Origin of the sequence: Luteibacter sp. 621, from assembly GCF_050435445.1 — a bacterium.
Lineage (GTDB): Bacteria > Pseudomonadota > Gammaproteobacteria > Xanthomonadales > Rhodanobacteraceae > Luteibacter.
Genome location: NZ_JBNDKI010000010.1, coordinates 55,177 through 170,183, shown reverse-complemented (window position 1 = coordinate 170,183; position 115,007 = coordinate 55,177). Strand labels below are relative to the sequence as shown.

Below are 115,007 nucleotides of genomic sequence, written 5' to 3'. Positions count from 1 at the left end.
CGCGCTTGCGCGCGATGGGTGCTTGCGGCAGGGCCCATCGCGCGCAAGCGCGCTCCTACAGGGGACTCAGCCGCCCGGTTAAGAGGGCGGCTGAGCCGCCCGGTTCACAGGGCAGCGGGTTAGGCCACCCGCTCGGCGCGGCGTTCCACGGCGGCTTCCAGGGCCTTGCTGACCCGGTCGCGTTCGGCCTTCAGGCGTTCGGGCATGCGGGTGCCGAAGCCATCCAGGTAGGTGCCGATGGCGTTCAGTTCCTCGACCCAGCCATCGATATCGACGTGGAGCAGTTCGTCGACGGTGGTGGGCGCGATATCCATGCCGGCGGTGTTGAGTTCGCCGGCGGCGGGCACGATACCGATCGGGGTTTCATGGCCGCTCGCCAGGCCTTCCACGCGCTGGATCATCCAGTCGAGCACGCGCAGGTTTTCGCCGTAGCCGGGCCACATGAAGCGGCCATCGGCATCCTTGCGGAACCAGTTCACGTGGAAGATGCGCGGCAGCTTCGCGCCGGGCTTGTCGAACGACAGCCAGTGCGCGAAGTAGTCGGCGAAGTTGTAGCCGCAGAACGGCTTCATCGCCATGGAATCGCGGCGGAGCACGCCCACGGCACCGGTGGCCGCCGCGGTCGTTTCCGAACCCATGGCGGCGCCCACCAATACGCCGTGCGCCCAGTCCTTCGCCTCGAACACCAGCGGCACCAACGAAGGCCGGCGGCCACCGAAGACGATGGCCGAGATGGGCACGCCGGCGGCGTCTTCCGATTCCGGCGCCCAGCTGGGGCACTGCTTCGCCGACACGGTGAAGCGCGAGTTCGGGTGAGCGGCGGGGCCATTGGCGGCGTCGAACGGGCGGCCCTGCCAGTCGGTCACCGGCTCGCCTTCGCCCAGGCCTTCCCACCACGGGCGACCATCCGCGGTGATCGCGGTGTTGGTGAAGATGGCATCGTGGCCGAGCGTCGCCAGTGCAGCCGGGTTGGTGTTCGCGCCGGTGCCCGGGGCCACGCCGAAGTAGCCGGCTTCCGGATTGATCGCCCACAGGCGGCCATCGGCACCCGGCGTCATCCAGCAGATATCGTCGCCGACGGTCCACACCTTCCAGCCCGCCTTGCGGTAACCCTCGGTGGGGATGAGCATGGCCAGGTTGGTCTTGCCGCATGCCGACGGGAACGCGGCAGCGATGTAATGCTTCTCACCCTTCGGGTTCTCGATGCCGACGATGAGCATGTGCTCGGCGAGCCAACCTTCGCGGCGCGCCTGGTGGCTGGCGATGCGCAGCGCATGGCACTTCTTGCCGAGCAGGGCGTTGCCGCCGTAACCGGAGCCGATGGACTTGATGGCCAGCTCATCGGGGAAATGCATGATGAAGCGGCGCTCGGGGTCCAGGTCGCCCGTGGAGTGCAGGCCCTTCACGAACACGCCTTCGCGTTCGATGCGCGTCAGCGCCTGCGTGCCCATGCGCGTCATGATGCGCATGTTGGCTACGACGTACGGGCTATCGGTGATCTCGACGCCGCAACGGGCGATCGGCGAATCGATGGGGCCCATGCAGTACGGGATGACGTACATGGTGCGGCCACGCATCGCGCCTTCGAACAGCGCATCGATTTTGGCGTGGGCCTCGGCCGGCGCCATCCAGTGGTTGTTCGGGCCGGCGTCTTCTTCCTCGGGCGTGCACACGAAGGTGAGGTGCTCCACGCGGGCCACATCCGACGGATGTGAGCGGTGCAGGTAGCTACGCGGGTTGGTCTTCTCGTTTAGCGGGAGAAGATCACCGCTGGCGAGCATGGTCTCGACAAGCCGCGCATATTCCGCGTCAGAGCCATCACACCACACGACGGAGGCGGGCTCCGTCAGGCGGGCGACATCATCTACCCATCGATTCAGTGCTTCCAACGAACTGCCGTGCGAACCCATCCGGTGTGGTCTCCAGGTAATTGCCTGTAGAGACAGTAGTTTGCGGATCGTGGTATTTACAAGGCACGGCGCAGCAATTTGCAGGCGCCGTTCAGGTCATTCCTCGGGCTTGGCCGGCGTGAGCGTGGTGATCACGTGCTCCACGTAGGCATCGAACTCGTCGTGCGAGAGGCGCGGCAGGCCCAGAGTGAAGTTCAGCTGGAGGAAGCCGACGTACGCGGCGTAGGTAAGGCGTGCGCGGTGCAGCGCCACGATCGGCTCCAGCCCGGCTTCTTTGTACATGCGGGTCAGGAAATCCATGCGCCGCTGGGAAACGCGTGCCATGACCGGTACCACCTGTGGGTGGTCCAGCGCTTTCAGCAGCGCGGCATACACGCGGTGCGGCTGCAGCTCATGGGCCACGCGGCGGAACAGTTCGGGCAGGCGCTTGCGCGGATCGGCGATACGCTCGATCTCGGCCAGCACTTCGCGCTCGCCGTATTCTTCCCAGCGCTCCAGCGCGGCCTGCAGCAGCGCCTCGCGGGTACGGAAATGCCAGTAAAAGCTGCCCTTGGTCACGCCAAGGCGGCGGGCGAGGGCTTCAACAGCCAGCGCGCCTACGCCCTGCTCGGCGATCAACGCGAGCGCACCGTCCTCCCAATCCTCGGCAGAAAGGCGGACTCGTTCATTCTTGGCATCGTTCATCGGCGCATGGTAGCTGGAATGCGCCCGTTTGCAATCCATCCGCTGCCGTACGTGTTGCGTAAGACCTTGACTTTCCGGCTGTTACGTGACCGTACGCTGCCGTATTGACGCAGGCTTTCCAGGCACACATACTCGCCCGTATGGTTGTCGAGCCCACTACCGCTATTTCCACGCCCTTCCGCCTTACCGCGCTGGATGGCCTGTTGCTGGCCGGTGAACGCTGGGAAGGCGAGAACCAGCCCGCGCTCTTGTTCGCCCACGGCTTCGGCCAGACTCGCAACGCCTGGACGGGCAGTGCGCGTGCGCTCGCCGCGCAGGGCCTTCCCGCAGTGACATTCGATGCGCGCGGCCACGGCGAAAGCGAACGCGTGCCGCGTGGCGAATACCACATGGAACAGTTTGTGGCCGATCTGACCGCCATGGCTGAGGCGGCGACGCCCCCGGGCGGCCCACGGCCCGTGGTGGTCGGCGCCTCGATGGGCGGCCTGCTGGCGCTGGTCGCCGCGGGTGAGGCCGAAGGTGCATGCCCGTTCTCGGCACTGATCCTGGTGGATATCACCCCGCGGTGGGAAACCCAGGGCGTGGAACGTATCCTCGGCTTCATGCGCGCCCACCCCCACGGCTTTGCGAGCTACGACGAGGCGGCCTCGGCTATCGAGGCGTACCTGCCGCAGCGCCGCGAGCGCAAGACCGAAAGCCAGCTGAAGCCCCTGCTGCGCCAGGGCGATGATGGCCGTCTTCGCTGGCACTGGGATCCGGCGCTGCTCGATGGCCTGGTCGAAGAGAGCGAGCGCTACCAGCCGCGCCTGTTCGCCGCCGCGGCGAAGGTACAGGTGCCGGTGCTGCTTCTTTCCGGTGCCCGCAGCGATGTGGTCTCCAGCCACACGGTCGATGAATTTCTCCGCCTTGTTCCCCATGCGCGCCACGTATCGCTCGCCGATGCCACGCACATGGTGGCGGGCGATGCGAACGACGCTTTCACGCGCGAAATCGCAGCGTTCATGCAAACCCTTTGAGCAACACCCCTTAAGCACTACGACGTTACGAGGTGATACCCATGTCTGCGATCCTGGTTGTACTGGCGGCACTGATTGCCTCTGGTGCATGTGCTTACCACCGCACGTCCCTGAAGACGTGGGCCATCGCCACGGCGGCCACGACGCTCGTCGTCGGCTTCCTCGCGGGTGCCCCGGTGACCACCGTCATCCTGCTGGTGCTGCTGGCGCTGGTCGCCGTGCCGTTGCTGATGGTGGATTTCCGCCGCAAGAAGATCAGCGCGCCGCTGCTCTCCATGTTTGCCAAGGTCACGCCCAAGCTCAGCGAAACCGAGCAGACCGCTTTGGAAGCCGGCACCGTCGGTTTCGAAGGCGAGCTGTTCTCGGGCATGCCGCGCTGGTCGGAGCTGTTGAAGCAGCCGAAGCCGGAACTGTCGGTCGAAGAGCAGGCGTTCCTCGACGGCCCCGTCGAAGAATTGTGCGGCATGATCGACGATTGGAAGATCACCCACGAACTGGCCGACCTGCCGCCGGACGTCTGGGACTTCATCAAGAAGAACAAGTTCTTCGGCATGATCATCCCGAAGAGCTACGGCGGCCTCGGCTTCTCCGCGCTGGCCCATTCGGCCGTGCTGCAGAAGCTTTCCAGCATGTCGCAGACGCTGGCCTCCACCGTTGCCGTGCCTAACTCGCTTGGCCCAGGCGAGCTGCTCATGCATTACGGCAGCGACGAGCAGAAGAACCACTTCCTGCCGCGCCTGGCTGATGGCCGTGAGGTGCCGTGTTTCGCGCTGACTGGCCCGTACGCCGGCTCGGATGCCACCTCGATCCCGGACTTCGGCATCGTCACGAAGGGGATGTGGAACGGCGAAGAAACCGTCGGCATTCGCCTTACCTTCGATAAGCGCTACATCACGCTGGCCCCGATCGCCACGATCGTCGGCCTGGCGTTCCGCATGTACGACCCGGACAAGCTGCTGGGTGACAAGGAAGACCTGGGCATCACGCTGGCATTGCTGCCGCGCGAAACCCCGGGGATGGAAATCGGCCGTCGCCATTTCCCGCTGAACACGCCGTTCCAGAACGGCCCGATCCACGCGAAGGACATGTTCGTTCCGCTTTCGGTGCTGATCGGTGGCCCGCATATGGCGGGGCAGGGCTGGCGCATGCTGGTCGAGTGCCTGTCGGTGGGCCGTGCCATTTCGCTGCCGTCCAACGCGACCGGTGCGTCGCGCATGGCGGTCGCCGCCACGGGCGCCTACGCCCGCATGCGCAAGCAGTTCGGCCTGGCCATCGGCCGCTTCGAGGGCGTGGAAGAAGCCCTGGCCCGCATTGGCGGCCTGACCTATGCCACGCAGGCACTGTCGCGCGCCACGGCCGCAGCGGTCGATCGCGGTGAGAAGCCGGCGGTGCCGTCGGCCATCGCCAAGTACCACGCCACCGAATGGTGCCGCCAGATCGCCTCCGATGCGATGGACGTTCACGGCGGCAAGGGCGTGATCCTGGGCCCGAAGAACTACATGGGCCGCGGCTGGCAGAGCGTGCCGATCGCGATCACCGTGGAAGGCGCGAACATCATGACGCGCAGCCTCATGATCTTCGGCCAGGGTGCGATCCGCTGCCATCCTTACGTGCTGAAGGAAATGCAGGCGCTGACCATCACGGATTACCGTGAGCGCCTGAAGACCTTTGACAAGGCGCTGTTCGGCCACATCGGCTTTGGCTTCTCCAACGCGGTGCGCAGCTTCGTGCTGGGCCTCACGGCGGCGCGCATCGGCGATGCCCCGGGCGATGCGTATACGCGCCGCTACTACCGCAAGCTCAATCGTTACTCGGCCGCGCTGGCACTGTGTGCCGACGTGTCGATGGGCGTGCTGGGCGGCAAGCTGAAGTTCAAGGAAAAGCTCTCGGCCCGCCTGGGCGATACGCTGTCGTTCCTGTATATCGCCAGCGCCATGCTGAAGCGTTATGAGGATACGGGCCGTCCGGAAGCGGATCGTCCGTTGCTGGCCTGGGCGTTCCACGAGTGCGTCTGGCGTATGCAGATGGCGCTGGATGGCGTGATCCGTAACTTCCCGGTGCGCCCGGTGGCGTGGCTGCTCCGCGCGCTGGTGTTCCCGTTCGGCCGCCGCGAAGTGCCGCCGTCGGATCGCCTGGGTCGCCGCGTGGCCGCGCTGATCACGGCCCCGAGCGAGGCGCGCGATCGCCTGACCACGTGGACCTACCTGACGCCGACGGCGAACAACACCGTGGGCCGCATGAATGCGGTGTTGCCGGATGTGATTGCCGCGGAACCGGTGGAGCGAAAGTTCCTCAAGGCGTTCAAGGGCGGCCAGCTGCACGCGCATACGTATAACGAGCAGCTGGCGGAAGCCGAGAAGCTCGGCGCCATTACTTCGGCCGAGCGCGAGCTGCTGCAGCGCGTGCGTGATGCTGTCGCGGAGTTCATCTCGGTGGATGACTTCGATAGCGATGAGCTGAAGGCTGGCGTGGCCGCGAAGGCGGAGAAGATGGAAGCGTCGCGGGCGGCTTGATGGCCTGCGATGGTTGAACGATGAAAGGGCCGGCATGATTGCCGGCCCTTTTTCTTTGCGGCTCGCCTTCGGCATCGCGCTAAATGATGGCGTGCACAACGACACCTACACACGATGTCCGTTGTTCTTACAGACATCGGCGGATCATTTTGATACGGTCGTTTCCGTTGCCCGCACGCACGTTGACGTACACCGTGCAGGCAACCACCGCTGTGTGCGGTGAGAGTCGCGAGCCGGGCGTGGTTGCACACACCCGACTCGCTATCCACAACCAACTAATCTGGAGTTGATCATGGGTACCCCCGATCATACGGTAGTCGCACGCCCGCCGAATCCCCCCGGCGGCATCTCATCGACTAACGGGCCGCCTGTATAAGCCGCAGGCGCGGTTGAAGAACCGCGGCGGCGACCATCTTTGAGGTAATTCTTGATCGAATGAGGCAGGCGTTCTCGCCTGGCATGCCTCACGGGCGGTCGTCGTCGCCATCCACTTCGTCAATCAAGCCACCCGGCGCCCGGTCACGGGCGAACGGTGAACCCGCGATCGTATGGTCCGTGGCATGGCAGGTCGTGATGACTGTCGTGCCACGTTAGCGCTGCGCGGGGCGGTATTGAATATGGAAGCGAGTAATGAATCTGGTGAACGAAACCTGGCCTGTTCGGCACGCGGGTGATAACGCAGCGTGTGAGCCCACGGCACACGAGTTGTTGAACGATGCGACGCAATGGCTGCAGTACGCGCGTGGCGTGACCAGCCTCCTGGCTGACCTGATCCACGAAGCCGATGCGGTGGACTGCAAGCAGGTCGCCCTGTCGATGGAAGCGATCGCCGCCATGACCCGGTTGGGCACCGAACGCGTCGGCCAGGCGCACGCCGAATGGCACGCGCGCTCCCTGTAGGAGCGCGCTCGCGCGCGATGCACGACCTCCGGCACATCGCATGAAGCGATTGACATCGCAAGAATCTGTGTAGGGGAACGCCTACAGCTTTTCTCGAACCGCCGGCATAGCATGCGCGCTGACTTCTACGGCGGCGGCAAATCGGGGGGGCGCATGCACAAGGCTAAGCACGGGTTACTTCGATCGGCGTTGACGATGATTATCCTCGTGCCGCTGGCGGTCGGGGCCGAAGAGCTGCATTGGTCAACGGCCAAGAGGACCAGCGCTTTCACGGTCACAGGATCGGGCGATGCATGCCTCGCCGGCGGCGCGAGCGTTACCCTCAGTAGGGTGGACAATGCCAATGACCAAGCGGGTATCGCTGGCTCCCAGATAGACGCCCACCTAGCGGCCGGAAAGATCGTTGAACTGACGGGACTCATCGAGACCACCGGTTCAGCGGCTAACGCCGCGTTATGGATGTCCGCCGACGGTCCCACCCGCGCCGAGCACGTGTTCCAGACGACCGAGCCGTATCCCATCGCCAGCGGCGGTGTTCCAGCCATGCGGCGCATTCGTATCACGGTGCCGGCAAACGCGACCTCGGTTGTAGTCGGTGTTGCGCTAATGGGCGGCGGTACCGCGCATGTTACTCACCTCAACCTTGTCTTCCGGGAACCGCCCACGCATGTGGGGGCAGACGCACTGCTTCATCAGGCCGTGGCGGCTTTGCGCGAGAACGCTCTCGCCGCCGGTAAGGTCGATTGGGATTCGTTCGAGCGTGAGGCCCAGTCACACCTCTCGGCAGGGCAGCCAGCCAGCGCCGCGTATCCCACCATCCGCGATGCCGTGCGCAGGCTTGACGATGGGCACAGCCGTTTCATCGACGCTGATTCAGCGTGGGCTCAGTCGCTCAACGACGGCACACAATCGATCCCGGATGTGCACCTGCTCCCCGATGGCATCGGCTACGTCGCGTTGCCGGGTTTCACGGGCCCCGCGGATGCGGAGACGCGCTACATACAAGCCATTGCACTGGCTATGAGCCGTTTGGCGCCCGAGGTGAAGCATGGGTGGGTCGTCGACCTACGCCAGGATTCGGGCGGCACGATGTGGCCTATGTTCGCTGCGGTGCATTCGCTGTTGGGCGACGGTGAGATCGGCGCCTTCCGGAAGCCGGGCGCGGATGACGCGCATTGGTACGCGGGTGTCGGTCTTTCGATGCCCGCAAAACCCATCTCACTGGATCTCAGCGCTTCGCCCGTCGCGGTTCTCCTTGGTCCGCACACATCCAGTGCGGGCGAAGCCGTTGCTGTGGCGTTCCATGGCCGCCCTGCGACGCGCTCGTTTGGTTCGCCCACATCGGGCCAGGCGAACAGCAACGAGACCATGCCCCTCAAGGACGGCAGCCTCCTCGTGGTAAAGGCTTTCATCGATGTCGATCGCCACGGCGTAGCCTTCGGCCAGCAGGTAGATCCCGACGACCGCGTCGATGACGCGGCCGTGCTGGACCACGCCACCGCGTGGCTAGCGCAACAACCAACGCTGTAGAAGCGCGCTTGCGCGCGATCCCCGTCCGCGCAAAGCGCTAGGCTGCCCCCGCGCAGCCATCCTGCTTCGCCACCACCGCCATCAAGCGCTCTTCCACCTGATCGCGCGTATGCGCACGGAACAGATGCGGCGCGGCGCGGCGCAGTGCGGCGCAATCCAGCTGGGTCAGCCGGTCGCGTACCTGCAGCAGCTGGCCCGGGTGCATCGAGAACTCCTCGAGGCCCATGGCGAGCAGCAGGGCGGTGAATTGCGTATCGCCGGCGATTTCGCCGCAGAGGCTTACCGGCTTCTTGGCGCGGCGGGCGGCGGCGATGACGTGGGCGATGAGGCGTAGGAAGGCAGGTTGCAGCGGGTCGTAGATGCCTTCCAGCGCATCGTTGTTGCGGTCGGCGGCCAGCGTGTACTGGGCGAGGTCGTTGGTGCCGATGGCGAGGAAGTCGGCCTTTTGCAGGATCGACGCGACGCCGATGGCGGCGGCGGGGACTTCGATCATGGCGCCGACATCCAGGCGCTCGGGCAACTCCTGGCCCTCGAGCGACAGTTGTTCGCGGGCCTTCTTCAGCAGCCGGCGTACCTCGGTGAGCTCGCCCATGTGCGTGATCATCGGCACGAGCACGCGGACCGGGCCGTAGCAGGCGGCACGCAGGATCGCGCGCAGCTGCACGAGGAAAATATCGGGGTAGCGCAGCGACAGGCGGATGCCGCGCACGCCCAGCGCAGGGTTATCTTCACCGCGGATGGCAAGGCCGGCGGAATCGGCTTTGTCGGCGCCAAGGTCCAGCGTGCGGATGGTGACCGGCAGGCCACCCATGCCGAGGACGACATCGCGGTACGCCGCGAACTGTTCGTCTTCGCTGGGCAGGCCGCGCTGGCGCAGGAACAGGAATTCGGAACGATACAGGCCCACGCCGTCTGCACCACGCGCGCGGGCCAGCGTGACATCGCCGGCCAGCTCCGCGTTGGCGAACAGGCGCACGTGGAAGCCATCGCGCGTGTGCGTGGGTGCGGAGGCCAGTGCGGCCAGGCGGCGGCCTTCCGCGGCGGCCTGGCGCTGCCACTGGCGGTAGCGGGCGAGGTCCTGTGCGGTGGGGTGGACGATGACCTCGCCGTGTTCGGCGTCGATCAACACCAGGTCATCATCGTTGATGGTGGCCAACGCATCCTTCGTACCTACCAGCATCGGCAGGTTGAAGCTGCGCGCCAGGATGGCGCTGTGCGAGTACACGCTGCCGGCGCTGGCGACCACGCCGAGCATGCCCTGGCCGGCCAGGCTGGCCATGTCCGCGGGTGCCACGGTATCGCTGACGATGATCTCGCCCACGCGTGCGGCGAGCTTGCGCTCCTCGCGGCTGGAATGCTGGAAGAGGGCGGACATGACCCGGCCGATGACCTGGTCGATATCTTCGCCGCGGCTCTTCAGGTACGGGTCGTTCATCGCATCGAACACGGCGGCCAGGCGATCGCGCTGCATCTTCAGCGCGGCACTGGCGGTGTAGTGGCCGACCGAAATCAGTTCATCGAGGCCGCGCAGCAGTTCTTCGTCATCGAGCAGCAGGCTGTGCGCATCGATGAAGTCGCCCACTTCGCGGGCCAGTGCGCCGTGCAGCTTGCCGCGTAGTTCGCGCAGCTCGGCGCGGGCATGGTCCAGGGCTTTGTGCAGGCGGTCGAGCTCGGGGCCGATCTCGGCATCCTCGAGCATGCGCATGTCAGCCGTGTACAGGCTGGGCTGGACCAGACGCGCCCGCCCGAGGGCCATGCCCCGGGATGCGGCTGTGCCGGTCAGCTGGTACCTCATGCGTGACTCGCCCCCCTGGCGCCCATGCGTTACTGCCCTTCGTCGAACTTGCGGTTGAAGAGATCGATGACGGCCGCCACGGCGGCCTGTTCATCCTCGCCCTCGGCGCGGACCACCAGGCTGGTGCCCATGCCGGCGGCCAGCATCATGACCCCCATGATGCTTTGCGCGTTCACTTCGCGTCCCTTGCTCACCAGGTGCACGGTGGCCTTGAAGGTGGACACCAGCTGGACCAGCTTGGCTGACGCGCGGGCGTGCAGCCCAAGGCGGTTCGAGACCGTGATTTCCTGTTCAAGCATGATCGATGAAGATCCCTCCGCGGCCCCCGGTGGCGGCGATTTCCGCCAGTTCGGGCAACGATTTTTCTGAATAGTTGAGGACACGCAACAGCATCGGCAGGTTCAGGCCGGATACGCAGCGGAGCTTCACGCCCAGCGCACCCAGCGATAGCCCGATGTTGCACGGCGTGGCGCCATAAAGGTCGGCGAGCACGAGTACACCCTCGCCCTGGTCCAGATCGCGCGCGTGCTTCGCGGTGAGCGAGCGCATCACGTCGGGATCGGCGCCGGGGGGTACCTCCACGGCATCCACCGTGAGCGGCAACTTGGGCATGACATGGCGCGCGGCCGAAACCAGCGCCTGGCCAACGGCCTCGTGCGTCATCAGGAGCACGCCAACACTCATGGCAGGCTCCGCAGGTGGGTGGATCGGGTCTGGGTGCTCATTCGAGCTCACGGTGGAATGTCAGTACGTTGCCGCGTTCCTTGCGAAAGTGCCGGGCAAGGCGCTCCACCAGGTACACCGAGCGGTGGCGACCGCCCGTGCAACCGATGGAGACCGTGACGTAGCTGCGGTCCTCGCCTTCGAAGCGCGGCAGCCAGGTATCCAGCCAGCGCGCGACGTCGTCATAGTATTCGCCCACGACGGGCTGCGCGTCGAGGTATTCGCGCACCGGCTGGTCCTTGCCCGAGAACGGGCGCAGGCGCGGGTCCCAGTGCGGGTTGGGCAGGCAGCGGGCATCGAACACGAAATCCGCATCCGAGGGCAGGCCGCGGCGGTAGGCGAACGACTCGAACAGCAGCGTGGTGCCATCGCTGGCGGCGGCGTAGCCGGTGGCGAAGAGGCGGCGCAGCTGGTGCACGTTGAGATCGGAGCTATCGATCACCTTTTCGGCGATGGATACCAGCGGGCGCAGCAGGCGGCGTTCTTCGGCGATCGAATCGGCCAGGGAAAGCCGCTCGGCAGCCAGCGGGTGGCGGCGCCGGGTTTCCGAATAGCGCTTGATCAGGACGTCGTCGCGGCTATCCAGGAAGATGAGGTGTACGTGGACGCCAGCGCTGGAGAGCTCGGACAAGACGTGCGGCATGCGCTCCAGGTCGGAGCGGCGGTTGCGCACATCCACGCCCACCGCGATGCGCCGGCGCGGGCCGTGCTCACCCTGGCTCACCGCGGCGACCAGCTGCGGGATGAGCTCCGCCGGCATGTTATCGACGCAGTAGAACTCCAGGTCCTCGAGCGCGCGCAGGGCCACGGTCTTGCCGCCACCGGACATGCCGGTGAGCACGACCAGGTGGATGGCATCGGGTTCGATGATGGGGCTGATAAGAAGGTCGTCGTTCACCGGGTCACCATGGGGAGAACCGGCGCATCTGGTGCGCCTGGCGGTCGATGAAAGTCTGCGCAGGGTCGATACCCTTGCTCTTCAGTACATGGTTGCGCACCGCCGCTTCCACAAGGACCGCCAGGTTGCGGCCCGGGGCGACGGGGATGGTGATCTTGGGCACATCCACGTCCAGCACGTTACGTCGGCTGACATCGCCGGTCAGGCGGGTCATGGCATCCGTTTCCTCGCCATCCTTGAGCGGCTTCAGGTGGATGACCAGGCGCAGGTACTTCGACGGTTTGACCGCCGTGTGGCCGAACATCTCGCGGATGTTGAGCACGCCCAGGCCGCGTACCTCGAGCAGATCCTGCAGGAGCTCGGGGCAGGCGCCGTCGATCACATCCGGGGCGATCAGGGTGAACTCGGTGGCGTCATCGGCCACCAGGCGGTGGCCGCGGCTGATCAGTTCCAGGGCCAGCTCGCTTTTGCCGGAGCCGGGATCGCCGGTGATCAGCACGCCGATGGAGAACACCTCGAGGAACACGCCGTGCAGGGTTACCCGCGGCGCAAGCGTACGCGCCAGGTGGTACTGCAGGTAGGTGAGCAGCTCGTGGCCGCGCTTGGTGCTCTGCCACAGCGGGGTATCGGTTTCCTCGGCCACCTCACGAAGGTCGGGCGGGATGGCCTGGTCCTTGGTGACGATGAGCGCGGCCGGCTGGTAGGCGGCGATCTTGTGGATGGCCTCCCAGCGCTGGCGCGAATCCAGGCCGTCGAGGAAATTGAGCTCCTCGGTGCCGATGATCTGGATCTTGTTGGGGTAGATGACGTTGAGGTAGCCCACCAGCGACGGGCGGCGGCTCTGCTTGGCGTTGGGCTCCAGGACACGGGCTTCGCCACGCATGCCTGCGATCCAGCGCAGGGCCATCCGTTCATGGACACCGTCGAAGAGTTGTCGGGCAGTGAGCCGATCCACGCGGGGGTTCCTGTCAAGAAAAAAGCCGGCACACGGATGTGCCGGCTTGCTTATATTGTGCCACAGGCCCGATGGGGGGCTTTAGCTGCTGGCAGTGCGGGCCTCGCGGACCTCGCTGTTGTGGTGGTCCTTGATCTTTTCCTTATGCTTACGCAGCTGGTCGGCCAGTTTGGTAATCATCTCGTCGATCGCGGCATACATGCGGTCGTTGATCGTGCCGTCCTGCAAGCGGGCAAGGCCTTCGGCATGGAGCCGGGTGCCCGAACAGTGCAGGGTGCCGCCCGCTTTGTGCTCGGCCTTGTCCACCGATAGCACGACATCCAGGGCCATTATGTTGTCGAAAAGGCGTTCGAAGCGGCCGATTTGCTGTTCCACGCGTTCGCGCAGGGCAGGGGTGACCTGGATGTGCTGGCCGCTGATCTGGATTTGCATGACGCCTCCTTCTTGCTGAGGGTGCCGCCGTTCGGTGGCGGCGAGATGGGAATGGCCGGTTGCCACTCCTGAACCGTTGTACGTGGGACCGTGATCCTCCACCGGGGTTCCGCACTGTTTCAGCTGGCGCGGACGCGCTCGCTGGAGCTGGGAATGCGCATGGCTTCCCGGTACTTGGCTACCGTACGTCGGGCTACCTGAATACCGCGTCGATGGAGTTCCTCCGCGAGGGCCTGGTCGGACAGCGGGCGACGCGGGTCTTCCGCCGTGATCAGTTTGCGCAACATGGCCTGGATGGCCGTCGCGGACGCGCTGCCGCCGTCTTCCGTGGCCACGCCGCTCGAGAAAAAGTGCTTCAGCTCGAAGGTACCGCGCGGCGTGTGCATGTACTTGCGCGTGGTAACCCTGGAAATAGTCGATTCATGCATACCCACCTCCTCGGCCACTTCGCGCAGGACCAGGGGGTGCATGGCCTCGGGGCCGTAATCGAGGAAGGCGCTCTGCCGGCGGACGATCACCTCGGCGACCTTGGTCAGGGTCTCCGCGCGGGATTGCAGGCTCTTCAGGAGCCAGCGGGCCTCCTGCAGCTGGCCCTTCATCCAGGTGGCGTCATCGCCGCGCGCGCGGGCAATGAGGTTGCAGTAGTGCTGGTTCAGGCCCAGCCGGGGCTGGGCATCCGGGTTCAGGCTCACCTTCCAGCGGCCGCTCTCACGGCGGGCGTAGACATCGGGGGCCACGTATTCCACCGGGGTGGCATCCAGGGCCGCGCCGGGGCGGGGATCCAGGCTGCGGATGAGCGATGCGGCCACGGCCACGTCGGTCTCGGCCGCCTTCAGCCGCCGGGCGATCTTGCTGGTGTCATTGCGGGCCAGCAGTTCGATTTCATCCGTAACAATGCGGATGGCCAGCCCGCGTTGCGGGGTGTCCTCCGCGAACTGGCTCAACTGGCACAGCAGGCAATCGCGCAGGTCCAGACTGGCGATGCCGGTGGGATCAAACCGCTGGATGCGCTTGCGAACCGCCTCGATCTCGTCGAGATCGGCCTGGAACTCCCGCAGGGCGGCCTGCACCGCCTCGAGGCCGTCGCGCAGGTAACCATCTTCATCGAGCACATGGATGATGGCCGTGGCGATGGCATGGTCGCGCGGCGTGAACTGGGAGAGGTTGAGCTGCCACTCAAGGTGCTGCTGCAGGCTTTCCGGTGCGGCGTTCTGCGGCTCGAAGCCGTCTTCGTCGCCGCCACCGTTGCGCGAGGGGCCACCGGCGTAGTCGCCGGCCTCACCGTGGAAGCGGTCATCGTCCCACTCGGGAGCCAGGTCCTCGGAGGGCGAGGCGGTGGATTCCTCTTCGCGCGTGGCCTTGGTGGGCTGCTCGTCGCGTGCGCGGAACTCCATGGCCTCGTCGAAGCTGGTGCTTTCCTCGGCCGTATCTGGCTCGGATTCGGCATCTTCGGCGAACTCGAGCAGCGGATTGCTTTCCGCTATCTGGCGGAGCTCGGCCTCGAGCTCCAGCTGCGACAACTGCAGCAGGCGGATGGCCTGCTGGAGCTGGGGCGTCAGCGTGAGCTGCTGATGCAGGCGAAACTGAAGTCCGGGTTTCATTACCTTCGCAAGATCGGGTTACCGGGCCATCCTAACCCCACGCGGGCCCCGTAAACCAGCGGGCCGGATGCCTAGGCCGGCTGGCCGATTTCGTATAGGACCTTAGATCCGGAATTCACGGCCCAGGTACACCTCGCGAACCTTTTCATCAGCAAGGATGTGCTGCGGGGTACCGCGCGAGAGCACTTCGCCATCGTTGAGGATGTAGGCGCGGTCGCAGATACCCAGCGTCTCGCGCACGTTGTGGTCGGTGATGAGCACGCCGATGCCACGCTCCTTCAGGTGCCGCACGATGCGCTGGATCTCGCCAACCGAGATGGGATCGACGCCGGCGAACGGCTCATCGAGCAGCATGTAGCGGGGGCGGGCGGCGAGGGCGCGTGCGATCTCGACGCGGCGGCGTTCGCCACCGGAAAGGCTGATGCCCTTCTGCTCGGCGATGTGCGAGATCTTGAGTTCATCCAGCAGGCTTTCGAGTTCGTCCTCGCGCTGCTTCTGCGTCATGTTCTCGCGCAGTTCGAGCACGGCAAGGATGTTGTCGGAGACGCTGAGGCGGCGGAACACCGAGGCTTCCTGCGGCAGGTAGCCGATGCCGAGCTTGGCGCGCGCATGCATGGGTAGGCCGGTGATGTCCTGCTGGTCGAGCTTGATCTGGCCGCCATCGGCGGGGATCAGGCCTACCACCATGTAGAAGCAGGTGGTTTTGCCGGCACCGTTCGGGCCGAGCAGGCCAACCACCTCACCTTCGCGGATGGAGAACGCGAAATCACGCACTACCTGGCGGGCGCGGAACCGCTTCTGCAGGCCTTGGGCTGAAAGCATCGTGTCAGGGCTTCTTCGGGGTGGGGGCCGGCTGGGCCGGCGTCGCCGGAGCCGCCGGCTTGCCCGCGGGAGCGGCGCCTGGCTGGTTCTTCGGCTGGAAGGTCATGTGCACGGTGGCGTCGCCATTGCTCTCGCCGGTCATCGTGCTGTCGTTGGTGTTGTAGGTGAGCTTGTCGCCATCGGCCGTGCCCTTGGTGGGCTGGTCGATGTGGGCATTGCCGGTGAGGATCGCGATGCTCGTATCGTTGTGGTAATCGATGTTCTTGGCGTGGCCGTGCATCCAGTTGCCGTCATCGTCCTGCTGCTGCATGGTCGCCGGGCCGCCATCGATGACCGCGCGGGTGACCTGCTGCTGGTCATCGAAGTAGATCGTGGCCTTGCTGCCCGTGATCTTCAGCGTGCCCTGGGTGATGACGACATTGGTGGTGTAGATCGCAATGCCCTGCGGCTGCTGCCTGCCATCGAAGCTCTTGGACGTGACATCGACGACCTGGTTGCGATCGTCCTGTTTCGCCATGGCTGGGGTGGCGGCGGCAAGGAGCGCCACGCCGCAGGCCGCGATCAGTGCCTTAGCGCTTGCGGGGCAGATACTGGGTGTGGACTGCATCGAGGAGCTCCAGGTGCTTGGTGTCGAGATTGGCACGCATGCCGATGCCGTTCATTGTAGAGGTTCCCTGAACGATCCGGGCTGCCTCGGCGGTTTCCAGGCGGTTCTCCTTGGGCCAGGCGGTGACCTCGGAGGTATCGATGCTGGCCGGCGGGTTGGTATCGAACGCGATGCGGTCCATGTGCACCATGCCCTGCAGCTTCAGCATCGTGCCGTCCTTGTTTACCCAGCCGTACTCGGAGTGCCCGGTCCACGGCGGGACATCGGTCTCCTTCGTGGAGGGCAACACGAAATTCGGGGCATTGATGTACAGCGATTCATCGCCCTCGCGCCGCTCCAGGTGCGGTGCGATGAGCTTGAACGCGGGCTTGCCCTGCTCGTTGTACGAATCGAGGTCGAACGTGGTGAGCACGTAGCCGGAGCGGGGCGGACCGATGAAGTCCTCGACCTTCTTTTCTGGGGCGACCCAGTAGTAGAGCAGGGTGCTCGCGCCCAGGGCGACTGCCAGGATGCCGATCACGCCGGCGGTACTGCGGTCCTTGAACAGGTTGAAGACGCTCACAGCCAGCGGTCCCGCTCGGCTTCGGCCTTGCCCTGCGCGGCCAGGATCAGGTCAGCCACTTCGCGGGCGGCACCGTAGCCGCCGGTAAGGCGGGTGCGCCAATGGGCGCGCTCGGCCACCCAGGGGTGGGCGTTGGCCACGGCCACGGCCAGGCCACTGATACCCATGGCGGGGAGATCGGGCAGGTCATCGCCGACGAAGGCGGCCTGTTCCGGTTCCAGGTGCAGGGCCTCGAGCAGCGCGTTGAGGGTGGCGCGCTTGTCCTTCTGGCCCTGATACACGTGCTGGATGCCGAGTTCCTCGGCGCGCAGCGAAACGGGGTGGCTGATCCGCGCCGTGATGATGGCGACCTTGATGCCGTTCTCCTGCAGGCGCTTCAGGCCAAGCCCGTCATGCACATGGAACACCTTGGTCTCGCGGCCATCTTCGCCATACCAAAGGCGCCCGTCGGTAAGCGTGCCATCCACGTCGAAGACGACCACGCGAATGCGTGCGGCGCGCTCGGCAACGTCGGCGGGGATCTCGGTGTAGTGCGTATAGGCCATGGTCTAAGGATTTGGGGGCGATTCCGGCGCGGTGGGGGCGCGCCAGCGGGGCGCGTTCAGACGACGCGCGCGCGGAGCAGGTCGTGGATGTTCAAGGCGCCGACCACGCGCCCCTCGGTGTCGGTGACCAGCAGGGCATGGATCTGGTGCTTTTCCATCAACTGGGCGGCCTCGACAGCCAGTTTGTCCGAACCAATGGTCTTGGGGCCCCGGGTCATCAGTTGGGCCACCGTGGCGCCACGCAGGTCCACGCCATCGTCATCCAGCGCGCGGCGGAGATCGCCGTCGGTGAACACGCCCACCAGGCCGCCATCCGGTTCGACCACCGCGGTCATGCCCAGGTGCTTGCGGGTCATTTCCACCAGCGCCTCACTCAGCGTGGCGGTGACCGGCACGCGGGGTACATCATCGCCGCTGTGCATGACATCGGCGATATGCAGCAGGAGGCGACGGCCCAGGCTGCCGGCCGGGTGCGAGCGGGCGAAATCATCCGGGGTGAAGCCACGGGCCTCCAGCAGCGCGATGGCCAGGGCATCGCCCATGACCAGAGCGGCCGTGGTGCTGGTGGTGGGCGCCAGCCCATGCGGGCAGGCCTCGGAGGCGACGTTGCCGTCGATATTCACATCGGCCTGGCTGGCCAGGGACGATTTGGGGTTGCCCGTAATCGAGATCAGCCGGATACCCTGGCGCTTGATGGCCGGCAGGATAAACAGCAGCTCGTCGGTCTCGCCCGAGTAGGAAATGGCCAGCACGATATCGTCGGGCTGGATCATGCCGAGGTCGCCGTGGCTTGCCTCGCCCGGGTGGACAAAGAAGGACGGGGTGCCGGTGGAGGCCAGGGTGGCCGCGATCTTGCGCGCAATGTGGCCCGATTTGCCCATGCCCGAAACCACGACCCGGCCCTTGCAGGCCAGGATCATCTGGCAGGCCTGGACAAAGGTGGCATCGACACGGCTCTCCAGCGCCCGGATGGCGGCGGCCTCGGTGGCGATGACGGTGCGCGCGCTGCGCACGACGGCATCGGCGTTCACTAAGGCAGGGCTGGTGGGCGGAGCGGTGCGGGCGTTCATTCGGCCTTGGGTCCGGGCTGGGGGCTGTCCCTGGGCAACCCGGAATGTCCATTTCTGCGACACCGGATTTCCATTACCATTACATATTCTCATTTTATCGTCGCTGGCATCGACCAGTGGTTCAGGGACCGTTTCGGAACCCCTGGCCCGCGACGACCCCTTCCCCACGGAGAACCCATGGACGCTGCCCGCATCCAGGCATTGATCGAAGCCGGCCTGCCCGGCGCCCGGGTGGACGTGCGCGGCGATGACGGCGTTCATTTTGAAGCCGAGGTCATCTCGGCACAGTTCGCCGGCAAGCTGCCGCTCGCCCGCCACCGCCTTGTTTACGCCACCCTTGGCGATCTCATGGGCGGGGCCATCCACGCGCTGGGCCTGAAAACCCTTACCCCGGAAGAAGCCGCCGGCCGCCCCTGATCGCGCCGCGCTTCCCCTTTTAGAAAGGCAAACCATTCCATGGCAAAGATCCTTATCAGCGGCGGCCAGCCGCTTAACGGTGAGGTGAGCATCAGCGGCGCGAAGAACGCCGTGCTCCCCATCCTCGCTTCCTGCCTGCTGGCCGATGAGCCGGTCAGCATCGGCAACGTGCCGCACCTGCACGATGTCACCACCTTTATTGAACTGCTGGGCCGCATGGGTGTGCGCGTTGTCCTCGATGACCGCATGAAAATGCACATCGACCCGCGCCCGGAAAATTCCTGCGTGGCGCCGTACGAGCTGGTGCGCACCATGCGCGCCTCGATCCTCGTGCTCGGCCCGCTGGTGGCGCGCTATGGCAAGGCCGAGGTTTCCCTGCCGGGTGGCTGCGCCATTGGCTCGCGTCCGGTCGACCAGCATATCCGCGGCCTGCAGGCGCTGGGCGCCGAGATCACGGTCGAGAACGGCTTCATCAAGGCGAAGGCCGGCCGCCTGAAGGGCGCCCGCATCGTCATGGATATGGTGACCGTCACTGGCACGGAGAACATCCTGATGGCGGCGACGCTCGCCTCGGGCACCACCATTATCGAAAACGCGGCCCAGGAACCGGAAGTGGTCGACCTGGCCCACTGCCTGATCGCCATGGGCGCGAAGATCGACGGCATCGGCACCTCCACGCTGATCGTGGAAGGCGTGGAGCGCCTGCACGGCGCGCACTACGAAGTGCTGCCCGACCGCATTGAAACCGGCACGTTCCTGGTCGGCGCCGCCATGACCGGCGGCAAGGTGCGTGCGCGCGGCGCGCGTGCCGATACGCTGGATGCGGTGCTGCAGAAGCTGGAAGAATCCGGCGCGCACATCAGCACCGGCAAGGACTGGATCGAGCTGGACATGCAGGGCCGCCGCCCGAAGGCCGTTAATCTGGTGACCGCCCCGTACCCGGCGTTCCCCACCGACATGCAGGCGCAGTTCACCGCGCTCAACTGCGTGGCCGAGGGCGTGGGCGTCATCACCGAGACCGTGTTCGAGAACCGCTTCATGCACGCGCTGGAACTGCAGCGCCTGGGTGCCGATATTCGCCTGGAAGGCAACACCGCGATCATCACCGGCGTGCCGAAGATGAGTGGCGCGCCGATCATGGCGACCGACCTGCGTGCTTCCGCGTGCCTGGTGCTGGCCGGCCTGGTCGCCGAAGGCGACACCACCGTGGATCGCGTGTACCACATTGATCGTGGCTACGAGAACATCGAGGAAAAGCTCGGCGTGCTCGGTGCCCGCATCCGCCGCCTGCCGAGCTAAGCCAGGTAGCGGCAACGCGCCTGCCGGCTCCTAAGGGGACGACAACAAAAACCCGCCTTCGAGGCGGGTTTTTTTTGGCTGGCTTATTTGCCTTCGAACTTCACCAGCTCGAGCGTCAGGTCACCGCCATCCTTCTGCGCCAGCTTCACCGGCACCGGATACTTGGCGGGCACATACCACGCGCTGAAGCCACGATCCTGGTCGGTGCGATCGACTCGCGTAGCCTGGAACGTACCGGCAGGAACGGTGACCTTTTCGTTCGCGGCGACCTTGAACGACTGCGTTTCCACCGCCTGCTTCACGCCGACGGGGAAGGTGGCTTCCTTCGCGCCGCCGTGCAGCGCCACGCCAAGGGCCAGCGGCAGTGTGTTGCGCTCGACCATGCCGGCCGGGGCGGTGTAGTTGAAGGTCTTGCTGCCGTTATCGACGACGGTGACGGCATTGCCGTTTACCGTGAGGTCGCGCGTTTTTTCCTTGAACGCGCTCAGCTTGTACTTGTAGGACACGGCCTGCGGCACCTTGCCGGCCCAGGTGAAACGCGACACTTCGGAGCTGTTGGCACCGAGCGCGGCAGCAAGGCCCGCGGTGCCCTGGGTCGTATTGGAGTACTCGAACTGCCCATTGCCGGCTGGCTTGAGCGTGAGCGTGGCGTTGCCTAGTGGCGAACCGCCCTGCAGCACGTTGTAGGTGGCGGTGAACGACTGCGGCACATCCGCGGCGAACGCGGCGGCGGGCAGGGCGAGGGCCAGGCCAAGGCTGGCGCGGAGGAGGGTGGTCTTCATGCCCCGAGTTTAAACCGGGCGGCTGAACGACGGATCACCTGAACTCGCCATGCGGCATTCTCCGTGTAGGAGCGCGCTTGCGCGCGATGGGTGCTGCGGCCACGTGGATCGCGCGCAAGCGCGCTCCTACAGGTGCGTGATGTCCAGCGGGCAGGTGAGCGGGGTGCCGTCGAAGAGGGGCTGGCCGTTCCAGCGCAGGCGGCCGGTGGCAATGGCGCCGACGACGGCCGGCAGCAACTTGTGTTCTTCGACCAGCAGGCGTTGCGCGAGGGTTTCTTCCGTATCCGCAGGGCCGACGGCAATGCGCGCCTGTGCCACGACAGGGCCGCCATCCAGCTCGGCAGTGACGTAATGCACGCTGGCGCCGTGCTCCGTATCGCCGGCCTCAAGGCAGCGGCGGTGCGTGTGCAGGCCCTGGTACTTCGGCAGCAGGGAAGGGTGGATGTTGATCGCACGGCCGGCCCAATCGGCCACCACGGCGGCATCGATGATGCGCATGTAGCCGGCGAGCACGAGCAGGTCAGGCTGGGCGTCGGCCACGGCGCCGAACAGCGCGCGGTCGAAGGCCGCGCGGTCCGCATAATCCTTTGGGCTAAACGCCACCGTGGGAATGCCCGCATCGCGGGCCACCTGCAACGCGCCGGCTTTCGCCTTGTCGCTGCCGACCAGCACCATGTCTATCGGCAAGCGTGCCGCGATGAGCGCGGCCAGGTTGCTGCCGCGCCCGGAGACGAGCGCGGCGACGCGCAAAGGGCGATCCACGGACTTGCTCAGGCGATATGGACGCGCTCGTCGCCGCTGGCGGCAACGACCGAGCCGATGACCCAGGATGCCAGGCCATGGGCTTCAAGCGCGGCCTTGGCGGCCTCCACCTGGCCCTTGTCGAGCAGCACGGTGAAGCCGATGCCGCAGTTGAACGTGCGCCACATTTCTTCGCGGGCCACGTTGCCTTCGCGCTGCAGCCACTGGAACACGGGCGGCAGTTCCCACGCGCTGGCATCGATGGACAGGCCAAGGCCGTCCGGTACCACGCGAATGATGTTTTCCTTCAGGCCGCCACCGGTGATGTGGGCCATGCCATGCACATCCACCTTGCCGATGAGTTCCAGGATCGGCTTGACGTAGAGCGTGGTCGGCGCCATCAGCGCATCGGCCAGTGTTACGCCACCCACGTCGGTATCCAGCGGTGAACCGGCGCGCTCAAGGATGCGGCGGATGAGCGAGTAGCCGTTCGAGTGGGGGCCCGACGAGGCCACGCCGAGGATCACGTCGCCTGCCACGATGTTCGAGCCGTCGTTCATGGCGGACTTTTCGACCGCGGCGACGGTGAAGCCAGCCAGGTCGTATTCGCCCGGCGCGTACATGTCCGGCATTTCGGCGGTCTCGCCGCCGATCAGCGCGCAGCCTGCCAGCTCGCAACCGCGGGCGATACCGCCGACGACCGCTGCGGCGGTATCCACATCGAGCTTGCCGGTGGCGAAATAATCGAGGAAGAACAGCGGCTCGGCGCCCTGGACCAGCACATCGTTGACGCACATGCCGACCAGGTCGATGCCGATGGTGTCATGGCGGCCCAGTTGATGAGCCAGCTTGAGCTTGGTGCCCACGCCATCGGTACCCGAGACCAGCACCGGTTCCTTATAGCGGCCGGAAAGGTCGAACAGGCCGCCAAAGCCGCCCAGCCCGCCCATCACTTCCGGGCGGAAGGTGCGCTTGACCATCGGCTTGATGCGCTCGACGAGGGCATTACCGGCGTCGATATCGACGCCCGCGTCGCGGTAGGTGAGGGAGCCCTGGTCGGAGGACATAAGCGGTTCCGGCACTGATGGAAACGCGCAATGATAGCAGCAAGCCGGCCACCGGATTGGGGCCTGCACGCGCTTTGGATGGACGCCATGCCAAGGTTTGGGCAGACTTCCCGCCTCCCCAGCAGCGATGCCATGACTATGCGCGCAGCCCGTTCACTCGCCTTCCTGATGCTTTTCCTGCTGGCCGCCGTGGGTCCGGCAGTGGCTCAGACCGCGATGTATACGGTATCGGTGCCCGTGCCGGATACCAGCGCGGCGGTGCGCGACCAGGCCTTCGGCAACGGCCTGACCCAGGTGTTGGCCCGGGCTACCAACGGCGCTGACCCGCGTACCAAGCCGGGCTATGCCGATGCCATGAAGCAGCCGGGCGGCCTGGTGCAGCAGTACCAGTACCAGCGCACGGGCGGCGCCAACGGTGCCCCGCTCGCCCTGGAGATCACCTTTGACCCGGGCGCGATCCGCCGGGTGCTGGCCGTGGGCGACGCCGCGGCCGCCGCGCCCAAGCCCCCGGTCCTGGTCATTGCCCACGACGCAGCAGGCAAGCCCCTGAACATGCAGGACCTGGCGCCGCTGGCCCAGATGGCCGACGCGCGCGGTTACCAGATCGTCACGCCCAAGGCCGATACGCCGGTGGATGCCAAGGCGATCGCCGCCGGCGATACCTCCGCGGTGGCCGGGGTGGCTCGCCAGTACAACACCGCGACGGTGCTGGTGGGTACGGTGCGTGACGACGGGACGGACTGGACCCTGGTGAACGCCGGCCGTGTTTCCAGCTGGGCCGATAGCGGTGAAGCGCGCGCCGCCCTGTTGACCAACGGGGCCAACGCCATGGCCGATAAGCTCGATCGCTCGTTCGCGGCCGCCGCGGGTGGCAGCACCAGCGGCAAGGTGTGGGTATCCGGCCTTCGTTCGGCTACCGATTACGCGGGCCTGCTGGCTACGTTCGAGAACGATCCTTCGGTGAAGACCGTGGTGCCGGTAGGCGCAACGGCGGATGGCGTGCTCTTCAGCGTCAACGCGAGCGCACCGCTGGCCCGCCTGGTGGCCGGTTACGCCGCCGGCGGCCATGTGCTGGCGGCCGATGCGCACGACGGCGCCGACCTTGCCGTCCGCTGGGTACCCTGACCGATGACCCACGATAATTCACGCCGCTGGCAGATGCTGGCGCTGGTTGGCCTCGTCATTTTCGTGATCTGGCTGCTCGCGCCGGTGCTCATGCCGTTTGCCCTGGCCGCCATGCTGGCCTACCTGGGCGATCCGCTGGCGGATCGCCTGCAGCGGCTTGGCATGGGCCGCACCTGGGCGGTGAGCATCGTGTTCACCGTGATCATCATTATTTTCGTTGGCGTGCTGCTGTTGCTGGTGCCATTGATCCAGCACCAGGTCTCCAACCTTATCGATAACCTGCCGCATTACGTGGAGTGGGCACGCAGTGTGGCGCTGCCGTGGGTGCAGCAGCGCCTGCACCTGGAGGCGGATACCTTCGATAGCGACAAGGTGCTGGCCGCCATCAAGGAGCACATCGGCTCCATCGGCAGCATCGCGGCCGCCACGATCACCAAGGTGACCCAGTCCGGCATGGGCGTCATCACGTGGATGACCAACGCCGTGCTGATTCCCGTGGTGGCGTTCTACCTGTTGCGCGACTGGGACACGATGATCGCGCACATCCAGCGCCTCATCCCGCGGTCGGTCGAGCCCACCGTGGTTCGTCTCTCGCGTGAATCCGACCAGGTGCTCGGCGCCTTCGTGCGCGGCCAGTTGCTGGTGATGCTCGCCCTGGGTGTGTTCTACGGCCTGGGCCTCACGCTCGTGGGCATCTCCATCGGCCCGCTCATCGGCATGGTCGCGGGCCTGCTCAGCTTCGTGCCCTACCTTGGCTTCATGATCGGTTTCGTGGCCGCGCTGGTGGCTGCGCTGGTGCAGTACGGCGACTGGACCCACGTGATCCTCGTGGGCGTGGTGTTCACCATCGGCCAGCTGTTGGAAGGCTACGTGCTGGTCCCCCGCCTGGTTGGTGGGAAGATCGGCCTGCACCCCGTGGCGGTCATCTTCGCCGTACTGGCCGGTGGTCATCTGTTCGGCTTCCTTGGCGTGCTGCTGGCGCTGCCTGCGGCCTCGGTGGTTGTCGTGTTGCTGCGCTACGTATTCGCCCGGTACCGCGAAAGCGATCTGTACATGGAGCCGGCATCCGGCCGCGATGAGCGAGCACTCGATGTCGAAGTGGATGTCGATGTGGTCGTGAACGAGCACCGCGGCAAGCCACCGTTACCTGACGACAGCCCATGAGTACGCAGTTGCCCCTCGCGCTGCGCTGGCCACGTCGCCAGCGCTTTGAACATTTCCACGCCGGCGAAAACGCCGTGGCGGTGGAGGCTGTGCGTGACGCGGCCCTGAGTGCTACGGCACCCTGGGTCTATGTTTCCGGCACGCTGGGCAGCGGGCGCACGCACCTGTTGGTGGCCGCCTGCCAGGCCGCGATCGATGCGGGCAGGAGCGCCCAGTACCTGCCGCTCGCCGGCCTGCGCGGCACGCGTGCGGCGGCCATTCGTGGGATGGCCGGCAGCGATCTGCTGGCGATCGACGACCTGGATTCCATCGCGGGTGACCCGGATGGCGAGCACGCCCTGTTCGATACGTTCAACAGTTACAAGGCGGATGGCTGCACGTTGTTGTTTGCGGCCAACGTGGCGCCTGCCGCGCTGGACATTGCGCTGCCCGATCTTCGCTCCCGGCTGGGCTCGTTGACGCAGGCAGTGCTGAAGCCGCTGAGCGATGCCGAACGACGCCAGGTGCTTCGTGATCACGCGGCTGGCCGCGCCATCGAGCTTGACGACACGGTGCTCGACTGGTTGTTCGCGCACCACCCGCGCGATCTGGGCGCTCTGCTGGATCTGCTCGATACGCTCGACCGGGCGACGCTGGCGGCCCAGCGCCGCGTGACCGTGCCGTTCCTGCGCAACCTGCTGAAATCCGACTAGACCCCGATCTCCTGCAGCAGCTGCATGTGTTGCCAGTCGTTGTTGCGCACGCCATAGACTTTGAGCAAGCGCGATTCGGGCCAGTGCTCAACGATCAGGTAAGTGCGTTGCGATGCGGACCCGCTGATGAAAACCGGCACATCGCCCCACTGATCACGGGCGTATTCCACGCCCATATCGCGGTGGAAATGCCCGGCAAATACCGCCTTAACCCGGTGCTTCCCCACCAGTGCCCGCAACGCATCGGATGGGCCGTTGGTCCAGGCGTAAGGCTTGTGCGTGTGGAGCAGTACGAAGTCGGCCGCCAATGGTTGATCCCACTCTGCAAGCTTCTGCTCGAGCCAGGGTAGCGATGAGGTCACGTGGTACTCGTACCGTGCGGAGAAAATATCCGCGGTGAACGTGGGTGAATTATTGAGCTGGATGTTCACGGTGCGTCGCCAGCCGTCGGCCAGGAAACCGTAGGCCCAGCTTCCCGACTTCCCGACGGCATGTCCCCATCCGTACGTGCGCTGGTCCATGCCCAGGATGCGGTTCTTTTGCTGGTGGCCGCGCACATGCGCGGAAAGAAGATCCAGCGATTCCATGGCGCAGGTGAGCACCTTGCACGGCACGTTGTTGCGCAGGTTGTTTTCGTAGTCGTGGTTGCCCAGGCCCAGGTACACGTTATCGCCGAGGATCCGCAGCAACTCATCCATCTTCTGGTGTTCCCACACGAAGCCGTGCGAGGTGAGGTCACCATTGACGATGACCGGAATGGTTTGCAGCGGGTATGCCGCGCGAAAGTGCACGATGCTTTCGTATTGCTCACGTACCAGCGCTTCGGCGAGCGCTTGATCGGTATCGCCACCGCGGTCGGTTTCGTCCGTCCATGGGTATTGCGGATCGGAGGTCACGACCATGCGCGCCGGGGTTTCGGCGTGAGTGTGAGTGATGGATGCAGCCAGAAGGATGGCCGCGAGGCGGCGCAGTAGTGGGGACATGGCACATTCCTTGTGTCGTCGATAGGGGCGCGGCGAAGGCCGCGGATGACACCTTATCGAGGGAATGGCCGTCCCGGAATGAGGGCGATGCCCTCATTCCGTGTCAGCGAATGACTACGCTGGGCTTAGACGCCCAGCAGGCGGGGTGTGGCGTTGGCGCCGATCACTTCCGTCATGGCGGCAGCGACCTTATGGTTTGCCGCGATGATGTTGCCGTTCTCCGGCAGGCCTTCACGACCCGCGAAATCGTTGTAGACGCCACCGGCTTCGCGCACCAGCAAGGCACCCGCAGCCATATCCCACGGCTGCAGGCCCGGCTCGAAGTAACCATCGAGACGGCCCGCGGCCACGTAGGCCAGATCGAGCGCGGCCGAGCCCATGCGGCGGATATCTTCCGCTTCCTGGAGCAGGGCCTGGGTGATCTGCAGCTGCGATTCCAGGTGGTTGCGCACGCGGTACGGGTAGCCCGTGCCGAGCAGCGCGCCGCTGATGCCATCACGGCGGCCGACGCGGATGCGGCGGTCGTTGAGGTAGGCACCATCGCCCTTGCTCGCGGTGAACAGCTCATCGCGAAGGGGATCGAACACCACGCCGTAGACCGGCTCACCCTTTTCGACCAGGGCAATGGAGACGGAGAAATGCGGGATGCCGCGCAGGTAGTTGTGCGTGCCGTCCAGGGGATCGATCACCCAGGTGAGCGGGCCCTTGCCGATCTGGCCCGATTCCTCGGCCATGATCGCGTGCGTGGGGTACGCGCGGCGGAGTTCCTTGACGATCTCGGCTTCGGCGAGGCGATCGACCTCGGAGGCGAAGTCCATCCGCTGCTTTTCGACGACCGAAAGGCCTTCGATGCGGTTCATGTAGCGCAGGATGATGTTTCCTGCAGAGCGCGCGGCGCGCGCCGCGACGTTGACGGCGGGTCTTGGCATGGGGATCGACTTGGCAAAAGAACAGGGGAAGCGGTCGAAAGCCGCATCGGTCGGGCAGTTTAACACCGGGGGCGCGTTCGCCCAAGTCACGGGCCGGTGTAGACTTTCCGGTCCCTAGAGAACCGGCTCCCCCTGTCCATGGCCCTGCCGCCGCTGCACGATCGTTTCCGCTTTGTCCTCGTCCGGACCTCCCACTCGGGCAATATCGGCTCGGCGGCCCGCGCCATACGGACCATGGGCTTCGATCGCCTGACCCTGGTGGCCCCGCATCGCTTCCCCGACCCCGAGGCCACGGCCCTGGCGGCCGGCGCCGACGACGTGCTTGGCCAGGCGGCGGTGGTGGACGACCTGGTGGCAGGCCTGGCGGGCACGACCTTTGCCCTTGGCCTGTCGGCCCGCCGCCGCGGGGTGAACCTGCCGGAACTCGATCCGCGCGAGGGCGCGGCCCAGGCCATTGCCGCCGCCCGTCGCGGCGAGAACGTCGCCCTGGTGTTCGGCAACGAGCGTACCGGCCTGGAAAACGACGAGCTTTCCCGCTGCCACGCCATGGTCCGTATTCCGAGCGTGGACGATTTCAGCTCGCTGAACCTGTCGCAGGCTGTGCAGGTGGTGGCCTACGAGATCCGTACGGCCCTGCTGGCGGACGAGGCGGCCGCCGCGCCGGCCCCGGCCGAAGCCGAGGGCGAGGTGGATCCGGATGAAGTGCCCGCCGATGCCGAGCAGGTGGAGCGCTTCTTCACCCACCTGGGCGAGACCCTGGACGATATCGAGTTCCACAAGGGCCGCTCGCCGGTCACGATCATGCTCAAGCTGCGCAAGCTGTTCCTGCGCGCCCGGCCGGAGCTGCGCGAGCTGCGCATCCTGCACGGCATCCTGGCCGATGCCCAGCGCATGGCCGAGCTGGCCAAGAAACGCCGCGACTAACCGTATCGTATTGGCTGATGCCCCGCCTGTAGGAGCGCGCTTGCGCGCGATGGGTGCTCGCGACACCCTCCAACGCGCGCAAGCGCGCTTCTACAGCATGTCGCGGAAGAACGTGAGCAGGGCGTGGCTGAAGGTGGCCGAGAGCGCCACCATCGCCCCGGTCGCGATCCACACCGCCAGCACCAGCACGCCATCCCGCTCGATCAGCGCGATGGCGAAGGCGATAAGTATGGCGCCGAACAGGTAGTTGGTGAACGGGATCGGCAGCGCGAGCAGGATGCCGATCAGGATCATCACCGCCCCCGAGACGAACGTGAAAGGGCGCCGGGTGAGGCGTTGCAGGCGAGGCTTGCATACCTTCTCGAGCCGCCGGGTGATCGGCGTGATCCGGTCAAGGAACCGTAGCAGGCCTTCGCGCGACAGGGTCCGCCGTTTGAGGAATCCCGGAATCCAGGGGTGTTCCAGGCCAAACAGCATCTCTAGGCCCAGGCCCACCACCAGTACCCCCATGACCCCGCCGATACCGAGTGGAACGGGGATGAAATTGGGGATGGCCAGCAGGAGCAGCAGGAAACCGAACGCCCGGCGCTTCAGTGGTTCCAGCAGCTGCTCGACCGTCATGCGGTCGTCCGGCGCCGACGCCGCAGCGGCCCGGAGGAGGGCGGTGGTCTTGTCTTCGCGGGCTTCGCTGGCGGTCATGGATCCAGCGTCGCCAGAGGGCCTTGAACGGCGGATGAGTGACCCCGGCGAAAAACGGCTACGGCTCGTCGTCGAGCGCGTCCGGCAGCCGGCTCACCAGCACCTTGTCGATGCGGGCGCCATCCATGTCGACGACCTCGAAGCGCAGCCCCTGCCATTCGAACGACTGGCCCGCGTGGGGAATGTGCCCGAAGCCGGTCGTGACCATGCCGGCGACCGTGCGGAAATCGTGCTCTTCCTCGTTGGGTAGCCGGTCCAGCTGGAGCAGCTCGCGCAGGTCATCGGCGGGAAGCGAGCCATCCACGAGCCAGCTACCGTCGTCGCGGCGGACGATCGGGCCATCATGCGTGGTGTCGTCCGCTGCCGGGGCAGTGGCGCCGACCACGGCGGACAGCAGGTCGTTGAGCGTGACCAGGCCTTCGATGTCGCCATATTCGTCGACGGCCAGGGCGAGCTGCGTGTCCGCATCGCGGAACGCCTCCAGCAGGTCCAGTGCGCGGGCGGTGGCCGGCACGAACAAGGGCCGGCCGACGTGGGCGAACAGATCCACCTCGCCCAGCTCGAGCGAGCGGATCAGCGATTTGACCTCGACGGTGCCGACCACATCGCTCTCATCCCGGCGGTACACCGGGTAGCGCGAGAACGGTGTCTGCCTGAGTACTTCCAGGTTGTCCTCGCGCGGTGCCGCGATATCCAGCCAGGCGATCTTCATTCGCGGCGTCATGACCGAGCCCACGGTGCGGTCGCCCAGGCGGAGCACGCGGTTCACCATGTTCCGTTCATCGCTATCGAGAATGCCCTGTTCGGCACTCTCGGCGACCAACAGGCGGATTTCCTCTTCGGTCGCGGCGTTGGCCCCCCGGCGGTGCAGGCGTAGCAGCTTGAGGATCCCCGTGGATACGTGGTTCAGCAACCACACCAGCGGCAGGGTGATACGCGAGACGACCAGCATGGGCACGGCGATCTGGCTGGCGATCTTCTCCGGCGCGGTAAGCGCAGCGCGTTTGGGCACCAGCTCGCCCACGATGATCTGGACCAGCGACATGAGCAGGAAGCCGGCCAGCCAGCCCAGCACCCGCATATAGGGTTCCAGCCAGGCCGGCCCATCGCCGTGGATCAGCTCGGCGAAGTGTTCGGCCAGTTTGTCGCCCGCCAGGGCGCCCGTGACCAGGATGATCAGGGTCATGCCGACCTGCACGGTCGACAGAAAATGTTCCGGGGATTCGGCCAGTTGCAGCGCCACCCGCGCACGGCGGCTCTCGCGCGCCATCTGCTTCAGGCGGCTTTTGCGCGAGGCCACTACGGACATCTCGGACAGGGCGAAGAACGCATTGCCGAGGGACAGGAGGAAGACCAGCAGGAGTTCGGTGAGCATGTGAAGGGCTATATACCAGACACGGCCGGTAAGGTCTTGCCGGACGGATACACCAAGGGCGCCGCGAGGTCCGGTAACATAAGCGTCATATTCCCCGATGATTCCCCAGGCAACCCCATGTTTTCACTCCAGACCATGTTCGGTAAGGGCGACAAGTTCTACGGCCTGCTCGAAGAGAGCGCCGAAGCCGCCCGCGAGAGCGCCAAGGCCATGCACGACCTGGTGACCCGCGCCGACCGTTCGCCGGTCATGGCCGCGTTCACCACCACCCGCGCCCGCGAAAAGGCACTCCACGCCCAGATCGGCGAGGAACTGGTGAACACCTTCGTGACCGCCCTGGACCGCGAAGACATCGAGGCGCTGAACTCCGCGCTGTACAAGATTCCCAAGACCATCGAGAAGTTCGCCGAACGCTACGTGATCGTCGCCGATCGCCTGCAGGGTGTGGATTTCGCCCAGCGCGCCGTGCTCCTGCAGCAGTCGGCCGATGTGGTCGTCGAGATGATTGCCCAACTCCGCCAGGGCCTGAAGATCGGCCCGGTGAAGAAGCTCCGCGACCAGCTGCATGCCCTGGAAGCCGAGGCCGACCGCCTCCTGCTCGATCCCTACCGCACCCTCTACGCCGAGGCGTCGGATCCGTTGCGCGCCATCCTGGCGAAGGACCTCTTCGAGCTGATCGAGAAGGCCGTGGACAAGTGCCGCGACGTCGGCAACGTCGTCTACGCCATCGTCCTCAAGAACTCCTGAGGACGGGCGTCCCATGAGCATGGTTATCGCGGTCGTCCTGATCGCCCTTGCGTTCACCTATATCAACGGCTTCCACGATACGGCGAACTCCATTGCCACCGTGGTTGCCACCAAGGTGCTGACGCCGGGCCAGGCCGTCCTGCTGGCGGCAGTCACCAACCTGGCCGGCGCCCTCTGGGGCACCGCCGTGGCGGCCACCATCGCCTCGGGCCTCATCGATACGGGCGTGGTCGAGGTGGGTTCGCAGTTGCTGATCAGCGCGCTGTTGGGCGCCACGATCTGGAACCTCATCACCTGGTGGCTGGGCCTGCCTTCCAGCTCCAGCCACGCGCTGGTCGGTGGCCTGTGCGGTGCGGCGCTGGCGGCATCGCAGGAAAACATCCACTCGATCATCTGGTGGCAGGGTGGGGCGCATTGGTGGATGGGCAAGGGCGTCGTGCCCAAGGTCATCGTGCCCATGATCGTGTCGCCCTTCCTCGGCTTCGTCATCGGCTTCCTGCTGATGGGCGCGCTGTATGCGCTGCTGGGCTGGTTCTCCAGCCAGAAGGGCTACCTGCACCGGTTCGGCCGCACGCCGTTCGTGAACAGTTTCTTCGGCAAGGCCCAGATCGTGTCGGCCAGCGCCATGGGCCTGTCCCACGGCATGAACGATGCGCAAAAGAGCATGGGCATCATCGCCCTGGCGCTCGCGGGTGCCACAGCCGCAGGCCAGTTCGATCACCTGCCGGCGTTCCTGTCCTTCCTGCGCATCCCGCACGACCCGGCCGCGGCTGGTGGCTTCCCCATCCCGATCTGGGTGAAGGTGGTTTGCGCCCTGACCATGGCGGGCGGTACGGCCGGTGGCGGCTGGCGCATCATCAAGACGCTGGGCCACAAGATGGTGAAGCTGCACCCGATCAATGGGTTTGCGGCGGAGGGCAGTTCGGCGGCGGTGATCCTGACCGCGTCGGTGCTCGGTATTCCGGTCTCCACCACGCACAACGTGTCGGCATCGATCATGGGCGTGGGCGCGGCCAAGCGCTTCAACGCTATCCGCTGGTCGGTGGTGGAGCGCATGGTGTGGGCATGGATCCTGACCCTGCCGATCACGGCGGCCATCGGCTACGCGCTGGTGAAGCTGGGGCACCTTTTCTAAGCTTCTTTGCGTGGGGGCCGGCTCGCCTTCGGCTTCGCGCTAGCGAATCGGTTCATTCGCTGGCGCGAATGCGTGTTTCCAGCGGCTTGCGCCGCCTTGCTCTGGGTGTCTTGAGGCCAAGAGCCGTCGGTGCCCACCCTCGCTGCTCAGACAGGTCCTCCGCGTTCGGTGCGGAGTGCGCCTCCGGCGCATGGTTTATCTACGTGGCGTAGCTTGACGCGTCACCGCTCTGTTGGCTTATCGCGCGCAAGCGCGCTCCTACAGCCTCGAGGGTAGGCACCGACGGCTCTTTTCATCACTGAGGTTGCGTGCCGGCGAGCTCGTCGCTCACACGCCCGGCCCCGTAGGAGCGCGCCTGCGCACGACCAGGCAGCGCAGCGCTGGCGCTATATCGCCTCACTCGGCAGCGACCGTACACGTCGTCGCCACCTGCGCCGGACTCGCCGTCACCAATGGCCCCATCGCCAGCCTGCAGGTCAGCGCGGCAGCGGTAAAGACGGTCTTCACCAGGAAGGCGCACGTCGATCGCAGACAACGCCGCGGCTCTCCCATCCATCAACCTCATGGATCAAAAGAGCCGTCGGGGCCCACCCTCGAGGCGAGTTTCGGAGGCGAGGGTGACGGACGGGAACAGCCGCCGCAGGCGGGAGCGGGCATGGATGCCCGCTCGTTTTTGATCGAGGCACGGAGGCCGAGTCGAAAACCCCCGTCCGGCACCCGGTTCGCCGCCGTAGGCCAAATAAGTACATGGCCGCGGAGCGGCATCCTTGTCGAACGCTGGAGACCTGTCTGAGCAGCGAGGGTGGGCACCGACGGCTCTGCGCCTCAACACCACAAGAGCGAGGCGGCGCAAGCCGCTGGCTACATGCATTCGCAAAGCGAATGACCAGGTCAGAGAGCGTCGGCCTCGCCGTTGACGACCTGCTCGAGCTGGTCGCCCGTGGCGCCCAGCTCCTCGATCAGCCGCGCCAGCTCGCCCTCGTCCAGGTAGTCGTACGGCCGGTTCTCGCACAGGTGCAGGTACGGCGAACCGTCCAGGTCGGCCTCGGCCAGGTAGCCCGTGCGCTGTTCCCAGTTGAAACGCAGGCAGCGACGGGCATCCACGCCCGATAGCGGGCCAATCGGCGTGGACAGGCGCAGGAAACGCTGGCCATCGGAATCTTCCAGCTCAGCCAGGTAAATGCCCTGGTGGCGCCCATCGGGCAGCTCCAGGTCGAAGCTGATGATGTACGGCTCGTTCTGCCGTAATTTGTGGATGCCCCCGACATGGGAGCGGATCGCTTCGAAGTGACGCATGACCTTGCCCTGGGTCGCTAGCAGACCCCCGATGGTACGCTCGTCGTGTTTCGTTTGGCATGCACGAACCGACCATGACTGAAGAACTGGACGATGACGAAGCCCGTGCCCTGCGTGCACAACGCATTATTGAGGCCGTGGCCGCCATACCCCGAGGCCGTGTGGCCAGCTATGGGGCCATTGCCGCTCGTGCTGGCTACCCGGGCCGGGCGCGCCTGATCGGGCGGGTGCTGGGCGATGCGCCCAACCGGCTGGACCTGCCCTGGCACCGGGTACTCCGGGCGGACGGGCATATTGGCATCCCCGCCGGGACCACCGGTTACCGCGAGCAGTGCAAACGGCTGAAGGCCGAGGGCGTGACGGTGAAAAACGGACGCGTGCCCATGAGCGCGTTCGGCCTGGATCACGACCTCGACCGGGCCATCTGGGGTTTCCCCGGCGGCTAGCGGTACACGATATCGGTGACCCGCCAGCGGACCGCCGGGGAGCGGGCCATGGCGTAGGCGAGCAGTGGCACGCTGGCCAGGTGGCGGGGTGCCACAGCGCGGACCTCGATGGCGGCCGGGCGCAGGCAGGCGGGGTTTGGCCCCGCCATCGGGCAGGTCGGCTCGCGGATCCCCCCGGTGAACAGGATGTTGCCGCCGCCGGCCAAAGCCGGCGTGGCAACGAACGCGGACACGAGAAGCAGTAGTGCGATTCGCATAGCGGTAACCCCCTTGGCATGGGCCGAAGCCCGGGGTCATTACGCTCCCCGCGGCGAACGCGGGACAAGCGCTGACGGCTGAATGTGGTGTAGGCCTACGCTGATTCGAGTGTCTCGCCGTTCAGGGATGAGAGCCCCGTTTGCTAGCATGTGCGGATGCAGTCCTCCGCGCTCGACATCCTTCATTCCGTTTTCGGTTATCCCGCCTTCCGCGGCCAGCAGCAGGCCATCGTCGATGAAGTCGCCGGTGGCGGCGATGCGCTGGTGCTGATGCCCACCGGTGGCGGCAAATCGCTGTGCTACCAGATCCCCGCGCTCATGCGGTACGGGACCGGTATCGTCGTGTCGCCTTTGATCGCGCTCATGCAGGATCAGGTGGACGCGCTGGTTGAAGCCGGCGTGAAAGCGCGTTATCTCAATTCCAGCCTCGATGCCGCCACCCAGCGCGAGGTGGAGGACAAATTGCTCGCCGGCGAGCTCGACATGCTCTATGTCGCCCCCGAGCGCCTGCTTACCGGCCGTTTCCTCGCACTGCTCGATCGCATCCCCATTGCGCTGTTCGCCATCGACGAAGCTCATTGCGTCTCGCAGTGGGGCCACGATTTCCGCCCGGAGTATCGCGAGCTCACGTTGCTGCACGAGCGCTTCCCGGAAGTGCCGCGCATTGCGCTCACCGCCACGGCGGATGACCGCACTCGCGAGGAAATCGTCGATCGCTTGCGGCTGGGCGAAGCAAAGCGCTTCGTCTCCAGCTTTGATCGCCCGAATATCCGCTACCGCGTGGCGCCGCGGCAGAACGCGCGCCGCCAACTGCTCGATTTCCTGGATGCGCACCGCGGTGATGCCGGCATCGTGTATTGCCTGAGCCGGCGCAAGGTGGATGAAACCGCGGCGTGGCTGGCCGAAGCGGGTATCGATGCGTTGCCGTACCACGCCGGCCTGGACCCCGAAACACGCCAGCGCCACCAGCAGCGCTTCCTGCGCGAGGACGGCATCGTGATGGTCGCCACCGTCGCGTTCGGCATGGGGATCGACAAGCCTGATGTGCGCTTTGTCGCCCACCTCGATCTGCCGCGCAGCATGGAAGGCTACTACCAGGAGACCGGCCGCGCCGGCCGCGATGGCCTGCCCGCGGAAGCCTGGATGGTCTACGGTCTGGGCGATGTGGTCACCATGAGTCAGATGATCGCGCAATCCGAATCGGGCGATGACCGCAAGCGCATTGAGCGCCTGAAGCTTGATGCGCTGCTTGGGTACGCGGAGGCCACGCGCTGCCGCCGCCAGCTTTTGCTTGAAGCGTTCGCCGAGCCCCACGGGGGCCACTGCGGCAACTGCGATAACTGTCTGGTGCCGCCCAAGACATGGGATGCAACCCTGGCGGCGCAGAAGGCCATGTCGGCCATTTACCGCAGTGGACAGCGCTACGGTGCGGGTCACCTGATCGAGATCCTCCGTGGCGAAGCGGGTGACCGCGTGCGCGATCTCAACCACGACAAGCTCAGCGTGTTCGGCGTGGGCGCCGATATGGATGCCACGCAATGGCGCTCGGTGTTCCGGCAGCTGCTCGCCGCGGGCCTGGTCGAGGCCGATCCGGAGGGTTACGGCACGCTGCGCCTTTCGGCGCAGAGCGGGCCGGTCCTGAAGGGCGAGCGCCAGGTGCAGTTGCGCGAGGATGCCCGGCCCGCCAAGGGGCGGCGCATGCGTAGTTCGGCGCCCTCCGCCGGCAGCACGCTGGGTATCGAGGCGACCGAGGAGCCGTTGTGGAACGACCTGCGCCGCGTTCGCGCGGAGCTGGCGAAGGCGCACGGCGTACCGGCCTACGTCATCTTCCACGATGCGACGCTGCTGGCCATGCTGCGTGCGCTGCCACAGGACGAGGAAGAGCTGTCGGCGATCAGTGGCGTGGGCGAAAGCAAGCTCAAGCGCTACGGTAAGGATTTCCTGGCCGTACTGACGGCCGCCTCCTGATCAGGTTTGAGAGTATTCTCAAACCCGTGCCAGCGTTGAAAAAAATCCGGTCGGCGCGCTTGCATCGTGAAGGGTTTGTCCCCAAACCTTAGGGGCTAGCCCCACATCGATACGTTCGACGACGTGACGAGACGAGGGTGCATGCCGTGGCACGCCGCCGCGGCCAACGACGACTCAGGGAGCCGCCCATGCACGACGCCACGCCACTCATTGCCACCATCGTCGGTGGCCTTGTCCTCGCTTTTATCTTTGGCGCCATCGCCAACCGCATACGGCTACCCGTCATCGCGGGTTACCTCGTGGCCGGCGTGGTTGCCGGGCCGTTTACCCCGGGCTATGTCGCCGATGCACACATTGCGCAGGAACTCGCGGATCTCGGCGTCATCCTGCTCATGTTCGGTGTGGGCCTGCATTTCTCGCTGAAGGATCTGCTCGCCGTAAAGAGCATTTCCATTCCCGGTGCCGCCGTACAGATGGGCGTCGCCACCGGCCTGGGTATGCTGCTCGGCTGGGCGCTGGGCTGGCCGGTGGCGCAGGGCTTCGTCTTCGGTCTCGCCCTCTCGGTGGCCAGCACGGTCGTGCTGCTGCGTGCCATGGAAGAGCGCCGCTTGCTCGACAGTGACCGCGGGCGCATCGCCGTGGGCTGGCTCATCGTGGAAGACCTTGCCATGGTCCTGGCGCTGGTGCTCCTGCCCGCGCTGGCCGGGTTCCTTGGTGAAGGCAAGGGCGATACGCCCGGTATGGGCGAGCTGGTGCAGACGGTGGCCATCACCATCGGCAAGGTGGTCCTGTTCGTCGCCGTCATGCTGATCATCGGCAAGCGCGCCATTCCGTGGATGCTGCAGGCCGTCTCGGGTACGGGTTCGCGCGAACTGTTCCGCCTGGCCGTGCTCGCCATTGCACTCGGCGTGGCGTTTGGTGCGGCGCACCTGTTCGATGTGTCGTTCGAACTTGGCGCGTTCTTCGCCGGCATGATGATGGGCGAATCGAAACTCTCGCAGCAGGCGGCCGAGGAAACGCTGCCCCTGCGCGATGCCTTCGCCGTGCTGTTCTTTGTTTCCATCGGCATGCTGTTCAACCCGCACGTGCTGGTCCAGCATCCGTGGCTCGTGCTCGCGGCATGCCTGATCATCATCGTCGGCAAGTCGGTGGCGGCGTTCGCCATCGTGCGCATGTTCGGCCGCCCGACCAAAACGGCGCTTACCATCGCCACCAGCCTGGCGCAGATCGGTGAGTTTTCGTTCATCCTGGCGGGCCTTGGCGTCTCGCTGGGCCTGCTCAGCGAGGAGGCGCGCGACATCCTGCTGGCCGCCGCCATCGTTTCGATCCTGGTCAACCCGCTACTGTTCGTGGCGCTGGATAAATGGGTGGCGAAGCACGATTCGGATGCCCCCGATGAGCACCCGGATATGCGTGGCCACACCGTGCTCGTGGGCTACGGCCGGGTCGGCCGCCGCGTATTTTCCGAACTGCGCGCCACCGGTGCGCCCATCCTGGTGATCGAAACCGATGAGGATGCGGTGCGTGAGCTGCGCGAAAAGGGCACGGCCGATGTGGTGATCGGTAACGCCGCCGCGGCACCCGTGCTGGCTGAAGCCAACCTCGCCGCCGCCCGCGCGCTCATCGTCGCCGTACCGGATCCGTTCGAAGCGGGGCAGGTGGTACGGGCCGCGAGGGCGCTCAGGGCCGATCTGCCCATCGTTGCCCGTGCGCACTCCGAGGAATGCGTGAACCACCTGGCCGGCCTGGGTGCCAGCGAAGTGGTCTACGGTGAGCAGGAACTTGCGCACAGCATGTTCGAGGCCTGCCGCCAGAAGCCCGCGGCCACGGGCGGCCATTAAGCGACGCCCACCGCACGCATTCGCAAGACACCGCCGGACACACTGCCCTAACGTTCCGCTGGCTAACGTAAACAGGTTAGCCAAGCGAAACGGAGGCAAGATGGCATCCCGGATCGAAGATTACGCCATGCTCGGCAATTGCCGCAGCGCGGCCCTGGTGGCGCGCAACGGCTCGATCGACTGGTTATGCCTGCCGCGGTTCGATTCAGCGGCGTGTTTCGCGGCCCTGCTGGGCGATGAAAACAACGGCCGCTGGTGGCTGGCGCCAGCCGACACCGATGCGGTCAGCACGCGCCAGTACATCGATGGCAGCCTGGTCCTGGAAACCGTGTGGACCACGGCGACGGGCAAGGCCCGCGTGGTCGATTTCATGCCCTTCGCCGGCGAGCAGGTCGGCATTACCCGCATTGTCGAGGGCATCGAGGGTCGGGTGGATTTCGAAAGCCGCCTTACCGTGCGTTTCGATTACGGCAATGCGCTGCCCTGGGTGACGACCGGCGAGGATGGCACACTGTCGGCCGTGGCCGGCCCCGACATGGTCGTGCTGCGAACCCCTGTCGATATGGAAGGCGAGGGCATGGAAAGCGTGGCCCGGTTCAGCGTGGCCAAGGGCGATTCGGCGCCGTTCGTCATGGCCTGGGGCCCGTCTCACCTGCCACCGCCCGAGCCGCTGGATCCCGCCCGTGCGTTGAAGGATTCGCTGGATTACTGGGAAGCCTGGTCGAGCCGCTGTAACGGCAGCGGCGAGTGGAGCGATATCGTCCGCCGCTCGCTCATCGTGCTCAAGGGGCTTAGCTACGAGCCCACCGGCGGCATTGTCGCTGCACCCACCACCTCGCTGCCCGAGCAATTTGGCGGTGAGCGCAATTGGGATTACCGCTTCTGCTGGGCACGCGATGCCACCTTCGTGCTTTCCGCGCTGGTGAATGCGGGCTACCACGATGAGGCCAGCGCCTGGCGCGACTGGGTACGCCGCGCGGTGGCCGGTTCCCCCGGGCAGTTGCAGGTGCTGTATGGCCTGGCCGGCGAACGCCGGCTGGAAGAGTACGAGGTCACGTGGCTGAAGGGTTACGAAGGCGCACGTCCCGTGCGCGTCGGCAACGCAGCGTCCAACCAGTTCCAGCTCGATATCTTCGGCGAACTCGTGGGCGCGTTCTCGCATGCCATGAAGCACGGCGTCGTGCTTCACCCGGAAGCGGATAATGTCCAGGCCGTGTTCCTCGACCATCTTGCCGAGATCTGGCGTCATCCCGACGAAGGCATCTGGGAGATTCGCGGTGAGCCCCGTCACTTCGTGCATTCCAAAGTCATGGCGTGGCTGGCATTCGCCCGGGCCGCGGAGCAGAAGCGCGACGGGCTGGACCCCCACTACGTCAAGCGCTGGCGCAGTATCGCCGACGAAATCAAGGCCGATATCCTGGCCAAGGGCGTGGACCCGGTGCGCGGGTGCTTCACCCAGTCGTATGGGTCCACCGAGCTCGATGCGAGCCTGCTACTGGTGACGCTTACCGATTTCCTGCCGCCGGATGACCCGCGCATCGTCGCCACGGTGAAGGCGATCGAGGACGACCTGATCGTGGGTGGTTTTGTCCGCCGCTATGACACTCGCTCGGGTGTGGATGGCCTGCCACCGGGCGAGGGCGAGTTCCTGCCGTGCAGTTTCTGGCTGGTCGAAAATTACGTGATGCTGGGCCGGATGGACGAAGCCCGGGCACTTTTTGAACGCCTGATTGCGCTCACGAACGACCTCGGCCTGCTCGCGGAGGAGTACGATCCCCGGACGAAACGGCTCTTGGGCAATTTCCCACAAGCCTTTTCCCATGTCGCGTTGGTTAATGCCGCCTTTAGTCTGGCGCATGGCTACAGCGCGACAGCCGATATCCACGCCACCCCCGAATCCACCGTTCCCCAAGGAGTCAGTGCATGAGCCAAGCCCAACCGAAGCGCGCGACGTCCCGCGCTCATCCGGCCGACCCGTGTACCGTTGTGATCTTCGGCGCCGCAGGCGACCTCACCAGCCGCCTCGTCGTCCCCGCGCTGTACAACATGCGCCGTACCGGCCTGCTGGCCGATAACTTCGCCATCGTGGGTTTTAACCACGGCAAGATGTCGGACAACGCCTGGAAGAACAACCTGCACAAGTCGCTGGAGCGCTACGTCTCCGGCGCAGGCCAGCGCCTCGATGAAGAAGCCTGGGGCTGGCTCGGCAGCCAGATGACGTACTTCTCGGGCGATTTCGATGATGCGTCGTCGTTCCAGTCGCTGGCGACGAAGCTGAAGGAGATCGACCGCAAGCGGGGTACCCAGGGCAACGTGCTGTTCTACCTGGCTACGCCCGAGCGTTTCTTCGGTGATGTGATCGAGCAGCTGCGCGATGCCGGCCTGACCCAGGATGGTGGCGTGGATGGCGACCACTGGCGCCGCGTCATTATCGAGAAGCCGTTCGGCCACGATTTGGCTTCGGCGAACGCGCTGAACGAGCGCATCCTCAAGGTACTGCGCGAGGACCAGATCTACCGCATCGACCACTTCCTGGGTAAGGAAACGGTGCAGAACATCATGGCCTTCCGTTTCGCGAACGGCCTGTTCGAACCGATCTGGAACCGCGACCGTATCGACCACGTGCAGATCACCGTGGCCGAAACCGTGGGCGTGGAGCGCCGTGGCTCGTTCTACGAGCAGACCGGCGCCATGCGCGACATGGTGCCGAACCACCTGTTCCAGCTGCTGGCCATGGTGGCCATGGAGCCGCCGACCTCGTTTGATGCCGAAGCCGTGCGCACCCGCAAGGCCGAGGTGATCGAGGCGATCCGTCCGATCTCCCCCGAGGACGCCGTGCGTGGCCAGTACGGCCCAGGCGCGGTGAACAGCGAGCTGGCCCGCGCCTATCGCGACGAGCCGGATGTGGCGCCGGATTCGGTCACGGAAACCTTCGTGGCCATGAAGCTCTCCATCGATACCTGGCGCTGGTCGGGCGTGCCGTTCTACCTGCGCACCGGCAAGCACATGGGCCGCCGTACCACCGAGATTGCCATTCGCTTCAAGAGCGCGCCCATGGCGCCGTTCCGCGGCACCGGCATGGATGCGTTCGGGCCCGACTGGCTGGTGCTGCAGATCCAGCCGGATGAGGGCATCTCGTTGCAGTTCGACGTGAAGCGCCCTGGCCCGCGCGTGGAACTCGCCCCGGTGCGCATGGATTTCAAGTACGCCGACTGGTTCCGCGCCGAGCCGAACGTGGGCTACGAGACGCTGCTGTACGACTGCATGACCGGCGACGCGACGCTGTTCCAGCGCGCCGACATGGTCGAGGCGTGCTGGCGCGCGGTGCAGCCGGTGCTCGATGACTGGGCCCAGCGTACGCCGGCGGATTTCCCGAACTACGCTTCGGGCAGCGCCGGCCCGGCCTCGTCGGATACGTTGCTGGCCATGGGTGGGCGCTCGTGGCGCCCGCTCAACACCGGCACCGAGCCGGCGCGCCGTGCCGCTCGCCAGAAGGCGGAAGCCGGTGGCGCCGCCCTGGCGGCGAAAGAACCTGCGAAGCCGACGGCACGCAAGCGTGCGGCGGCGAAGAAGGTGCTTCGCGCCGCATCGGTGAAGAAGACGGCGCCTGCGAAGAAAGCGCCTGCGAAAAAGGCCGCGGTGAAGAAGGTCGCGGCAGCGAAGAAGGCCCCGGCGAAAAAGGCGGCGACCCGAAAGGCAGCGCCGAAAAAACGCACGACCAAACGCTGATGCAGAAGGGGCCCTCCGGGGCCCCTTTCTTTTTGTAGGAGCGCGCTTGCGCGCGATGGGTGCCCGCGTGGTACCGGATCGCGCGCAAGCGCGCTCCTACAGGGGGCGAACTAGTGCGACGACACGAAGATGGCGTCGGCAAAGGCTTCCGGCAACGCAAAGCTCTCGCGCATGCGCCTGGCTTCCGCGCCGGGCGATGCACCAAACAACCGCCTGAACTCGCGGCTGAATTGCGAAGGGCTGGTGTAGCCCACCGCGTGGCTCGCGGCCTCCGCCGTCATGCCCTGGCGCACCATGAGCAGCCGCGCCTGGTGCAGGCGTGTCGATTTCACGTACTGCATCGGCGAGACGTTCGTGATGGCCTTGAAGTGGCTGTGAAAACTTGGCGCGCTCATGCCGGCTTCTTCAGCAAGCGTGGCGACATCGAGCGGGCGCGGGTATTCGGCATGGATAAGGCGCAGCGATCGGCTGATCTTGCCGAACTGGCCGCGCGTGGCCAGCGCTTCGCGCATGGAGGCACCCTGGGCGCCGGTGAGCACGCGGTAGTAGATCTCGCGCAGTAACCCCGGGCCGAGCACCGCCGCATCGAGCGGCTTGTGCATGGCGTCAAGGAAGCGCAGGACCGTGTCCTGCATGGCGTTATCCATGCGTGTGGACAACATGCTTCGCGGCGCCTGCGCGGTCGTGACATCGCCCGAGGCATCGATCTGTTCGGCGAGTTCGGCGGCCAGCGTGAAGTCGAGATGCAGGTAAAGCGCGAGCAGCGGATGTTCCGGGCCCGCGTCCGTTTCCATGGTGAAGGGCACGGGCACCGATACGGCGAGGTAGTGGTCTTCGTCGTACACGTACACCTGGTCGCCGAAGTAGCCGCGCTTGCAGCCCTGGCAGACGATGACGATGCCGGGATCGTAGAGCACCGGCGTGCGGGCAAGCGGGCGGTTGGAGCGAAGGATGCGGACGCTGGGGAGGGCGGTGAGGTTATAGCCCTCGTTCGGGCCGAGCGCGTGGAGCAGTGCCACCGTACGTTCGCGCGTGGGGCTGCGTGGGATCGCGTCCTGATGGGGTGTGGAGCGCGTACTCATAGGAATAGGCAAGAAACGTAGGGCATTGCGGCTTATGGCCGGGGTCTGTCGAGTTCATTATGCATCCCATGGCACCTCAGTGGAGACGCGACATGGCAAACGAAAAGACCCTTCTCATCACCGGTGTCAGCAGCGGCTTTGGCCGGGCGCTGGCGCAGGAGGCCCTGGCCGCTGGCCACAGGGTCGTGGGCACCGTCCGTAGCGACGATGCCCGACGCGAGTTCGAATCGCTGCACACGAATGCGGTAGCCCGCATCCTCGACGTCACCGATTTCGATGCGATCGACGGCGTGGTCGCCGAGGTCGAGTCGACGGTTGGCCCGATCGACGTCCTGGTCAACAACGCGGGCTACGGCCACGAAGGCATCATGGAGGAATCACCACTGGCGGACCTGCGCCGGCAGTTCGATGTGAACGTGTTCGGTGCCGTGGCCATGATCAAGGCCGTGCTGCCTTACATGCGCCAGCGCCGCCGCGGCCACATCCTCAACATCACCTCGATGGGTGGGCATATCACGATGCCAGGGATCACCTATTACTGCGGTAGCAAGTTTGCGCTGGAAGGTATCTCTGAAGCGCTTGGCAAGGAGGTCGCCGAGCTGGGTATCCATGTCACCGCCGTGGCGCCGGGTTCGTTCCGCACGGATTGGGCCGGGCGATCCATGGTGCGTACCGAGCGCTCCATCAGCGATTACGACGCCATCTTCGACCCGATCCGCAAGGCGCGCGAGGAGAAGAGCGGCAAGCAGCTGGGCGACCCGGTGAAGGCGGCGCGGGCGATGCTGGCGGTGATTGGTTCGGCGAACCCACCGGCACATCTGTTGCTGGGCAGTGATGCGCTGAAGCTGGTGCGCGACAAGCTGGCTGCGTTCGAAGCGTCCATCAGTGAGTGGGAACCGCTGACGCTGTCAACCGACGGCTAACCTGTAGGAGCGCGCTTGCGCGCGATGGGGGCTTGCGGTGGCGTGGATCGCGCGCAAGCGCGCTTCTACAGGGAGCGGCGTAGCAGCACGACGAATACAGTGAGGGGAACCGCCAGCAGCAACCACGCGACCGGTTGCCAGGCGGGGCCGGCCAACAGTGCGAGGAATAGGCCGGTGAGCAGGCAGGCGGCCATCGCCGCAGGAAGTGCGATCAGGCCGCGGGGCCTCTGGCTATGCCGGCTCATGTGATTATCTCCGCCATGGGCGCGACGCGACGACGGCGCCGGTTGATCCAAAGATAGATGCCACTCACCAGTACGACGATCGCGCCGATATCGAAGACCAGCCACAACAGCTTGAGCGGCAGGCCGCCGTAATCGCCGAAATGCAGCGGGCGCGAAACTTCGAGCGCGGAGAGGTACCAGGGCAGTTGCTCACCGTCGATGACGTCACCGGTGCTGGCATGGATGAGGACAGGCGTCAGCAGTTCGCGACGAAGCGGCGTATCGCCGTGCAGCCATACCAGGTAGTGATGAGGCTGGTGCCGCGCCTCGCTGGGAAAAAGGATGCTGGCGACGGTCTCGTGGGGGTGGCGACGCAAGGCCTCGTCCATGGCGAACTGGACGGCAATCCTGGCCGTCGTGCCAGGCGTGCCAGAGGGGCCTGGCGTGCCTGGCTGCGCGGCGAGCATGCGTGCGACATCCGTGGCTTGCCACAAACCGAACAAGGGTTTCTCAAGGGTGTTCATGACACCGGTAAGGCCAACCACACCGAACCATGCCAGCAGCACCATGCCGAGCACATTGTGCAGATCAAGCCAGCGCAGCCGCGGGTTGCCACGCAGACGCAATGTGCCCGCGCCAGCGCGCGGCGTGAACGGTGGATAGAGCACCACCCCGGATACGAGTGCTACGACGAACAGCAAGCCCATCACACCAAGCAGCAATGTACCGGGCAAGCCGAGCGTCAGGCTGCCGTGCACCGCGAGCATCACATCCATGAAGGAGATGCGCTGCGTGCCCGCCTGGCGCTGGTCATCGAGCAGGGCGCCGGTATGCCGGTCGTACTTCAGCCAGTGATACGCACCGGCGTGGTCGATCAGCCCGATCGTCGCCATGCCCTCGTCATCATCGGGCAGGCTGATGAAGTTCGTGGCATCACCGGGATAACGAGCCTGCGCCGAAGCCAGCAGCTGATCGAGCGTTAGCATCGGCGTACCCGGCGCCACATCAGAAGCGTGCGGGGTACCCAGTGCATCCTCGATCTCGTCCTGGAAGATCAACGGCAGGCCGGTGACGCAAAGCACGAGCAGGAACACGGTGCACACGAGGCTGGACCACGTATGCACCGCCCGCCACCGCCGTAGGGCGGTGGCGGAGAGTCCCGGACGCGTCACGCTCACAGCGATTTGCGGATGGTGAGCATCGTGTTGCGCGGATCGCCGTAGATGCCGAAGTACGAGGCCGGTACGCGGGCGAAGTACTTGCGATCGAACACGTTGTTTACTGTCAGCGTCAGTAGCCAGTCGCGATCGAACTGATAACCCACCTGGCCATCGAACACCGCGTAACCCTTCTGCGTGATCGTGCCGCGGTTCGTGCTGCTCAGCACACGTGCGCCGCCGCCGACACGGAAGCCGTGCGGGTTATCACCTTCAAAGCGGTAGACGCTCCACAGCTTGAAGGTCTTCTTCGGTTCTTCCGAATCGAACACCTGGCCAGCGCTGGTAGCGTCTTTCAGGTAACGGGTGAGCAGGTAGGTGTAGCCCGCCTGCAGGTCCCAGCCTGCGGCCAGGCGGCCGCTCACTTCGGTTTCCCAGCCCTGGCTCTGCGCCTTGCCGGCGGCGATGTAGTAGTTCGGGTGTTCCGGATCGTCATACGCGCGGTTCTGGTCGCGCAGGCGGAACGCGGCGAACGAGGCGGTGAGCCTGCCATCCAGGAACTCGCCCTTCAGGCCGGTCTCGTACTGCTTGCCCGTGCGCGGCTTCAGCGCAGTACCGGAGAAGGTCAGGTTGTTCTGCGGCACGAATACCGTGGTGTAGCTGGCGTAGGCCGAGAGCCAGCTGTTGATGTCGTAAACGACGCCGACATAGGGCGACGCCTTGTGATCGACATCCGGCGCGTCCACCCACTCGCCCAGCGGCGTGGGCGAACCGGCCTTGGTCTTGCTGCGGTAGTTGGTGAACTGGCTGCCTAGCAGCACGCTCCAGTCATCCGCCGGCTTCAGGCGCAGTGCGGCGTAAAGGCCGTACTGCGTGGTTTCGGTCAGGCTGCGGCTGGTGAAGGGAATCTCCGGGCGCGGGATCCCGGTCAGGTCCATGACATCCACGCCGCCGTCGATGTCGAAACCACCACTCCAGCTATCCGCGGTTTGCCGCGCGTAGTTGAAGCCAACGATCAGCTGCTGCGGGCGTCCCCATAGTTCGAACGGGCCGGATACATTCATGTCGGCGCCGGTCCAGCTGCCGTCGGTGTACTGGCGCTGCAGCCAGTAATCGGCGTGGTTATCCGGCTGCACCAAGCCATCGATATAACCGTACTTCGAGGCATCGGTGGTGGAGCGGCGGTCGATGTTGATCTTGCCGTGCCAGTCGTTGCCGAAGTCGTGATCGAGCTCGGCGTAGTAATCGTTGAGCGTCGGCTTGTCGTAGCTCCAGTCCGTGCCATAGAACTGCGAGCGCGGCGCATCCAGTGCCTGGCCATGCGGCGGGATCGCGTACACCGACTGGCCCCAATCGAGCGGGCTGTTGCGTTCATGCTGGTACGCGGCCGACAGGGTCAGCAGGGTGGACGGCGAAAGATCGAACTCCACCACACCGTAGAAGAACTGATGGCGCGAGTTGGCTTTGTCGTAAAAGTAATCGTGATCCTGCGTGGAGATGACCGCGCGGCCACGGATCGTGCCCTCGCTGTTGAGTGGCGAGCTGCCATCCAGCGTGGCCTGGTAAGTGTTCCACGAGCCTGCCGACACGCTGCCGCCCCAGCCGGCCTGTTCCAGCGGGCGCTTGCGCACCAGGTTCACGGTGCCGCCCGGGCTGCCCTGGCCTTGCAGGATGCCCGCGGGGCCGCGAAAGATTTCCAGGCGGTCGTACATGGCCAGGTCGAACTGCGACTGGTACTGCAAACCATTGTTGGCGGCGATGCCATCGAACTGCACATCGGGCTGGTAGCCGCGCGACTGGAAATACGAGGTGCCGACACCGTAGGGCACCGCCGTGATCCCGGTGGTGCGGTTGAGCACGTCGTACACGCTGACCATGTTCTCGTCATCCATGCGCTGCCGCGTTACCACGGAGACCGAGCTAGGCATTTCGCGCGGCGAGAGGGCGAGCTTGCCGAAGGACACTTCGTTGGCCGCATAGCCTTCGGTCACGCCATGGACGTTCACGCTCTCGAGCTCTTCGACCTTATTGCCGCCACGGCGGCGCGCGGTTTGCGACGCGGCTGCGGCGGCGGCCGCCTTGGGCGCGGCCTTGGCAGGCGTTGGCGCGCCGACCCGCTGCAAGCGCACCGAGCCGTCATCACCCAGGCGGTAATCCAGGCCCGAGTTGGCGAGCAGGCGCTTCAGCGCGTCCGCCGTGGCCAGATGGCCGTCCACGGCCGGTGCCTGTAGTCCCGTGGTTAGCGACGCGTCGTAGACCAGCACGGTGTCGCTCTGCTCGGCGAAGCGGTTCAGCGCCTGGGCCAGCGGGCCAGCGCCGATGTGGAAATCACGGGCCGCTTCGAGCGCTGCCTGAGGGGCGGCCGTGCTGGCGCTGGCCCAAGCCAGGCCCAGGGCAAGGCAGAGGTGGCGCAGGCGCGGGGTGGAAGGGGCAGGCGAACGAGGAACACGAGCGGGCATGGGACCATCCATCAAGAAGAAATGAGCATCAATCTCATTTAAGACGGATGAACGAGCCGGATGAGGATGTCGTCCGGCCAATTATTTTCACCCTCAGCCGCGCAGGACGACCCAGCCGAATCCCACGTGACTCGCGCGCAGGCCAAGGTTGGCCTCGATCACGCGGAGCGCCGCCAGCGGATCGCTGGTGCGGAAGACCCCGCTGACGCGACGGGAGGCGGCCTTGTCACCCATGAGGACGATACGGCCGGCGTAGTACCGGTTCAGTTCGGCCACCACCTCGCTGAGCGGGCGGTCGACGAACACGAGTCGGCCGCGCGTCCAGGCCATGGCTGCGTCTGCGTCCACGGAGGTGACCGTGGGGATACGCGCGTCGTCGGCCAGCGTGGCGCGTTCGCCCGCACGCACGATGGCCTTGCCGCCGGGCGCCGCGACCTCCACCAGGCCGCTGGCTACCACCACCTGCGTGGCGTCGCCTTCCCGCTTCAGCTGGAAGGTGGTGCCGATGTCCGTCACGACGACCTGGCCGGCGCGAACACGGAAAGGCCGGCGATCCGCATGGCCGACCTCGAACGAAACCGTGCCGGTGAGTACCTGCACGTCGCGCCAGGCGGCATCATCGCGCAGGCGGATGGCGCTGCCCGTATCCAGCTGGGCCGAGCCACCCCCTGTGAGTGCGATCCTCTGCGTTTCGCCGGTGGCAGTGTGTGCATCGGCGTGGAGGGCAATATCCATGCGGGGGTATTGCCACACGCCAAGTGCGAACAGCACGCCGGCAACGCATGCGGCGGCGAGAATCGTGCGGTGGCGTCGCTGCTTGCCCGGCCCACGCGCGCGCTCGTGTTGGGCGCGTGGGCGCGGGCCTGTCGCGGCGGGCACCGCGGCGACCATATCGAGTTCGCGCCACGTGGCCTGCGCCCGCTGCAACGCCTCGGCATGGGCCGGGTTTTCGTCCAGCCACGCCTGCAGCGACGCGCGCTCCTGCGCATCCAGTTCGCCGGCATCGAGCCGGACGACCCAGCCCGCCGCCTGTTGGCGGGCGCTTGCGTTGTAGTGGGGCTGCGGCATGGCGGGATCGGCGAGCCGGTGGCGACGAGCGCGCATTATGCCCCTGCCTCGTCAAGCCGTGCCTGACAATGGGCCAAGGCCTTGCGGAGGTGTTTTTCCACCATGTTGCGACTGATGCCCAACTGCTCGGCGATCTGCTGGGGCTCCAGGTGCTCCAGCTTGCGCAGGCGAAAGACCTCGCCGCAACGCGGCGGCAACTCGGTCACGGCATGGGCCAGGATGCGCAGGCGCTGATGGCCGGCGATTTGGGCTTCGCTATCCGGCGCGCCATCGGCTACATCGGGCAGTTCGCCGCTATCGACATGCCGCTCGCGCACCTCGCGCTCGCGCAGCCAGTCCAGCGACAGGTTGCCGGCGATGCGGTAGAGGAAGGCGAGGGGGTTCCTTACCACCGTGCCCTCATCGAGCATCGCGACCTTCACGTAGGTCTCCTGCACGATGTCCGCTGCGGTTTCCGGCGAGCGCATGCGCCGCTCGACAAAGCGGCGCAGCGGCTCATAGTGGTTTTGCAGGATTCGCAGCAGCGGGGCAGGCCCCTGCACCGCCGCTGCTTCATCCTGGTACCCGGCTCCACGCCCCACCTTGCCCGCCTTTGCGCCCCTGTCAGATAAGAATAATTATCATTTCAAGGCGTGCTGCGGTGCAAGGCCGGCGGTTAGTCGTGCTTCTTATGGTCGTCGTGGTGCTGCTGTTGCTGGGGCGCCGGCCGGGCCTGTTCGTGGTGCTCCTGCGGCTGGGGGCGCGGCTGCTGTTGCGGCTGCGGGCGGGAGTCAGGCCGCGGCATCTCGCGCGGCGCCTGGAAGCGCTGCTCGGGCTGCTGCGCCGGGCGGGGTGCCTGGACATGTTGCTCGGGCTGCTGCGCTGGCCGGGGCGCCTGGAAGTGCTGCTCCGGCGGCGGAGTGGGGCGGGGCGCCTCGCGTTGCTGCTCGGCACGCTGCGCTTGGAATCGCTGCGCCTCGCTGCGTTGCGGCGGTGCCTCGTTGTTGCGCGGCACCTGCGGCGCGTGTGCGACCTGCGGCTGGCCTTGCGGCTGAGTGTGCGGCGCCTGCTGCTCCGGCCGCTCCTGAAGCTGCGGATTCTCGCGCGGCATCGGCGGCATGTGTGCGGTCGGGTGCGGTGGCTGACCAGGGGTCGCGGCCTGGGTAGCCGCCGTGCGCTCCATCGGCGAGCCACGCTGGCCGTACCGCTCATGCTCACCGGGCCGTGTGCCAGCGGGCGCATTAGCGAACCCGGAACGCGCCGGATTGCCGGGATTCCCCGCCTGCGGCGCCAGGCCGCGGCCGGGTTCACCTTGCTGGCCCGGTCGCCCTGGTTGGCCAGGCGCCTGGAAGGTACGGCCGCCTTGAGCGACGTTGGGTTCGCCCGGCCGCGGCGGTGCAATGGCCGGCCGCGCATTCGGCGCCGTGGCGTGCAGGGCACCCGGTGCGAAGTTCGGCCGTTGCATGTGCGCGTAATCCGGCTGGGCCGGGCGCGGCGGCGGTGCGCCAACGCCTTGCGGACCGCGCGGCGGCTCGCCGGGGCGGTTATAGGTGTTGTTGAAGTTGTGCCGGTTGTCGATGTGCACCGAGCGATCGACGAAGCGGTTGTTCACCACGGTGCGATTCACAACATAGGGATGGTTGTCGTACACGACGGCCGGGCGGCCGCCATCGCGGTGCCCGCCCCAGGAGGTGTGCCAGCTATCCCAGCCCCACGGGCGGTCGTGGTGATCGTGGTGGGCAAACAGTTCGCCGACGACAATGCCCGCGCCGAACGCGACAACGCCAGCAATCGCGGCATCGCGATAGCCGTACGAGGGTTCGACGTAGCGTGTTTCGTACACGGTGGAATAAACAGGCTCGCCGTACACCACATCCGGATCGTATTCGGGCACGTACACCACGCCCGGGTCGGTCGGTTCAATTTCGATGGTCTGTGCCGGCGGTCCCACGATCTCGTCCTGCTCCACGACCGTCTGCGACACCGGCTCGCCGCGATCGACCACCTGCACCTTTTGCTGTGACGTGCTCTTCAGGTTGCCCTTGGCCTGCGCGCGCGAACGCATGACCTGGATCGCGTTCATGACATCCGAAGGCTGGTTTGCGTACGCCTGGCCGAGTGCGTCGGTCCATTCGCCGTTATTCGCCATCTGATCGAGCACGGCGGGGAAGGCGACCAGCGACTTCACGCTGGGATCCCACGGCTGGCCGTCGGCGGCATCGATCAAAGCGGCACCGGTCAGGTCGCGATGGCCCTGCACGAACTGGCGGGCATCATCCACCTGGTCGGGGTGCGTGGAGGCGGCGAGCGTCTGCGCCACGAGGTTGTCGGGGAAGAGGGCGATCGGCGCGACGAGCGCGTACAGCTGCTCGGCGGTGGGCTTTTGGTAGGGTGCCGCCTGGACATCGGGCGCCGGGGCGGTGGCGGCGGCAGCGGGGGCATCGGCGGCCTGCGTGGGTGGTTCGCGGTTGCACGCGGCAAGGGCCGTCACGACGGCGGCCGAGAGCAGGGTCTTCAGGGATACGTCGCGGAACGCTCGTGACATCGGTGATGCCTTTCCTTGGGTGTGTGGGCTGAGCTTCTCGCTCGGCGGGTGACTGCGCGCTGTCTGCAACGGGCTTTTATCGTTCGCGTTTACCTGCGCGTTGGACTTCGTAAAACCTTACGCCTCGTGCCGGGTGGTAAGCCGACTGGTTCGCCTTCACGAATGCTTGTGTCGATCAGATCAGGTCGTCTCCGGTGGGCGCTCTGTCGGAGTCGGCCGTGAGATGGCTAAAGCGTCGCCAGTCCCGGCTAGTCGCCGCTTTGGCTCAATGCTGTCGACGGCGTTTTGTGGGGCTTCCCCTACATACGTCATCGCGACGCGCAACGTACGATTGCGGCGGTCACGGGCAGGCGAGCCCTATCCGCGGCATCGCACGTAGAACGATTCACAAGGCAGGGGAAACGACATGAATTTCCAGGGACGGATCTTAGGACTCGAGAGCGCCATCACGCGTGGCCTGAGGCATTGCGCCGATAAACCGCATCGGGGCTGGTCGCGGGCTGTCGTCCTGGCTGGCTGACCCGTACGCTCACGATAACAAGAACATACTTGGGAAGCGTGGGGAGGAAATAGATCGGCGAATCATTGACGGAAGAGCTCAGGATCTGGAGAACAAGCTAGCAAATTTCGCAAAACAACTTCTGTTGTGTGAGGAACGAAATGCAGATCGAAGTGGATGAACTAAAAAAGCTTATCGTCGCGGCGCTAGATCATGTCGTCGCTGATCTTGGGGTGACTACGTTTCAGCTAGACGGCTCCGAGGATTTCTACTGGGAGGTTGCGGCTGCCGAGATGTGGGACATGCAGAATGCCTCGCCGAAAATCCACGTCGGAAGCTTGATGGATGATTGCGAGTTCGCAATGCGAACCGCTGCCGCGATGGCTCATGGCATCCCGCCGGACCCGTATTCGCTTATTCACGTTGCGCCCTTGCTGCGCTTCGTCGCGGAGAATGCAGGTGCCGTGCGCAGCTGAGAAGATTCCTTTCCGTATGTGCCGCGCCTGACGACACCAACTGCATGCCGAGTGCAAATGTTGATGGATACTTCCAGTGGCTCGAGGCCAGGCCGATCCCGAGAACACTCCGCGGACAAATCAAGTTCGAGGGGCTTTTTGATTTCGATCTTTACGATGAACTCAAGTTGGAATTTGCCAAGTGCACTGTGGCACCAGTTCGACACTGGCGAGTTCGTTGCGACACATGTGCTCCTTCCTTACGACGCGTGCCGGTTCAGCCTGGTAACCTCTGATCAGCTATTCGCACGGGCAGGTTGCGAGACAAATCCGTTCGGTTTGATTAGAGAGGCGCGCGCAAACAACCTGAAAGACGAGAACCGATAGAAAGGTTAGGACAGACGTCTTGTTCGACAATGGCGAGCCGTATTTCTTCACGGTGCACTACCTCCCCATGAGGTCGAGTGGCCTTCCGTCCATATGCCTCAGTACCCAGTGCGCGGGTGGGCGGCCCTAGGGGGCTGCCCACCCGCAGCTTCCTCCCCCCAAGTCCGAGGCGGCGACCGCCGCTAAAATCCCCATTGGCGCTAGCGAATGAACCGGTAAAGCGGGTAGCACGGTCGCCAGACCCCGGTAACCCGCCCAATTTTACGCTGCGGTGCAACAATGGATGGCAAAGGCGTGATGCCATGCCGGTCACCGGTGGGCGCAAGGAAAAAACTCCCGGTGCGAGCAGGGTTTAGCGAAATGGCGGGCCACGCGGGAGGGGTAGTGGATCGATCCAAATTGTTATGAGAATTTTCCGCACTGCACGAAACTGGTTTTTCAGAAAAAGACAATAAAAACAAGCAACTATGGTGTAATGGTTGTCTTTAGATCGAGTTAAAAAAACCGTTGACATCGTTGTCACCGGCCCCTAAAAATCTGCTCAGTAATACGGCTGCAACAGCGCACTACGCCACGGTTCCCCCACAAGGCGAACCCCGCCACCGCGGCGTAACGCAGGGCACTAAACAAAAACACCGAAGGCCGAATGAATCACTAACGCGGGCGCGAGCCCGTGCGGTTGCGTTCGTCCTGCGAAAACCCCCTCCCCAGGACACTCTTATGAACCACCGTTTCAGCGCACTTTCCATGGCCATCCTGGCCGGGCTGTTCGCCTCGGGTAGCGTGATGGCCCAGGATGCGGCCACGACCACCCCGGCCGCCCCGGCTGCCAAGAAGGCCGACGCCGCACAGACGGACGCCAACGCGCAGGATGCCGCCAACCTGCAGGGCGTGACCGTCACCGGTATCCGCGCCTCGCTGCAGAAGTCGCTCGACCTCAAGCGCAATTCCGATTCCATCGTCGATGCCATCTCGGCCGAAGACGTGGGCAAGTTCCCGGACACCAACGTCGCCGAATCGCTCTCGCACCTGCCGGGCCTGTCGGTGGACCGTAACTTCGGTGAAGGCGACAAGGTCAGCATCCTGGGCACCGACCCGGCGCTGAACCGCCTGATGCTCAACGGCCAGACCGTCGCCTCGACCAACTGGACCTCGGATCCGAACAACCCGGATAGCCGTTCGTTCAACTACAGCCTGCTGGCCTCGGAAATCATCGGTAACGCCCAGGTCTACAAGACCCCGCAGGCGAACATCGATGAGGGTTCGATCGGCGGCACCGTGATCGTGAACACCCGCCGCCCGCTCGACCTGCCGGCGAACACGCTCACCGGTAGCGTCAGCTACGGCTACAACGACAACGCCGACAAGGGCAAGCCGAACGCTTCCGTGCTGTACAGCTGGAAGAACAAGGACAGCACTTTCGGCGTGATCGGCTCGCTCATGCACTCCGATCGCATCATCGACCGCCAGGGCACCGAAGTGTTCGGTTACCAGCGCGTCAACGATCCGACCGATACCAACCCGGATCACCAGTTCAACCCGAACGTCGTGTCGCCGAACCAGCAGGGCGTGTACCCGACCGCGGTGAACACCGCGTGGTTCCAGCAGCGCCGTACGCGTGATGGCGTGTCCACTGGCCTGCAGTGGAAGCCGAACGAAGCGTTCGAGCTGAACTTCACCGGCCTGTACGTCACCGAGAAGTTCAACAACTTCAACCAGAGCCACTACGGTGAATGGTCCGGTTCGGCCGCCAACGCCACCGCGCTGGGCTTCAACAACGGCGTGGCCACCAGCGGTAGCTACAACGCCAACACCTCGACCTACCTCGATGGCTACGAGCGCGATTCGACCGTGAACACCGGCGTCGCCCAGTTGCGCGCCGATTGGTTCGGTGATGGCTGGACCGCGTCGTCGCAGATCGGCTACACCGGTTCCACGGGTGGTTCGGACGGCATTTACAACATGCAGTTCCAGGGCTTCGGCGGTTTCAACTACAACCTCGATGGCCAGCACCCGCAGATCAACTACAACACGCCGGATAACCCCTCGGCGATGCTCGCCCACGGCGCTGGCTACAGCTACGCGCCCAGCTACGACCGCGAGCGTTACTTCCAGGCGGATTTCTCGCACGATGTGCAGTGGGGCCCGCTGAACCAGATCGAAGTGGGTATCAAGGCCACCAACCACCTGGACGGCCAGGACGCCTATTCGGCGCAGCTGCCCAGCCAGGATGGCAACGGCCTGTCGCTGGCGGATTTCGCCAACGGCGGTACCCCGAGCGGCTTCCTGAGCGGCCTGAACTCGGCCGGCAACATGGGTGACTGGACCACGATCGATCCGGGCCTGATGAAGGCTTACATCCAGAGCATCAAGAACGGCCACGTCTCGCTCGACCCGAAGGCCACCTACAGCGTCGCCGAGCAGAACCGCGCGTTCTACATCCAGGGCGATTTCTCCGGCGACGACTACCGCGGCAACCTGGGCGTTCGCTACTACCGCACCCGCGATACGGTGAACGGCTACCAGTTCGTCGGCGATAACCAGTACGCCCCGGTGAACAAGCGCAGCACGTACCATGACTGGCTGCCGTCGTTCAACATCGCTTATGACGCGACCGATGCCCTGACGCTGCGCTTCGCCGCCGCCCAGACCATGGCACGCCCGCGCTACCAGCAGATGACCCCGTACGTGGCGCTGGATGACCGCACGCTCACCGGCTCGCGTGGCAACACCGACCTGGGCCCGTACAAGTCGACCAACTACGATGCTTCGGCCGAGTGGTACTTCTCGGAGAACAGCGTGCTGGCCGCGGAGCTCTTCTTCCGCCGTATTTCGGGTTACATCCTGAACACGAACGTGGAAGAGACCCACTACAACCTGACCAACCTGCGCGATGACGTGTACCAGATGCAGGTGCCGATCAACGCCGGCGTGGCCAAGGTGAAGGGTGCCTCGATCAGCTACCAGCAGAACTTCAAGTACGGGTTCGGCATGCTGGCGAACTACACCTACTCCGATGCGACGACCAGCAACGACTTCCCGCTGCCGTACAACTCGAAGAACGCGTTCACCATTTCGCCGTTCTATGAGCAGGGCCCGTACAGCGCCCGCGTGACCTACAGCTGGCGCTCGTCGTACTTCACCTCGATCGCCCAGTTGCAGTCGCAGCAGATCACCGGCATCTTCCGTGAACTGGACGCGTCGCTGGGTTACCAGATCAATGACCACATGCGTGTCTCGCTGGATGCCACCAACCTGCTGAACGAGACCTACTTCGTGTACAACAACACCCCGGCTGAGCCGCTCAACGCCTACAAGAACGGTCGTACCTTCACCGTGACCCTGGGCTTCAAGCTGTGACGGCCCGCGCGTCGCTGGCCCTGGCCCTCCTGCTTGCCGCGGGAGCGGCCAGCGCCGCTACGTCGGTGGAGAAAGACCTCTCCGCCGGCTGGCGGTTCCGCCTCGCCCCCGGGGTGGCGGCCAGCGATGCGCACCCCGAAGTGAAGGACTGGCAGCCGGCCACCGTGCCGGGTGCCGTCCAGACCGATCTGCTCACGCTGGGACGGGTCCAGGACCCGTTCTGGCGTGATAACGAAGCCAGCCTGCAATGGGTCGGGCTGGCCGACTGGGATTACCACCTGGACTTCGACGTGGACGCGGCCATGCTGGCGCGTGGTCACGTCGATCTTGTTTTCGACGGCCTCGATACCTTCGCGGACGTCTCCCTCAACGGGAAGAAGGTGCTGAGCGCGGACAACATGTTCCGCCAGTGGCGCCTGCCCGCGAAGGGCGCCCTGAAGCAGGGCAAGAACACCCTGGATGTCCGTTTCGCCTCGCCGGTGGCCAAGCTCCTGCCGTGGCTGATGAAGCAGCCGTACTCGCTCCCGGGCGAGTTCGATTCCTCGTTCGGCGATGAGCCGAAGGGCAAGCAGACCTCCAACTATGTGCGCAAGGCCAACTACCAGTACGGCTGGGATTGGGGCCCGCGCTACCTCACCGCCGGCATCTGGCAGCCGGTGCGCCTGGAAGCATGGGACGACCTGCGCCTCAACGATTTCCACGTGGCCCAGGACCATGTCGGTGCCGACCTGGCGAAGCTGCAGGCCGCGTTCGACCTGCGCGCCGACAAGGCCGGTGCCGCCACGCTGAAGGTCGACTGGACCGCGCCCGATGGCACCAAGGGCCACGAAGAACGCAACGTCACACTGGCGAAGGGCGAGAACCAACTCGCCGTACCGGTGGACATCGCGCACCCGCAACGCTGGTGGCCCGTGGGCTACGGCGATGCCAACCTCTATCACTTCCATGCCGATGTCGTGGCCAATGGCGCACCTGTCGCCTCCGCCGACAAGGACACCGGCCTGCGCACCGTCGAGCTGCGCCGGGAGAAGGATCAGTGGGGCAGGGGCTTCGCCTTCGTCGTGAACGGCGTCCCTATCTTCGCCAAGGGCGCCAACCTCATCCCGTTCGATAGCTTCCCCACCCGTGTCACCACGGCGAAGATGGAAGCGATCCTCACCTCCGCCCGCGATGCCAACATGAACATGTTGCGCATGTGGGGTGGCGGCACCTACCAGCCCGATGCCTTCTACGCCCTGGCCGATCGCATGGGCATCATGGTGTGGCAGGACTTCATGTACGGCGGCGCGATCACCCCGTACGACAAGGCGTTCCAGGAGAATGCACGCGTCGAGGCGATCGAGCAGGTCACCCGCCTGCGCGACCACCCCTCCATTGTGCTGTGGGCGGGCAACAACGAAGTGCAGACCGGCTGGGACGACTGGCCGGATCGCCAGGACTTCCGCAAGTTCGTCAACGCCGATGAGGTGAAGAAGATCGACGATGGCATGCGCGAGCTGTTCGGCAAGACCCTGCGCGGCGTGGTGAAGGATCTCTCGCCCAACGTGCCGTACTGGGCCAGCTCACCCAGCACCGATTACGAAGGCCCGGCCAACGTCGAGAGCGACGGTGATTTCCATTACTGGAAGGTCTGGTCGGGCTCCGAGCCGATCGACCACTACCTGGACATGACCCCGCGCTTCCAGAGCGAGTACGGCCTGCAGTCGTTCCCGGTCATGGCCACGATCAAGGCCTTTGCCGAAGCCGGCGACATGCAGCCGGAATCGAAGGTGATGCGCGCGCACCAGAAGTTCGCCAACGGCGATGGCAACCAGCGCCTGCTGCTGTACATCCGTGCTGGCTACGGCGAACCGAAGGACTTCCCGTCGTTCGTGTACCTGAGCCAGGTGATGCAGGCCGAAGGCATCGAGCTGGCCGCCGAGCACCTGCGCAGCGCGCGCCCGCGCAGCATGGGTTCGCTGTACTGGCAGCTCAACGATGTGTGGCCGGGTGCGTCCTGGGCCAGCGTGGATTATTTCAACCGCTGGAAGGCCCTGCAGTTCCACGCCAAGCGCTTCTACGCGCCGGTGGATGTGGTGCCGATCCGCCGCGATGGCCACACCGAGGTATTTGCGGTCTCCGATCGCGTGAAGGATTTCGACGCCACCCTGCGTACCCGTGTGTACGCAATGGATGGCAAGCTGCTCCGCGATAGCAACCAGCCGGTACACGCCACCGCACTGACCAGCACCTCGGTGCTCAAGGCCGATGACGCCGCGCTGTTGAAGGGCGCCGACCCGAAGCGCACGGTTGTTGCCTTTGATCTGGTCGAGCAGGGCAAGCCGGTCGCCAGCCACCTGCTGTATTTCGGTGCGGCGAAGGATCTGGCACTGCCGAAGCCCGAGCTTTCGACGAACGTGCACGAGACCGCCCAGGGCCTGGTCATCACCGTGACCGCGAAGCGCCTGGCGCGCGCGGTGTGGGTAGATACAGGCGATGTGGACGTACGCCTTGCGGATAACGCTTTCGATCTGTTGCCGGGCGAAAGCCGCGACATCCTTGTTTCCGGTAAGGCCGACGCGGCGACGCTTCGTCAGGCGCTGTCCGTTACCTCGCTGGTCGATGCACTGAAGGAGACCCACCCGTGAACCCGAGCCGCCGCAACCTTATCAAGTGGCTGTCCCTGGCACCTGGCCTGGCCGTGGCTGGTGGCCTCAGCACGGCCGCCCTGGCGGCGCCGCGTTTCGAGAGCAAGCGCCCGCCGGTAGGCAAGCGCAAGTTCACCAGCGAGGCGGTGGAAAAGCTGCTTGCCTCCACCAAGAAAAAGATCGCCGACCCCGAGCTGGCGTGGCTGTTCGAGAACTGCTTCCCGAACACGCTGGATACCACGGTCGAAGTAGGCCGCCTGGATGGCTTCGAAGATACCTTCGTGGTCACCGGCGATATCGATGCCATGTGGCTGCGCGATTCCTCCGCCCAGGTGTGGCCGTACCTGCCGCTGGTGGCGAAGGATGAAGCCCTGCGCAAGCTGTTCCGCGGCCTCATTCGCCGCCAGGCCCGCTGCATCAGCATCGATCCGTATGCCAACGCCTTCATGCCCGACCCGAAGGCCAAGAGCAACATGGACTGGTCGCAGCAGGACCAGACCGACATGAAGCCCGGCGTGGCCGAGCGTAAGTGGGAAATCGATTCGCTGTGCTACCCGGTGCGCCTGGCGCACGGTTACTGGCAGGCCACGGGCGACCGCGAACCGTTCGACGATAGCTGGCGCGCCGCGACCCAGCTGATCGTGAAGACGTTCAAGGAGCAGCAGCGCAAGGATGGCCTGGGCCCGTACCACTTCCAGCGCCCGGCGCTTAACCCCACCGATAGCCAGATGCTGCACGGCTTCGGCGCGCCGGCCAAGCCGATCGGCATGATCGTGCAGGAATTCCGCCCCTCGGATGATGCGACCACGCTGCCGTTCAACATCCCGGGCAACCTTTTCGCCGTGGTGACCCTGCGCCGCCTGGCGCAGATGCATGGCACGTTCTACGGCGACCAGGGCTTTGCGGCCGAGTGCCACGCGCTGGCCGACGAAGTCGCTGCTGCTACTGAACAGTATGGCGTGATCCGCAACGGCCAGGACGAATACTGGGCGTACGAAGTGGATGGCTACGGCAACCAGCTGTTCATGGATGACGCGAACGTCCCCAGCCTGCTTGCGCTGCCGTATCTCGAGACCACGGCATACGACAAGCGTTATGCGCGCACCCGCGAGCTGGTGTGGAGCAACAAGAACCCGTACTTCTTCAAGGGCACGGCCGGTGAAGGTATCGGCGGCCCGCATGAAGGCCTGCGCTACATCTGGCCCATGTCGATCATGATGAAGGCATTCACCACGACCGATGTGGCTGAGCAGCGCCAGTGCCTGCATATGCTGAAGACCACGCATGGCGGCACGGGCTTCATGCACGAAGCATTCGACCAGGACGACCCGAAGAACTTCACCCGTTCGTGGTTCGCCTGGGCCAACACCTTGTTTGGTGAGCTGGTGATCCACCTCGCTGAAAAGAATCCTGATTCACTGCGCCGGGTCTGAACCCGCCGCTTGCCGGAGTAATTCATGGTCACACGTCGACGTTTCCTGCAGGGCATGGCCGCCGCAACGGCTGTCGGTCAGCTCGGCTCCCTCTCCGCGATGGCCGCGGGCGTCAAGCACGGTCTTGAAGCGCCAACCACAGGCGGCGGCACCGCCCCGGATGGCGTCCTGCGCTACGTCGACGTTTTTGTCGGTACCGGCGGCCACGGTCACACCTACCCGGGTGCGACGCGGCCGTTCGGCATGGTGCAGCTCAGCCCCGATACGTACAACGCCGAGTGGGACGGTTCATCCGGCTACCACCAGGGCGATGGTTCGATCATGGGCTTCTCGCACACGCACCTTTCGGGCACCGGCGCCGCCGATATGCTCGATTTCCTGGTGATGCCCACGATGGGCCCCGTGCTGCTGCAGCCGGGCGATCGTGACTACGCCGGCGTGAACTACGTATCGCGTTTCGACGCGAAGAAGATCAGCGGTGAAAAGGCGCCCAAGGGCTACAAGACCGGCGTAAAGGGCTACCGCTCGCATTACACCGGCGAGCAGGCCCACCCGGGCTACTACCGCGTGAAGCTGACCCAGCACGATATCCTGGCCGAACTCACCGCCACGCTGCGCGCCGGTATCCATCGCTACACGTTCGGCAAGGAAGGCGACGCGCACCTGCTGCTCGACCTGGCGCATGGTTACCAGGACAACCCGAAGGAAGCGTGCCGCGTTACCGATGCCGAAGTGCGCATCGTCGGCAACGACACGATCGTCGGCGGCCGCCGTGTATGGCAGTGGGCTTCGGGCCGCGTCATCTACTTCGCCATGAAGCTGTCGCGCCCGGCGTCGTCGATCACGCTGTACGACGAAGACAAGGCGCTGCCGGCTGGCACCACGGAAGCCAAGGGCAATCACCTGAAGGCTGCGGTGCACCTGGACAAGGCCAGCAGCGAACCGTTGCTGGTGAAGGTCGGTATCTCCGGCGTCGATATCGATGGCGCCATGCGCAACCTCGATGGCGAAATCCCGGCATGGGATTTCGATGGCGTGCGCGCGTCGGCCGAGGCCGAATGGGCGGGCGAACTGTCGAAGATCCAGATCGACAGCGAATCGGACAAGATCAAGCGCACGTTCTACAGCTCGCTGTACCACACCATGCTCGCACCCACGGTGTTCAGCGATATCGATGGCCGTTACCGCGGCATGGACAAGGCCGTGCACACGCTGCCAGCCGATCGCCACAACTACAGCACCTATTCGCTGTGGGATACGTACCGTGCCGCGCACCCGCTGTACACGCTGTACCAGCCGGACCGTGTGCCTGACCTGGTCGACGGCATCGTGCGCCTGGCCGCCGAGAGCCCGAGTGGCGCACCGGTGTGGCCGCTGCAGGGTATCGAGACCGTGTGCATGATCGGCTACCACTCGGCCGTGGTCGTCGCCGAGGCGCAGGCCAAGGGCTTCACCGGCATCGATTACCAGAAGGGCTGGCCGGTGTTCCGCCGCCGCGCCATGCAGGATGATTACTTCGGCCTGCCGTACTACCGCGCCAAGGGCTACATTCCCAGCGACAAGGAAGGCGAAGCGGTCAGCAAGACCCTCGAATACGCCTACGACGACTGGGCCATGGCCAGCATGGCCGAGCACCTGGGGCACGCCGACGAGGCGAAGGCACTGCGTGCGCGTTCGCAGAACTATCGCAACGTATTCGACAAGGACACGCAGTTCATGCGCCCGAAGGGCGATGACGGCCAGTGGCTGCAGCCGTTCGATCCGATCTCCATTGGCCATTCGAAGAAGTGGCGCGACTTCACCGAATCGAACGCCTGGCAGGCCACGTTCCTGAACCAGCACGACCTGTACAACTACATGGACCTGTTCGGTGGCGTGCAGGGCTTCGAAAAGAAGCTGGATGCGCTGTTCAACGCCAACCCGACCCTGCCCGACAACGCCCCGCCGGATATCGCCGGCATGGTGGGCCAGTGCGCGTTCGGCAACGAGCCGTGCCACCACATGCCCTACCTGTACGCGTACACCGGTTCGCACCACAAGACGGCCGCCAAGGTCCGCCTGATGCTGGACACCATGTACCTGCCGGAGCCGGATGGCCTGCCGGGTAACGAGGATTGCGGCCAGATGAGCGCGTGGTACGTGATGAGCGCCATGGGCCTGTACGCCGTGGACCCGATCAGCACGAACTACGTGTTCGGCAGCCCCATCCTCGATCGCGCCCAGGTGCAGGTCGGCGGCGGCAAGGTGCTTACCATTGAGACCAAGGGCAACGGCGATGGCAAGCCGTACATCCAGTCGGTGACCTGGAACGGCCAGCCGTGGACGAAGACCTGGATCAGCCACAAGGAAATCACGGCCGGCGGCACCCTGGTGTTCACCATGGGCGCCGAGCCGAACGAGGCCTACGGCAAGGCCCCGGAAGACCGCCCGCCGAGCTACGGCGAGTTGGCCAAGGCCTGATCTGAGCGCAAGGGGCGGGCGCATGCCCGCCCCGCCACCGCTGACCTGCGGCGCCGCACAACGAGAGCCTGTAGCAAGAACTTGCGGCTTTCGGTAAGGTCTTCCGCGGACCGTCAGGGAGGGCGAGGATTCCCCCGCCACGGATGACGGTACGGGGGAACAGCCGGGATGAACAGGACGTACCAGCTTGTCTGGAACGCGGCGCTGCGCGTCGTGCAGGTGGCATCGGAAGCGACAAAAGCACGCCGCTCCGTGCATTTGCGGCGGTCGCGTCGTTCCGCCATGGCCGTTAGCGCACTAGCGATGGCGCTCGCCGCCGCCCTTGGCAATCCCGCCAGCGCGCAGGCGGTCTTGCCTGCGGACCCATCCATCCAGGCTGGCAACGCGGCTTTCGACGATAGCGCCCCCAATCTGCTGGTCGTGTCTCAGTTGAGTCCCAACCTCGCCGTGGACTGGAGTTCGTTCTCCATCGGAGCGGGCGGGACGCTCCGTTTCATCCAGGCCTTGGGCCAATCGTCCACGCATGTCGTCAGCGGTAACACCGTCTCACGGCTGGATGGCCGCTGGGAAGCGGGTGGAGTCGTTTCTCTCACTAACGATAACGGCATCGTTCTCACTGGCGCGTACCAGTCGCCCGGCGGCGCGTTGCGCCTCGCTACCGCACAAACCCTTGCCATGCTTCCCGGTGCATCCATTGATGTGCACGGTGCAGGTGCAGTGGCCGGCGGCGACGTGTGGCTGAAGGGTGATCGTTACCTCGAAGTATCCGGCCATATCGACGTGAGCGGTTCGACGCCGGCGACGCGCGGCACCTTGCACCTGGCGACCGGCCAGGACCTGCAACTGGTGACGACCATCGATTCCCATCTGCTCCCCGATGGTACGTATGGCGGCTCGGGCATGGGCCAGGTGGCCGCGGCGACCCTCACCGGTGCGGGCGGCCACGTCGATATCAACAGCGGTGCGTCGCTGTGGGTGCGGGGAAGCGTGCATGTCGCCGGCGCGGCCAACCTGTATTCCGCCGACGTCATGTGGTTCGAAGCGCCTTTCATCGCGGATGGCGATATCACGCTTTCATCGGCTCGCTCGATCGCCTCCAACTCGTCGGGATCCATCACGACATCAGGCGACCTGATCCTCAGGGCACCTACCGTCACACTTGAAGCGCCGGTGACGGCGAACCGCCTGGTCCTCGATACGCCCGCAAACGCGAGCGTGGGCTTCGTCACCGGCCCTCTCATCGTGAACACCATGACCGGGACGGTCGATGGCGGGTTGCACATATCGGGCGGCCCCTACACCGATGCCAACCGCATTGGCTTGGTCGATCACCTGACCGTCGCCGGGACTTTCGCCATGTCCAACACGGTGGACACGACGATTCGCGATACCTCGGTGGGCAGCTTCGCCCGCATCGATGCCCCCGGGCATGATATCGACGCCACCGGCCCCGGTAACGTATTCACCGGGGCTTTCGCCGCACAGGCGCGCGATCTCCAGTTGGCCTCCCGCGCCCCGATACGGCTCGATGGGCTGGATGTACGTAACGCCACGGTGGTGTCCGATGATGCCATTTACCTGGGCACGAGGAATGCAGCCACAGGCTCCATCTCGCTCTCGGCCAACGGGGATGTGCGGCAGGATCAGATCGTTACGCTCACCGTGGGCGGTGACCTTTCGATCGATGCGAATGGACATGACATCGATCTGGGCGGATGGACCCAACCAACGAGCTCGCAGGTCAACCAGGTCGGCGGCCTGGTGAACCTCGATGGCGATCATGTCCGCTACGCCTCTTTCACTTCGCCAACCCGGCTTGGCCGGATCGATGCTGCATCGAACCTGTCGCTGATTGGCGTGGGCGATTTCGATCCGCGCGCCTACATCGCCATGGGCCAGGTAACCACGCCGGCCACCCAACTGCTCAACACCCGGCTGTGGATCGGTAACGGGGGTACGACAGGATCACTCGCTGGCGACATCCGGCTGGATAACAGCAGCCTGCTTTTCAATCGCAGCGATCGCGCGGTGTTCGACGGCAATGTGAGTGGCAACGGGCTGGTGACGCAAGCCGGTGCCGGTACGCTTTCACTGAACGGGCACGGTAGCAACGCGGCCGGTGCTCGCGCGGCCTGGGGCACGTTACTGGTGGGCGATGCGGCCCACGCATCCGCGCTACAGGATGGTCCCGTATCCGTGGCTGGCGCCGCCACGCTCGGGGGCACAGGGCGAATCGCTGGTGCGGTCACCGTGGAAACCAACGGCACGCTTGCGCCAGGCGACGGTATCGGTACCTTGCATGTCGGCTCGCTGCTCATGCGTAACGGTAGCCGTTTGCTGATGGATGTGGGCACGCCGGGGCCGAACTTCGTGACGCCGGGCAGTGCGGATGCGGTGCAGGTCGATGGCGACGTGCGGTTCGAAGGCAACGTGGCGCTGAACGTAGCCAATGCGGGCAACATGGGTGCGGGCCTTTACAGGATCCTTTCCTGGGGCGGCCAGCTCGATGAATCCGCGGGCCAGCTGATGCTGGCGGCCCAGCCGTCCGGCGCGCAGATGTGGCTGGCGCGCGATGTCATAAACCGGCGGATCGATCTCTACAATGCGCAAGGCATGGACCTGCAGTTCTGGAATGCCGATGGGCAAAAACACGGGTTGCGGGGTGGCGGGGGCCCTGGCGTTTGGTCGTTGACGGCTCCCAACTGGAGTGACGCCAATGCCGTGGTGACCGGCCCCATGCTGCCCCAGCCAGGCTTCGCTATCTTCGACGGCGATGCGAACCTTGTGACGGTCGACAATGGCGCAGGCCAGGTTGGCACGAAGGGTATGCAATTCGGTAGCTCGGGCTGGATCGTGAGCGGCGACAAGCTGGCGCTGGTCGCCGATGCCAATGGCCAGACCGTCGTGCGCGTCGGCGATGGCAACACGACCAGCAGCTATATGTACGCAAGCATCCTTTCCGGTTTGACCGGCAATACGCGGCTCGTCAAGGCGGATTACGGCACGCTGGCGCTCAACGGGGTCAACACGTGGACCGGCGGCTTGACGATTTCGGGAGGGCGCCTCGAAACCTGGACGGACTACGCGCTGGGCGCCCCCAGGAGCGATATCACGCTCGATGGTGGCACCCTTGCGATCGAGTCGTGGGGCTGGGGTCCGCTCGCGCGAGATATCCGCCTCGGCACACGAGCGCTGGCGGGTGGCATCGACATCGATGATCCAACCAACAGCCTTACGGTCGCGAGCCCTATCACGGGTACGGGTGGCTTGCACAAGATGGGGCCCGGTACGCTGGTGCTCGCTGCCGCCAACACATATGCCGGCCCCACGGTGGTGAGTGAAGGCACGCTGGTCGGCGATGCTGCATCGATTCGTGGCGACATCACGAACGACGCCACGATCGTCATCCATCAGGAGGGGAGCGGCCGTACCACGGCGAACACCGACGGCAACGGCACGTTCATCAAGACGGGTTCCGGCATCTTCGGCATGGAAGGACAAAGCCTGTTCACTGGTAACACGATGGTCGAGGAAGGCACGCTGCAGGTAGGTTCGCCCGTGGCTGTCTCCGGCGTGGCACCGGGCTTGCTCGGTGGCAATGTGTACGTGGCCAGCCGGGCTGTTCTCTCCGGCACAGGCATGATCCTTGGCGATGTCGTCACCCATGGCTACGTGATGCCGGGCGACGTGCTGCACGGCCGGTCGACGGGCCGGCTCAACGTCGCCGGCGATGTCACGTTCAGCGCCGACAGCACCTTGGCGATCATGGCGCTCACGGGCAGTGCCAGCTCCCTCGCCGTCGGTGGGCATGCCACGATCGAGCAAGGTGCCCGGCTCGTCATCGACGCGCAGGGGGCCCAATGGGTGGCTGATACAAAATACGATCTGTTGACCGCCGCGGGTGGTACGACAGGCACCTTTGCATCGATCAACGGCAATTTTGCCTTCCTCAACACCCTTATCGCATATAGCGACAGTGGCAATATCAGCCTCATCCTTCGGCGTAACGCGGCTGCGCTGGAGGATGCGGCGGTCACCCCGAATCAGCGTGCCGTGGCCGTTGCCGCAGGCGCGATGGGCGCGGGGTCCGCGGTCTACGACCGCCTGGTGGCCCTGGATGCCACCTCGGCGCGCACGGCGTTCACGTCGCTCTCGGGCACCCTGCATGCCAGCGTCCAGGGCGCCGTGATGGATAGCCAGCGCCAGGTGCGCGATGCCGTGACACGCCACCTCGCCGATGCCGACCTGCCGGGCGGGCAGCGTGCCGATGATGGGCGTGTTTCGACATGGATCAGCGCGCTTGGCCGCGATGCAGACTACGACGGCGATGCCAACGCTGCGAAGACTGATGCAAGCGATAGTGGCTTGCTGCTCGGTGCGGATCTTGCGGTGGGGCAGAGTGGCCGCATCGGCGCCGTGCTTGGCCATGTCACGCAGAATATCCACGAGCGGGCATCGGGTGGCTCGGCCGATGTGAAGGGCACTCAGTTTGGCCTTTACGGCGATGTGGCGTTCGATGCCCTACACCTGTCTGGCGGCCTGGTGCAGGCGCACCACACCATCGATACCCGGCGCGACATCGCGATCGGTACGACGACCACACGTGGCTACGCGAGCCGTGATGCCGATACGACGCAGGGCTTCGCCGAGTTAGGGTATGGGTTTGGCGCAACGGGCCGTTGGAGAGCCGAACCCTTCGTGCAGGCGGCGGTCGTTCGTTGGCATGGCGACAAGGCCAGCGAGCAGGGCGGTACCGGTACGCTGGTGGTGGGAGCCGACGATGCACACGTGACCACCGGCCGCGCAGGCGTGCACCTGGGCACAGCACTGGACAGGGAGGCGCGGTTCGGCGTGCAGGCGACCCTCGCTTGGCAGCACGCCTGGGGCGATACCGTGCCCGAGGCACGCCTGCGATTTGCCGAGGGTGGTGCGGGCTTCACAACAGCCGGTGCCCCGCTGGCGCGCAGCGCTGGCGTGGTGGATGCCGGCCTGGTGGTTCGCCTTGCCCCCGCCGTTCACCTGGATGCCAGCTACACGGGCCAGTTCGCCAGCAAGGCGTCCGACCACGGTGGGCGCCTTTCGCTCAATATGACCTTTTGAGGATGCGCGCGTGGTGGCCATTCACGGCGGCTAGACCCTCGCCCCGACAACCTTCCCCTGCCGGGTGCGCCGGCCAGGGGAGGGAAGCAGCCATGTCTTATGTGGGTCGCATGTATCTGCGTATGTTCACGCCTGGGTTGCTGGCGTTGGGCACGGGCGCTGTCGCGGCCGCTGCCCTGCGCGCCGGCGAGGCGCTACCGGGCGAACTGGGCAACTTCCTTCTGTACTCGCATCTGCCTCGCTGGCTGCTCGCCGGTGGCGTGTGCGCCGGCGTCGCTATCGTCGCCGTGCAGGCGCTGCGCATCCGCTTTTGGGAGCGCGGCGCACTGGCCTCGTGTTACGTGTGTGGGTGCCTGCTGGCGCCTGCCCGTACCGGTCGTGGTGGCCTGGGCCGGGTCAGGCCGTGCCTTGGCTGCGGCAAGGTGCATGGCGTGAACCACCATGTCACCGCACGCGTGGTGCCCCTGCAGGTGGCCGTCACCGACAGTGCCGGCCCAGGCGTAAGGGGCGCCCGCTGATCAGCGGACGTTGGTGACCGTAATGCGGTGACCCACGCGCTCCAGCAGGGCGCGCAGCGCTTCGGCATCTTCCACGCTGGCCGCTTCTTCCAGTGACAGCCACAGCGTGTCGCCCGACAGGCCGTGGACCTTTTCGTTGAACGTGATTTCGACCGCGGCCTTGCCATTCGGGTGGACGACGGAAACTTCAAAATTGCGTGCCTGCACGGCCTGGATTCCCCTGATGACAAAACAGATGGCGTGGTACAAGTTTAGCGGGGCCGTGAAGAAAAAGGCGTGACGCAGGTTTCGCCCGGACTAAAGCCCGGCCCTTGCCTGGCCGATAAACCAGTTCGAATTCGATGAAGGGCAGGGTGCCTCCATGGGCATGGGTTTCTGGGGTGGGCGCGAAGGCCGCCTGGCACGATTAACGCTGGCCGCCTTGGGTCGGCGTTTTGCCGTGGTAGAGCTGGGTGCCGATGGCGTCATCCGCTCGGCCAACAAGCCATTCCTTGCGGCGCTGGGAACCACGGCCGACGCCCTGGTGGGGCAACCGTTCCAGGCGGTGTTCGCCGTGGATGACACCGAGCACCTCTGGCGCGCGCTGTCACGTGGCGAGGAGGTCGCCGACCAGGTCCGGGTGAAAGGTGCCCGGCAGGATGCCTGGCTGCAGGCCGTATACGTGCCCCGCATGGGGCGTGGCAACCGCCTTGATGCCATCGTGGTTTACGGTGCGGACATTACCGCTGAGCGCGGGCGTGCCGCCGACGCGGGCCAGCGCCAACAAAACGCAGATGAAACGCAGGGTGTGATCGAGTTTTCGCTCGATGGCATGGTCCTGACCGCCAACCCCGCCTACCTGAACATCGTGGGTTACCGGCTGGATGAAATCCAGGGCCGTCACCACAGCCTGTTCGTGGATGAGCGCGAAAGCCGCTCCGATGCCTATATCGGTTTCTGGCGCCGCCTGCGTTCGGGCCTGCACGATGCGGGCTTGTATCGCCGGTTGGGCAAGGGTGAATGCGTGGTGTGGATCCAAGCCACCTACAACCCCATGTTCGATGCCGATGGCCGTCCGGTGAAGATCGTGAAGTACGCCACCGAAATGAGCGCCGATGCCATCCAGGCGCCCCCCGCCGCCCTTCCGGTGGCGGCCGTGCCCGTACCCGTGGCTGATGCGGCCGTAGCGAACGTGCTGGATATGCTCGATAACGCCGCGGCCCGCGCCAACGCCCTGTCGATGGATGCAGCGATCGACGCCGCGCTTGCCGAGCAGCGCGGACAGGAAGGCGCCTGAACTTTCGTGTGCCTTTCGCCCTGAGCGTGCAAAGCGCATAGGCCGAGCGGTCGACTAGCCGCTGTGCGTTGCGTGCGTTGAGATAGACCTGCGTGGCCGCCGTCGCGGTCGCTTCCTGGCAGGGGATTCTCCATGGGTGACGTCGCAGCGGGCCGCGTGCCGGCCATCGTGATGGGGCGTGGGCCCACCGCCGTCGGTATCCTGCGCAGCCTTGCGCTTGCCGGTATTCCCGCCTACGTGGCCTGCCCGCCCGGGGACATGGCCACCCGTTCGCGGTGGTACCGGCCTACGCCAGGAGCGGCGTGGGACGGGACGCCCGGCCCCCAGGCGCTCGACGCCCTGCGCGAAATGCCACTGGAGCGGGCGGTGATCATCCCGGGCGCGGACGATGCGGCCATGTGGCTCACGCACCTGCCGGCCAGCGATGTCGGGACGCGCTTCCTCGTGTGTAGCTCGACCCGCACCGTGCAGTCCCTGTTGCAGGACAAGGCGGTATTTGCCGGGTACGTGGCGGCAGCCCACATCCCACACCCCAGGACGTTCCGTCTCACGACACTCGCTGATGTCGCTGAGGTGCCCATGCACCAGCTGGACCGGGTGTTCATCAAGCCGGTGAACTCACAGCGCTTCAGTGACGTGGTGGGTGCGAAGGGTGTGTGGGTGGATTCACGCGACGGGCTCCGCGATGCGTGGGCGCGCTTCCATGCACAGGGCTTCTCCGTCATGGCGCAGGAATACGTACCGGGCCCGCCGACGGATCACTATTTCATCGATGGTTTCCGCGACGCCAATGGGGCCTACCCTGGGCTGTTCGCGCGGCGGCGGTTGCGCATGTCCCCGCCGGATTTCGGCAACAGCTCCTGCTCGCGTGCGATTCCGCTCGATGCGGTCCCTGAAGCCGAACGGCATGTACGGCGGCTGCTGGATGGCCTGGATTACCGCGGTATCTTCAGCGCCGAGTTAAAGCGTGATCCACGCGATGGCGAGTTCCGCATTATCGAGGTCAACACGCGTGCGTGGACCTATGTGGAATTTGCCGCGCGCCGCGGCGTGAACGTGTGCGACATGGCGTGGCGCGATGCCCAGGAACTACCGGTGCCGCGTGCACCGCGCCAGTATCCTGCCGGGCGTTACTGCGTGGATCTGTACCACGATATCGCGAGCCTGCGCAGGCAGGGCGCCTCGGTGCTGGATATCGTCGGCCAGTGGATGCATGCGGATCTGCACGTGTTCCGGATGGATGATGCGAAGCCGGCACTGCATGCCATCGGTCGCATGGTGCGTAAGCGCTTTGAGCGCACGGGTGCGCACGCCGGGGAAGGCCAGGTGCCGAGGCCGGTGCGGTAAGCGCCTGGTTTAGTCGGCGTGACCAAGTGGGGTAGCGACATCCTCCAGGGCGCGTCGTTCCGCCGCGATACCGAACCGGAACGCCGCCCCCGCCCCCATCAGCATCAGCAGTGCACCCAGCGCGTAGCCCCAGCCGATGGGGCCGCGGCCGCCGGTGCCGATGAGCGTGCCAAACAGCCACGGCCCGGCGACGCCGCCGAGCGCCGTGCCGAAGGCGTAGAACAAGGCGATGGCCAGCGCGCGCAATTCAAGTGGAAAGCTCTCGCTCACAGTGAGGTAGGCCGAACTGGCCGCTGCCGAGGCAAAAAAGAACACCACGCTCCAGGCGATGGTCTGCGTGCGCGCATTGAGCATGCCGTGCACGAAAAGCCATGCGGTCGCGAAGAGCAGCAGGCCGGACATGGCATAGGTCAGTGCGATCATTGGCCGGCGGCCCACGGTATCGAATAGCCGCCCCAGCAGGAGCGGCCCGAGGAAATTGCCAGCGGCAAACGGCAGCAGGTAAAGACCGACATCGGCATCGGCCACACCGTAAAAGCGGCCAAGCACCAACGCGTAAGTGAAGAAGATCGCGTTGTAAAAAAAGGCCTGCGTGGCCATGAGGATGACACCGAGCAGCGTACGCTTCGGGTAATCGCGAAACAGCGTGCGCCCCACGTCACCCATCGTCACCGCGTGAGGACGAAGCCTGAGCCGCGTCAGTGGCGTGGTGGGTGGGCTCGCGCCAAGGCGCTTCTCGATGCTCTCGACGATCGCCTCGGCTTCCCCGATCCGGCCATGCAGCATGAGCCAGCGCGGGCTTTCCGGGATCCACCGGCGCAGCAGCAGGATCCCCAACCCAAGGATCGCGCCCAACCCGAAGCTCAGGCGCCAGCCGATCTCCGGGCTGAACCAGCCGTTATCCAGCAAGCCCACGGCGCCGAGCGCGCCAAGTGCCGCGCCGATCCAGAAGCTGCCGTTGATCACCAGGTCGGTATGTCCCCGATAGCGTGCGGGGATCAGTTCCTGGATCGCGGAGTTGATCGCCGCGTATTCGCCCCCGATTCCCGCGCCGGTCAACAAGCGGAACAGGGCGAACACCGCGAAGTTCGGTGAAAGCGCGGTGGCGGCCGTTGCCGCCAGGTAAAGCCCCAGGGTCAGGGTGAACAGTTTCTTTCGGCCGAGCTTGTCCGTGAGCCAGCCAAAGAACAGGGCACCGGCCACCGCACCGGCGAGATAGATGCTGCCGGCCAGGCCTATCTGCATATCGGTCAGGCGCAGCACCGGGCTGGACTTCAAGGCTCCGGCGATTGAACCGGTGATGGTGACCTCGAGGCCGTCGAGCACCCACGTGATGCCGAGTGCCACCACGACGAGCGTGTGGAACCGCCCCCAGCGGAGGCGATCGAGGCGGGCCGGGACATCGGTTTCGACGATGGCGTCGCGCGGGGTATTCATCCCCCCGACCCTACGGGCCGGGAGGTGGTCGTTATGTCTAGCGCGGTACGCGAACCCCGCCAGGCACGCCGCGTGGCGACAGCGTGAGCTGCCACAACTGATCGCGCCGGCTGCGGAACACGCCAGCGGAACAGCCGAGATAGAAGTGCCACATACGGCGGAAGCGCTCATCGTAGTTCGACGAGAGCCGCGGCCACGCAGCATCGAAATTGGCTTGCCAGGCGACCAGCGTGCGGTCGTAATCGGTGCCGAAGTTGTGCCAGTCCTCGACCACGAACAGGCTCTCCAGTGCACTCGATACCTGGGCCATCGAGGGAATGACCGAGTTCGGGAAGATGTACTTCTCGATCCATGGATCGGGTCGTCCGGCAGCGCCATTGCTGCCGATACAGTGCAAGAGCACCAGGCCATCCAGGCGGACGCAGCGGCGGGCGACTTCGAACCACGGGCGGTAGTTCTTGCCACCGACATGCTCGAACATGCCCACCGAGAGCACCGCGTCGAAGCGCTCATCCACTTCGTGGTAATCCTGCAGGCGGATCTCGATGGGCAGGCCACGGCACAGTTCGCGTGCGTACTCAGCCTGTTCCTTCGAAATGGTGATGCCCACGCCGCTTACCCCATAGCGCTCCGCGGCGAACTTCAGTGCCTCGCCCCAGCCGCAACCAATATCGAGGATGCGCTGGCCCGGGGTGAGCTGGAGCTTGCGGCAGATGAGGTCGAGTTTGGCTTCCTGGGCATCATCCAGGTTCCATGCGTTGGCCCAGTAGCCGCACGAGTACACCAGGCGCTTGCCCAGCATGGCCTCGAACAGGTCGTTACCCAGGTCGTAGTGCTGGCGGCCCACCTCCCAGGCATGGTCGCCGCGCTGCAGGTTGAGGAAGCGCGCCTTCAGGTGGGCAACGAGCGTATCCAGCGTACGCAGGGAGTCATCAAGATGGGCGTTGAGTACGCGAGCCATGAAGCCCGCGAGGTCGGCGCAATCCCACCAGCCGTCCATATAGGCTTCGCCCAGGCCCAGCGACCCGTGGGCGAATGCCCGGGCGTAGGTGCGTTCATCATGGACGGTGATATCGGTCGAGCGGTGGCCGTTGATCGTGATACCTGCCTGCTGAAGCAGGCCTTGTGCGCGTGCCTTCAGGGAAGCTGAATCGTGGCTCATGGATGGGTTCCGGGTGACCCTGCTCGCCGCCCCGCGCGGCGTGGCGCTACCTCCGTGGCTGATTATTGGCACCGGGCGTGGGCCGAGGGCAAGCACGACTTACAGCTATACTGTTTGCCTCCCCCGGTACAGATTGACGGTCCATGACCTCCGCGACCCGCGACCCGCGGCGCCACCTTCCGTTGCTGCTCGCGGCCCTCAGCATGATCGGGCCGTTCTCGATCGATGCCATCTTCCCGGGCTTCCCGGATATCGGCCACACCTTCGGGGTGGGCGAGGTGGCCCTGCAGCAGCTGCTCAGCGTGTACTTGCTGGCCTATGCGGTGATGAGCCTGTTCCATGGCGCCATCTCCGATGCCTACGGGCGCAAGCCGGTGATCGTGGTAGCCATGGGGATCTACGCGCTGGCCTCGGCCGCCGCGGCGCTGGCGCCGGGCTTTGGCTTCCTGCTGGGCTGTCGCATCGTGCAGGGCTTGTGCGGTGGCGCGGGCATCGTGGTGGGCCGGGCCATCGTGCGCGACACCATGCATGGTGAAGAAGCGCAGCGGATGATGTCGAAGGTGATGATGATCTTCGGCATCGCGCCGGCGATCGCGCCGATCGTCGGTGCGTGGTTGCTGGGCATGGATGGTTGGCGCGGTATCTTCTGGGCGCTTACCGCGTTCACGGTGTTGCTGGTGTTTGGCATCACGCGGTTCCTCGTGGAATCGCATCCTGTCGAGAAGCGCACGGTGTTTCGCCCGCGGCCGTTGCTGCGTGGCTATGTGGCGATTGCGCGTGACCTGCCGTTCTGGCCGCTGGCGATTGCGAGTTCGGTGAATTTCTCGGGGCTGTTTTTGTACATCGCTTCGGCGCCGCACCTGATTCGGGATGTGTTGCACCTGGGTGCCGATGGTTTCCCGTGGCTGTTCGTGCCGACGGTGACCGGCATGGTCACGGGTGCGTTCATTTCAGGCCGCGTGGCGGGGCGGGTGAGTGCGGCAAAGACGGTGGGCTGGGGTTATGCGGCCATGTTGTCGAGCTGCGCGTTCAGCCTGTTCTTTGCGTTGGTGCTGGATGCGCCGCGTGTGCCGTGGTCGACGGTGCCGCTGGCGCTTTATGGCTGTGGCGTGCAGATGGCGTTCCCGACGCTGACGATTCTGTTGCTGGATCGTTTCCCGAACCAGCGGGGTGGGGTGTCGTCGGTGCAGGCGTTTGGGAGTTTGATCACGACGGCGTTTATCGCGGGCGTGTTGTCCCCGCTGTTGTCGTCGAGCATGTTGTACCTGGCGCTGGGCGCGACGTCGCTGTGCCTGACGGGGCTGGCGGCGTGGGTGTGGTACGGCACGATGGAACGCCGCCGTCTGGCACGCGCCACGGCGGGTGCTGCTTCCGAGGTGGTATCGCAAATCGAACGCAACGAGCCGGGCTAACGGCTCGCCTTCGGCTTCGCGCTGGTGAATCGGTTCATTCGCTTTCGCGAATGCATGTCACCAGCGGCTGCGCCGCCTCGCCCTTGTGGTGCTGAGGAGAAGAGCCGTCGGTGCCCACCCTCGCTGCTCAGACAGGTCCTCCGCGTTCGGTGCGGAATGCGCCTTCGGCGCATGGTTTATCTATGTGGCCTACGGCCGCTCTCTTGTGCGGAACTCGCCTCGAGGGTGGGCACCGACGGCTCTCTTCACCCATGAGGTGGCGTGATGGGCGAGCTCGCATCTTGTGCCGCCATGCCCTGTAGGAAGCCACCCTGTGGCCGACAGCTTGCGCGATGCCGCGGCAGGGCCTGCGTGCCTCGCGAAACATGTCGCCCACAGGATCGGCTCCTACGGGCGGTATCGCGATCGGATGAATGGGCACGCCAGGCTCGTGTAGGAGCGTGCTTGCACGCGATCAGCCTACGCAGCGATGACGCCGTAACGCATCACCTCGCAGCAGCCACCACATTCGCCGGCAGGTGCGACGCGCTGGCCGTGACAAACGAGCCCATCGCCAACACGCAGGTCAGCACGGCCGCGACGAAGAAGGACTTGAGCAGGAAGGTTTCAGTTTTCATGGCGATGCTCCGTGAGGTGGGGCGATTGGGGCCAGGCCCCCGTTGCCCAAGACGTTGCATCCGCCGTGCCAATCCCGCCGACAGCCCACAAACGGCGCCACGATGCCGTTTGCGCCGAACCACGCCACACGACCACCCCTGTCCGCGGACGAAGCCGCTGTCCGTCCGCAGGTGTCCGAACGCACTGATCTCCCCGCAGACAATGCCGCGGCTCTCCCGCCACTCAACCTCATGGGTCAAAAGAGCCGTCGGTGCCCACCCTCGAGGCGAGTTCCGCACAAGAGAGCGGCCGTAGGCCAAGTAAGTACTTTTGCGCCGCAGGCGCACTCCGGTCCGAACGCGGAGGACCTGTCTGAGCAGCGAGGGTGGGCACCGGCGGCTCTTGGCCTCACGCCAACCAGAGCTAGGCGACAGGAAGTCCGCGGGCAAGGAGGAACGCGCGTGCCTCAGGCGCATCCTGCTCGAACCATGCGCGCGTCGAACCCAGCCGGTACGTATAGCCCCAGCGGTCCATATCTTCCATCAGCCGCTGCGAACCCACCGACGGCAAGTGGCCGGCCAGCACGATCTGCAGGTAACACGTCGCGTCTTCTTCCTCGATGGAATCGGTCGCATCCGTATGCACCAGCGCGCGCTTCTCTTCCGGCAGCACGATCAGGTGGCAGGCCTCGTGCAGCAGCGAATGCACCGGCGTATCCGCCCGCGCATAAACCGTCGTGCCGATGATGCCCGCCTCGGTATCGCCCCAGAAGCTTCCGGGGATGGGCTCGCCATCGGCCACCTCGATCAGCGAGAGGCCGTGTTCGGCAAGCAGGGCGCGGGGTTCGTCAAAGCCGATGGCGCCGACACGGAGCACCGCGTCGGCGGGATCGGGCGTGCTCATGCCGAGGCAGGCTTGCCGTCGGGCAGGGCGACCGAGAGTTCCAGCACCTCGTGGCCGCTATCGCGTTCGAGGTTGATGTTCACGGCCTCGACATCGACGTTCACGTACTTGCGGATCACTTCCAGCAGCTCGTTGCGCAGCAGCGGCAGGTAGTCGGGGCCGCCGCGCGTGGAGCGCTCCTGGGCGACGATGATGCGCAGGCGCTCGCGGGCGACGCCTGCACTCGGCTCGGGCTTGCGCTTCAGGAAATCGAGGATACCCATGCTCAACCTCCGAAGACGCGCTTGAGGAAGCCCTTCTTCACCGGCTCGATGAAACGCAGCGGGCGTTCGTTGCCCAGGATGCGGGCGACGGTGTCCTTGTAGGCATGGCCGGCGTTGGAGTTGTCATCGAGGATGACCGGCACGCCTGCGTTCGATGCGGCGAGCACGTTTTCCGATTCCGGGATCACACCGACCACCGAGATGCCGAGGATTTCCTCGACGTCCTTCACGCTGAGCATTTCACCGGCTTCCACGCGGTTCGGGTTGTAGCGCGTGAGCAGCAGGTGCTGCTTGATCGGATCTTCGCCCTTCTCGGCGCGGCGGGTTTTGCTCGCCAGCAGGCCGAGGATGCGGTCGGAATCGCGCACGGAGGAGACCTCCGGGTTCACGACGACGACGGCGTGGTCGGCGAAGTACATGGCAAGGTGCGCGCCCTTTTCGATACCGGCGGGCGAATCGCACACCACGAAGTCGAAGCCTTCCTTGGTCAGCTCCTCGAGCACCTTCTCGACGCCTTCCTGGGTGAGGGCATCCTTGTCGCGCGTCTGCGACGCGGCGAGCACGAAGAGGTTTTCGTGGCGCTTGTCTTTGATCAGGGCCTGCTTGAGCGTGGCCTCGCCGTGCACGACGTTCACGAAGTCGTACACCACGCGGCGTTCGCAGCCCATGATCAGGTCGAGGTTACGCAGGCCGACGTCGAAGTCGATGACCGCGACCTTTTTGCCCTCGATGGCGAGGCCGGTCGCGAGAGAGGCACTGGTGGTGGTCTTGCCGACTCCGCCCTTGCCGGAGGTAACGACGATGATTTCAGTCAAGAGATATCTCCGCAAAAAACGGTTAGGACCGGCGTCAGAGGCGCGCGATCATGAGTTTTCCATTATCCAGCCAGCATTGCACGGCCTGGCCTTCGAATTCCTTGGGCATGTCCTCGAACACGCGATAGTGCCCCGCGATCGCCACCAGTTCAGCGCGGAAATCGGAGCAGAAAATGCGGGCGGTCTCATCGCCCTGTGCGCCGGCCATGGCACGGCCACGCAGGGTGCCGTACACATGGATCGAGCCATCGGCGATCACTTCGGCACCATTGGCTACGGCCGCGGCGACGACCAGATCGCGTTCGCGCGCGTACACCTGCTGGCCCGAACGCACGGCGCTGCCGGTGTGCTGCTGCGCGGTGATGGTCGTGCCGCTTTCCACCGGAGCCGCTGCTGGCGCCGGGGTGCTGTGCGCGGAAGCTGCCGCGGCAGGTACGGACGGTGCGGCCGCTTCGCCCTGGCCGGGTTCGTACTGTGCACGGAACTTGGCGATGAGCGGCAGGTTCATGCGCTCGGCGAGGGCTTCGGTTTCGCTGGTGCCGTAGGCGATACCTACCGGCAGCATGCCCGCGCTACGGATCGCTTCGAGCAGGGCATCGACCATGCCATCGTCGGGCAGCTTGGGCAGGTGCGAAAGATCGAGTACCACGGCGGCGCGGTTGAACATCTGCGGGGCGGAGCGCACGCGGCGTTCCAGCTCATCGACCAATGCGGCGGCATCCACGCGGCGCACGCGCACGCAGGCGATACCCACCTGGCCAAAGCGCAGGTCGCAGGCGGCTTCCAGGGATTCGGCGCGGGCGTTCATGCTGCCACCCCGCGGTGGCCGGGGCGTGCGCGTTCAGCGAGCCACGGCACATCGGGCAGGCCATCCTGCTCCAGGTAGCGTTCGCGGACGAACGGGAAGCTGGGCAGTTCGCGGGCGAGCAGGCTTACGTTGGGGCCATTCGTGCCCATGCGCTGCTGGCCCACTTCCTGGAAACCCATGGTGCCGTGGAACAGCACCGTCTGGTCGTTACGGGGTTCAAGGAAAACTTCGCAGGTCAGGAGCGGCACGCGTACCTCGGCATAACTTTGCACATCACAGTAAAAAATGCGGCCCAGGCCGTGGCCGCGCATCGAATGTTCGATAACGATGCGATCGATATATACGAACGACTCGTAATGGGCCTGGAACCAGCGGAAATTCGGGCTCTGGTAATCGGCATCCGGGCGCATGGCGATGAGGAAGCCAACGATGCGGCCATCCTGTTCGGCGACGCGGAAATAGTGGGCGATCTCGTACAGGTGGCGCAGCCGGCTGCGATCGGTGGCGAGGATGCCCGTGCCCGCTTCGTTATTAAGCGCCAGCACGGCATCCAGGTCGTGCTCGCGCACGTCGCGGATGGCAAGGGCCATTCGTTACTCCGATCCAGGTGTTTCGACAAAGGCGGCCCCCGAGGCCGCCCGATGCGCGGCATTATGGCACGCCCGGCACCTGCCGGGGAGCGTGGGAGCGGATGTAAAACCGTTGTAAAGCCAGCGCTTGCCGCGTGCGCCCTACGTGACTTCAGTCAGGTGGTGCGCGGCCCGCGAAGGCCTATGATGCGTGCATGTCAAAGGTTCAGTTCAACCACGTCCGCTTGCTCCGGTACGCCACGTACTTCGTCTTCCTGTGCGTGGGCTTGCCGCTTTCGTTGCAGCGGGCCGGCTCCGAGCCGGGTCAGATCCCCGATGTGGCGCTGCTGGCGTGGACCGGCTGTTACCTGCTGTTTGGCCTGGTTTATTGGCTTCTGACCCGCAGCCTGGGCTCCCGCGTCGATGGGCCGACCCGGGTCACCGTGCTGGTGATCCTTACGGGCACGGCGTTGGCGATCGGTGTTCTCAGCAAGAGCGGCCTTTCCGCGCTGCTGCTGGTGATCGTGGCGGCCGTGGTGCCGTGGCTGGTGAGCCTGCCCGTGGGCATGGCATGGATGGTGGTAGCGCACCTGGCCCTGGTGCCGGTGATGATGCAGCTACCCACGTACAACCTGTTGCTGGCCATCATGCAGGCGTGCCTGTATTTCGGCTTTTCTGCACTGATGTTCATCACCTCCATGGTGGCCAGCCAGCAGGCGGATGAGCGCGAGGAGCTGCGCCGGCTGAACTCCGAATTGCGCGCCACGCGGGCGTTGCTCGCCGAATCCACCCGTATTGCTGAACGCATGCGTATCGCCCGCGACCTGCACGACCTGGTAGGCCACCACCTCACTGCGCTCAGCCTGAACCTGGAAGTGGCTAGCCACCTGACCAACGATACGGCCCGCGAGCACGTGTTGAAGGCGCAGACCACGGCCAAGCAGCTGCTGGCCGATGTGCGCGAGGTGGTGAGCGAGCTGCGCCAGGACGATGCCATCGACCTGACCCAGGCGCTGCGCAGCCTGACCGAAGGCGTGCCGGGCCTGGCGGTGCACCTGGCTATTCCCCCGCGCTTTGGCGTGGAAGATCCGCGCCGCGCCCAGATGCTGCTGCGCTGCGTGCAGGAAATCCTGACCAATACGGTGCGCCACGCCAACGCCCGCCACCTGTGGCTTACGTTCCGCCATACCGGCCCCGACGAGCTTTGCCTGGATGCCCGCGACGACGGCCGCGGCACGGCGGGCGTGGCCGGCCCTTTCCGCCCCGGCAATGGCCTGAACGGCATGCGCGAGCGGCTGGCGGAGTTCGGCGGCAACGTGGCGTTTCGCGACACACCCGAGGGCGGCTTCGCCCTGACTGCCCGGCTGCCGCTTGGCGAGGCCCAGGTCCTGGCCCACGCCCCCACGCGTCAGCCATTGACCGATAGCCCGCTGGCGCCTCCCCATGCCACCATCCCCGTTCCTTCCGAGGATCCTTCATGATCTCCGTCTGCCTCGTTGACGATCAGAACCTGGTTCGCCAGGGCATACGTTCACTGCTCGACCTTGCCGGGGATATCCGCGTGGTCGCCGAATGCGCCGATGGCGCCCAGGCGGTGCAGACCATTCCGCAGATCCGCCCGGACGTGGTGCTGCTGGACTTGCGCATGCCCAATATGAGCGGGCTGGAGGTGCTCCAGGCCCTGGGCGGCCGCAACGAGTTGCCGCCCACGATCATCCTGACCACGTTCGATGACGACCAGTTGGTGCTGTCGGGCCTGAAGGCCGGCGCCAGGGGCTACCTGCTAAAGGATGTCTCGCTCGACCAGCTGGTGGAGGCGGTGCGCACCGTGGCCGCCGGCGGCTCGCTGGTGGCGCCCATGGTCACCCAGCGCCTGCTGGCGGGCGTCGGCCGGATCCAGAACCAGTTTTCCAGCCTGGAACAGCCGGATCCGCTCACCGAGCGGGAAACCGAGATCCTGCGCCTGCTTTCGGGTGGCTACAGCAACAAGGAAATCGCCAATTCCCTGCGCGTGGCCGAGGGCACGGTGAAGAACCACGTGTCCAATATCCTCTCCAAACTGGGCGTGCGCGACCGCACCCGCGCCGTGCTGAAGGCCCTGGAGCTGGGCATCGTCTGACGGGGCGCTGACCGGGCCGGCGTGACCCGGAATTTTTCGGGTTGTGCCAGCTTGGGAAAAAGGGCAGGGGACCCAATGGCGCTCGGCGCCATGACCGGCTACCATCGGATCTTTCGGCACTGGCATGCCCATGTCACGGGCCGATTCTTCAGGGGCGGCCGCGCGGACTCCACAGCCGGGGGCTGCCTGTTCAAAGACGTTCGGAGAACCGTGGAATGACGCGTCTGTTAGAATTCATTGTTGCTATCGTCATCGTCGCCGTCCTTGGCGTCGTCGTTGGCGTGGCCATGCCCTCGACGGGACACGTCGAGCGCGAAATGCTTATCAGCAAGGATCTGCGCCAGGTTTACGACGTTTTCAGCAACTTCCGTCGGTTCCCGGAATACTCGGTCCTGCGCACCTTCGACCCGAAGCTCCAGTTCGAACTTTCGGGCAAGGCCTACGGCCCGGGCTCGAAGATCTCCTGGAAGGCCAACGACCCGAAGGTGGGTGATGGCTCGCTCGAAATCGCTTCGATCGATCCGGGCTTCGCCCAGATCGCCGATGCCGGCAAGGGCACCATCGTCTGGAACCTCGAGAACTCCTGGCGTGGTCACGACAAGAAGTTCACCATCAACCTCGAGCGCACTGGCCGTAGCCAGAAGCTCGTGAAGGTGAACTGGGCCTACGACGTCTCGTACGGCTTCAACCTGGTCGACCGCTTCAGCAATCTGTATATCCACGGCGATCCGGATTCCCTTATCCAGTTCAGCCTGTCGAACCTGCAGAACCTGATGGCGTCGATCCCCAACATCGACTACAGCAAGATGGTTCCGTCGATTGTTGAACAGCCGGCCAAGCCCATCCTGTTCGTCTCCACCACGGCCCCGCGCACGCTCGACGATGTCGACACCGCGTCGGACAAGGCCATGGCCGAGATCCAGGCTGCCGCAAAGAAGCTCGGTGTGAACATCGTGAGCCCGCGCATCACGTTCACCACGAACTGGGGCGACCAGAACTACACCTTCGACGTGGCCGCCGAGATCGACGCTACCACGCTGAAGATCAATGGCCAGGATGTCGAGCTGACCGCCGCCCAGCGCCCGACGCTGGACGCTTCGGCCCCGGCAGAAGCTTCGACCTCGGCCGCCCCGGCCGCCGCTGATGCGGGCACCCCGGGTAGCAAGGACAAGTTCGGCCGCGTCGTGGTCGATGGCAACGTGAAGGCAGTGCTCGCCTTCGGTGGCAAGGCCCTCAAGGCCGACTGGAACGGCACCGGTGCCGGCCTGCCGCAGACGCGCCAGATGCTGGCCGCCTACTCGCAGACCCACGGCTACAAGTACGACGATGTCGTGTTCCGCGCTTACGATATCCAGACGAAGGCGCCGGTGAACAACCACGGCACCATCGAGGGTTACGACGAGCAGAAGTTCGAGATCTACCTGCCGCTGCAGGGCGACAACCTCCCGGACCAGACCCCGGAGCAGGAAGCCGGCATGAAGCAGCCTGGCCTGGAAGAAGCGGCTCCGGCCGGTTCGTCCTCGGCCCCGGCCCCGGCGGGCACCGCCCCGGCCCCGGCCAGCACGGCGGCTGCACAGTAAGCCGCAAAGCGGCTTACGTGTAGGAGCGTGCTTGCACGCGAAAAGCCAACGAAGCGGCGATGCCGCAACGTAAGGCAAAAGAAAAAGGCCGCGAGCAATCGCGGCCTTTTTCTTTTGGCGCTCTCGATACGGCTCGCCTTCGGCATCGCGCTGGGGGGCTCGGCTGCGCCCTCGCTTTGTACACTTGGGCGTTGAGGCAGCGAGCCTTCGGCGCCCACCCTCGCTGCTCAGACAGGTCTCCAGCGTTCGAAAAGGATGCCGCTCCGCGGCCATGTACCTATTAGGCCTACGGCCGCGAACCGGGTGCCGTGAGGGGCTTTTCGACGAGACATCCGTGTCTCGTCAAAAAGGAACGGCCATCCATGGCCGTCCCCCCTGCGGGGCTATTCCCTCCCGTCCCCCTCGCCTCCGAAACTCGCCTCGAGGGTGGGCGCCGAAGGCTCGTTTGATCACTGAGGCGAGTGGGCCGGAGAGCGACGGCGTGGCCCGACGCGCCATCCCGTCAGCCGCAACACTACAACGAGCGGGTCATCGCAAAGCCTCAGGCTGACGTGCGTACCGGCAAGGCGTGACGACACAGGCAGCGGTATGGCTCGCGCATCGCGGCGGGGTGGGGCAGACGGCAACGTTTGGCCTACCGGCTCTCCCACCAACCCAACCTCATGAATGAAAAGAGCCCTCGGTGCCCACCCTCGAGGCGAGTTTCGGAGGCGAGGGTGGCGGACGGGAATAGCCGCCGCAGGCGGGAGCGGGCATGGATGCCCGCTCGTTTTTGATCGAGGCACGGAGGCCGAGTCGAAAACCCCCGTCCGGCACCCGGTTCGCGGCCGTAGGCCAAATCAGTACATGGCCGCGGAGCGGCATCCTTTTCGAACGCTGGAGACCTGTCTGAGCAGCGAGGGTGGGCACCGAGGGCTCTCCGCCCATACGTTCAAGTGTAGAACGCGATGGCGCAAGCCGAGCCCCGCGAGGCCGAAGGCGAGCAGGGTCGCAGGGTGGATACCAAAAGCACCCCGTGCGTTAATTAGGGGACATGATCGAAACCGACCGACTCACCCGCTGCTACGGCCCGCTGACCGCGGTCGATTCACTGACCCTGCGCGCCGAGCCAGGCCAGGTCGTCGGGCTGTTGGGGCCCAACGGCGCCGGCAAATCCACCGCCATGCGCATGATCGCCGGGTTCCTCACCCCCACCTCCGGCACCGCCCGGGTCTGCGGCCACGACATCCGCCGCGAACCCCTCGCCGCCAAGCGCGCCCTCGGCTACCTCCCCGAAGGCGCGCCCAGCTACGCCGAAATGACCGTCCGCGAATTCCTGACGTTCATGATCCGCGTCCGTGAGCTCGACCGCGAGGTCGCCCGGCGTCGGTTCGACGAGGTCATCATGCGGCTCGAGCTCGAAGACGTGCTCGAGGTCACTATCGGCACTCTCTCCAAGGGCCTGCGCCGCCGCGTTGGCCTGGCCCAGGCCATCCTGCACGATCCGCCCGTGCTCATGCTCGATGAGCCCACCGACGGCCTCGACCCCAATCAGAAGCACTCCGTGCGCATGCTTATCGACGCCATGGCGCGCGAGCGCACCATCCTCATCTCCACGCACCTGCTCGAGGAAGTGCATGCCCTGTGCAACCGGGTGGCCATCATCGCCAACGGCAAGCTGCTGGCCGATGCCACGCCGGCGGAGCTGGAAGCACGCTCGCGGTATCACGGCGCCGTGTCGTTCAGTGCGCAGGGCAGCGGGGTATCCCGGGAGATGCTCGCGCGCATCCCGGGCGTATCCATGACCGAGGTCGATCCGCTCGATGGCCGCGTTACCGTGTTCCCCAAGCCCGGCCAGGCCATCCTGGATGATGTGCAGGCCCTGCTGCGTGAGCAAAACCTCCGTATCACCGAGATCCAGCTTGAGCAGGGCCGCCTCGACGAGGTGTTCCGCCAGATCACCACGGCGCCGCGCGGGGGTAACCCATGAGCGCTGTCTCCGCGATCGCCCGCCGCGAACTGCGTTCGTACTTCGTCACCCCGGTGGCGTACGTGTTCATGGTGATCTTCCTGGTGCTGGCCGGCGTGCTCACCTTCTATACGGGCGACTTCTACGACCGCGGGCTGGCCGACCTGCAGCCGTTCTTCGATATGCACCCGTGGCTCTACCTCGTGCTGGTTCCCGCCGTCACGATGTCCATGTGGGCTGAGGAGCGCTCCTCGGGCACGCTCGAACTGCTGTTCTCGCTGCCGGTCACCATTTCGCAAGCGGTGTTGGGCAAGTTCCTCGCCGCGTGGGGCTTCATCGGCATCTGCCTGATGCTCACGTTCCCGATCTGGATCACCGTGAATTACCTGGGTGACCCCGATAACGGCGTGGTGATGGCCGGTTACATCGGTAGCTGGCTCATGGCGGGCGCGTTCCTCGCCATCGGGGCGTGCATGTCCACCGCGACACGCAGCCAGGTGATCGCGTTCATCCTTACCGCCTCGGTGTGCTTCGTGCTACTGCTGATCGGGCAGCCGCAGGTGCTGGATTTCTTCCAGGATTCGTTGCCGCCCAAGCTCATCGGCGCCATGGGCCAGCTCTCGATCGTCCGCCACGCGAACGCCATCGCGCGCGGCGTGCTCGATTTGCGCGACTTGATGTACTTCGGCGCCATGATCGTCGCGTGGCTGGGAGCCGCCGTGGTGGTGCTCGACCTGAAGAGGACGCGCTGATGAAGTTGCCGTCGCTCTCCCTGTCGCGGGCAAACACGCTTCGGCTTGGCCTGCTGGCTATCGCGGCGCTGTTCCTGGTCGTGATCGGCTTCAGTTCCATGTCGTTACGGACCGCGCGCGTGGACCTGACCGAAGATCGCGTTTACACGCTGACGCCAGGCACGCAGGGGATTGTCGATAGCCTCGGCAAGCCCCTGACCCTCACGCTGTACTTCTCGGACCACGCAACGCGCGAGCTGCCCCAGTTGCGCAGCTACGAACAGCGGGTCCAGGAGATGCTGCGCGAGATTGCGGTGCGCGCCCACGGCCGCATCCGCTTCCGGGTGATCGATCCGGTGCCTTATTCCGATGATGAAGACGCGGCGGAGAGCTACGGGCTGACCCCTGCCAGCGGTGGCAGCAATGGCGAGCGCGTGTTCTTTGGCCTGGTCGGCACCACTGGCACGGGTGATGCCGTGAGCTCGCAGGCCATTCCGTTCTTCGACCCCGCCCGCGAGGCGTTCGTGGAGTACGACATCGCCAAGCTGCTTTACGAGCTGGGCGCGCCACGCAAGCCGAAGATCGGCGTGCTCAGCACACTGCCGGTGGAAGGCAACATGGTGATCGGCGAGCAGCCGTGGACCGTGTTGCGCCAGCTCGACCAGCTGGCGAACGTGACCAGCCTTGATGCGGATGGGCTCAAGCAGGTCGATCCGTCGATCGACGTGCTGCTGCTGATCCACCCGAAGAAGTTGCCGGAGGACGCCCAGTACGCGATCGATCAGTACGTACTGCACGGTGGCCACCTGGTGGTGTTTGTTGATCCGGACGCCGAGATGGACACCGCGCCGCTCATTGATTCGAACGGCACCGTGGACGATCACGACTCTGACCTGCGCCGATTGTTTGAGGCGTGGGGCGTGGTGTACGACCCGACGAAGGTAGTGCTGGACCGGTCGCAGGCGCTCACCATCGAACTCAATGGGAACAGCGTGCCGCATCCGGCCATGCTTGGCCTTTCCATGCAGGACCTGAATCACGATGACGTGGTGACGGCGAGCCTGCAGCGGATCAACTTCTCCACGGCTGGCTTCTTTGAGCTTGCGCCGAATACCAGGGCGCGCATGCTGCCGCTCGTACAGACCTCGGATGAATCCATGGTCGTGCCGGCACAGAAAGTGCGTGACGCGGCCACCGATCCCTCGACCCTGCTGGAGAGCTATGAGCCGGGCCACGATCGTTACGTGCTGGCGGCGCGCCTGCGCGATACCTTCCACACGGCGTTTCCCGAGCGGAAAGAGAAGGGCCACCTGGATGTAGCTCCTGCGGCGAGCGAGGTGATTCTTATCGCGGATACCGATCTGTTATCCGATCGCCTGTGGATCGATTCGCAGCCGCTGCTGGGCCAGCAGCAGCTCACGCCCTTTGCGAACAACGGCGATTTCGTCGCCAATATCGTCGATAACCTGGGTGGTTCCACGGCGTTGCTCTCGATCCGCGGCCGCGCGAACCTGCAGCGCCCGTTCACACGTGTGCGCGCCCTGCAGGCGGCGGCCGATCGAAAGTTCCTGGTCAAGAAGCGCGAGCTCGAGAACGAGTTGTACGAGACCCAGCGCCGCCTGGCCGAATTGCAGCCGGGGAAGGGCGCTGCCACGGCGAGCACCGCGACCGCGCAGCAGCGCAAGGAAGTGGAGCAGTACCTGCAGCGCAAGCTGGCGATCGGCAAGGAGCTGCGCGATGTGCAGCACCAGCTCAACGCCGAAATCGATGCACTGGGCCTGCGCCTGAAGTTCATCAACATCATCCTGGTACCGGCGCTGGTGGCCATATTTGGCCTGGTGTTCGGCTGGCGGCGTACGCGCCGCGTGCGCCGGGAGGTGTAGCGCCATGGCCGGGGGGCTGCTGAAGTGGATCGTGCCGTGGGAGTTCTCGTGGAGCTTCCTGGTGCTGTTCGTCGCGGTGGCGTGGCTCTATGCGGTGGGCTCACGCCGGTTGCGGGTACCCGTGCCGCGGCAGGCCGCCTTCTGGGCAGGCATGGCCATCGTGTACGTGTCCTTGCACACGTACCTGGATTACTACTTTGAGCATGAATTTTTCATGCACCGTATCCAGCAGGTGTTGCTGCACCACCTGGCGCCGCTGCTGCTGATCGCATCGTATCCGGGTACGGTGCTGCGCGCGGGCGTGCCATTGCCGTGGCGCGTGCGCTTACGCAAGGCTAGCCGCAGTATCGCTGGCAGGGTGCTTGGCACCGTGCTGCTGAACCCTGCGTTCGTTACGCTCTCGTTCGTGGCACTCATCCTGGTGTGGCTTATCCCGGATATGCAGACCCTGGCCATGCTGGACTGGCGCATCTACCGGTTCATGAACTGGTCGATGGTGCTTTCGGGGCTGGCCTACTGGTGGCTGGTGCTCGATCACCGGCCAAAGCCGCCGGGGCGCATGACACCGGGCATCCGCGTCTTGTCACCCGCGTTCACCATGACCCCGCAGATTGTCGCGGGCGCGATCGTGACGTTCTCAAGGTCGGACCTTTACCCGATCTTCGAAATTTGCGGGCGCGCCTTCACCATGAATGTGCTGACCGGCCAGTTGATTGGCGGCGTGATCATGTGGGTGCCGGCGGCGATCATCGAATCGATCGGCGGGCTGCTTGCGATGCGCCAGTGGCTGCGCCTGTCGCGTACGGGGCGGCTACCGAAGCGGCCGCCCCCGGTGCGCCGGGTCAATAGACCTTCGGTACCTTTACCGCCTTCGCCGTAACCCGTTCCTTCTGCGGCTTGCCCTTCAGCTTGGGCAGTTCCACTTCCTCTTCCGGGCAGAGCTTGTCGGGAATCTCGTCCAGCAGGTGGCGGATCAGGTTGAGCCGCCCGGCTTTCTGATCGTTGAAGTCGGCGACGAACCAGGGCGCATCATCGGTGTGCGTGTGCTGGATCATGGCATCGCGCAGGTCGCCCATTTCTTCGTACTTGGTGCGGCCTTTCAGGTCCACCGGCGATAGCTTCCAGCGCTTGAGCGGATCGGCGGCGCGTTCGGCGAAGCGCTCTTCCTGCTCGGCCTGGTCCACGGCCAGCCAGTACTTAAGCAGGATGATTCCGTCATCAGTGAGCAGCTTTTCGAAGGCGGGGCAGGCCTTCATGAAGGCATCGTATTGCGCCTGCGTGCAGAAGCCCATGGCGGGCTCGACCACGGCGCGGTTGTACCAGCTGCGATCGAACAGCACGAGTTCACCGGCCGAGGGCAGGTGCGGCACGTAGCGCTGGAAGTACCACTGGCTCTCTTCTTCCGATGAGGGCTTGCCCATGGCAACCACGCGGGCCGCGCGCGTATCGAGCTTGTCGGTGATGGCCTTGATGGTGCCGCCTTTGCCGGCCGCGTCACGGCCTTCGAAGATCACCACCATGCGTTTGCCAGTACGGCGCAGCCAGCGGGTCAGGCCGACCAGTTCGACCTGCAGGTCTTCAAGCGCGTGTTCGTAAGCTTTCTTCTTTTTGCCCATGGGGCGGTGTCCTTGGGTGGTTTGGGCCCAAGGATGCCACGTGCAGCGTCATGGCTTCGTGGCGGGATCGCGCGCAAGCGCGCTCCTACAAAAACCTGCGAAATCCCCTCGCGCCTCTGTAGGAGCGCACTCGCGCGCGATCCGCCGGCAGGCGGCAAGGTCCTCAAACGTTAGCTATTCGCCGTAAGGCTCTGCAGCTCATCCGCCTGGTTCTCGCGGGTGAGCGTATCGACCAGCTCATCCAGGTCGCCCTGCATCACCTCGGTCAGGCGGTACAGGGTGAGGTTAATGCGGTGATCGGTGATGCGGCCCTGCGGGAAGTTGTAGGTGCGGATGCGCTGGCTACGATCGCCGGAGCCCACCTGCAGCCGGCGGGCCTCGGCCACGGCGGCGTTCTGCTTGCTGCGCTCGGCATCGAGCAGGCGGGCCTTCAACAGGCTCATGGCGCGCGCACGGTTCTTGTGCTGGCTGCGCTCATCCTGGCACTCCACCACGGTGCCGGTGGGCAGGTGGGTGATGCGGATCGCCGAGTCGGTTTTGTTCACGTGCTGGCCGCCCGCGCCCGAGGCACGGAACGTGTCCACTTTCAGGTCGCCATCGCGGATCTCGATCTCGCCCACCTCATCCTGCTCGGGCAGGATCGCGACGGTAGCGGCCGAGGTATGGATGCGGCCCTGCGACTCCGTATCGGGTACGCGCTGCACACGGTGCGTGCCCGATTCAAACTTCAGCCGTGAGTACGCACCGCGGCCTTCGATGCGCGCCACGACTTCCTTATAGCCCCCGTGCTCACCTTCACTGGCGTTGAGGATCTCCACGTGCCAGCGCTGCCGTTCGGCATAGCGTGCGTACATGCGGAACAGATCACCGGCGAAGATCGCTGCCTCGTCGCCGCCCGTGCCTGCGCGTACTTCGAGGAACAGGTTGCCTTCGTCACGGGGGTCTTTTGGCAGCAACAGGATCTGCAGCTCGCCATCCAGCTCGGTAAGGCGATGCTCAATCCGCTCGATGTCGTCGGCAGCCATCTCGCGCATGTCCGGGTCATCGAGCATGGCCCGGGTCTCGGCCAGCTCGCGCTCGGCGTCGTCGTGCTCCTTCAGCGATGCGGCTACCGGCTCCAGCTGCGCGTATTCGCGCGAGAGGTCGCGGAAGCGGTTGCCATCGGCCAGCACCTCGGGCTGGGCCAGCAGCAGGCCCACCTCTTCATGGCGTTCGGCGAGGGCTTCAAGTTTGCGGCGGATCGACGGGGTCATTTAGGGGCACGAAGGACGGCTCAAGCCGTACATCATGCGGAAACGTCGTCGTCCGGGTCCAGTCCGTAGAGGCGGCCGGCCGCGTGGAGCAGGTCCAGGTCCCCGGAAAGGGCGGCATCGCGCAGGCGTGAGCTCGGCGCGTGCAGCAGTTTGTTGGTGAGCGTGTTGGCCAGGAAGGCCAGGGCCTCCTCGGCACTGCGACCCTTGGCCAGCATGGCCTGGGCCTTGGCCAGCACCTCATCGCGCTGGGCTTCGGCCGCCACGCGGATATCCACGGCGGGGTTGCGCAGGTTCAGGGCGCGGCGCCACGACATGTAGCGTTCCACCTGCAGGTCGATGATGGCATCGGCCTCGCGGGCCGCCAGCTCGCGGGAGCGGCGGTTCTCGTCGATCACCTGCTTCAGGTCATCGATGCCATAGAGGTACACATCATCCAGCTGGGCCACCCCAGCTTCGATATCGCGCGGTACGGCGATATCCACCATGAACATGGGCCGGCGCCGGCGCTGGGCGATCGCATCGCAGACCATGGCCTTCGTGACCACGGGCTGGCGCGATGCGGTGGAGCTGATGACGATGTCCGCCTCGGCCAGGTGGCGGGGCAGGTCGGCCAGGGCGATGGCGTAACCGCTGTAGCGGCCGGCCAGTTCCTGGGCGTTCTCGAGGGTGCGGTTGGCCACGATCAGCCGGCGCACCTGCTTGTCGGCGAGATGCCGGGCGGCCAGTTCGATGGTTTCCCCGGCGCCGATCAGCAGTACGCAGGCCTGGCGAAGGTCGGTGAACACCTGTTCGGCCAGCCGCACGGCGGTGTAGGCCACCGAAACCGTGTGGGCGCCGATACGGGTATCGGTGCGGACGCGCTTGGCGACGGCAAAGGTGTGCTGGAGCAGGCGCTCCATGGGCGCCTTCAGCGCATTTGCGCCGCGCGCCTGCTGGTAGGCCTCCTTCACCTGGCCCAGGATCTGGGGTTCGCCCAGCACCATGGAATCCAGGCCGGTGGCCACGCGGAACATGTGCCGCACGGCTTCCTGTTCCGCATGGCTGTAAAGGAACTCGTCCAGCCTTTGCGGGGTCAACCGGTGTTGCCGGGAGAGCCATTGGCCCGGCACGGCCTCGAAACCCTCGGCCACGCTCACGTACAGCTCGGTGCGGTTGCAGGTGGAGAGGATCATCGCCTCCTCGACACCGGGCTGCCGGGTAAGGTCCCCCAGCGCCTCCGGAGCCACCGTGGCGTCGAACGCAACCTGCTCGCGCAGGCTGACCGGCGCGGTGAGGTGGTTGAGCCCGAGGGCGATGAGTGGCATGTCGGCGGCTGCGCTCGGCAGGGGTGGCGTCGGCTAAGCTAAGGGCGCATTGTGCGCTGACAAGGCCCCGGGCGCTTGCATGGGCCTGTCCGTAGCGGAAAAACAACGGAGAGTAGTGTGCTGACCGGTTGGTCCAAGTTCAAGCAAGTGCGGCAATATGTGGTCGTCATGGGTGCCGCCGCGGCCATCGCGGGTTGCGCCACCACCACCCCGCCCGCCGGGCAACAACCCAAGCAGGTCCGTACGGGCGTCCAGCCGCTGGACCGCTTACACGTGGCGATCGTGCCGCCCGAGCGCGACCTCGAGGCCCAGATCATGGCAGGCGATTTCGCTATCGCCGCCAACGATCTCAAGAAAGCCTCGGACGCCTACGGCCGTGCCGCGTGGCTAGGCAATGACCCGACCGTGGCAAGCCGCGCCGCCGAGCTGGCCTTGGCTATCCACGACCAGGATGCGGCCAGCAAGGCGCTGGAGCGCTGGGCGGCCCTCGGCGCCAAGCCGGCGGACCTGGCCGAGGGCCGGGCGCGTATGGCTCTCGATCGCGGCGACACCGTCGAGGCCCAGCGTCAGCTCGAACTCCTGGTGAGCACCGGTGGCCCCGATGCCTGGCGCGCTTTTGGCCGCACCCTAGTCCAGGCCCGTGATGCCGCCCAGGCCGGGATCCTGCTGGAGCGCATCGCTACCCCGCAGCGCCTGCCCAACGATGCCACGGCCTGGCTGGCCATGGCCGAGCTGGGCGAGAACCTGGGCCGCCACGATTACGCCCAGCGCACCGGCGACGAGGCGCAGAAGCGCTTCCATGATGGCGCCACCTACGCGTGGGCGGCCCAGCAGAAATTCCGTGCGGGTGACAAGGCGGGGGCGAAACAGCTGTTCGCCAAGGCCGTCGCCAAGGATCCGAAGAACCCGCGCCTGCGCCTGGCCTATGCCAGCCTGCTGGCCCAGGGCGGTGACGAGAAGGGCGCGGCCACCGTGCTGGCCGCTGGGCCCCAGGATGCCGATACCTACAGCATGCGCATGACCCTGGCGGCCCGTTCGGCCGACAAGCCGGCGCTGCGCCGGCTCTACGATGAAATCCGCCACCGGCCGGATGATGTGCAGAACGATAACGCGTTCACGCTGGGCCAGATCGCCGAACTGCTGGACAAGAAGGAAGACGCGCTCGACTGGTATGCCGCCGTGGGCGATGACGATCCGCGGATTTTCGATGCCTCGGTGCGCAGCGCCGTGATCCTGCACCTGCAAGGCAAGGATGACGATGCCCACCAGATCGTCGCCGACCTGCAGACGTCGTATGCGGATCGCCCCGATGCGCTGGTGAAGGCATTCGCCGTCGATGCCGAGCTGTACATGGATGCGCGGCAGTTCGATGCCGCCGCTGCCTCGTACGACAAGGCGCTACGGGTGAAGCCGGACGACACCGATATGCTCTACGCCCGCGGCCTGGCCAATGCCGAGGCCGGTCGGATCGACCAGGCCGTGGCCGATTTCCGCAAGGTGCTCGAGATTAAGCCCGGCGATATAGAGGCCAGTAACGCTCTGGGGTACACCTTGGCCGATAACGACCGCGATCTCGCCGAGGCGCAGTCGCTGCTGCAGGCAGCACGCTCCGCCCGGCCGGACGATCCGTCCGTGGCCGATTCCTGGGGCTGGCTGAAATTCCGCCAGGGCCAGCTGGACCAGGCCGAAACCACACTGCGTGGCGCATGGGCCAAGCAGAAGGACGGCGATATCGGTGTGCACCTGGCCGAGGTGCTGTGGCAGCGCGGCGAACGTGACGAAGCGCGCAAGGTGCTCAATGAAGTGCGCCGTATCGATCCGAAGAACGCCGCGCTGCAAAAAACCGAGCAAAAGCTGAAGCCCTAAGCACGCCCCCTGTAGGAGCGCGCTTGCGCGCGATGGGTGCTCGCGTAATGGGTGCTTGCGTAGGGGGGGGGCTCGCTACTCCGTTTCATACGCTTTTCGCGTGCAAGCACGCTCCTACATGGCTTTATAGGCTTTTCGCGTGCAAGCACGCTCCTACATGGGCTTTTTCATGGTTCGTTTTTTTCGGTTCCTTTCCCTCGCGTCGCTCGTGCTGCTCGCCGCCTGCGCCCCCACGCGCCCGACCGCGCATCACGAAGGCACGATCGTCACGCTGGGCCAGCAGGAGCAGCGCGAGCGCGCCCTGGCCGATACTGCGCACTGGACGATTCAGGGCAAGCTTTCCGTGGCCAGCGACAAGGATTCCGGCTCCGGCACGCTTACGTGGAAGCAGGACGGCGATCGCTACGACTTCACCATCCGTGGGCCGATCACCGGTCGCAGCTTCCGGCTGACCGGTGGCCCCGACGGTGCCCAGCTCGAAGGGCTTGATGGGGGTACGCGCCGCGGTCCAGATGCAGAGACCCTGATGGCCGACGCGGTGGGCTGGCAGATCCCCATGGCAGAGCTGAAGCGCTGGGTGCTCGGCCTGCGCGCGGATACGGGCCCTGCCGACATCCACTTCGGCGATGACCAGTTGCCGTCGCAGCTGGTGCAGGATGGCTGGACGGTGGATTACAAGGCGTGGGATGCGACGCATACGCCGGCGATGCCGAGCAAGGTGTTCGCGGAGAAGCCGCCGTTCAAGGTGCGCCTGGCGATCGAATCCTGGCAATGGGGCAAATGATCGAAGCGCTGCGCAATACGGGCACGCTCTGGTAGGAGCGCGCTCGCGCGCGAAAAGCCAACGAAGCGGTGACGCCGCAGCCCACATCACCGATAATCCGCGCCTTTCGCGCTGATACCGGCCTCCGCGATGCATTTCACCATCACCCGCGCCCATCCTGACGACGCCGAGCGGCTGTGCGCCATTGAGCGCGCGGCGGTGGAGTTGTTTCGTGGGCACGAGGCGTGGCCATCGTATTCGGGCATGGCGCTGCCGCCTGATGTCGTCCGCCAGCTGATCACGCGTGGGCTGTGCTGGGTCGCCGTGGTCGAAGGCGAGGTCGTCGGCTTTGTCTGTCTCGATACCGATGGCAACCCGGGCGCTATCGGTATCGCCGAGATCGATGTGCTGCCGGCCTTCGGCGGCCGTGGCATCGGTGCCGCCCTGCTCGAACACGCCTGCGCCTGGGCCCGCGCGGCGGGCTATGCCCGGGTCGACCTGGGCACGCTGGCCGATGTGCGCTGGAACGCCCCGTTCTATGGGAAGCACGGTTTTACCGTGGTCGATAAACGCGCCCCCGAGTTCGCCGAGGCCCTGGCCCGGGATCGGGATAACGGCTTCCCGGACCACCTGCGGGTGTTCATGAGCCGCACCCTTGCACCCCTCAGCCATGGCGACTGGACCGTGTGGCCGGCGCCCGCCAAGCTCAACCTGTTCCTGCGCATCGTGGGCCGCCGCCCGGATGGCTACCACGAGCTGCAGACCGTATTCCGCCTGCTCGATTGGGGTGATGAGGTCCGCCTGCGGTTGCGCGACGATGGCGTGATCACCCGGCCGAAAGCCATCCCCGGCGTGCCGGAGGCCACCGACCTTACCGTCCGCGCGGCCCGTTTGCTGGCCGAGGCAACCGGTACCCGGCTCGGCGCGGAGATCGAGGTCACCAAGCGCATCCCCATGGGCGGCGGCCTGGGCGGCGGTAGTTCCGACGCCGCCGCCGTGCTGGTGGGTCTCAACGCCCTGTGGGATGCCGGGCTGGATGAGGATGCGCTGGCCGCGCTTGGCCTGAAGCTGGGCGCCGATGTGCCGGTCTTCGTCCGTGGTCGCTCGGCCTGGGCCGAGGGCGTGGGCGAGCGAATCGAGCCGATCAAGCTGCCGCGCCGCTGGTACGTGGTGGTGGACCCCGCCGAGCACGTGCCCACCCCCGCCTTGTTCGCCGCCCCCGAATTGACTCGAAATGCCCCTCGGGCGACAATTTCGTCCTTTGTTTCCGGGACTTCGGCGGAGAACGCCTTCGAACCGGTAGTCCGCGCGCGCCACCCCCGGGTGGCCGCGGCGCTGGATTGGCTTGGCGGCTTCGGCCACGCCCGGCTTTCCGGTAGCGGTGGCTGCGTTTTCCTGGAAACGAGAACCTTCGAAGCGGCCCTCGCGGTCGCCTCGCGCTGCCCCGGGGCTTTCACCGCCCACGTGGCGGCGGGTACTGATCCATCGCCGCTGCTGTTGGCGCGCGCGCGGATCGGGGCAAGGGGCTTCGCTTAAGGACGGAAAGGGCCGCGGGCTGCGGCAAAAGCACACGAATTGTTGGGGCGTCGCCAAGCTGGTTAAGGCACGGGATTTTGATTCCCGCATGCGCAGGTTCGAATCCTGCCGCCCCAGCCACCCTCACGGGTGGCACTGCGCTGATTCAACCTAACTGTTCTCATCAGGAGTCTCCGTGGACACGTCCACCCCGATGCTTTTCTCCGGCAACGCGCACCGTGCGCTTGCCGATGATGTCGCCGCACGCCTTGGTATTCCGCTGGGCAAGGCCCTCATAGGCCGGTTCAGCGACGGCGAGGCCCAGATCGAGATCGAGGAAAACGTACGTAAGCAGGAAGTGTTCGTCATCCAGCCGACGGGCGCTCCCAGCGCGGAAAACCTGTTCGACCTGCTGGTGCTGGTGGATGCGCTCAAGCGCGCCTCGGCCGGCAGCGTCACCGCAGTGATGCCGTATTTCGGCTATGCCCGCCAGGATCGCCGCCCGCGCTCCGCGCGCGTGCCGATCACGGCGAAGCTGGCGGCCAAGATGATTGCGACCGCGGGGGCGGATCGCGTGCTCACGATCGACCTGCACGCGGACCAGATCCAGGGTTTCTTCGATATCCCGGTCGATAACGTGTACGCCTCGCCGGTGCTGCTGGCCGACATCTGGCGTCACCACAGCATGGATGACCTGATCGTGGTCAGCCCGGACGTTGGCGGCGTGGTGCGTGCGCGTGCGCTCGCCAAACGCCTGGACGACGCCGACCTGGCCATCATCGACAAGCGCCGCCCGAAGGCGAACGTGGCCACGGTCATGAACATCATCGGCGACGTGGAAGGCAAGACCTGCGTGCTGGTGGACGACATTGTCGACACCGCCGGTACGCTCTGCGCCGCCGCGGCGGCGTTGAAGGAAAAGGGCGCCCGCAAGGTCGTCGCGTACTGCGTGCACCCGGTGCTTTCGGGCGCCGCGATCGACAACATCGAGGGCTCCCAGCTGGATCAGCTGGTGGTGACCAATACGTTGCCGCTGCGCGATAACGCCCGTAACTGTGCGAAAATCCGCCAGTTGTCGGTTGCGGAACTGCTCGCGGAGACGATCCGCCGCATTGCTTATGGCGAATCGGTGAGCTCGCTCTACATCGACTGATCCACCGTTTTTCGGGCTCCCCTGGTCGCGGGGGAGTCCTTTACCTACCGCCGCGAGGCGGTATTACTTGAGGCAACACCATGGCTACCAACCACAAGCTCACCGCCACGAGCCGCAAGATCGAAGGGAAGGGTGCGAGCCGCCGCCTTCGTACCGCGGGCTACGTGCCGGCTATCGTGTACGGCGCAGGCGCCGAACCGCAGGCGATCCAGATCCTTCACAACGACATCCTGCTCGGCTCGCGTTTTGAGTCGTTCTACTCGTCGGTGATCGACCTGACCGTCGACGGCAAGCTGCAGAAGGTCCTGATCAAGGACTGGCAGAAGCACCCGTTCAAGCAGCTCATGCTGCACATGGACTTCCAGCGCGTTAACGAGAACGAAGCCGTTCGCGTTGCCGTGCCGGTTCACTTCCTGAACCAGGAAAAGAGCCCCGCTGGCAAGACCGCCGGCCTGGTCATCTCGCACAACCTCACGGAAGTGACCGTGTCGTGCCTGCCGAAGGACCTGCCGGAGTTCATCGAACTCGACCTCGCCAACCTGAAGGCCGGCGACATCGTCCACCTTTCGGACCTGAAGCTGCCGAAGGGCGTGGAAGTGCCGGAACTGGGCCTGGGCAAGGAGCACGACGTTGCCGTCGTCACCGTTGCCTCGATCCAGGAAGAAGTCGACCCGACGGCCGAAGGCGCCGCTGGCGACGCTTCGGGCGAAGATAAGAAGTAATCGGCCCACGTTCCGCGGCGCCTTGCGCCGCGGAACGTACCGTTACAGCAGATGGCTTCGATCCGTCTTATCGTCGGCCTCGGTAACCCCGGGGCCGAATACGTCAGGACCCGGCACAATGCCGGGTTTTGGTGTGTGGATGCCCTGGCCATGGACCAGGGGGAACGCTGGTCGTTCGATGGCAAGTTGCACGGGGAAACCTGCAAGGTGCGCATCGGCGGCGAGGCGGTCTGGCTGCTCAAGCCCGCCACGTTCATGAACAAGAGTGGCATCGCGGTGGCCTCGGCGCTGCGCTACTACAAGATTGCGCCGGAAGAATGCCTCGTCGCTCACGACGAGCTCGATCTTTCGCCCGGCACCGTCCGCATGAAGTTTGATGGCGGCCACGGCGGCCAGAACGGCTTGCGCGATATCGTGGCCCATCTGGGGCACGGCAAGTTCCACCGCCTGCGGATCGGCATCGGCCATCCGGGGCACAAGGACAAGGTCACCCCGTGGGTGCTCGGCCGCCCTAATGCGGCTGACGAAGACGCCATCATGCACGGCATCGGGCGCGCGTTCGACGTGCTGCCGCTGGCGCAGGAAGGCAAGTTCGAAGAGGCGATGAAACGCCTGCACACGGTCGCCTGACCCTCTCAAACACTTACCGGACACAGATTTCGCCATGGGTATCAAATGCGGCATCGTCGGCCTGCCTAACGTCGGCAAGTCCACCCTGTTCAATGCGCTGACCAAGGCGGGTATCGCGTCGGCCAACTTCCCGTTCTGCACGATTGAGCCGAACACGGGCATCGTGCCGGTGCCCGATCCGCGCCTGCAGGCGCTGTCGGATATCGTGAAGCCGCAGAAGATCATCCCGACCACCATGGAATTCGTGGATATCGCCGGCCTGGTGGCTGGCGCCTCGAAGGGTGAAGGCCTGGGCAACAAGTTCCTCGCGCACATCCGCGAGACCGATGCGATCGCGCACGTCGTGCGTTGCTTCGAGGATGGCAACATCATCCACGTCGCCAACAAGGTTGATCCGATCGCGGACATCGAAACGATCGATACCGAGCTGGCGCTGGCCGACCTGGAATCCGTGCTGAAGGCGCTCGACCGCGCCACGCGCTCGGCCAAGGCCAACGACAAGGACGCACTCGCCCGCAAGCCGGTGCTCGAGAAGCTGGCCAAGGCGCTGGACCAGGGCAAGAGCGCGCGCGCTGCTGGCCTCGATGCCGAGGAAAAGGCGCTGGTGCGCGACATGTTCCTCATCACCATGAAGCCGCTGATGTATATCGCCAACGTGGCGGAAGATGGCTTCGAAAATAACCCGCACCTCGATGCCGTGCGCGCTCGCGCGGTGGAAGAGGGTGCCGAGGTGGTGCCGGTGTGCGCCGCGATCGAGGAAGAGCTTTCGCAGATGGACGATGCCGATCGCATCGAGTTCCTGGAAAGCATGGGCTTCGACGAGCCGGGCCTGAACCGCGTGATCCGCGCGGGCTACAAGCTGCTGGGCTTGCAGACCTACTTCACCGCTGGTGAAAAGGAAGTGCGTGCGTGGCAGGTGCGTGCCGGTTCGACGGCGCCGCAGGCCGCTGGCGTCATCCATACCGATTTCGAGCGCGGCTTCATCCGCGCAGAAACCGTCGCCTACGATGATTTCATCAAGTACAAGGGCGAGCAGGGCGCGAAGGAAGCCGGCAGGCTGCGCCTGGAAGGCAAGGAATACATTGTGAAGGAAGGCGATGTGTTGCACTTCCGCTTTAACGTCTGAATGAAGAAACCCCGCCTAGGCGGGGTTTTTTTTGAGTCGCGCATGTCCGCGGCGCCTGCTGTGTCGGGCATCGTTATCGGTTCATTCGCTGACGCGAATGCATGTTTCATGCGGCTTCCGCCGCCTTAGGCTTGGGCCGTGCGGGAGTCGGGGGTGGGCAGGCCCTTGGTGCCGCCAGTCGCGGACCTTCGGACCGGGCCGTAGGCATCCGTATCGCGAAACGCGCATCGCCCGGCAGCCCTCCGCTCATGTCGGCCCCAAGGGCCTGCCCACCCCCGAGTCCACACGGCGCGTTTCGTGCTGCACAAGCCAGCACACGGTAGCCCGCGCCCTGTAGGAGCGCGCTTGCGCGCGATCAACCGACAAGGCGGTGATGCCGTGCCGCTCGCAGCTAATGGGTATCCCAGCCCGAGGGCTTGCTAGTTCCGAGCGGTAGTCGCACGGACACCGTCATCGCCACCCACCGCAGCGACCGACGTACTGTGATTCGGTCTGCCGAATGATGGCTGGGCGTGGCGTCCCCGCTTCGTTGGCTTTTCGCGCGCAAGCGCGCTCCTACAGGGAGTAACGCACAGTTCGGCGTTAGGCTGCGTGCCCATCCGTGGCTTCCTCAACCCAACAAGCCGGAGGCGGCGTAAGCCGCTAGAGACACGCATTCGCACGGCGAATGAACCGGATTCGCCGTGCAGGCGTGATCGGACCCGTTCAACCGTTGCGCATGTCTCAACGTTGCCCACCCCCTGAAATCAGGGGTGGCGCGTAGCGGAAGATGGGATAGCGTGGGCGTGCCCGATGCAGGCGCCTGATTTGGCGAGCTTCCTGGCCGGAAATGACTACCCAAAAAGTGCCGGGTGGGCCGAATTGATCTAAGACGAAGATTCCACAGGGGAAATGATTCTTGCGATATCCGCGCGCCATCTGGCGCGCGCGGTGCTGCGCTTGGGTCTACAGGGGAAATACGATGTCGCAAGTACAGTCGGGCGCAACGGGCGCGCGCGCGTCTCGCGTGGGTACGGGGTGGGCGCTGGCCGTGTTGATCATGGGCTGGTTGGGTGTGGCGCAAAGTGCCATGGCGCAGAGCGCACCCAGTGAGCCCGTCATTACCTCGCTATCGACCGCCGATGGCGCACAGGGAACGCCTGCGAGCGTCACGGTGGGATTCAACCCGCCCACGAACGACGGCGGCTCGCCGATCATCGCGTATACCGTCACCTCGGTGCCGGACAACGGCGCGCCCACCGTGGGCACCGGGAGCCCCATCACGATAGGTGGCCTCGTTCGCGGCACCGCTTACGGCTTTGTCGTCACGGTGACCAACCAGGCTGGGTTCTCAACGCCGTCGCAGGTGTCGTCCACGATCACGCCGCGTTCCTACGATACGGTCAGTATCCAGGATCCGGGCACGCTGACCTGGGGCACATCATCCACCCTTACCGCGACCTCCACCTCCGGTACGCAGATCACATTCGCTTCCAGCACGCCCCAGGTTTGCACGGTCACTGCGGGGGGAGCCCTCACCCCGGTAAGGGCCGGCACCTGCACCGTAAGCGCTACCTCGCAGGGTAACGGCGCCTATTCACCGGGCGTGGGCACGCGTAACGTCATTGTGCAGCCGCTCCGCCCCGGCGCGCCCACGGTCGACAGCGTGACATCGCCTGCCGCCGCCCCAGGGGCGACGACGGGCGAGATCACCGTTTCCTTCAGTCCGCCCGCCAGCGACGGTGGTGGCGCGCTCACCTACACGGTGGCAGCAGTAGGTGGTGGTCCCACGGCGACAGGGTCCGGAACAGCGATTGATGTGACCGGACTTACCCTGGGTACTGCTTACCGGTTCACGGTGACAGCATCAAATGCGGCAGGCGCGGGCCCCGCTTCCGCGGAGAGCCCGCAACTCACGCCGCGCGGCGCGCAGAACATCACGTTTGATCCGCCCGGCAACAAGGATTTCGGTACCACCACCACCCTGGTTGCCACCTCGACGTCCGGCCTCGCGGTGGCGTTCGCCAGCCAGACGGTGAACGTCTGCGACATCACCTCGGGCAACCAGCTCGTCGCCAAGGCGCCCGGGGCTTGCACGGTCGTCGCTTCTCAGCCGGGCAACGTGGCGTATTACGCCGCGACGCAGAACGTCAGCCGAACCTTCAATGTCGTTGTGCCGGGTGGTGCCCCCACGTTCCAGACAACGTCGATAACGGCGCCGACCCGTGGTGTCGCTTACCTGCAGAACCTTGTGGTGAATGGCGGCGCGCAACCCTATTCGTTCCTCGCCGTCGGCCTGCTGCCGACCGGCCTCACCCTCACACCCAGTGGTCAGATCATAGGCACGCCGGTTTCGACGGGGAGCTTCTCGATCGACGTGACGGTGACCGACGCGGCCGGTCAGCAGGCGACCCAGCGGTATACCTCCACCGTGATCGTACCGGCCATCACGATGACGCCGGGTAGCTTCCCGGCCGGCAAGGTGGGCACCGCCTACGCGAGCACGACGTTGGCGGCGAGCGGTGGCATCGGGCCCTACCAGTACACAGTCACCACCGGGACGCTGCCCACCGGGCTGACGCTTTCGCAAGCCGGTGTGCTTGCGGGTACACCCCAGGGTTCGGGCGCGTTCCCTGTCACGATCACGGCGACGGACGCGTACGGTTTGACCGGCGCCCAGGCCTATACGCTCCTGGTGAACGACGCCAACCCGGTAGCCGTGGACGATAGCGCCACCGGCGCGGCCAACCAGCCCGTTACGGTGCCGGTGACCACGAACGACACGGCAGGTGGTCCGATCACCAGCATCGCGATCAGTCAGGCACCTGCGCATGGCACGGCCACGGTCAGCGGGTTGAACGTGGTCTACACGCCGGCGGCGAATTTCTTTGGCACCGATACGCTGAGGTACACCGCGACCGGTCCGGGCGGTTCATCGAACCCGGCGACGCTCACGCTGACCATCGCGGCCGGCCCGGTGCCCACGGTCATCGCCCACAAGGCGACGGTGGTGGCGGGTAAGCCGGTGACGATCCACGTGGCGGAAGGTGCCGCGAACGGTCCGTTTACCGCGGCCGCCGTGGTGTCCCAGCCAGCCAGCGGCAGTGTCAGCGTGCAGGGCACGGATCTGGTGTACACGCCGGCGCTCGACGCGTCAGGCGACGTCAGCTTCAGTTACACGCTGAGCAACGCGTTCGGCACGTCGCAGCCCGCGCAGGTCACGGTCACGGTCAATCCCGTGCCGATCGCGCAGGCGCTCTCCGCATCGGGCGTATCCGGCCAGGCGGTGCAGGTGGATATCACCAGTGGCGCCCATGGTGGCCCGTTCACCGCGGCTAACGTGGTGTCGGTATCGCCAGCGAACGCGGGTGCCGCGGTGGTGCAGGGCTCAGGTAACGGGTACGTGCTGGTGTTCACCGCCGCACCAGCCTTCAGTGGTGCGGCGCAGGTGTCGTACACCCTGAGCAACGCCTACGCGACGTCGGCACCGGCCATCGTCACGGTGATGGTGACGGCGCGCCCGGATCCGTCAAAGGATCCTGAAGTGGTCGGCGTGCTCTCCGCGCAGGCGGACTCCGCGCGGCGCATGGCCACGGGGCAGATCAGCAATTTCCAGCGCCGTCTGGAGATGCTGCACAGTGGTGGCACCAGCGGCTTCACCAACGGTCTCAGCGTGGCATCGGCCAGCGCAAACCGCGGCAAGGATGCGTACGCCTCGCTGCGCAACGCGCAGGACGAAGCGAGCCGCCGCTATCTGGTGCAGCCCAACCCGGACAGCGCCGATGGCACCGCGAGCGCCACGTCGCAGCACGGCAGCTTGCCCGGCGATGTGTCTGTGTGGACCGGCGGTGCCATTAATTTTGGCCGCACCCAGGTCGGCACCAGCGATAACGGTACGGACTTCACCACCTCCGGCGTGAGCATGGGCGTGGACAAGCAGTTTGGCGACAAGCTGGCGGCGGGCGTCGGCGTGGGCTACGGCCACGACAACACCGATGTGGGCGATAACGGCAGCCGCAGTTCGGTCGATAGCTACAACGTGGCGTTGTACGCCAGCTACCACCCGGCCGAATCGTTCTACACCGATGCGCTCATCGGCTATCAGTGGCTCTCGTTCGATTCGCGCCGCTTCGTCACCGGCGATGGCAACCGGGTGAGTGGCAGCCGCGACGGCAAGCAGTGGTTCGCGTCGCTTTCCACGGGCTACAACCACGTGGGCGATAACATGCAGCTCACCCCGTATGGCCGCCTGGATATCGCCAAGGCCCGGCTGGATGCGTTCACCGAGCACGGCGATGACCTGTACGCGCTGAACTACCGCAGCCAGTCGGTGAAGACGACTACGGCAACGCTGGGCGTGCTGGCGCAGTGGTCAGCCAAGCGCGATTACGGCGTGTGGGCCCCGCAGCTCCGGGCGGAGTTCGGCCACGACATGCAGGGCGCCGGACAGGCATCGATCCGCTACGCCGATTCGCTGGATGGGCCGCTATACCGGGCCACCTTGTTCCAGCAGTCGCGCAACCACACCCAGTTGGGTGCCGGCGTGGCGCTGCAGACGAACAGTGGCTGGATGTTGCGCGCGGAGTACCAGCTTCAGCTGGACAACACGAGCCGGGACAACCAGTCGATCCTGCTGGGGATCGAGAAGAAGTTCGGGCCGTAAGGGGCTGGAGGAGGGTGCCCGGGCATGCCGGGCACCTTCACGCAATACGCAATTCAATCGCTTGCAATCCAATATCCCCGACCCTACATTCGGGGCATGAGCGACGATCCCGCCACCGTTGGCCCACAGCCCCCGCGCACCCTGGACGGGCAGCTGTGCTTCGCCCTGTATTCGGCCAACCTGGCCATGGGCAAGGTGTATCGCCAGCTGCTGGCGAAGCTGGATCTCACCTACCCGCAGTACCTGGTGATGCTGGTGCTGTGGGAGCGTGATGGCATCACCGTGTCGGAACTGGGTGAGCGGCTGTTCCTGGATTCGGCGACGCTGACGCCTCTGCTGAAGCGCCTTCAGTCGGCTGGCCTGGTGGCCCGCAACCGCAGCACCGTGGATGAGCGGCAGGTCATCGTGACACTGACCGACGAGGGCAGGGCGTTGCAGGCGAAGGCGGGCGATGTGCCCACCGGGGTGTTCTGCGCGAGCGGATGCGATGTGGAGACGCTGGTCAGCCTGAAACGTCAGCTCGAAATGTTGCGCGGGAACCTGGCCGATTCGACCGGCGCCTGACTGTAGGAGCGCGCTTGCGCGCGATCGATGTACCTCAGTTCTGTCCCGACACCGTGCGCTGGATATGGTCCAGGTAATTGTCCAGCTCCGCGATGCTGGCAAACACCTCTTTCACCGGCACGGCTTTCACGATATCGAACACCTTCTTCACCTGCGGCTGCGGGTTGAGCAGCAGCGTGCGGCCGCCGCGGTCGTGCATTTGCTTGCGTAGCTGGGCCAGGCTGCGCAGTCCGGCGCTGCTGATGTACTCGAGCTGGGAAAGGTCGAGCACGAGGGTGCCGTTGTTATCGACCATCGGCGTGATATCGCGCAGCGCGTCGTCTAGATCGGTAAACGTATTGGCATCGAGTCGCCCCTCGAGCCAGACGGTGCTGCGCTCGGGCGTGGGGCTTTCGCTGCGGACGATCAGGGTCATGGGGAAGACTCGTCGGACAGGGTGGGGTCGAAACGAATAACGACACGATTGCCGTGTGCGTCGCGTGCATACTCAAATTCGGTGGCGATGCTCCGCGCCAGGTGCAGGCCCAGGCCGCCGATCTCGCGATCGGCAAGGTCGCCGGGCAAGTCCGGCGGGTCGTGCTTCAGCGGATTGAATGGTTTTCCATCATCGCGCAGCTCCAGCCGCACGGCGCTGATGCAGGCCTCGAGCTTGATCTCGATCGTGCCGTGCCGCCCATCGGGGTAGCCGTGGCGCACCGTGTTCACCAGCAGTTCCTCGAGCACCAGGCGCACATCGGCGCGGCAGGCGTCGTGGACGTCGGCGTGATCGAGGACGGTGTCGGCGTGTTCCAGTGCCTGGAACACATCCTCCAGGCGGTTAGGAATGCACAGCCGCATGAATCCGGGCTCCCTCGGCCCCTGTGTCGTGCCAGGTCAACGCAAGCAGGGCGATATCGTCATAGGCTGGCGCGCCGGCCGTGTAGGCGTCGACGTCTTCCAGTACGCGTTCTACGTAGGTTTCCGGGCTGGCGCCCTCATCGATCCGCCCCACGCTATCGAGCAACGCGTGCGTGCCATACAAGCGCTGGTTGCCCGCGTGGGCTTCGCTGACGCCGTCGGTGTACATGAGCAACGTATCGCCCCCCAGCAACGAAAGTACGCGCACAGGGTACTCCGCTTCACGGTCAAGGCCGAGTGCGGGGCCGGTTTCCACATCCACGAGGATGGCGCTACCGCCGGCGTGCAGCACCGGTTGCTCATGCCCGGCGCTGGCGAGCGACAGCAGGCCGCTTTCGGTCTCGATCACTCCGCAAAGAAGCGTGACGAACATGCAGGTGTCGTTGCCCTTGCACAGCTCGCGATTGAGGGTGCCGAGGATGTCGCTGGGTGAGCGCGCGTGCGTGGCGATGGTGCGGGCCAGGGTGATAGTGCGTGCCATGAAGAGGGCGGCAGGGATGCCCTTGTCGGAAACATCGCCCACCATCACGCAGACGTGTTTCGCGCCCAGGGCGAAATAGATGTACAGATCGCCGCCCACGGCGCTGGCGGGGCGCAGGGCCGCATGCACTTCGAGGCTGCCATCGTCCGCGATCCAGTGCGGATCCGGGATAAGGGCGAGCTGGATCTGCCCGGCAATTTCCAGCTCGCTGGTCATGCGGGCCTGGTCGCGGGCGATCCGTTGCGCGGTATCGATGTGGCCGGCGAGCTGGTGGCGCATCTGGTCGAACGCGCGGGTGAGCCGGCCCACATCGTCATTGCGGCGCACCTCGGGCAGGGCGAAGTCCAGGTCGCCGCGTGACACGTTATCGGCGCGATCGGCCAGCACCGTCAGCGGGGCCATCAGGCGGCGCGTGATCACCAGGGTGATAAGCGAGACGCCCATTAGTGCGAGCACGCCGAGAAGCACGTCGATGAAATAGGTGTGCCGCAGGTCAGCGAGCACCTGGCGCTCCGGCATCGAGAGGCCGAATGTCCAGCGTGTGCCGCGAATGGGTACGAAATACACCCAGACTGGCTCACTGACCCGGCCGCCGTCCTCCGGGGTGATCCGTACGGGGTTCTGCCCGCGTGCGATCGCTTCCAGCAGGGGCTTGCTGCCGCGGGTGCCAATGTAGGAGCGCCAGTCGTGGGCAAGGAAATCGCCGTTGGCGTCCGCGACGAACGCCGACGCATGTTCCGGTTTGGCCAGCTCGCCCAGCAGCTGCTGCAGCCAGCCCAGGCTGATGGTGGCATCGGCCACGCCAATGACGGGCACATCCTTGCCCGGGATGGCCACGGAGTAGCCGATGAGGGTCTCGTTGCGGGCGGCGGATCGGAACGGGGGTTGCCAGCAGCCCCGGTCGCAATTCAGGCCGCGAACAAACCACGGCGAGCTCCAGTAAGGCTCGGGGTCGGCTAGCCGGTCGCTCGCCGATACATGCCCCTCGGCATCGCGACGGGCCACCGGCGCGTCTTCCGGCCGCAGGTGGTTCACATCACGGGGAACAAACGCGGCGCTGATATCCACCAGCTCCGGGTTAACGGCGAGGATGTCGCGGATCACGGCAGGCGCCTGGTCACGCCGGCTGCTGAGGACGCCGGCCACCACCTGGGCGACCTTGGCCACCGAATCGATCCGGCCCTGGATGCGCGTCGCGGCGGCATCGGAAACGGCCGCCGCCTCGCTCTGGGCCTGCCGGAGCATCTGCCCGCGCGTATGGCTCAGGAGCAGGCCACCGGTCACGATCAGCACCACGGCGGAGCCCACCAGGACGCCCAGGGCCAGTCGCGAGGCGATGCTGCGAAGGACCATGGGAAGGCTCCGGGGGAGGGTTAGGCCGAATCTATGCCGGGACGGGCGTGGCGACAAGCGGCCCGGGCGCCATAATGTGCGTTGTTCCCCAGCAAGGTAAGGGCATGCCCGGCTCCCAGCGTGATGTTGAATTCCGTTTCCTGGCCCAGCCCACCGATGTGAATTTCGGTGGCAAGGTCCACGGCGGCATGGTGATGAAGTGGATCGACCAGGCGGGTTACGCCTGCGCCGTGGGCTGGAGCGGGGCGTATTGCGTCACGGTATCGGTGAGTGGCATCCAGTTCCTGGCCCCCATTCTCATCGGCGATCTGGTCACTGTGCGGGCCCGGCTGATCCACACCGGTACCTCCAGCATGCACCTGGCCGTGGATGTGCTGGCGAAGGATCTGCGCAGCGGTGAGCCCCGGCTGGCGACCAGCTGCGTCATGGTGTTCGTGGCCATGGATAAGCCCGATGGCGGCAAGCCGACCCCGGTACCCGCCTGGGTCCCCGTGGAAGAGCGGGATCTGCGCCTGCAGGAGTACGCCCTGAAGCTCATGGAAATGTCCCGCGCCATGGAGCCCCTGGTCCAGAAAACCCGGGAGATCTGATCGGGAGCGGTCGCAGCTTCGCGCGATGGCTTCACAACCCACTGACACCACGGTATAGTTCGCGGCCCACCTGCCAGCCACCCGTACTGGCGGTGTGTCCGGGCACTTCGAAGCGGTCATCGCATGTGTTTGTAGCGTGCGGAAGTTGTTGACAGTTTCGGGGGTGCTCGCGACAATAGGCGTTCTTTGTTGGAGGAATACCCAAGCGGCCAACGGGGGCAGACTGTAAATCTGCTGGCTTACGCCTTCGGTGGTTCGAATCCACCTTCCTCCACCATACGAGTTCCGCGCAGTGCGGGAGTAGTTCAATGGTAGAACTTCAGCCTTCCAAGCTGATTGTGCGGGTTCGATTCCCGTCTCCCGCTCCATTGATCCTCCGCGCGCTGCGTCACGTGCTCATGTAGCTCAGTCGGTAGAGCACTTCCTTGGTAAGGAAGAGGTCGCTGGTTCGATTCCAGTCATGAGCACCATTCTCGTCGTTCGCGACGGTTCCTTTCTTTCTTCAATTTGACTCCAACGGGAGTTTAGGTCTCATGGCAAAGGGTAAGTTCGAGCGCACCAAGCCGCACGTCAACGTCGGCACCATCGGTCACGTCGACCACGGCAAGACCACGCTGACCGCCGCGCTGACGAAGGTCGGTGCAGAGCGTTTCGGTGGTGAGTTCAAGGACTACGGTTCGATCGACGCAGCGCCGGAAGAGAAGGCACGCGGCATCACGATCTCGACCGCCCACGTGGAATACGAATCGCCGAACCGTCACTACGGTCACGTCGATTGCCCGGGCCATGCTGACTACGTCAAGAACATGATCACCGGTGCCGCCCAGATGGACGGCGCGATCCTCGTGTGCTCGGCCGCTGACGGCCCGATGCCGCAGACCCGCGAGCACATCCTGCTCTCGCGTCAGGTCGGCGTGCCGTACATCGTGGTCTTCCTGAACAAGGCCGACATGGTCGACGACGCCGAGCTCCTTGAGCTCGTCGAGATGGAAGTTCGCGAACTGCTGTCGAAGTACGAGTTCCCGGGCGACGACACCCCGATCATCGCGGGTTCGGCTCGTCTGGCCCTCGACGGCGACCAGTCCGACATCGGCGTGCCGGCCATCATCAAGCTCGTTGACGCGCTTGATACCTGGATCCCGGAGCCGCAGCGCGAAATCGACAAGCCGTTCCTGCTGCCGGTCGAAGACGTGTTCTCGATCTCGGGTCGCGGTACCGTGCTGACCGGTCGTGTCGAGCGCGGCATCGTCAAGGTTGGCGACGCAGCTGAAGTCGTTGGTCTGAAGGCTACGCAGAACACCACCGTCACCGGTGTCGAAATGTTCCGCAAGCTGCTGGATCAGGGTCAGGCTGGCGACAACGTCGGCGTGCTGGTCCGCGGTCTGAAGCGTGAAGACGTCGAGCGTGGCCAGGTGCTGGCCAAGCCGGGTTCCGTGACCCCGCACACCCACTTCGAAGGCGAGATCTACGTGCTTTCGAAGGACGAGGGCGGCCGCCACACCCCGTTCTTCAGCAACTACCGTCCGCAGTTCTACTTCCGTACCACGGACGTGACGGGCTCCATCAAGCTGCCGGAAGGCACCGAGATGGTGATGCCGGGCGACAACGTGAAGATCACGGTTGAGCTGGGCTTCCCGATCGCCATGGACGAAGGTCTGCGTTTCGCCATCCGCGAAGGTGGCCGCACCGTCGGCGCCGGCGTGGTGTCGAAGATCTTCAAGTAAGATAAGTGATGCCGCCCCTCGCGGGGCGGCACCCTGTCGCGGGGCGGTCGGTCTGTAGATCGTCCGCCCTCGCGGTTTAACCGTTTTACCTGTACGCCAGTAGCTCAATTGGCAGAGCAGCGGTCTCCAAAACCGCAGGTTGGGGGTTCGAGTCCCTCCTGGCGTGCCACTTCCGAGCGCGCATGAACACGAAGGCACAAGAAGCAAAGGGCACTAGCCCGGCCGACATCGGTAAGCTGCTGCTTGCCTTCATCGTGCTCGCTGCCGGTATCACCGGCTTTTACTATTTCTCCGATAACCCGAATGTGCCGGGCCTGGCCCGTGGCGTCGGCGTTATCGTTGCCGTCGCCGCCGCACTGGCGATCGGCGCTTTTACGGCTCCGGGCCGTAAGCTGCGTGGGTTCCTTTCGGAATCGCAGTTCGAGTTGCGCAAGGTCGTCTGGCCGTCGCGCGACGAAACGCTGAAGACCACCGGTATCATCATCGTGGTCGTCATCATTCTTTCGCTGCTAATGGGGCTTATCGACTGGCTGTTGAAGTCGGTGGTGCTCGATTGGCTGCTCAAGCTCGGACATTGAGGTAAGGCATGAGCAAACGCTGGTACGTGGTTCACGCCTATTCGGGGTTCGAACAGCAGGTTCGCAAGGCCCTGACTGAGCGCGTTGTGCGCGAGGGTATGGAAGAGAAGTTCGGTGAAATCCTGGTTCCGACCGAGGAAGTCATCGAAATGCGCGGCGGCCAGAAGCGTCGCAGCGAGCGCAAGTTCTTCCCGGGTTATGTTCTGGTCCAGATCGAAACCGATACCAACGGCAAGACGCCGCGTATCGACGACGAGTGCTGGCACCTGGTCAAGGAAACGCCGAAGGTCATGGGCTTCATTGGCGGCACCGCCGATCGCCCGCACCCGATCCGCGATTCCGAGGCTGACGCCATTCTGAGCCGTGTCCGTGAGGGCGTTGAGAAGCCCCGTCCGAAGGTTCTCTTCGAGCCGGGTGAAATGGTCCGCGTCACTGACGGCCCGTTCAACGACTTTAACGGCGTGGTCGAAGAAGTTAACTACGAAAAGAGCCGCCTGCGCGTCGCGGTGCTCATTTTCGGTCGTTCCACCCCGGTCGAGCTCGAGTTCGGCCAGGTCGAGAAGGCCTGAGGCCCGTCCTCCAGCCTTCCGGCATGGCGTTTGCATAAGCCATGTGAAGTGCCTATAATGCCCGGTTCACGCTGGAGCCTTGTGCTCCGGCGTGCCCGTGTTTAAGGGGTTCGCAGGTGCGACCCCCATCACCCCCAGGGATGGCCTACAGCGAGGAGCCGCAAGGCGCCAGTACTCGCGAGGAAATAAGAAATGGCAAAGAAAGTCATTGGTTACATCAAGTTGCAGGTGAAGGCCGGTCAGGCCAACCCGTCGCCGCCGGTGGGTCCCGCCCTCGGTCAGCGCGGCCTGAACATCATGGAGTTCTGCAAGGCGTTCAACGCTGCCACGCAGAAGCTCGAGCCGGGTCTCCCGATCCCGGTCGTGATCACGGCCTACTCGGACCGTACCTTCACCTTCATCACGAAGACCCCGCCGGCCTCGATCCTCCTCAAGAAGATCACGGGCGTGGCCAAGGGCTCGCAGAAGCCGAACACCGACAAGGTGGGCAAGGTCACCCGCGCCCAGCTCGAGGAAATCGCGAAGCAGAAGGAGCCGGATCTCACGGCTGCTGATCTCGATGCCGCCGTGCGTACGATCGCAGGCAGCGCGCGTTCCATGGGTCTGGTGGTAGAGGGTTAAGACATGGCAAAGATCACCAAGCGTATGAAGGCCGCATCGGCCGCCGTCCAGCCGGGCAAGACCTACGGCCTCGACGAAGCTCTCAAGATCGTCAAGGACAACGCCAAGGCCAAGTTCGCCGAGTCCGTGGACGTCTCCGTCCGCCTCGGCATCGACGCCAAGAAGTCCGACCAGGGCGTTCGCGGTTCCTCGCTGCTGCCGCACGGCACCGGCAAGACCGTTCGCGTCGCCGTGTTCGTGCCGGCCGGTGAGAAGGCTGATGCCGCCCTCGCCGCGGGCGCCGATGCCGTCGGTATGGACGACCTGGCCGAGAAGATGGCCGCTGGCGACCTGAACTACGGTCGCGTCATTGCTACGCCGGACGCCATGCGCGTCGTCGGTAAGCTCGGTCAGGTGCTCGGTCCCCGTGGCCTGATGCCGAACCCGAAGGATGGCTCGGTCACCGCCGACGTCGCCACGGCCGTCAAGAACGCCAAGGCCGGCCAGGTGAAGTTCCGTAACGACAAGGGTGGCATCATCCACGCCACCATCGGCAAGGCCAGCTTCGACGCTGCCCAGCTGGCGGACAACCTGAACGCGCTGATCGGCGACCTGCTCAAGGCCAAGCCGGCGGCAGCGAAGGGTCAGTACATCCAGAAGGTCTCGCTGTCGAGCACCATGGGCGTGGGCGTGCCGGTCGATACCTCGACCGTGAACACCTCGGCCAAGTAATCAGTGTTACGACCCCCGCCGGCTTGCCGGTGGGGGCACGTTTTTGAGGGCAGCCCGGTTGCAACACCGGGCAGCCGTCAAAGACCGCAGGCGCGATCAGCGCGCGATGGCGACGAGCAGGGAGCTCGTGTTGGCAAGGAACCGCCGTCATCGCTAGCGGGTTCGCTTAATCGGGTCCCTAGGCCCAGCCGGCGTAGATGGTGCAGCCCCTTCTGGATTCGTTTCGAACCTGGAATGGCCACCACCCCCGGGACGTATCCCGTCCCCGACGTCAGGATGATGTCGCCCAGGACCGCAAGCGGCAGGAGTCGTAAGCGGAATTAAATTGGAGGAGTGCAATGGCTCTCAATCTTTCTCAGAAGCAAGAAGTAGTCGCAGAGCTCGCTGAGGTTGCCGCGAAGGCACACTCCTTGGTCGCTGCCGAATACGCAGGCACCACGGTCTCGCAGATGACCGCGATGCGTAAGAAGGCTCGCGAGTCGGGCGTGTTCTTGAAAGTTGTCAAGAACACCCTGGCCGCACGCGCCGTGGCCGGTACCGAGTTCGAGGTCGTCGCTGACGCCCTGACCGGTCCGCTGCTGTACGCGTTCTCGACCGAGGAACCGGGCGCCGCTGGCCGCCTGATCAAGGAATTCGCGAAGACCAACGACAAGCTCAAGCCGAAGGTCGTTTCCATCGAAGGCAAGCTGTTCGATGCCAAGCACGTAGACGTGCTGGCCTCGCTGCCGACCCGCGAAGAAGCCCTGGCCATGCTGGCCCGCGTGCTTTCCGAGCCGGTCACGATGTTCGCGCGCGCCATCAAGGCCGTGGCGGACAAGCAGGGTGGTGGCGAAGTTGCCGCCGAAGCCCCGGCTGAAGCCTGATCTCGCTGACTCTTTTCATCGAAACCCATTTCAGAAGGTAAGAAACAATGTCCACCCTGACCACTGATCAGATCATTGAATCCATCAAGGCCAAGTCCCTGACGGAAATCATGGAACTCGTCCGCGCCATCGAAGAGACCTTCGGCGTGTCCGCTGCTGCCCCGGTGGCTGCCGCTGCTGCTGCCGGCCCGGCCGCTGCTGTCGAAGAGCAGACCGAGTTCGACGTGATCCTGAAGTCCGCCGGCGACAAGAAGGTCGACGTGATCAAGGCCGTCCGCGCCATCACCGGCCTGGGCCTGAAGGAAGCCAAGGACCTCACCGAAGCCGGTGGCGTCGTGAAGGAAGCTGCTTCGAAGGAAGACGCTGCGAAGTTCAAGAAGGACCTCGAAGCTGCCGGCGCCACGGTCGAACTCAAGTAATTGGCGCCTTGCGCGCACCGAGTTTGATCTAGCGTCAAGCCAGGCCTGGGGGCGTAAGCCCCCGGGCTTTGGCCGTTCCAGAGCCTGTGTGTTGTTGTTCCAGCTCCATCCCGTCGGAAATGGGACATCGCGATTCGAGAGCCGCCTCCACCGGGCTCCGCGGTTCGAATCCCGATCTCCGATTTTCGATTCACCTTTAGCCGCCGCGTAAAGCGGTGGCACTACCAAGACCGAGGCGGTAACACCCATGACCTACTCGTTTACCGAGAAGAAGCGCATCCGCAAGGATTTCGGCAAGCGGCCCCCCGTGCTGGGCGTGCCCAACCTGCTGACGATCCAGACCGACTCGTACAAGGAATTCCTCCAGGAGCACACCAACCCGAAGGCGCGTGAGGAAAAAGGCCTCCACGCGGCCCTGAAGTCGGTGTTCCCGATCTCCAGCTACTCCGGCAATGCCGCGCTGGAATACGTCGACTATCGCCTCGGCGAGCCGGCGTTCGATGAGCGTGAGTGCCGTAACCGCGGCATGACCTTCGGCGCGCCGCTGCGTGCCACCGTGCGCCTGGTCATCTATGACAAGGACAGCCCGGCATCGAAGAAGGCCGTGAAGTACGTGAAGGAACAGGAAGTCTACATGGGCGAAATTCCGCTCATGACCGACACCGGCACCTTCATCATCAACGGTACCGAGCGCGTCATCGTCTCGCAGCTGCACCGTTCGCCGGGCGTGTTCTTCGACCACGACCGCGGCAAGACCCACAGCTCGGGCAAGCTGCTGTTCTCCGCGCGCGTCATTCCTTACCGTGGTTCGTGGCTCGATTTCGAGTTCGACCCGAAGGATGCGCTGTTCACCCGTATCGACCGCCGCCGCAAGCTGCCGGTCACGGTGCTCCTGCGCGCGCTGGGCTACAACAACGAAGAGATGCTCAGCATCTTCTTCGAGCACAACGTGTTCCACCTGGGCAAGAAGGGCGCGGTCACGCTCGATCTCGTCGCCGAGCGCCTGCGCGGTGAAACCCTCTCGTTCGACCTGGTGGTGGATGGCAAGGTGCTGGTGGAAGCCGGCAAGCGCATCACTGCGCGCCACGTCCGCCAGCTCGCCAACGAGAAGATCGCCACGCTTGAAGTGCCGGACGACTACCCGGTCGGCCGCATCGTCGCGATCGACATGATCGACAAGGACACCGGCGAAGTCATCGCCGCGGCCAACGACGAGCTGACCCTCGAGCACCTTGAGCACTTCCGCAAGGCTGGCATCGAAACCGTGCCGACCCTGTACGTCAACGACCTCGATCGTGGCGCGTACATCTCGAACACGTTGCGCATCGATAACACCCGTACGCAGCTCGAAGCCCTGGTCGAAATCTACCGGATGATGCGTCCGGGCGAGCCGCCGACCAAGGATGCCGCGCAGAACCTGTTCTACAACCTGTTCTTCACCTTCGATCGCTACGACCTGTCGGCCGTGGGCCGCATGAAGTTCAACCGCCGTGTCGGCCGCAAGGACGTCATTGGCCCGGGCGTGCTTTACGACCACAAGTACTTCAGCGAGCGCAAGGAAGAGGAAGCCCAGCGCATCCTCAACGAGCAGGGTGAAACCTCGGACGTCCTGGACGTCCTGCGCGTGCTCATCGATATCCGCAACGGCATCGGAACGGTCGACGACATCGACCACCTCGGTAACCGTCGCGTGCGTTCGGTCGGCGAAATGGCGGAGAACACCTTCCGCATCGGTCTCGTCC

The 115,007-nt window shown here is 65.2% G+C and carries 98 protein-coding genes and 5 tRNA genes (1 of these 103 running past the window's edge); 58 read left to right on the top strand and 45 right to left on the bottom strand.

Annotation, left to right across the window (positions count from 1 at the left end; translation table 11 throughout):
* Positions 1–119: 119 nt before the first annotated feature.
* Entirely contained in the window at positions 120–1,910 is a 1,791-nt protein-coding gene (locus ABIE56_RS12960) for a phosphoenolpyruvate carboxykinase (GTP) (RefSeq protein WP_429244201.1), read from the bottom strand.
* Positions 1,911–2,006: 96 nt separating this feature from the next.
* Positions 2,007–2,594, bottom strand: coding sequence for a TetR/AcrR family transcriptional regulator (locus ABIE56_RS12955; protein WP_429244200.1), 588 nt, complete (start codon positions 2,592–2,594; stop codon positions 2,007–2,009).
* Positions 2,595–2,734: 140 nt separating this feature from the next.
* Between ABIE56_RS12955 and ABIE56_RS12950 the strand changes: the two genes are divergently transcribed.
* From ABIE56_RS12950 to ABIE56_RS12935, 4 genes are all read left to right on the top strand, one after another.
* The gene (locus tag ABIE56_RS12950; protein ID WP_429244199.1) at positions 2,735–3,610 is read left to right on the top strand and encodes an alpha/beta hydrolase; all 876 of its coding nucleotides are present in this window, start codon (positions 2,735–2,737) and stop codon (positions 3,608–3,610) included.
* Between the two features lie 41 nt (positions 3,611–3,651).
* Positions 3,652–6,123 (top strand): acyl-CoA dehydrogenase, encoded by a 2,472-nt coding sequence (locus ABIE56_RS12945; protein WP_429244198.1) that lies wholly within the window; start codon positions 3,652–3,654, stop codon positions 6,121–6,123.
* A 630-nt stretch (positions 6,124–6,753) separates the two neighbouring features.
* Positions 6,754–7,023, top strand: a complete 270-nt coding sequence (locus ABIE56_RS12940; protein ID WP_429244197.1) for a hypothetical protein — start codon at positions 6,754–6,756, stop codon at positions 7,021–7,023.
* Positions 7,024–7,218: 195 nt separating this feature from the next.
* Entirely contained in the window at positions 7,219–8,553 is a 1,335-nt protein-coding gene (locus ABIE56_RS12935; RefSeq protein ID WP_429244196.1) for a S41 family peptidase, read from the top strand.
* Positions 8,554–8,590: 37 nt separating this feature from the next.
* Here ABIE56_RS12935 and ptsP read toward each other — a convergent pair whose 3' ends face one another.
* From ptsP to ABIE56_RS12875, 12 genes are all read right to left on the bottom strand, one after another.
* Positions 8,591–10,348, bottom strand: coding sequence for a phosphoenolpyruvate--protein phosphotransferase (ptsP, locus tag ABIE56_RS12930; protein ID WP_429244195.1), 1,758 nt, complete (start codon positions 10,346–10,348; stop codon positions 8,591–8,593).
* Positions 10,349–10,377: 29 nt separating this feature from the next.
* Complete coding sequence (locus ABIE56_RS12925) at positions 10,378–10,647, bottom strand: HPr family phosphocarrier protein (RefSeq protein WP_247433597.1); 270 nt, start codon at positions 10,645–10,647, stop codon at positions 10,378–10,380.
* Entirely contained in the window at positions 10,640–11,032 is a 393-nt protein-coding gene (locus ABIE56_RS12920; protein ID WP_429244194.1) for a PTS sugar transporter subunit IIA, read from the bottom strand. The genes ABIE56_RS12925 and ABIE56_RS12920 overlap by 8 nt, the downstream gene beginning before the upstream one ends.
* A 37-nt stretch (positions 11,033–11,069) precedes the next feature.
* Positions 11,070–11,969 carry an RNase adapter RapZ gene (gene rapZ, locus ABIE56_RS12915; protein WP_429244193.1) on the bottom strand — a complete coding sequence of 300 codons (900 nt, stop codon included), beginning with the start codon at positions 11,967–11,969 and terminating at the stop codon, positions 11,070–11,072.
* A 4-nt stretch (positions 11,970–11,973) separates the two neighbouring features.
* A complete protein-coding gene (gene hprK / locus ABIE56_RS12910) occupies positions 11,974–12,924 on the bottom strand; it encodes an HPr(Ser) kinase/phosphatase (RefSeq protein ID WP_429244192.1) in 951 nt (316 codons plus the stop codon).
* 81 nt (positions 12,925–13,005) lie between these two features.
* Complete coding sequence (hpf, locus tag ABIE56_RS12905) at positions 13,006–13,356, bottom strand: ribosome hibernation-promoting factor, HPF/YfiA family (RefSeq protein WP_429244191.1); 351 nt, start codon at positions 13,354–13,356, stop codon at positions 13,006–13,008.
* Between the two features lie 119 nt (positions 13,357–13,475).
* The gene (locus ABIE56_RS12900; protein WP_429244190.1) at positions 13,476–14,957 is read right to left on the bottom strand and encodes an RNA polymerase factor sigma-54; all 1,482 of its coding nucleotides are present in this window, start codon (positions 14,955–14,957) and stop codon (positions 13,476–13,478) included.
* A 102-nt stretch (positions 14,958–15,059) separates the two neighbouring features.
* Entirely contained in the window at positions 15,060–15,779 is a 720-nt protein-coding gene (gene lptB, locus ABIE56_RS12895) for an LPS export ABC transporter ATP-binding protein (protein WP_429244189.1), read from the bottom strand.
* A gap of 4 nt (positions 15,780–15,783) precedes the next feature.
* A complete protein-coding gene (gene lptA / locus ABIE56_RS12890; RefSeq protein WP_429244188.1) occupies positions 15,784–16,386 on the bottom strand; it encodes a lipopolysaccharide transport periplasmic protein LptA in 603 nt (200 codons plus the stop codon).
* Positions 16,349–16,948 carry an LPS export ABC transporter periplasmic protein LptC gene (gene lptC, locus ABIE56_RS12885; RefSeq protein ID WP_429244187.1) on the bottom strand — a complete coding sequence of 200 codons (600 nt, stop codon included), beginning with the start codon at positions 16,946–16,948 and terminating at the stop codon, positions 16,349–16,351. Before lptC ends, lptA begins: the two co-directional genes overlap by 38 nt.
* Entirely contained in the window at positions 16,945–17,493 is a 549-nt protein-coding gene (locus ABIE56_RS12880) for a KdsC family phosphatase (protein WP_429244186.1), read from the bottom strand. The genes lptC and ABIE56_RS12880 overlap by 4 nt, the downstream gene beginning before the upstream one ends.
* A gap of 56 nt (positions 17,494–17,549) precedes the next feature.
* Complete coding sequence (locus ABIE56_RS12875) at positions 17,550–18,563, bottom strand: KpsF/GutQ family sugar-phosphate isomerase (protein WP_429244185.1); 1,014 nt, start codon at positions 18,561–18,563, stop codon at positions 17,550–17,552.
* A gap of 177 nt (positions 18,564–18,740) precedes the next feature.
* On the opposite strand from ABIE56_RS12875, the gene ABIE56_RS12870 reads away from it, so the two are divergent.
* Positions 18,741–18,980, top strand: a complete 240-nt coding sequence (locus ABIE56_RS12870; RefSeq protein WP_247333343.1) for a BolA family protein — start codon at positions 18,741–18,743, stop codon at positions 18,978–18,980.
* A 39-nt stretch (positions 18,981–19,019) separates the two neighbouring features.
* A complete protein-coding gene (murA, locus tag ABIE56_RS12865) occupies positions 19,020–20,279 on the top strand; it encodes a UDP-N-acetylglucosamine 1-carboxyvinyltransferase (RefSeq protein WP_429244184.1) in 1,260 nt (419 codons plus the stop codon).
* A gap of 83 nt (positions 20,280–20,362) precedes the next feature.
* On the opposite strand, the gene ABIE56_RS12860 is transcribed toward murA, so the two are convergent.
* From ABIE56_RS12860 to purM, 3 genes are all read right to left on the bottom strand, one after another.
* Entirely contained in the window at positions 20,363–21,061 is a 699-nt protein-coding gene (locus ABIE56_RS12860; RefSeq protein WP_429244183.1) for a DUF3108 domain-containing protein, read from the bottom strand.
* Between the two features lie 126 nt (positions 21,062–21,187).
* Positions 21,188–21,823, bottom strand: a complete 636-nt coding sequence (gene purN, locus ABIE56_RS12855; RefSeq protein WP_429244182.1) for a phosphoribosylglycinamide formyltransferase — start codon at positions 21,821–21,823, stop codon at positions 21,188–21,190.
* Positions 21,824–21,831: 8 nt separating this feature from the next.
* A complete protein-coding gene (gene purM / locus ABIE56_RS12850) occupies positions 21,832–22,869 on the bottom strand; it encodes a phosphoribosylformylglycinamidine cyclo-ligase (RefSeq protein WP_429244181.1) in 1,038 nt (345 codons plus the stop codon).
* Between the two features lie 132 nt (positions 22,870–23,001).
* Here purM and ABIE56_RS12845 point away from each other — a divergent pair, with 132 nt between their 5' ends.
* The 3 genes from ABIE56_RS12845 to hda are packed head-to-tail and all read left to right on the top strand — an operon-like array spanning position 23,002 to position 25,850.
* Complete coding sequence (locus ABIE56_RS12845) at positions 23,002–23,994, top strand: DUF2066 domain-containing protein (protein WP_429244180.1); 993 nt, start codon at positions 23,002–23,004, stop codon at positions 23,992–23,994.
* 3 nt (positions 23,995–23,997) lie between these two features.
* A complete protein-coding gene (locus tag ABIE56_RS12840; RefSeq protein WP_429244179.1) occupies positions 23,998–25,158 on the top strand; it encodes an AI-2E family transporter in 1,161 nt (386 codons plus the stop codon).
* Positions 25,155–25,850: a DnaA regulatory inactivator Hda gene (gene hda, locus ABIE56_RS12835; protein WP_429244178.1), complete on the top strand. Its 696-nt coding sequence runs from the start codon at positions 25,155–25,157 to the stop codon at positions 25,848–25,850. Before ABIE56_RS12840 ends, hda begins: the two co-directional genes overlap by 4 nt.
* On the opposite strand, the gene ABIE56_RS12830 is transcribed toward hda, so the two are convergent.
* Together ABIE56_RS12830 and ABIE56_RS12825 are read right to left on the bottom strand one after the other, a co-directional pair.
* Positions 25,847–26,833, bottom strand: a complete 987-nt coding sequence (locus tag ABIE56_RS12830; RefSeq protein ID WP_429244177.1) for a metallophosphoesterase family protein — start codon at positions 26,831–26,833, stop codon at positions 25,847–25,849. The genes hda and ABIE56_RS12830 overlap by 4 nt on opposite strands.
* Before the next feature lie 125 nt (positions 26,834–26,958).
* Positions 26,959–27,762: an inositol monophosphatase family protein gene (locus ABIE56_RS12825; protein ID WP_429244176.1), complete on the bottom strand. Its 804-nt coding sequence runs from the start codon at positions 27,760–27,762 to the stop codon at positions 26,959–26,961.
* A 138-nt stretch (positions 27,763–27,900) separates the two neighbouring features.
* Between ABIE56_RS12825 and ABIE56_RS12820 the strand changes: the two genes are divergently transcribed.
* Positions 27,901–28,686 (top strand): RNA methyltransferase, encoded by a 786-nt coding sequence (locus ABIE56_RS12820; RefSeq protein ID WP_429244175.1) that lies wholly within the window; start codon positions 27,901–27,903, stop codon positions 28,684–28,686.
* 90 nt (positions 28,687–28,776) lie between these two features.
* On the opposite strand, the gene ABIE56_RS12815 is transcribed toward ABIE56_RS12820, so the two are convergent.
* Together ABIE56_RS12815 and ABIE56_RS12810 are read right to left on the bottom strand one after the other, a co-directional pair.
* Positions 28,777–29,385, bottom strand: a complete 609-nt coding sequence (locus ABIE56_RS12815; protein ID WP_429244174.1) for an exopolysaccharide biosynthesis protein — start codon at positions 29,383–29,385, stop codon at positions 28,777–28,779.
* Positions 29,386–29,443: 58 nt separating this feature from the next.
* Positions 29,444–30,760, bottom strand: coding sequence for a hemolysin family protein (locus ABIE56_RS12810; RefSeq protein ID WP_429244173.1), 1,317 nt, complete (start codon positions 30,758–30,760; stop codon positions 29,444–29,446).
* A gap of 117 nt (positions 30,761–30,877) precedes the next feature.
* Between ABIE56_RS12810 and ABIE56_RS12805 the strand changes: the two genes are divergently transcribed.
* Positions 30,878–31,507: a DUF47 domain-containing protein gene (locus ABIE56_RS12805; protein WP_429244172.1), complete on the top strand. Its 630-nt coding sequence runs from the start codon at positions 30,878–30,880 to the stop codon at positions 31,505–31,507.
* A gap of 13 nt (positions 31,508–31,520) precedes the next feature.
* A complete protein-coding gene (locus ABIE56_RS12800; RefSeq protein WP_429244171.1) occupies positions 31,521–32,642 on the top strand; it encodes an inorganic phosphate transporter in 1,122 nt (373 codons plus the stop codon).
* A gap of 891 nt (positions 32,643–33,533) precedes the next feature.
* On the opposite strand, the gene ABIE56_RS12795 is transcribed toward ABIE56_RS12800, so the two are convergent.
* On the bottom strand, positions 33,534–33,938 hold the full coding sequence (locus ABIE56_RS12795) for a hypothetical protein (protein ID WP_429244170.1): 405 nt from the start codon (positions 33,936–33,938) through the stop codon (positions 33,534–33,536).
* Positions 33,939–34,012: 74 nt separating this feature from the next.
* On the opposite strand from ABIE56_RS12795, the gene ABIE56_RS12790 reads away from it, so the two are divergent.
* A complete protein-coding gene (locus ABIE56_RS12790) occupies positions 34,013–34,384 on the top strand; it encodes an MGMT family protein (RefSeq protein WP_429244169.1) in 372 nt (123 codons plus the stop codon).
* Here the strand turns inward: ABIE56_RS12790 and ABIE56_RS12785 are convergent.
* The gene (locus ABIE56_RS12785) at positions 34,381–34,641 is read right to left on the bottom strand and encodes a hypothetical protein (protein WP_429244168.1); all 261 of its coding nucleotides are present in this window, start codon (positions 34,639–34,641) and stop codon (positions 34,381–34,383) included. The genes ABIE56_RS12790 and ABIE56_RS12785 overlap by 4 nt on opposite strands.
* 156 nt (positions 34,642–34,797) lie before the next feature.
* On the opposite strand from ABIE56_RS12785, the gene recQ reads away from it, so the two are divergent.
* The 4 genes from recQ (at position 34,798) to zwf (ending at position 42,179) form a co-directional block, all read left to right on the top strand.
* Positions 34,798–36,609, top strand: a complete 1,812-nt coding sequence (gene recQ, locus ABIE56_RS12780; protein WP_429244167.1) for a DNA helicase RecQ — start codon at positions 34,798–34,800, stop codon at positions 36,607–36,609.
* Positions 36,610–36,797: 188 nt separating this feature from the next.
* Complete coding sequence (ybaL, locus tag ABIE56_RS12775) at positions 36,798–38,450, top strand: YbaL family putative K(+) efflux transporter (RefSeq protein ID WP_429244166.1); 1,653 nt, start codon at positions 36,798–36,800, stop codon at positions 38,448–38,450.
* 100 nt (positions 38,451–38,550) lie between these two features.
* Entirely contained in the window at positions 38,551–40,377 is a 1,827-nt protein-coding gene (locus tag ABIE56_RS12770; RefSeq protein WP_429244165.1) for a glycoside hydrolase family 15 protein, read from the top strand.
* A complete protein-coding gene (gene zwf / locus ABIE56_RS12765) occupies positions 40,374–42,179 on the top strand; it encodes a glucose-6-phosphate dehydrogenase (protein ID WP_429244164.1) in 1,806 nt (601 codons plus the stop codon). Before ABIE56_RS12770 ends, zwf begins: the two co-directional genes overlap by 4 nt.
* Positions 42,180–42,289: 110 nt before the next feature.
* Here the strand turns inward: zwf and ABIE56_RS12760 are convergent, their stop codons facing one another.
* A complete protein-coding gene (locus ABIE56_RS12760; RefSeq protein ID WP_429244163.1) occupies positions 42,290–43,198 on the bottom strand; it encodes an AraC family transcriptional regulator in 909 nt (302 codons plus the stop codon).
* A 155-nt stretch (positions 43,199–43,353) separates the two neighbouring features.
* Here ABIE56_RS12760 and ABIE56_RS12755 point away from each other — a divergent pair, with 155 nt between their 5' ends.
* The gene (locus ABIE56_RS12755) at positions 43,354–44,184 is read left to right on the top strand and encodes an oxidoreductase (protein ID WP_429244162.1); all 831 of its coding nucleotides are present in this window, start codon (positions 43,354–43,356) and stop codon (positions 44,182–44,184) included.
* 65 nt (positions 44,185–44,249) lie between these two features.
* On the opposite strand, the gene ABIE56_RS12750 is transcribed toward ABIE56_RS12755, so the two are convergent.
* From ABIE56_RS12750 to ABIE56_RS12725, 6 genes are all read right to left on the bottom strand, one after another.
* Positions 44,250–44,429 (bottom strand): hypothetical protein, encoded by a 180-nt coding sequence (locus ABIE56_RS12750; protein WP_429244161.1) that lies wholly within the window; start codon positions 44,427–44,429, stop codon positions 44,250–44,252.
* Positions 44,426–45,532 (bottom strand): PepSY-associated TM helix domain-containing protein, encoded by a 1,107-nt coding sequence (locus tag ABIE56_RS12745; protein ID WP_429244160.1) that lies wholly within the window; start codon positions 45,530–45,532, stop codon positions 44,426–44,428. Before ABIE56_RS12745 ends, ABIE56_RS12750 begins: the two co-directional genes overlap by 4 nt.
* 50 nt (positions 45,533–45,582) lie before the next feature.
* Positions 45,583–48,024: a TonB-dependent siderophore receptor gene (locus tag ABIE56_RS12740; RefSeq protein ID WP_429244159.1), complete on the bottom strand. Its 2,442-nt coding sequence runs from the start codon at positions 48,022–48,024 to the stop codon at positions 45,583–45,585.
* Between the two features lie 93 nt (positions 48,025–48,117).
* On the bottom strand, positions 48,118–49,128 hold the full coding sequence (locus ABIE56_RS12735; protein ID WP_429244158.1) for a FecR family protein: 1,011 nt from the start codon (positions 49,126–49,128) through the stop codon (positions 48,118–48,120).
* Complete coding sequence (locus tag ABIE56_RS12730) at positions 49,128–49,673, bottom strand: RNA polymerase sigma factor (RefSeq protein ID WP_429244157.1); 546 nt, start codon at positions 49,671–49,673, stop codon at positions 49,128–49,130. The genes ABIE56_RS12735 and ABIE56_RS12730 overlap by 1 nt, the downstream gene beginning before the upstream one ends.
* A 74-nt stretch (positions 49,674–49,747) precedes the next feature.
* A complete protein-coding gene (locus ABIE56_RS12725; protein WP_429244156.1) occupies positions 49,748–51,616 on the bottom strand; it encodes a DUF3300 domain-containing protein in 1,869 nt (622 codons plus the stop codon).
* Between the two features lie 660 nt (positions 51,617–52,276).
* Here ABIE56_RS12725 and ABIE56_RS12720 point away from each other — a divergent pair.
* From ABIE56_RS12720 to ABIE56_RS12690, 7 genes are all read left to right on the top strand, one after another.
* Entirely contained in the window at positions 52,277–52,591 is a 315-nt protein-coding gene (locus ABIE56_RS12720) for a hypothetical protein (RefSeq protein ID WP_429244155.1), read from the top strand.
* A gap of 1,086 nt (positions 52,592–53,677) precedes the next feature.
* The gene (locus tag ABIE56_RS12715; RefSeq protein ID WP_429244154.1) at positions 53,678–56,317 is read left to right on the top strand and encodes a TonB-dependent receptor; all 2,640 of its coding nucleotides are present in this window, start codon (positions 53,678–53,680) and stop codon (positions 56,315–56,317) included.
* A complete protein-coding gene (locus ABIE56_RS12710) occupies positions 56,314–58,944 on the top strand; it encodes a beta-mannosidase (RefSeq protein WP_429244153.1) in 2,631 nt (876 codons plus the stop codon). Before ABIE56_RS12715 ends, ABIE56_RS12710 begins: the two co-directional genes overlap by 4 nt.
* A complete protein-coding gene (locus ABIE56_RS12705; RefSeq protein WP_429244152.1) occupies positions 58,941–60,377 on the top strand; it encodes a glycoside hydrolase family 125 protein in 1,437 nt (478 codons plus the stop codon). The genes ABIE56_RS12710 and ABIE56_RS12705 overlap by 4 nt, the downstream gene beginning before the upstream one ends.
* A gap of 24 nt (positions 60,378–60,401) precedes the next feature.
* The gene (locus ABIE56_RS12700; protein WP_429244151.1) at positions 60,402–62,837 is read left to right on the top strand and encodes a GH92 family glycosyl hydrolase; all 2,436 of its coding nucleotides are present in this window, start codon (positions 60,402–60,404) and stop codon (positions 62,835–62,837) included.
* A 168-nt stretch (positions 62,838–63,005) separates the two neighbouring features.
* Positions 63,006–67,937, top strand: coding sequence for an autotransporter domain-containing protein (locus tag ABIE56_RS12695; protein ID WP_429244150.1), 4,932 nt, complete (start codon positions 63,006–63,008; stop codon positions 67,935–67,937).
* 92 nt (positions 67,938–68,029) lie between these two features.
* On the top strand, positions 68,030–68,455 hold the full coding sequence (locus tag ABIE56_RS12690; RefSeq protein ID WP_429244149.1) for a hypothetical protein: 426 nt from the start codon (positions 68,030–68,032) through the stop codon (positions 68,453–68,455).
* Here ABIE56_RS12690 and ABIE56_RS12685 read toward each other — a convergent pair whose 3' ends face one another.
* Positions 68,456–68,662 carry a hypothetical protein gene (locus tag ABIE56_RS12685; protein ID WP_429244148.1) on the bottom strand — a complete coding sequence of 69 codons (207 nt, stop codon included), beginning with the start codon at positions 68,660–68,662 and terminating at the stop codon, positions 68,456–68,458. It lies immediately after the preceding gene.
* A gap of 154 nt (positions 68,663–68,816) precedes the next feature.
* Between ABIE56_RS12685 and ABIE56_RS12680 the strand changes: the two genes are divergently transcribed.
* A complete protein-coding gene (locus ABIE56_RS12680; RefSeq protein ID WP_429244147.1) occupies positions 68,817–69,731 on the top strand; it encodes a PAS domain-containing protein in 915 nt (304 codons plus the stop codon).
* Positions 69,732–69,863: 132 nt separating this feature from the next.
* Complete coding sequence (locus ABIE56_RS12675; protein WP_429244146.1) at positions 69,864–71,078, top strand: hypothetical protein; 1,215 nt, start codon at positions 69,864–69,866, stop codon at positions 71,076–71,078.
* Between the two features lie 9 nt (positions 71,079–71,087).
* Here ABIE56_RS12675 and ABIE56_RS12670 read toward each other — a convergent pair whose 3' ends face one another.
* Complete coding sequence (locus tag ABIE56_RS12670) at positions 71,088–72,515, bottom strand: MFS transporter (protein WP_429244145.1); 1,428 nt, start codon at positions 72,513–72,515, stop codon at positions 71,088–71,090.
* A gap of 37 nt (positions 72,516–72,552) precedes the next feature.
* Entirely contained in the window at positions 72,553–73,677 is a 1,125-nt protein-coding gene (gene cfa, locus ABIE56_RS12665) for a cyclopropane fatty acyl phospholipid synthase (protein WP_429244144.1), read from the bottom strand.
* Between the two features lie 143 nt (positions 73,678–73,820).
* Between cfa and ABIE56_RS12660 the strand changes: the two genes are divergently transcribed.
* Positions 73,821–75,089: a multidrug effflux MFS transporter gene (locus tag ABIE56_RS12660; protein ID WP_429244143.1), complete on the top strand. Its 1,269-nt coding sequence runs from the start codon at positions 73,821–73,823 to the stop codon at positions 75,087–75,089.
* Between the two features lie 485 nt (positions 75,090–75,574).
* Here ABIE56_RS12660 and ABIE56_RS12655 read toward each other — a convergent pair whose 3' ends face one another.
* From ABIE56_RS12655 to ABIE56_RS12630, 6 genes are all read right to left on the bottom strand, one after another.
* Positions 75,575–75,706: a hypothetical protein gene (locus ABIE56_RS12655; RefSeq protein WP_429244142.1), complete on the bottom strand. Its 132-nt coding sequence runs from the start codon at positions 75,704–75,706 to the stop codon at positions 75,575–75,577.
* 403 nt (positions 75,707–76,109) lie between these two features.
* Positions 76,110–76,589 (bottom strand): hypothetical protein, encoded by a 480-nt coding sequence (locus ABIE56_RS12650; protein ID WP_429244141.1) that lies wholly within the window; start codon positions 76,587–76,589, stop codon positions 76,110–76,112.
* Entirely contained in the window at positions 76,586–76,852 is a 267-nt protein-coding gene (minE, locus tag ABIE56_RS12645; RefSeq protein WP_139980217.1) for a cell division topological specificity factor MinE, read from the bottom strand. The genes ABIE56_RS12650 and minE overlap by 4 nt, the downstream gene beginning before the upstream one ends.
* A 2-nt stretch (positions 76,853–76,854) precedes the next feature.
* Positions 76,855–77,667 (bottom strand): septum site-determining protein MinD, encoded by an 813-nt coding sequence (gene minD / locus ABIE56_RS12640; RefSeq protein ID WP_429244140.1) that lies wholly within the window; start codon positions 77,665–77,667, stop codon positions 76,855–76,857.
* Positions 77,668–77,701: 34 nt separating this feature from the next.
* Entirely contained in the window at positions 77,702–78,475 is a 774-nt protein-coding gene (gene minC, locus ABIE56_RS12635; protein WP_429244139.1) for a septum site-determining protein MinC, read from the bottom strand.
* Positions 78,472–79,065: a GNAT family N-acetyltransferase gene (locus ABIE56_RS12630; protein WP_429244138.1), complete on the bottom strand. Its 594-nt coding sequence runs from the start codon at positions 79,063–79,065 to the stop codon at positions 78,472–78,474. The genes minC and ABIE56_RS12630 overlap by 4 nt, the downstream gene beginning before the upstream one ends.
* 194 nt (positions 79,066–79,259) lie before the next feature.
* Between ABIE56_RS12630 and ABIE56_RS12625 the strand changes: the two genes are divergently transcribed.
* The 7 genes from ABIE56_RS12625 to ABIE56_RS12595 all read left to right on the top strand — a co-directional run bounded on the left by ABIE56_RS12625 (position 79,260) and on the right by ABIE56_RS12595 (position 88,185).
* Positions 79,260–80,525, top strand: coding sequence for a sensor histidine kinase (locus ABIE56_RS12625; protein WP_429244137.1), 1,266 nt, complete (start codon positions 79,260–79,262; stop codon positions 80,523–80,525).
* Entirely contained in the window at positions 80,522–81,163 is a 642-nt protein-coding gene (locus ABIE56_RS12620) for a response regulator (RefSeq protein ID WP_072322753.1), read from the top strand. The genes ABIE56_RS12625 and ABIE56_RS12620 overlap by 4 nt, the downstream gene beginning before the upstream one ends.
* 215 nt (positions 81,164–81,378) lie before the next feature.
* Complete coding sequence (locus tag ABIE56_RS12615; RefSeq protein ID WP_429244136.1) at positions 81,379–82,743, top strand: polyketide cyclase; 1,365 nt, start codon at positions 81,379–81,381, stop codon at positions 82,741–82,743.
* Between the two features lie 1,033 nt (positions 82,744–83,776).
* Positions 83,777–84,712, top strand: a complete 936-nt coding sequence (locus tag ABIE56_RS12610) for an ABC transporter ATP-binding protein (protein WP_429244135.1) — start codon at positions 83,777–83,779, stop codon at positions 84,710–84,712.
* On the top strand, positions 84,709–85,443 hold the full coding sequence (locus ABIE56_RS12605) for an ABC transporter permease subunit (protein ID WP_429244134.1): 735 nt from the start codon (positions 84,709–84,711) through the stop codon (positions 85,441–85,443). Before ABIE56_RS12610 ends, ABIE56_RS12605 begins: the two co-directional genes overlap by 4 nt.
* On the top strand, positions 85,443–87,305 hold the full coding sequence (locus ABIE56_RS12600; RefSeq protein WP_429244133.1) for a GldG family protein: 1,863 nt from the start codon (positions 85,443–85,445) through the stop codon (positions 87,303–87,305). Before ABIE56_RS12605 ends, ABIE56_RS12600 begins: the two co-directional genes overlap by 1 nt.
* 4 nt (positions 87,306–87,309) lie before the next feature.
* Positions 87,310–88,185: a cytochrome c oxidase assembly protein gene (locus tag ABIE56_RS12595; RefSeq protein WP_429244132.1), complete on the top strand. Its 876-nt coding sequence runs from the start codon at positions 87,310–87,312 to the stop codon at positions 88,183–88,185.
* On the opposite strand, the gene ppk2 is transcribed toward ABIE56_RS12595, so the two are convergent.
* The 3 genes from ppk2 to hemA form a co-directional block, all read right to left on the bottom strand.
* Complete coding sequence (gene ppk2, locus ABIE56_RS12590) at positions 88,148–88,921, bottom strand: polyphosphate kinase 2 (RefSeq protein ID WP_429244131.1); 774 nt, start codon at positions 88,919–88,921, stop codon at positions 88,148–88,150. The genes ABIE56_RS12595 and ppk2 overlap by 38 nt on opposite strands.
* Before the next feature lie 170 nt (positions 88,922–89,091).
* Positions 89,092–90,174, bottom strand: coding sequence for a peptide chain release factor 1 (gene prfA / locus ABIE56_RS12585; RefSeq protein WP_429244130.1), 1,083 nt, complete (start codon positions 90,172–90,174; stop codon positions 89,092–89,094).
* Positions 90,175–90,206: 32 nt separating this feature from the next.
* The gene (gene hemA, locus ABIE56_RS12580) at positions 90,207–91,478 is read right to left on the bottom strand and encodes a glutamyl-tRNA reductase (protein WP_429244129.1); all 1,272 of its coding nucleotides are present in this window, start codon (positions 91,476–91,478) and stop codon (positions 90,207–90,209) included.
* 117 nt (positions 91,479–91,595) lie between these two features.
* Here hemA and ABIE56_RS12575 point away from each other — a divergent pair, with 117 nt between their 5' ends.
* From ABIE56_RS12575 to ABIE56_RS12530, 10 genes are all read left to right on the top strand, one after another.
* Positions 91,596–93,344 (top strand): tetratricopeptide repeat protein, encoded by a 1,749-nt coding sequence (locus ABIE56_RS12575; protein ID WP_429244128.1) that lies wholly within the window; start codon positions 91,596–91,598, stop codon positions 93,342–93,344.
* 169 nt (positions 93,345–93,513) lie between these two features.
* Positions 93,514–94,128: a lipoprotein insertase outer membrane protein LolB gene (gene lolB, locus ABIE56_RS12570; protein ID WP_429244127.1), complete on the top strand. Its 615-nt coding sequence runs from the start codon at positions 93,514–93,516 to the stop codon at positions 94,126–94,128.
* Between the two features lie 129 nt (positions 94,129–94,257).
* Positions 94,258–95,643: a 4-(cytidine 5'-diphospho)-2-C-methyl-D-erythritol kinase gene (gene ispE / locus ABIE56_RS12565; RefSeq protein ID WP_429244126.1), complete on the top strand. Its 1,386-nt coding sequence runs from the start codon at positions 94,258–94,260 to the stop codon at positions 95,641–95,643.
* Positions 95,644–95,686: 43 nt separating this feature from the next.
* Positions 95,687–95,763 (top strand) — tRNA-Gln (locus tag ABIE56_RS12560).
* Positions 95,764–95,836: 73 nt separating this feature from the next.
* Positions 95,837–96,775: a ribose-phosphate diphosphokinase gene (locus tag ABIE56_RS12555; RefSeq protein ID WP_429244202.1), complete on the top strand. Its 939-nt coding sequence runs from the start codon at positions 95,837–95,839 to the stop codon at positions 96,773–96,775.
* An 80-nt stretch (positions 96,776–96,855) separates the two neighbouring features.
* Positions 96,856–97,497 carry a 50S ribosomal protein L25/general stress protein Ctc gene (locus tag ABIE56_RS12550; RefSeq protein WP_429244125.1) on the top strand — a complete coding sequence of 214 codons (642 nt, stop codon included), beginning with the start codon at positions 96,856–96,858 and terminating at the stop codon, positions 97,495–97,497.
* 51 nt (positions 97,498–97,548) lie between these two features.
* The gene (gene pth / locus ABIE56_RS12545) at positions 97,549–98,127 is read left to right on the top strand and encodes an aminoacyl-tRNA hydrolase (RefSeq protein WP_429244124.1); all 579 of its coding nucleotides are present in this window, start codon (positions 97,549–97,551) and stop codon (positions 98,125–98,127) included.
* Positions 98,128–98,161: 34 nt separating this feature from the next.
* Positions 98,162–99,253, top strand: a complete 1,092-nt coding sequence (ychF, locus tag ABIE56_RS12540; protein WP_429244123.1) for a redox-regulated ATPase YchF — start codon at positions 98,162–98,164, stop codon at positions 99,251–99,253.
* Between the two features lie 961 nt (positions 99,254–100,214).
* Complete coding sequence (locus ABIE56_RS12535; protein ID WP_429244122.1) at positions 100,215–103,895, top strand: autotransporter domain-containing protein; 3,681 nt, start codon at positions 100,215–100,217, stop codon at positions 103,893–103,895.
* Positions 103,896–103,991: 96 nt separating this feature from the next.
* Positions 103,992–104,459: a MarR family winged helix-turn-helix transcriptional regulator gene (locus tag ABIE56_RS12530; RefSeq protein ID WP_429244121.1), complete on the top strand. Its 468-nt coding sequence runs from the start codon at positions 103,992–103,994 to the stop codon at positions 104,457–104,459.
* Positions 104,460–104,493: 34 nt separating this feature from the next.
* On the opposite strand, the gene ABIE56_RS12525 is transcribed toward ABIE56_RS12530, so the two are convergent.
* From ABIE56_RS12525 to ABIE56_RS12515, 3 genes are read right to left on the bottom strand one after another with little or no spacing between them, the layout of a single operon-like run.
* A complete protein-coding gene (locus ABIE56_RS12525; RefSeq protein WP_429244120.1) occupies positions 104,494–104,874 on the bottom strand; it encodes an STAS domain-containing protein in 381 nt (126 codons plus the stop codon).
* Positions 104,871–105,296 (bottom strand): ATP-binding protein, encoded by a 426-nt coding sequence (locus ABIE56_RS12520; RefSeq protein ID WP_429244119.1) that lies wholly within the window; start codon positions 105,294–105,296, stop codon positions 104,871–104,873. The genes ABIE56_RS12525 and ABIE56_RS12520 overlap by 4 nt, the downstream gene beginning before the upstream one ends.
* On the bottom strand, positions 105,277–107,190 hold the full coding sequence (locus ABIE56_RS12515; RefSeq protein WP_429244118.1) for a SpoIIE family protein phosphatase: 1,914 nt from the start codon (positions 107,188–107,190) through the stop codon (positions 105,277–105,279). Before ABIE56_RS12515 ends, ABIE56_RS12520 begins: the two co-directional genes overlap by 20 nt.
* A gap of 104 nt (positions 107,191–107,294) precedes the next feature.
* Between ABIE56_RS12515 and ABIE56_RS12510 the strand changes: the two genes are divergently transcribed.
* The 13 genes from ABIE56_RS12510 to rpoB all read left to right on the top strand — a co-directional run.
* Positions 107,295–107,780, top strand: coding sequence for an acyl-CoA thioesterase (locus tag ABIE56_RS12510; RefSeq protein ID WP_247433796.1), 486 nt, complete (start codon positions 107,295–107,297; stop codon positions 107,778–107,780).
* A 191-nt stretch (positions 107,781–107,971) separates the two neighbouring features.
* Positions 107,972–108,057, top strand: a tRNA-Tyr gene (locus ABIE56_RS12505).
* Between the two features lie 17 nt (positions 108,058–108,074).
* A tRNA-Gly gene (locus ABIE56_RS12500) sits at positions 108,075–108,148 on the top strand.
* A 26-nt stretch (positions 108,149–108,174) separates the two neighbouring features.
* Positions 108,175–108,250 (top strand) — tRNA-Thr (locus ABIE56_RS12495).
* Positions 108,251–108,313: 63 nt separating this feature from the next.
* Positions 108,314–109,504 (top strand): elongation factor Tu, encoded by a 1,191-nt coding sequence (tuf, locus tag ABIE56_RS12490; protein ID WP_429244117.1) that lies wholly within the window; start codon positions 108,314–108,316, stop codon positions 109,502–109,504.
* A gap of 93 nt (positions 109,505–109,597) precedes the next feature.
* Positions 109,598–109,673 (top strand) — tRNA-Trp (locus ABIE56_RS12485).
* A gap of 13 nt (positions 109,674–109,686) precedes the next feature.
* Complete coding sequence (gene secE, locus ABIE56_RS12480; protein ID WP_247433802.1) at positions 109,687–110,082, top strand: preprotein translocase subunit SecE; 396 nt, start codon at positions 109,687–109,689, stop codon at positions 110,080–110,082.
* Between the two features lie 8 nt (positions 110,083–110,090).
* Entirely contained in the window at positions 110,091–110,651 is a 561-nt protein-coding gene (nusG, locus tag ABIE56_RS12475) for a transcription termination/antitermination protein NusG (RefSeq protein WP_429244116.1), read from the top strand.
* 192 nt (positions 110,652–110,843) lie between these two features.
* Positions 110,844–111,272, top strand: a complete 429-nt coding sequence (gene rplK / locus ABIE56_RS12470) for a 50S ribosomal protein L11 (protein WP_045829444.1) — start codon at positions 110,844–110,846, stop codon at positions 111,270–111,272.
* 3 nt (positions 111,273–111,275) lie between these two features.
* Positions 111,276–111,983, top strand: coding sequence for a 50S ribosomal protein L1 (rplA, locus tag ABIE56_RS12465; RefSeq protein ID WP_429244115.1), 708 nt, complete (start codon positions 111,276–111,278; stop codon positions 111,981–111,983).
* A 338-nt stretch (positions 111,984–112,321) separates the two neighbouring features.
* A complete protein-coding gene (gene rplJ, locus ABIE56_RS12460) occupies positions 112,322–112,846 on the top strand; it encodes a 50S ribosomal protein L10 (RefSeq protein ID WP_429244114.1) in 525 nt (174 codons plus the stop codon).
* A gap of 47 nt (positions 112,847–112,893) precedes the next feature.
* The gene (rplL, locus tag ABIE56_RS12455) at positions 112,894–113,265 is read left to right on the top strand and encodes a 50S ribosomal protein L7/L12 (RefSeq protein WP_429244113.1); all 372 of its coding nucleotides are present in this window, start codon (positions 112,894–112,896) and stop codon (positions 113,263–113,265) included.
* Between the two features lie 247 nt (positions 113,266–113,512).
* Positions 113,513–115,007 carry the 5' portion of a DNA-directed RNA polymerase subunit beta gene (gene rpoB, locus ABIE56_RS12450; RefSeq protein WP_429244112.1) on the top strand. 2,678 nt of this gene lie beyond the right edge of the window, so 1,495 of the gene's 4,173 nt are visible here — the first part of the coding sequence; its start codon is at positions 113,513–113,515; the stop codon falls past the right edge of the window.

Coding starts and splice junctions, on each gene's coding strand:
- ABIE56_RS12960 (WP_429244201.1), bottom strand. CDS start 1,910: ATGGGTTCGCACGGCAGTTCGTTGGAAGCACTGAATCGATGGGTAGAT.
- ABIE56_RS12955 (WP_429244200.1), bottom strand. CDS start 2,594: ATGAACGATGCCAAGAATGAACGAGTCCGCCTTTCTGCCGAGGATTGG.
- ABIE56_RS12950 (WP_429244199.1), top strand. CDS start 2,735: ATGGTTGTCGAGCCCACTACCGCTATTTCCACGCCCTTCCGCCTTACC.
- ABIE56_RS12945 (WP_429244198.1), top strand. CDS start 3,652: ATGTCTGCGATCCTGGTTGTACTGGCGGCACTGATTGCCTCTGGTGCA.
- ABIE56_RS12940 (WP_429244197.1), top strand. CDS start 6,754: ATGAATCTGGTGAACGAAACCTGGCCTGTTCGGCACGCGGGTGATAAC.
- ABIE56_RS12935 (WP_429244196.1), top strand. CDS start 7,219: ATGATTATCCTCGTGCCGCTGGCGGTCGGGGCCGAAGAGCTGCATTGG.
- ptsP (WP_429244195.1), bottom strand. CDS start 10,348: ATGAGGTACCAGCTGACCGGCACAGCCGCATCCCGGGGCATGGCCCTC.
- ABIE56_RS12925 (WP_247433597.1), bottom strand. CDS start 10,647: ATGCTTGAACAGGAAATCACGGTCTCGAACCGCCTTGGGCTGCACGCC.
- ABIE56_RS12920 (WP_429244194.1), bottom strand. CDS start 11,032: ATGAGTGTTGGCGTGCTCCTGATGACGCACGAGGCCGTTGGCCAGGCG.
- hpf (WP_429244191.1), bottom strand. CDS start 13,356: ATGCAAATCCAGATCAGCGGCCAGCACATCCAGGTCACCCCTGCCCTG.
- ABIE56_RS12900 (WP_429244190.1), bottom strand. CDS start 14,957: ATGAAACCCGGACTTCAGTTTCGCCTGCATCAGCAGCTCACGCTGACG.
- lptB (WP_429244189.1), bottom strand. CDS start 15,779: ATGCTTTCAGCCCAAGGCCTGCAGAAGCGGTTCCGCGCCCGCCAGGTA.
- lptA (WP_429244188.1), bottom strand. CDS start 16,386: ATGCAGTCCACACCCAGTATCTGCCCCGCAAGCGCTAAGGCACTGATC.
- ABIE56_RS12880 (WP_429244186.1), bottom strand. CDS start 17,493: ATGGCCTATACGCACTACACCGAGATCCCCGCCGACGTTGCCGAGCGC.
- ABIE56_RS12875 (WP_429244185.1), bottom strand. CDS start 18,563: ATGAACGCCCGCACCGCTCCGCCCACCAGCCCTGCCTTAGTGAACGCC.
- ABIE56_RS12870 (WP_247333343.1), top strand. CDS start 18,741: ATGGACGCTGCCCGCATCCAGGCATTGATCGAAGCCGGCCTGCCCGGC.
- murA (WP_429244184.1), top strand. CDS start 19,020: ATGGCAAAGATCCTTATCAGCGGCGGCCAGCCGCTTAACGGTGAGGTG.
- ABIE56_RS12860 (WP_429244183.1), bottom strand. CDS start 21,061: ATGAAGACCACCCTCCTCCGCGCCAGCCTTGGCCTGGCCCTCGCCCTG.
- purM (WP_429244181.1), bottom strand. CDS start 22,869: ATGTCCTCCGACCAGGGCTCCCTCACCTACCGCGACGCGGGCGTCGAT.
- ABIE56_RS12845 (WP_429244180.1), top strand. CDS start 23,002: ATGACTATGCGCGCAGCCCGTTCACTCGCCTTCCTGATGCTTTTCCTG.
- ABIE56_RS12840 (WP_429244179.1), top strand. CDS start 23,998: ATGACCCACGATAATTCACGCCGCTGGCAGATGCTGGCGCTGGTTGGC.
- hda (WP_429244178.1), top strand. CDS start 25,155: ATGAGTACGCAGTTGCCCCTCGCGCTGCGCTGGCCACGTCGCCAGCGC.
- ABIE56_RS12830 (WP_429244177.1), bottom strand. CDS start 26,833: ATGTCCCCACTACTGCGCCGCCTCGCGGCCATCCTTCTGGCTGCATCC.
- ABIE56_RS12825 (WP_429244176.1), bottom strand. CDS start 27,762: ATGCCAAGACCCGCCGTCAACGTCGCGGCGCGCGCCGCGCGCTCTGCA.
- ABIE56_RS12820 (WP_429244175.1), top strand. CDS start 27,901: ATGGCCCTGCCGCCGCTGCACGATCGTTTCCGCTTTGTCCTCGTCCGG.
- ABIE56_RS12815 (WP_429244174.1), bottom strand. CDS start 29,385: ATGACCGCCAGCGAAGCCCGCGAAGACAAGACCACCGCCCTCCTCCGG.
- ABIE56_RS12810 (WP_429244173.1), bottom strand. CDS start 30,760: ATGCTCACCGAACTCCTGCTGGTCTTCCTCCTGTCCCTCGGCAATGCG.
- ABIE56_RS12805 (WP_429244172.1), top strand. CDS start 30,878: ATGTTTTCACTCCAGACCATGTTCGGTAAGGGCGACAAGTTCTACGGC.
- ABIE56_RS12800 (WP_429244171.1), top strand. CDS start 31,521: ATGAGCATGGTTATCGCGGTCGTCCTGATCGCCCTTGCGTTCACCTAT.
- ABIE56_RS12795 (WP_429244170.1), bottom strand. CDS start 33,938: ATGCGTCACTTCGAAGCGATCCGCTCCCATGTCGGGGGCATCCACAAA.
- ABIE56_RS12790 (WP_429244169.1), top strand. CDS start 34,013: ATGACTGAAGAACTGGACGATGACGAAGCCCGTGCCCTGCGTGCACAA.
- ABIE56_RS12785 (WP_429244168.1), bottom strand. CDS start 34,641: ATGCGAATCGCACTACTGCTTCTCGTGTCCGCGTTCGTTGCCACGCCG.
- recQ (WP_429244167.1), top strand. CDS start 34,798: ATGCAGTCCTCCGCGCTCGACATCCTTCATTCCGTTTTCGGTTATCCC.
- ybaL (WP_429244166.1), top strand. CDS start 36,798: ATGCACGACGCCACGCCACTCATTGCCACCATCGTCGGTGGCCTTGTC.
- ABIE56_RS12770 (WP_429244165.1), top strand. CDS start 38,551: ATGGCATCCCGGATCGAAGATTACGCCATGCTCGGCAATTGCCGCAGC.
- zwf (WP_429244164.1), top strand. CDS start 40,374: ATGAGCCAAGCCCAACCGAAGCGCGCGACGTCCCGCGCTCATCCGGCC.
- ABIE56_RS12755 (WP_429244162.1), top strand. CDS start 43,354: ATGGCAAACGAAAAGACCCTTCTCATCACCGGTGTCAGCAGCGGCTTT.
- ABIE56_RS12750 (WP_429244161.1), bottom strand. CDS start 44,429: ATGAGCCGGCATAGCCAGAGGCCCCGCGGCCTGATCGCACTTCCTGCG.
- ABIE56_RS12740 (WP_429244159.1), bottom strand. CDS start 48,024: ATGCCCGCTCGTGTTCCTCGTTCGCCTGCCCCTTCCACCCCGCGCCTG.
- ABIE56_RS12735 (WP_429244158.1), bottom strand. CDS start 49,128: ATGCGCGCTCGTCGCCACCGGCTCGCCGATCCCGCCATGCCGCAGCCC.
- ABIE56_RS12725 (WP_429244156.1), bottom strand. CDS start 51,616: ATGTCACGAGCGTTCCGCGACGTATCCCTGAAGACCCTGCTCTCGGCC.
- ABIE56_RS12720 (WP_429244155.1), top strand. CDS start 52,277: ATGCAGATCGAAGTGGATGAACTAAAAAAGCTTATCGTCGCGGCGCTA.
- ABIE56_RS12715 (WP_429244154.1), top strand. CDS start 53,678: ATGAACCACCGTTTCAGCGCACTTTCCATGGCCATCCTGGCCGGGCTG.
- ABIE56_RS12700 (WP_429244151.1), top strand. CDS start 60,402: ATGGTCACACGTCGACGTTTCCTGCAGGGCATGGCCGCCGCAACGGCT.
- ABIE56_RS12695 (WP_429244150.1), top strand. CDS start 63,006: ATGAACAGGACGTACCAGCTTGTCTGGAACGCGGCGCTGCGCGTCGTG.
- ABIE56_RS12690 (WP_429244149.1), top strand. CDS start 68,030: ATGTCTTATGTGGGTCGCATGTATCTGCGTATGTTCACGCCTGGGTTG.
- ABIE56_RS12680 (WP_429244147.1), top strand. CDS start 68,817: ATGGGCATGGGTTTCTGGGGTGGGCGCGAAGGCCGCCTGGCACGATTA.
- ABIE56_RS12675 (WP_429244146.1), top strand. CDS start 69,864: ATGGGTGACGTCGCAGCGGGCCGCGTGCCGGCCATCGTGATGGGGCGT.
- ABIE56_RS12670 (WP_429244145.1), bottom strand. CDS start 72,515: ATGAATACCCCGCGCGACGCCATCGTCGAAACCGATGTCCCGGCCCGC.
- cfa (WP_429244144.1), bottom strand. CDS start 73,677: ATGAGCCACGATTCAGCTTCCCTGAAGGCACGCGCACAAGGCCTGCTT.
- ABIE56_RS12660 (WP_429244143.1), top strand. CDS start 73,821: ATGACCTCCGCGACCCGCGACCCGCGGCGCCACCTTCCGTTGCTGCTC.
- ABIE56_RS12655 (WP_429244142.1), bottom strand. CDS start 75,706: ATGAAAACTGAAACCTTCCTGCTCAAGTCCTTCTTCGTCGCGGCCGTG.
- ABIE56_RS12650 (WP_429244141.1), bottom strand. CDS start 76,589: ATGAGCACGCCCGATCCCGCCGACGCGGTGCTCCGTGTCGGCGCCATC.
- minE (WP_139980217.1), bottom strand. CDS start 76,852: ATGGGTATCCTCGATTTCCTGAAGCGCAAGCCCGAGCCGAGTGCAGGC.
- minC (WP_429244139.1), bottom strand. CDS start 78,475: ATGAACGCCCGCGCCGAATCCCTGGAAGCCGCCTGCGACCTGCGCTTT.
- ABIE56_RS12630 (WP_429244138.1), bottom strand. CDS start 79,065: ATGGCCCTTGCCATCCGCGACGTGCGCGAGCACGACCTGGATGCCGTG.
- ABIE56_RS12625 (WP_429244137.1), top strand. CDS start 79,260: ATGTCAAAGGTTCAGTTCAACCACGTCCGCTTGCTCCGGTACGCCACG.
- ABIE56_RS12620 (WP_072322753.1), top strand. CDS start 80,522: ATGATCTCCGTCTGCCTCGTTGACGATCAGAACCTGGTTCGCCAGGGC.
- ABIE56_RS12615 (WP_429244136.1), top strand. CDS start 81,379: ATGACGCGTCTGTTAGAATTCATTGTTGCTATCGTCATCGTCGCCGTC.
- ABIE56_RS12610 (WP_429244135.1), top strand. CDS start 83,777: ATGATCGAAACCGACCGACTCACCCGCTGCTACGGCCCGCTGACCGCG.
- ABIE56_RS12605 (WP_429244134.1), top strand. CDS start 84,709: ATGAGCGCTGTCTCCGCGATCGCCCGCCGCGAACTGCGTTCGTACTTC.
- ABIE56_RS12600 (WP_429244133.1), top strand. CDS start 85,443: ATGAAGTTGCCGTCGCTCTCCCTGTCGCGGGCAAACACGCTTCGGCTT.
- ABIE56_RS12595 (WP_429244132.1), top strand. CDS start 87,310: ATGGCCGGGGGGCTGCTGAAGTGGATCGTGCCGTGGGAGTTCTCGTGG.
- ppk2 (WP_429244131.1), bottom strand. CDS start 88,921: ATGGGCAAAAAGAAGAAAGCTTACGAACACGCGCTTGAAGACCTGCAG.
- prfA (WP_429244130.1), bottom strand. CDS start 90,174: ATGACCCCGTCGATCCGCCGCAAACTTGAAGCCCTCGCCGAACGCCAT.
- hemA (WP_429244129.1), bottom strand. CDS start 91,478: ATGCCACTCATCGCCCTCGGGCTCAACCACCTCACCGCGCCGGTCAGC.
- lolB (WP_429244127.1), top strand. CDS start 93,514: ATGGTTCGTTTTTTTCGGTTCCTTTCCCTCGCGTCGCTCGTGCTGCTC.
- ispE (WP_429244126.1), top strand. CDS start 94,258: ATGCATTTCACCATCACCCGCGCCCATCCTGACGACGCCGAGCGGCTG.
- ABIE56_RS12555 (WP_429244202.1), top strand. CDS start 95,837: ATGCTTTTCTCCGGCAACGCGCACCGTGCGCTTGCCGATGATGTCGCC.
- ABIE56_RS12550 (WP_429244125.1), top strand. CDS start 96,856: ATGGCTACCAACCACAAGCTCACCGCCACGAGCCGCAAGATCGAAGGG.
- pth (WP_429244124.1), top strand. CDS start 97,549: ATGGCTTCGATCCGTCTTATCGTCGGCCTCGGTAACCCCGGGGCCGAA.
- ychF (WP_429244123.1), top strand. CDS start 98,162: ATGGGTATCAAATGCGGCATCGTCGGCCTGCCTAACGTCGGCAAGTCC.
- ABIE56_RS12535 (WP_429244122.1), top strand. CDS start 100,215: ATGTCGCAAGTACAGTCGGGCGCAACGGGCGCGCGCGCGTCTCGCGTG.
- ABIE56_RS12530 (WP_429244121.1), top strand. CDS start 103,992: ATGAGCGACGATCCCGCCACCGTTGGCCCACAGCCCCCGCGCACCCTG.
- ABIE56_RS12525 (WP_429244120.1), bottom strand. CDS start 104,874: ATGACCCTGATCGTCCGCAGCGAAAGCCCCACGCCCGAGCGCAGCACC.
- ABIE56_RS12520 (WP_429244119.1), bottom strand. CDS start 105,296: ATGCGGCTGTGCATTCCTAACCGCCTGGAGGATGTGTTCCAGGCACTG.
- ABIE56_RS12515 (WP_429244118.1), bottom strand. CDS start 107,190: ATGGTCCTTCGCAGCATCGCCTCGCGACTGGCCCTGGGCGTCCTGGTG.
- ABIE56_RS12510 (WP_247433796.1), top strand. CDS start 107,295: ATGCCCGGCTCCCAGCGTGATGTTGAATTCCGTTTCCTGGCCCAGCCC.
- tuf (WP_429244117.1), top strand. CDS start 108,314: ATGGCAAAGGGTAAGTTCGAGCGCACCAAGCCGCACGTCAACGTCGGC.
- secE (WP_247433802.1), top strand. CDS start 109,687: ATGAACACGAAGGCACAAGAAGCAAAGGGCACTAGCCCGGCCGACATC.
- nusG (WP_429244116.1), top strand. CDS start 110,091: ATGAGCAAACGCTGGTACGTGGTTCACGCCTATTCGGGGTTCGAACAG.
- rplK (WP_045829444.1), top strand. CDS start 110,844: ATGGCAAAGAAAGTCATTGGTTACATCAAGTTGCAGGTGAAGGCCGGT.
- rplA (WP_429244115.1), top strand. CDS start 111,276: ATGGCAAAGATCACCAAGCGTATGAAGGCCGCATCGGCCGCCGTCCAG.
- rplJ (WP_429244114.1), top strand. CDS start 112,322: ATGGCTCTCAATCTTTCTCAGAAGCAAGAAGTAGTCGCAGAGCTCGCT.
- rplL (WP_429244113.1), top strand. CDS start 112,894: ATGTCCACCCTGACCACTGATCAGATCATTGAATCCATCAAGGCCAAG.